The organism is Ruegeria sp. CJ3 (assembly GCF_056536725.1).
This window is the reverse complement of record NZ_JBQFQE010000006.1, coordinates 57,172-169,107: the sequence shown is the minus strand read 5'-3', so window position 1 is coordinate 169,107 and position 111,936 is coordinate 57,172. Positions and strand designations below refer to the sequence as shown.

The 111,936-nt window shown below is 61.4% G+C and carries 109 protein-coding genes and 3 tRNA genes (2 of these 112 cut by a window edge); 53 read left to right on the top strand and 59 right to left on the bottom strand.

Going from position 1 to position 111,936, the window contains the following annotated elements:
* Nucleotides 1–100, bottom strand: the beginning of a protein-coding gene (locus ACR0J1_RS12800) for a hypothetical protein (protein ID WP_480733197.1). Its footprint begins 203 nt before the window's first position; the window shows 100 of its 303 coding nt (coding positions 1–100); it begins with the start codon at nt 98–100; its stop codon lies off the left edge, out of view.
* A 62-nt stretch (nt 101–162) separates the two neighbouring features.
* Between ACR0J1_RS12800 and prfA the strand changes: the two genes are divergently transcribed.
* From prfA to ACR0J1_RS12785, 3 genes are all read left to right on the top strand, one after another.
* A complete protein-coding gene (gene prfA, locus ACR0J1_RS12795; RefSeq protein ID WP_480733322.1) occupies nt 163–1,218 on the top strand; it encodes a peptide chain release factor 1 in 1,056 nt (351 codons plus the stop codon).
* Nucleotides 1,215–2,060 (top strand): peptide chain release factor N(5)-glutamine methyltransferase, encoded by an 846-nt coding sequence (prmC, locus tag ACR0J1_RS12790; protein ID WP_480733195.1) that lies wholly within the window; start codon nt 1,215–1,217, stop codon nt 2,058–2,060. Before prfA ends, prmC begins: the two co-directional genes overlap by 4 nt.
* Before the next feature lie 241 nt (nt 2,061–2,301).
* Nucleotides 2,302–2,871, top strand: coding sequence for a DUF4167 domain-containing protein (locus ACR0J1_RS12785; protein WP_480733194.1), 570 nt, complete (start codon nt 2,302–2,304; stop codon nt 2,869–2,871).
* 60 nt (nt 2,872–2,931) lie between these two features.
* Here ACR0J1_RS12785 and rsmA read toward each other — a convergent pair whose 3' ends face one another.
* The 5 genes from rsmA to lptG all read right to left on the bottom strand — a co-directional run bounded on the left by rsmA (nt 2,932) and on the right by lptG (nt 9,314).
* Nucleotides 2,932–3,774 carry a 16S rRNA (adenine(1518)-N(6)/adenine(1519)-N(6))-dimethyltransferase RsmA gene (gene rsmA, locus ACR0J1_RS12780; protein WP_480733193.1) on the bottom strand — a complete coding sequence of 281 codons (843 nt, stop codon included), beginning with the start codon at nt 3,772–3,774 and terminating at the stop codon, nt 2,932–2,934.
* Between the two features lie 65 nt (nt 3,775–3,839).
* A complete protein-coding gene (gene pdxA, locus ACR0J1_RS12775; RefSeq protein ID WP_480733192.1) occupies nt 3,840–4,820 on the bottom strand; it encodes a 4-hydroxythreonine-4-phosphate dehydrogenase PdxA in 981 nt (326 codons plus the stop codon).
* Complete coding sequence (locus ACR0J1_RS12770) at nt 4,817–6,064, bottom strand: peptidylprolyl isomerase (protein ID WP_480733191.1); 1,248 nt, start codon at nt 6,062–6,064, stop codon at nt 4,817–4,819. The genes pdxA and ACR0J1_RS12770 overlap by 4 nt, the downstream gene beginning before the upstream one ends.
* Nucleotides 6,055–8,214, bottom strand: a complete 2,160-nt coding sequence (locus ACR0J1_RS12765) for an LPS-assembly protein LptD (RefSeq protein ID WP_480733190.1) — start codon at nt 8,212–8,214, stop codon at nt 6,055–6,057. The genes ACR0J1_RS12770 and ACR0J1_RS12765 overlap by 10 nt, the downstream gene beginning before the upstream one ends.
* Entirely contained in the window at nt 8,214–9,314 is a 1,101-nt protein-coding gene (gene lptG / locus ACR0J1_RS12760) for an LPS export ABC transporter permease LptG (protein ID WP_480733189.1), read from the bottom strand. Before lptG ends, ACR0J1_RS12765 begins: the two co-directional genes overlap by 1 nt.
* Nucleotides 9,315–9,533: 219 nt before the next feature.
* On the opposite strand from lptG, the gene ACR0J1_RS12755 reads away from it, so the two are divergent.
* The 3 genes from ACR0J1_RS12755 to ACR0J1_RS12745 are packed head-to-tail and all read left to right on the top strand — an operon-like array spanning nt 9,534 to nt 12,550.
* Nucleotides 9,534–11,012 carry a leucyl aminopeptidase gene (locus ACR0J1_RS12755; protein ID WP_480733188.1) on the top strand — a complete coding sequence of 493 codons (1,479 nt, stop codon included), beginning with the start codon at nt 9,534–9,536 and terminating at the stop codon, nt 11,010–11,012.
* Nucleotides 11,013–11,016: 4 nt separating this feature from the next.
* Nucleotides 11,017–11,475, top strand: a complete 459-nt coding sequence (locus tag ACR0J1_RS12750) for a DNA polymerase III subunit chi (protein WP_480733187.1) — start codon at nt 11,017–11,019, stop codon at nt 11,473–11,475.
* A gap of 28 nt (nt 11,476–11,503) precedes the next feature.
* The gene (locus ACR0J1_RS12745; protein WP_480733186.1) at nt 11,504–12,550 is read left to right on the top strand and encodes an aldo/keto reductase; all 1,047 of its coding nucleotides are present in this window, start codon (nt 11,504–11,506) and stop codon (nt 12,548–12,550) included.
* A 69-nt stretch (nt 12,551–12,619) separates the two neighbouring features.
* Here ACR0J1_RS12745 and ACR0J1_RS12740 read toward each other — a convergent pair whose 3' ends face one another.
* A complete protein-coding gene (locus ACR0J1_RS12740) occupies nt 12,620–13,606 on the bottom strand; it encodes a GlxA family transcriptional regulator (protein WP_480733321.1) in 987 nt (328 codons plus the stop codon).
* Nucleotides 13,607–13,737: 131 nt separating this feature from the next.
* Here ACR0J1_RS12740 and bcoG point away from each other — a divergent pair, with 131 nt between their 5' ends.
* Together bcoG and ACR0J1_RS12730 are read left to right on the top strand one after the other, a co-directional pair.
* Nucleotides 13,738–14,646, top strand: coding sequence for a 3-dehydrocarnitine:acetyl-CoA trimethylamine transferase BcoG (bcoG, locus tag ACR0J1_RS12735; protein ID WP_480733185.1), 909 nt, complete (start codon nt 13,738–13,740; stop codon nt 14,644–14,646).
* 238 nt (nt 14,647–14,884) lie between these two features.
* On the top strand, nt 14,885–16,351 hold the full coding sequence (locus tag ACR0J1_RS12730; protein ID WP_480733184.1) for a carnitine 3-dehydrogenase: 1,467 nt from the start codon (nt 14,885–14,887) through the stop codon (nt 16,349–16,351).
* On the opposite strand, the gene ACR0J1_RS12725 is transcribed toward ACR0J1_RS12730, so the two are convergent.
* Together ACR0J1_RS12725 and ACR0J1_RS12720 are read right to left on the bottom strand one after the other, a co-directional pair.
* Nucleotides 16,348–16,530 carry a hypothetical protein gene (locus ACR0J1_RS12725; protein ID WP_480529621.1) on the bottom strand — a complete coding sequence of 61 codons (183 nt, stop codon included), beginning with the start codon at nt 16,528–16,530 and terminating at the stop codon, nt 16,348–16,350. The two genes, ACR0J1_RS12730 and ACR0J1_RS12725, sit on opposite strands and share 4 nt — an antisense overlap.
* Nucleotides 16,531–16,602: 72 nt before the next feature.
* The gene (locus ACR0J1_RS12720) at nt 16,603–17,463 is read right to left on the bottom strand and encodes a helix-turn-helix domain-containing protein (protein WP_480733183.1); all 861 of its coding nucleotides are present in this window, start codon (nt 17,461–17,463) and stop codon (nt 16,603–16,605) included.
* Nucleotides 17,464–17,571: 108 nt separating this feature from the next.
* Here ACR0J1_RS12720 and ACR0J1_RS12715 point away from each other — a divergent pair, with 108 nt between their 5' ends.
* The 3 genes from ACR0J1_RS12715 to ACR0J1_RS12705 are packed head-to-tail and all read left to right on the top strand — an operon-like array spanning nt 17,572 to nt 19,594.
* Nucleotides 17,572–17,775 (top strand): DUF2061 domain-containing protein, encoded by a 204-nt coding sequence (locus ACR0J1_RS12715; protein ID WP_480529623.1) that lies wholly within the window; start codon nt 17,572–17,574, stop codon nt 17,773–17,775.
* On the top strand, nt 17,768–18,670 hold the full coding sequence (locus tag ACR0J1_RS12710) for a fatty acid desaturase (RefSeq protein WP_480733182.1): 903 nt from the start codon (nt 17,768–17,770) through the stop codon (nt 18,668–18,670). Before ACR0J1_RS12715 ends, ACR0J1_RS12710 begins: the two co-directional genes overlap by 8 nt.
* 21 nt (nt 18,671–18,691) lie before the next feature.
* Nucleotides 18,692–19,594, top strand: a complete 903-nt coding sequence (locus tag ACR0J1_RS12705; RefSeq protein ID WP_480733181.1) for an EamA family transporter — start codon at nt 18,692–18,694, stop codon at nt 19,592–19,594.
* Here ACR0J1_RS12705 and ACR0J1_RS12700 read toward each other — a convergent pair.
* From ACR0J1_RS12700 to ACR0J1_RS12690, 3 genes are all read right to left on the bottom strand, one after another.
* The gene (locus tag ACR0J1_RS12700) at nt 19,591–20,994 is read right to left on the bottom strand and encodes a DEAD/DEAH box helicase (RefSeq protein ID WP_480733180.1); all 1,404 of its coding nucleotides are present in this window, start codon (nt 20,992–20,994) and stop codon (nt 19,591–19,593) included. The two genes, ACR0J1_RS12705 and ACR0J1_RS12700, sit on opposite strands and share 4 nt — an antisense overlap.
* Before the next feature lie 184 nt (nt 20,995–21,178).
* Nucleotides 21,179–22,084, bottom strand: coding sequence for a glycosyltransferase family 2 protein (locus tag ACR0J1_RS12695; protein ID WP_480733179.1), 906 nt, complete (start codon nt 22,082–22,084; stop codon nt 21,179–21,181).
* A 57-nt stretch (nt 22,085–22,141) separates the two neighbouring features.
* Entirely contained in the window at nt 22,142–23,746 is a 1,605-nt protein-coding gene (locus tag ACR0J1_RS12690; RefSeq protein ID WP_480733178.1) for a peptide chain release factor 3, read from the bottom strand.
* Between the two features lie 109 nt (nt 23,747–23,855).
* On the opposite strand from ACR0J1_RS12690, the gene ACR0J1_RS12685 reads away from it, so the two are divergent.
* From ACR0J1_RS12685 to ACR0J1_RS12650, 8 genes are all read left to right on the top strand, one after another.
* On the top strand, nt 23,856–24,218 hold the full coding sequence (locus ACR0J1_RS12685; RefSeq protein WP_480733177.1) for a SnoaL-like domain-containing protein: 363 nt from the start codon (nt 23,856–23,858) through the stop codon (nt 24,216–24,218).
* A 69-nt stretch (nt 24,219–24,287) separates the two neighbouring features.
* Nucleotides 24,288–25,067: an SDR family oxidoreductase gene (locus ACR0J1_RS12680; protein ID WP_480733176.1), complete on the top strand. Its 780-nt coding sequence runs from the start codon at nt 24,288–24,290 to the stop codon at nt 25,065–25,067.
* Between the two features lie 2 nt (nt 25,068–25,069).
* Nucleotides 25,070–26,182 carry a hypothetical protein gene (locus tag ACR0J1_RS12675; protein WP_480733175.1) on the top strand — a complete coding sequence of 371 codons (1,113 nt, stop codon included), beginning with the start codon at nt 25,070–25,072 and terminating at the stop codon, nt 26,180–26,182.
* Between the two features lie 98 nt (nt 26,183–26,280).
* Nucleotides 26,281–27,327 carry a methyltransferase domain-containing protein gene (locus tag ACR0J1_RS12670; RefSeq protein WP_480733174.1) on the top strand — a complete coding sequence of 349 codons (1,047 nt, stop codon included), beginning with the start codon at nt 26,281–26,283 and terminating at the stop codon, nt 27,325–27,327.
* A 122-nt stretch (nt 27,328–27,449) separates the two neighbouring features.
* Entirely contained in the window at nt 27,450–28,493 is a 1,044-nt protein-coding gene (locus ACR0J1_RS12665; RefSeq protein ID WP_480733320.1) for an ABC transporter ATP-binding protein, read from the top strand.
* A 120-nt stretch (nt 28,494–28,613) separates the two neighbouring features.
* Nucleotides 28,614–29,396 carry a 5'/3'-nucleotidase SurE gene (gene surE / locus ACR0J1_RS12660; RefSeq protein ID WP_480733173.1) on the top strand — a complete coding sequence of 261 codons (783 nt, stop codon included), beginning with the start codon at nt 28,614–28,616 and terminating at the stop codon, nt 29,394–29,396.
* Nucleotides 29,393–30,043 carry a protein-L-isoaspartate(D-aspartate) O-methyltransferase gene (locus tag ACR0J1_RS12655; RefSeq protein ID WP_480733172.1) on the top strand — a complete coding sequence of 217 codons (651 nt, stop codon included), beginning with the start codon at nt 29,393–29,395 and terminating at the stop codon, nt 30,041–30,043. Before surE ends, ACR0J1_RS12655 begins: the two co-directional genes overlap by 4 nt.
* A 59-nt stretch (nt 30,044–30,102) precedes the next feature.
* Nucleotides 30,103–31,260: a peptidoglycan DD-metalloendopeptidase family protein gene (locus ACR0J1_RS12650; RefSeq protein WP_480733171.1), complete on the top strand. Its 1,158-nt coding sequence runs from the start codon at nt 30,103–30,105 to the stop codon at nt 31,258–31,260.
* A gap of 63 nt (nt 31,261–31,323) precedes the next feature.
* Here ACR0J1_RS12650 and ACR0J1_RS12645 read toward each other — a convergent pair whose 3' ends face one another.
* Together ACR0J1_RS12645 and ACR0J1_RS12640 are read right to left on the bottom strand one after the other, a co-directional pair.
* Nucleotides 31,324–31,995 (bottom strand): helix-turn-helix transcriptional regulator, encoded by a 672-nt coding sequence (locus ACR0J1_RS12645; RefSeq protein ID WP_480733170.1) that lies wholly within the window; start codon nt 31,993–31,995, stop codon nt 31,324–31,326.
* Between the two features lie 21 nt (nt 31,996–32,016).
* A complete protein-coding gene (locus ACR0J1_RS12640) occupies nt 32,017–32,322 on the bottom strand; it encodes a hypothetical protein (protein WP_480733169.1) in 306 nt (101 codons plus the stop codon).
* Nucleotides 32,323–32,543: 221 nt separating this feature from the next.
* Here ACR0J1_RS12640 and ACR0J1_RS12635 point away from each other — a divergent pair, with 221 nt between their 5' ends.
* The 4 genes from ACR0J1_RS12635 (at nt 32,544) to ACR0J1_RS12620 (ending at nt 35,058) form a co-directional block, all read left to right on the top strand.
* Nucleotides 32,544–32,759 carry a twin-arginine translocase TatA/TatE family subunit gene (locus ACR0J1_RS12635; protein ID WP_480529638.1) on the top strand — a complete coding sequence of 72 codons (216 nt, stop codon included), beginning with the start codon at nt 32,544–32,546 and terminating at the stop codon, nt 32,757–32,759.
* A gap of 6 nt (nt 32,760–32,765) precedes the next feature.
* On the top strand, nt 32,766–33,224 hold the full coding sequence (gene tatB, locus ACR0J1_RS12630) for a Sec-independent protein translocase protein TatB (RefSeq protein WP_480529639.1): 459 nt from the start codon (nt 32,766–32,768) through the stop codon (nt 33,222–33,224).
* Nucleotides 33,221–34,099 (top strand): twin-arginine translocase subunit TatC, encoded by an 879-nt coding sequence (gene tatC / locus ACR0J1_RS12625; RefSeq protein ID WP_480733168.1) that lies wholly within the window; start codon nt 33,221–33,223, stop codon nt 34,097–34,099. The genes tatB and tatC overlap by 4 nt, the downstream gene beginning before the upstream one ends.
* Nucleotides 34,100–34,215: 116 nt before the next feature.
* Nucleotides 34,216–35,058 (top strand): ATP-binding protein, encoded by an 843-nt coding sequence (locus tag ACR0J1_RS12620; RefSeq protein ID WP_480733167.1) that lies wholly within the window; start codon nt 34,216–34,218, stop codon nt 35,056–35,058.
* Between the two features lie 62 nt (nt 35,059–35,120).
* On the opposite strand, the gene ACR0J1_RS12615 is transcribed toward ACR0J1_RS12620, so the two are convergent.
* The 11 genes from ACR0J1_RS12615 to alr form a co-directional block, all read right to left on the bottom strand.
* The gene (locus ACR0J1_RS12615; protein WP_480733166.1) at nt 35,121–35,765 is read right to left on the bottom strand and encodes an SDR family NAD(P)-dependent oxidoreductase; all 645 of its coding nucleotides are present in this window, start codon (nt 35,763–35,765) and stop codon (nt 35,121–35,123) included.
* A gap of 42 nt (nt 35,766–35,807) precedes the next feature.
* On the bottom strand, nt 35,808–36,056 hold the full coding sequence (locus ACR0J1_RS12610; protein WP_480733165.1) for a hypothetical protein: 249 nt from the start codon (nt 36,054–36,056) through the stop codon (nt 35,808–35,810).
* Between the two features lie 252 nt (nt 36,057–36,308).
* The gene (purF, locus tag ACR0J1_RS12605; RefSeq protein ID WP_480733164.1) at nt 36,309–37,829 is read right to left on the bottom strand and encodes an amidophosphoribosyltransferase; all 1,521 of its coding nucleotides are present in this window, start codon (nt 37,827–37,829) and stop codon (nt 36,309–36,311) included.
* 606 nt (nt 37,830–38,435) lie between these two features.
* Nucleotides 38,436–39,029 carry a CvpA family protein gene (locus ACR0J1_RS12600; protein ID WP_480733163.1) on the bottom strand — a complete coding sequence of 198 codons (594 nt, stop codon included), beginning with the start codon at nt 39,027–39,029 and terminating at the stop codon, nt 38,436–38,438.
* Nucleotides 39,030–39,070: 41 nt separating this feature from the next.
* Nucleotides 39,071–40,435 (bottom strand): DNA repair protein RadA, encoded by a 1,365-nt coding sequence (gene radA, locus ACR0J1_RS12595; protein ID WP_480733162.1) that lies wholly within the window; start codon nt 40,433–40,435, stop codon nt 39,071–39,073.
* A 121-nt stretch (nt 40,436–40,556) separates the two neighbouring features.
* A complete protein-coding gene (locus ACR0J1_RS12590; RefSeq protein WP_480733161.1) occupies nt 40,557–41,333 on the bottom strand; it encodes a DNA repair protein in 777 nt (258 codons plus the stop codon).
* Between the two features lie 148 nt (nt 41,334–41,481).
* A complete protein-coding gene (locus ACR0J1_RS12585) occupies nt 41,482–41,934 on the bottom strand; it encodes a paraquat-inducible protein A (RefSeq protein ID WP_480733160.1) in 453 nt (150 codons plus the stop codon).
* Nucleotides 41,931–42,614, bottom strand: coding sequence for a hypothetical protein (locus ACR0J1_RS12580; RefSeq protein WP_039535857.1), 684 nt, complete (start codon nt 42,612–42,614; stop codon nt 41,931–41,933). The genes ACR0J1_RS12585 and ACR0J1_RS12580 overlap by 4 nt, the downstream gene beginning before the upstream one ends.
* A gap of 13 nt (nt 42,615–42,627) precedes the next feature.
* Nucleotides 42,628–43,374 (bottom strand): ABC transporter ATP-binding protein, encoded by a 747-nt coding sequence (locus ACR0J1_RS12575; protein WP_480733159.1) that lies wholly within the window; start codon nt 43,372–43,374, stop codon nt 42,628–42,630.
* Nucleotides 43,371–44,153 carry an MlaE family ABC transporter permease gene (locus ACR0J1_RS12570; protein ID WP_480733158.1) on the bottom strand — a complete coding sequence of 261 codons (783 nt, stop codon included), beginning with the start codon at nt 44,151–44,153 and terminating at the stop codon, nt 43,371–43,373. The genes ACR0J1_RS12575 and ACR0J1_RS12570 overlap by 4 nt, the downstream gene beginning before the upstream one ends.
* Nucleotides 44,150–45,184 (bottom strand): alanine racemase, encoded by a 1,035-nt coding sequence (gene alr / locus ACR0J1_RS12565; RefSeq protein WP_480733157.1) that lies wholly within the window; start codon nt 45,182–45,184, stop codon nt 44,150–44,152. Before alr ends, ACR0J1_RS12570 begins: the two co-directional genes overlap by 4 nt.
* Before the next feature lie 281 nt (nt 45,185–45,465).
* Between alr and ACR0J1_RS12560 the strand changes: the two genes are divergently transcribed.
* Complete coding sequence (locus ACR0J1_RS12560) at nt 45,466–46,023, top strand: GNAT family N-acetyltransferase (RefSeq protein WP_480733156.1); 558 nt, start codon at nt 45,466–45,468, stop codon at nt 46,021–46,023.
* A gap of 3 nt (nt 46,024–46,026) precedes the next feature.
* Here the strand turns inward: ACR0J1_RS12560 and ACR0J1_RS12555 are convergent, their stop codons facing one another.
* The 6 genes from ACR0J1_RS12555 to ACR0J1_RS12530 form a co-directional block, all read right to left on the bottom strand.
* Nucleotides 46,027–47,517 (bottom strand): replicative DNA helicase, encoded by a 1,491-nt coding sequence (locus ACR0J1_RS12555; RefSeq protein WP_480733155.1) that lies wholly within the window; start codon nt 47,515–47,517, stop codon nt 46,027–46,029.
* A gap of 198 nt (nt 47,518–47,715) precedes the next feature.
* Nucleotides 47,716–48,393: an orotate phosphoribosyltransferase gene (locus ACR0J1_RS12550; protein ID WP_480733154.1), complete on the bottom strand. Its 678-nt coding sequence runs from the start codon at nt 48,391–48,393 to the stop codon at nt 47,716–47,718.
* A gap of 137 nt (nt 48,394–48,530) precedes the next feature.
* Nucleotides 48,531–49,712, bottom strand: a complete 1,182-nt coding sequence (locus tag ACR0J1_RS12545) for an ammonium transporter (RefSeq protein WP_480733153.1) — start codon at nt 49,710–49,712, stop codon at nt 48,531–48,533.
* Between the two features lie 185 nt (nt 49,713–49,897).
* Complete coding sequence (locus ACR0J1_RS12540; protein ID WP_480733152.1) at nt 49,898–50,374, bottom strand: CinA family protein; 477 nt, start codon at nt 50,372–50,374, stop codon at nt 49,898–49,900.
* Nucleotides 50,371–50,868: a phosphatidylglycerophosphatase A family protein gene (locus ACR0J1_RS12535; protein WP_480733319.1), complete on the bottom strand. Its 498-nt coding sequence runs from the start codon at nt 50,866–50,868 to the stop codon at nt 50,371–50,373. Before ACR0J1_RS12535 ends, ACR0J1_RS12540 begins: the two co-directional genes overlap by 4 nt.
* Nucleotides 50,865–51,995 (bottom strand): bifunctional 2-C-methyl-D-erythritol 4-phosphate cytidylyltransferase/2-C-methyl-D-erythritol 2,4-cyclodiphosphate synthase, encoded by a 1,131-nt coding sequence (locus ACR0J1_RS12530; protein WP_480733151.1) that lies wholly within the window; start codon nt 51,993–51,995, stop codon nt 50,865–50,867. The genes ACR0J1_RS12535 and ACR0J1_RS12530 overlap by 4 nt, the downstream gene beginning before the upstream one ends.
* Before the next feature lie 178 nt (nt 51,996–52,173).
* Here ACR0J1_RS12530 and dusB point away from each other — a divergent pair, with 178 nt between their 5' ends.
* From dusB to ntrX, 5 genes are all read left to right on the top strand, one after another.
* Nucleotides 52,174–53,157, top strand: a complete 984-nt coding sequence (gene dusB, locus ACR0J1_RS12525) for a tRNA dihydrouridine synthase DusB (RefSeq protein WP_480733150.1) — start codon at nt 52,174–52,176, stop codon at nt 53,155–53,157.
* Nucleotides 53,154–54,233, top strand: coding sequence for a two-component system sensor histidine kinase NtrB (locus ACR0J1_RS12520; RefSeq protein WP_480733149.1), 1,080 nt, complete (start codon nt 53,154–53,156; stop codon nt 54,231–54,233). The genes dusB and ACR0J1_RS12520 overlap by 4 nt, the downstream gene beginning before the upstream one ends.
* Nucleotides 54,233–55,600 carry a response regulator gene (locus tag ACR0J1_RS12515; protein ID WP_480733148.1) on the top strand — a complete coding sequence of 456 codons (1,368 nt, stop codon included), beginning with the start codon at nt 54,233–54,235 and terminating at the stop codon, nt 55,598–55,600. The genes ACR0J1_RS12520 and ACR0J1_RS12515 overlap by 1 nt, the downstream gene beginning before the upstream one ends.
* A 162-nt stretch (nt 55,601–55,762) precedes the next feature.
* Entirely contained in the window at nt 55,763–57,988 is a 2,226-nt protein-coding gene (locus ACR0J1_RS12510) for a sensor histidine kinase NtrY-like (RefSeq protein WP_480733147.1), read from the top strand.
* Complete coding sequence (gene ntrX / locus ACR0J1_RS12505) at nt 57,985–59,394, top strand: nitrogen assimilation response regulator NtrX (RefSeq protein ID WP_480733146.1); 1,410 nt, start codon at nt 57,985–57,987, stop codon at nt 59,392–59,394. Before ACR0J1_RS12510 ends, ntrX begins: the two co-directional genes overlap by 4 nt.
* A 9-nt stretch (nt 59,395–59,403) precedes the next feature.
* On the opposite strand, the gene ACR0J1_RS12500 is transcribed toward ntrX, so the two are convergent.
* The gene (locus ACR0J1_RS12500; protein ID WP_480733145.1) at nt 59,404–59,883 is read right to left on the bottom strand and encodes a hypothetical protein; all 480 of its coding nucleotides are present in this window, start codon (nt 59,881–59,883) and stop codon (nt 59,404–59,406) included.
* 96 nt (nt 59,884–59,979) lie between these two features.
* On the opposite strand from ACR0J1_RS12500, the gene trkA reads away from it, so the two are divergent.
* From trkA to ACR0J1_RS12475, 5 genes are all read left to right on the top strand, one after another.
* Nucleotides 59,980–61,356, top strand: a complete 1,377-nt coding sequence (trkA, locus tag ACR0J1_RS12495; RefSeq protein ID WP_480733144.1) for a Trk system potassium transporter TrkA — start codon at nt 59,980–59,982, stop codon at nt 61,354–61,356.
* Nucleotides 61,356–62,897 carry a TrkH family potassium uptake protein gene (locus tag ACR0J1_RS12490; protein WP_480733143.1) on the top strand — a complete coding sequence of 514 codons (1,542 nt, stop codon included), beginning with the start codon at nt 61,356–61,358 and terminating at the stop codon, nt 62,895–62,897. Before trkA ends, ACR0J1_RS12490 begins: the two co-directional genes overlap by 1 nt.
* Nucleotides 62,898–63,028: 131 nt before the next feature.
* Complete coding sequence (gene hfq / locus ACR0J1_RS12485) at nt 63,029–63,268, top strand: RNA chaperone Hfq (protein ID WP_005982826.1); 240 nt, start codon at nt 63,029–63,031, stop codon at nt 63,266–63,268.
* Nucleotides 63,268–64,539, top strand: a complete 1,272-nt coding sequence (gene hflX, locus ACR0J1_RS12480; protein ID WP_480733142.1) for a GTPase HflX — start codon at nt 63,268–63,270, stop codon at nt 64,537–64,539. The genes hfq and hflX overlap by 1 nt, the downstream gene beginning before the upstream one ends.
* A 28-nt stretch (nt 64,540–64,567) precedes the next feature.
* On the top strand, nt 64,568–64,858 hold the full coding sequence (locus tag ACR0J1_RS12475) for a putative quinol monooxygenase (RefSeq protein ID WP_480734647.1): 291 nt from the start codon (nt 64,568–64,570) through the stop codon (nt 64,856–64,858).
* A gap of 6 nt (nt 64,859–64,864) precedes the next feature.
* On the opposite strand, the gene ACR0J1_RS12470 is transcribed toward ACR0J1_RS12475, so the two are convergent.
* The 4 genes from ACR0J1_RS12470 to hemB form a co-directional block, all read right to left on the bottom strand.
* Nucleotides 64,865–65,260, bottom strand: coding sequence for a nuclear transport factor 2 family protein (locus ACR0J1_RS12470; RefSeq protein WP_480733140.1), 396 nt, complete (start codon nt 65,258–65,260; stop codon nt 64,865–64,867).
* A gap of 105 nt (nt 65,261–65,365) precedes the next feature.
* On the bottom strand, nt 65,366–67,828 hold the full coding sequence (locus ACR0J1_RS12465) for a penicillin acylase family protein (protein WP_480733139.1): 2,463 nt from the start codon (nt 67,826–67,828) through the stop codon (nt 65,366–65,368).
* Between the two features lie 165 nt (nt 67,829–67,993).
* Nucleotides 67,994–68,566 (bottom strand): lipid-binding SYLF domain-containing protein, encoded by a 573-nt coding sequence (locus tag ACR0J1_RS12460; protein WP_480733138.1) that lies wholly within the window; start codon nt 68,564–68,566, stop codon nt 67,994–67,996.
* 143 nt (nt 68,567–68,709) lie between these two features.
* Nucleotides 68,710–69,708, bottom strand: a complete 999-nt coding sequence (hemB, locus tag ACR0J1_RS12455; RefSeq protein WP_480733137.1) for a porphobilinogen synthase — start codon at nt 69,706–69,708, stop codon at nt 68,710–68,712.
* A gap of 120 nt (nt 69,709–69,828) precedes the next feature.
* On the opposite strand from hemB, the gene ACR0J1_RS12450 reads away from it, so the two are divergent.
* Together ACR0J1_RS12450 and mfd are read left to right on the top strand one after the other, a co-directional pair.
* Nucleotides 69,829–70,356 carry a component of SufBCD complex gene (locus ACR0J1_RS12450; RefSeq protein ID WP_480733136.1) on the top strand — a complete coding sequence of 176 codons (528 nt, stop codon included), beginning with the start codon at nt 69,829–69,831 and terminating at the stop codon, nt 70,354–70,356.
* Between the two features lie 19 nt (nt 70,357–70,375).
* A complete protein-coding gene (mfd, locus tag ACR0J1_RS12445; protein ID WP_480733135.1) occupies nt 70,376–73,831 on the top strand; it encodes a transcription-repair coupling factor in 3,456 nt (1,151 codons plus the stop codon).
* Here mfd and ACR0J1_RS12440 read toward each other — a convergent pair.
* The 5 genes from ACR0J1_RS12440 to ACR0J1_RS12420 form a co-directional block, all read right to left on the bottom strand.
* Nucleotides 73,828–74,505, bottom strand: a complete 678-nt coding sequence (locus ACR0J1_RS12440; RefSeq protein WP_480733134.1) for an SH3 domain-containing protein — start codon at nt 74,503–74,505, stop codon at nt 73,828–73,830. The two genes, mfd and ACR0J1_RS12440, sit on opposite strands and share 4 nt — an antisense overlap.
* A complete protein-coding gene (locus ACR0J1_RS12435) occupies nt 74,502–76,166 on the bottom strand; it encodes a tetratricopeptide repeat protein (protein WP_480733133.1) in 1,665 nt (554 codons plus the stop codon). The genes ACR0J1_RS12440 and ACR0J1_RS12435 overlap by 4 nt, the downstream gene beginning before the upstream one ends.
* A 58-nt stretch (nt 76,167–76,224) precedes the next feature.
* Entirely contained in the window at nt 76,225–77,433 is a 1,209-nt protein-coding gene (locus ACR0J1_RS12430; RefSeq protein WP_480733132.1) for an MFS transporter, read from the bottom strand.
* A 73-nt stretch (nt 77,434–77,506) separates the two neighbouring features.
* Nucleotides 77,507–78,166, bottom strand: coding sequence for a DsbA family oxidoreductase (locus ACR0J1_RS12425; RefSeq protein WP_480733131.1), 660 nt, complete (start codon nt 78,164–78,166; stop codon nt 77,507–77,509).
* Nucleotides 78,163–79,680: a class I adenylate-forming enzyme family protein gene (locus ACR0J1_RS12420; protein WP_480733130.1), complete on the bottom strand. Its 1,518-nt coding sequence runs from the start codon at nt 79,678–79,680 to the stop codon at nt 78,163–78,165. Before ACR0J1_RS12420 ends, ACR0J1_RS12425 begins: the two co-directional genes overlap by 4 nt.
* Nucleotides 79,681–79,746: 66 nt before the next feature.
* On the opposite strand from ACR0J1_RS12420, the gene ACR0J1_RS12415 reads away from it, so the two are divergent.
* On the top strand, nt 79,747–80,370 hold the full coding sequence (locus ACR0J1_RS12415; RefSeq protein WP_480733129.1) for a helix-turn-helix domain-containing protein: 624 nt from the start codon (nt 79,747–79,749) through the stop codon (nt 80,368–80,370).
* On the opposite strand, the gene ACR0J1_RS12410 is transcribed toward ACR0J1_RS12415, so the two are convergent.
* From ACR0J1_RS12410 to ACR0J1_RS12390, 5 genes are all read right to left on the bottom strand, one after another.
* The gene (locus ACR0J1_RS12410) at nt 80,359–80,595 is read right to left on the bottom strand and encodes a hypothetical protein (RefSeq protein WP_480733128.1); all 237 of its coding nucleotides are present in this window, start codon (nt 80,593–80,595) and stop codon (nt 80,359–80,361) included. The genes ACR0J1_RS12415 and ACR0J1_RS12410 overlap by 12 nt on opposite strands.
* Nucleotides 80,596–80,785: 190 nt before the next feature.
* The gene (locus ACR0J1_RS12405) at nt 80,786–81,445 is read right to left on the bottom strand and encodes an aquaporin (protein WP_480733127.1); all 660 of its coding nucleotides are present in this window, start codon (nt 81,443–81,445) and stop codon (nt 80,786–80,788) included.
* Entirely contained in the window at nt 81,442–81,918 is a 477-nt protein-coding gene (locus ACR0J1_RS12400) for an arsenate reductase ArsC (protein ID WP_480733126.1), read from the bottom strand. Before ACR0J1_RS12400 ends, ACR0J1_RS12405 begins: the two co-directional genes overlap by 4 nt.
* A 27-nt stretch (nt 81,919–81,945) precedes the next feature.
* Nucleotides 81,946–82,770 carry an arsenate reductase/protein-tyrosine-phosphatase family protein gene (locus ACR0J1_RS12395; protein WP_480733125.1) on the bottom strand — a complete coding sequence of 275 codons (825 nt, stop codon included), beginning with the start codon at nt 82,768–82,770 and terminating at the stop codon, nt 81,946–81,948.
* 32 nt (nt 82,771–82,802) lie between these two features.
* On the bottom strand, nt 82,803–84,617 hold the full coding sequence (locus tag ACR0J1_RS12390; RefSeq protein WP_480733124.1) for an extracellular solute-binding protein: 1,815 nt from the start codon (nt 84,615–84,617) through the stop codon (nt 82,803–82,805).
* A 295-nt stretch (nt 84,618–84,912) separates the two neighbouring features.
* On the opposite strand from ACR0J1_RS12390, the gene ACR0J1_RS12385 reads away from it, so the two are divergent.
* Both ACR0J1_RS12385 and ACR0J1_RS12380 read left to right on the top strand, forming a co-directional pair.
* Nucleotides 84,913–85,686: a 3-hydroxybutyrate dehydrogenase gene (locus tag ACR0J1_RS12385; protein WP_480733123.1), complete on the top strand. Its 774-nt coding sequence runs from the start codon at nt 84,913–84,915 to the stop codon at nt 85,684–85,686.
* 63 nt (nt 85,687–85,749) lie between these two features.
* Nucleotides 85,750–86,775, top strand: a complete 1,026-nt coding sequence (locus ACR0J1_RS12380; RefSeq protein WP_480733122.1) for a patatin-like phospholipase family protein — start codon at nt 85,750–85,752, stop codon at nt 86,773–86,775.
* Here the strand turns inward: ACR0J1_RS12380 and ACR0J1_RS12375 are convergent, their stop codons facing one another.
* The 4 genes from ACR0J1_RS12375 to ACR0J1_RS12360 form a co-directional block, all read right to left on the bottom strand.
* Nucleotides 86,776–87,453: a DUF502 domain-containing protein gene (locus ACR0J1_RS12375; RefSeq protein ID WP_480733121.1), complete on the bottom strand. Its 678-nt coding sequence runs from the start codon at nt 87,451–87,453 to the stop codon at nt 86,776–86,778.
* Nucleotides 87,454–87,525: 72 nt separating this feature from the next.
* Nucleotides 87,526–88,434 carry a pseudouridine-5'-phosphate glycosidase gene (locus tag ACR0J1_RS12370; RefSeq protein ID WP_480733120.1) on the bottom strand — a complete coding sequence of 303 codons (909 nt, stop codon included), beginning with the start codon at nt 88,432–88,434 and terminating at the stop codon, nt 87,526–87,528.
* Entirely contained in the window at nt 88,431–89,324 is an 894-nt protein-coding gene (locus ACR0J1_RS12365) for a PfkB family carbohydrate kinase (RefSeq protein WP_480733119.1), read from the bottom strand. The genes ACR0J1_RS12370 and ACR0J1_RS12365 overlap by 4 nt, the downstream gene beginning before the upstream one ends.
* Nucleotides 89,325–89,369: 45 nt before the next feature.
* On the bottom strand, nt 89,370–89,987 hold the full coding sequence (locus ACR0J1_RS12360) for a thiamine phosphate synthase (RefSeq protein WP_480733118.1): 618 nt from the start codon (nt 89,985–89,987) through the stop codon (nt 89,370–89,372).
* A 161-nt stretch (nt 89,988–90,148) separates the two neighbouring features.
* Between ACR0J1_RS12360 and ACR0J1_RS12355 the strand changes: the two genes are divergently transcribed.
* The 3 genes from ACR0J1_RS12355 to ACR0J1_RS12345 all read left to right on the top strand — a co-directional run bounded on the left by ACR0J1_RS12355 (nt 90,149) and on the right by ACR0J1_RS12345 (nt 93,562).
* On the top strand, nt 90,149–90,892 hold the full coding sequence (locus ACR0J1_RS12355) for an RNA methyltransferase (protein WP_480733117.1): 744 nt from the start codon (nt 90,149–90,151) through the stop codon (nt 90,890–90,892).
* Between the two features lie 61 nt (nt 90,893–90,953).
* The gene (gene ctaA, locus ACR0J1_RS12350) at nt 90,954–92,096 is read left to right on the top strand and encodes a heme A synthase (protein ID WP_480733116.1); all 1,143 of its coding nucleotides are present in this window, start codon (nt 90,954–90,956) and stop codon (nt 92,094–92,096) included.
* Nucleotides 92,097–92,101: 5 nt separating this feature from the next.
* Nucleotides 92,102–93,562 carry a carboxypeptidase M32 gene (locus ACR0J1_RS12345; protein WP_480733318.1) on the top strand — a complete coding sequence of 487 codons (1,461 nt, stop codon included), beginning with the start codon at nt 92,102–92,104 and terminating at the stop codon, nt 93,560–93,562.
* A gap of 26 nt (nt 93,563–93,588) precedes the next feature.
* On the opposite strand, the gene trhA is transcribed toward ACR0J1_RS12345, so the two are convergent.
* Nucleotides 93,589–94,257 (bottom strand): PAQR family membrane homeostasis protein TrhA, encoded by a 669-nt coding sequence (trhA, locus tag ACR0J1_RS12340; protein WP_480733115.1) that lies wholly within the window; start codon nt 94,255–94,257, stop codon nt 93,589–93,591.
* Nucleotides 94,258–94,383: 126 nt separating this feature from the next.
* A complete protein-coding gene (gyrA, locus tag ACR0J1_RS12335; RefSeq protein ID WP_480733114.1) occupies nt 94,384–97,107 on the bottom strand; it encodes a DNA gyrase subunit A in 2,724 nt (907 codons plus the stop codon).
* Nucleotides 97,108–97,299: 192 nt separating this feature from the next.
* Between gyrA and ACR0J1_RS12330 the strand changes: the two genes are divergently transcribed.
* Entirely contained in the window at nt 97,300–97,569 is a 270-nt protein-coding gene (locus ACR0J1_RS12330) for an usg protein (RefSeq protein ID WP_480733113.1), read from the top strand.
* 2 nt (nt 97,570–97,571) lie between these two features.
* Here ACR0J1_RS12330 and ACR0J1_RS12325 read toward each other — a convergent pair whose 3' ends face one another.
* Nucleotides 97,572–98,525 (bottom strand): radical SAM protein, encoded by a 954-nt coding sequence (locus tag ACR0J1_RS12325; RefSeq protein ID WP_480733112.1) that lies wholly within the window; start codon nt 98,523–98,525, stop codon nt 97,572–97,574.
* A gap of 175 nt (nt 98,526–98,700) precedes the next feature.
* Between ACR0J1_RS12325 and zwf the strand changes: the two genes are divergently transcribed.
* From zwf to ACR0J1_RS12300, 5 genes are all read left to right on the top strand, one after another.
* A complete protein-coding gene (gene zwf / locus ACR0J1_RS12320) occupies nt 98,701–100,149 on the top strand; it encodes a glucose-6-phosphate dehydrogenase (protein ID WP_480733111.1) in 1,449 nt (482 codons plus the stop codon).
* Entirely contained in the window at nt 100,146–100,817 is a 672-nt protein-coding gene (pgl, locus tag ACR0J1_RS12315; protein ID WP_480733110.1) for a 6-phosphogluconolactonase, read from the top strand. The genes zwf and pgl overlap by 4 nt, the downstream gene beginning before the upstream one ends.
* A gap of 5 nt (nt 100,818–100,822) precedes the next feature.
* Nucleotides 100,823–102,433 (top strand): glucose-6-phosphate isomerase, encoded by a 1,611-nt coding sequence (pgi, locus tag ACR0J1_RS12310; protein ID WP_480733109.1) that lies wholly within the window; start codon nt 100,823–100,825, stop codon nt 102,431–102,433.
* Between the two features lie 106 nt (nt 102,434–102,539).
* Nucleotides 102,540–104,159: a long-chain-fatty-acid--CoA ligase gene (locus tag ACR0J1_RS12305; RefSeq protein WP_480733108.1), complete on the top strand. Its 1,620-nt coding sequence runs from the start codon at nt 102,540–102,542 to the stop codon at nt 104,157–104,159.
* Nucleotides 104,160–104,293: 134 nt separating this feature from the next.
* On the top strand, nt 104,294–104,776 hold the full coding sequence (locus ACR0J1_RS12300) for a hypothetical protein (protein ID WP_480734531.1): 483 nt from the start codon (nt 104,294–104,296) through the stop codon (nt 104,774–104,776).
* Between the two features lie 142 nt (nt 104,777–104,918).
* On the opposite strand, the gene ACR0J1_RS12295 is transcribed toward ACR0J1_RS12300, so the two are convergent.
* The 3 genes from ACR0J1_RS12295 to ACR0J1_RS12285 form a co-directional block, all read right to left on the bottom strand.
* Nucleotides 104,919–104,993: transfer RNA gene (locus tag ACR0J1_RS12295), tRNA-Asn, on the bottom strand.
* Nucleotides 104,994–105,111: 118 nt separating this feature from the next.
* Nucleotides 105,112–105,186, bottom strand: a tRNA-Asn gene (locus ACR0J1_RS12290).
* A gap of 75 nt (nt 105,187–105,261) precedes the next feature.
* Entirely contained in the window at nt 105,262–106,176 is a 915-nt protein-coding gene (locus tag ACR0J1_RS12285; RefSeq protein ID WP_480733106.1) for an MBL fold metallo-hydrolase, read from the bottom strand.
* Nucleotides 106,177–106,220: 44 nt separating this feature from the next.
* Between ACR0J1_RS12285 and ACR0J1_RS12280 the strand changes: the two genes are divergently transcribed.
* Complete coding sequence (locus ACR0J1_RS12280; protein ID WP_480733105.1) at nt 106,221–107,540, top strand: ATP-binding protein; 1,320 nt, start codon at nt 106,221–106,223, stop codon at nt 107,538–107,540.
* A 2-nt stretch (nt 107,541–107,542) separates the two neighbouring features.
* Here the strand turns inward: ACR0J1_RS12280 and ACR0J1_RS12275 are convergent.
* Nucleotides 107,543–107,619: transfer RNA gene (locus ACR0J1_RS12275), tRNA-Ile, on the bottom strand.
* A gap of 107 nt (nt 107,620–107,726) precedes the next feature.
* Between ACR0J1_RS12275 and purM the strand changes: the two genes are divergently transcribed.
* From purM to rnd, 3 genes are all read left to right on the top strand, one after another.
* Nucleotides 107,727–108,773: a phosphoribosylformylglycinamidine cyclo-ligase gene (purM, locus tag ACR0J1_RS12270; protein WP_480733104.1), complete on the top strand. Its 1,047-nt coding sequence runs from the start codon at nt 107,727–107,729 to the stop codon at nt 108,771–108,773.
* On the top strand, nt 108,770–109,366 hold the full coding sequence (gene purN / locus ACR0J1_RS12265; RefSeq protein WP_480733103.1) for a phosphoribosylglycinamide formyltransferase: 597 nt from the start codon (nt 108,770–108,772) through the stop codon (nt 109,364–109,366). The genes purM and purN overlap by 4 nt, the downstream gene beginning before the upstream one ends.
* A 114-nt stretch (nt 109,367–109,480) precedes the next feature.
* A complete protein-coding gene (gene rnd / locus ACR0J1_RS12260; RefSeq protein WP_480733102.1) occupies nt 109,481–110,638 on the top strand; it encodes a ribonuclease D in 1,158 nt (385 codons plus the stop codon).
* Here the strand turns inward: rnd and ACR0J1_RS12255 are convergent.
* On the bottom strand, nt 110,635–111,159 hold the full coding sequence (locus ACR0J1_RS12255) for a hypothetical protein (RefSeq protein WP_480733101.1): 525 nt from the start codon (nt 111,157–111,159) through the stop codon (nt 110,635–110,637). The genes rnd and ACR0J1_RS12255 overlap by 4 nt on opposite strands.
* Nucleotides 111,160–111,299: 140 nt before the next feature.
* Here ACR0J1_RS12255 and ACR0J1_RS12250 point away from each other — a divergent pair, with 140 nt between their 5' ends.
* Entirely contained in the window at nt 111,300–111,710 is a 411-nt protein-coding gene (locus ACR0J1_RS12250) for a SufE family protein (RefSeq protein WP_480733100.1), read from the top strand.
* Nucleotides 111,711–111,713: 3 nt separating this feature from the next.
* On the opposite strand, the gene ACR0J1_RS12245 is transcribed toward ACR0J1_RS12250, so the two are convergent.
* On the bottom strand, nt 111,714–111,936 hold the 3' end of the coding sequence (locus tag ACR0J1_RS12245; protein ID WP_480733099.1) for a DUF1638 domain-containing protein. 437 nt of this gene lie beyond the right edge of the window; only the last 223 of its 660 coding nucleotides appear in the window; its start codon lies off the right edge, out of view; its stop codon occupies nt 111,714–111,716.

Here is a 111,936-nt window from a genome sequence, read left to right as displayed (position 1 = left end):
TGTCGGTGCAATAGCAGTCGCGGACCTTGCCATCCGGGCCGACGTAATCCGCCAGCGCCGGGGTCGAGCAGAGGGTCAGGGCGAGGATCAGGCGTTTCATAAGGCAAACCTAGCACAAGGCGGGGCCTTGACCAAAGCCCTCGGATGATAGACACCGCGCGGATGATCCCCGAAGAACGCCTTGAACAGATAACACAGCGATTCCAATACCTCGAAGCAGCCATGGCCGATGGGGCTTCGGGCGGGGATATTGCGGCTTTGGCCAAGGAATATTCCGACCTCAAACCCGTGGTCGATCAGATCATGGGATGGCGTCAGTTGGTCGCCGATCTGGCCGAAGCCGAGGCGATGCTGACCGACCCCGATATGAAAGAGCTGGCCGAAGAGGAAATCCCCGATCTGCAGGCTCGTATCCCCAAGGCGGAACATGCGCTGCAACTGGCGCTGTTGCCGAAGGACGCAGCTGATGCGCGTCCGGCGATGTTGGAAATTCGCCCCGGCACGGGTGGCGATGAGGCCGCGCTGTTCGCCGGTGACCTGCTGCGGATGTATCAGCGATACGCCGAAGCGCGGGGCTGGCGGTTCGAGATCATCGAAGAGCAGGCGTCCGATCTGGGCGGGATCAAAGAGGTCGTGGCGCATATCAAGGGCGACAATGTCTTTGCGCGGATGAAATACGAATCCGGCGTGCATCGTGTGCAGCGGGTGCCTGAGACGGAAAGCGGCGGGCGCATTCACACGTCCGCGGCGACGGTGGCGGTTCTGCCCGAAGCCGAGGATGTCGACATCCAGATCGACGCGAATGACATTCGCATCGATACGATGCGCAGCTCGGGGGCAGGGGGGCAGCATGTGAACACCACAGACTCGGCGGTGCGGATCACGCATTTGCCCAGTGGCCTGGTGGTGACCAGCTCCGAGAAATCGCAGCACCGCAACCGCGAGATTGCGATGCAGGTGCTGAAGACCCGCCTGTATGATCTGGAACGGCAGCGGATTGACAGTGAACGGTCTGCGGACCGGGCCAGCCAAGTGGGCTCGGGCGATCGGTCGGAGCGGATCAGGACGTATAATTTCCCGCAAGGGCGCATGACGGATCACCGCATCAACCTGACGCTGTATAAGCTGGATCAGGTGATGCAGGGCGATCTGGACGAAGTGATCGACGCGCTGACCGCGGATGATCAGGCGCGGCTGCTGGCGGAGATGGCGCTATGATTGCAGCACTCACGGCAGCTCAGGCCATGGTCGCCGCAACGGCGCGTTTGCGCGCGGCGGGCGTGTCCGACCCGGCGCGGGATGCGCGGGTTTTGCTGGCCCATGCGGCGCGGATCGAGGCAAGCCGCGTGACGCTGATCGCACCCGAGGAACTGCCCGTTGATATTGCGGAACGCTATGATCAGCTGATCTCGCTGCGCGCCATTCGGGTGCCGGTGTCGCATCTGCTGGGCGAGCGTGAATTCTATGGCCGCCGCTTCAAGGTCAGCCGCGATGTGCTGGACCCGCGCCCCGAGACCGAGGCGTTGATCGAGGCGGCGCTGAGCGAGCCATTTGACCATGTGTTGGATTTGGGCGTGGGCTCGGGCTGTATCCTGATCACGCTGCTGGCCGAGCGCGCCAGTGCGTCGGGGATGGGTGTGGACCTTAGCGAATCTGCCTGTCTGCAGGCCAGCGCCAACGCGGTTCAGCATCGGGTGCAGGCGCGGGCAGAGATTCGGCAATCGGATTGGTTTGAGAACATTGAGGGGCAATTTGACCTGATTGTTTCGAATCCACCCTATATCTCGGCGGCAGAAATGCAGGATCTGTCGCCCGAGGTGCGCGAGCATGAGCCCCGCATGGCGCTGACCGATGAGGGCGATGGATTGGCGGCCTATCGTCGGATTGCGGCGGCGGCCCCTGATTTTCTGCTGCCTGGCGGGCGGTTGCTGGTCGAGATCGGGCCGACACAGGGAAAATATGTCGCAGCCCTGTTCGATGCGGCGGGTCTGGCCGAGCCTTGCGTGATCCCCGATCTGGACGGGCGTGACCGGGTGGTCGGCGCCAGAATGCCGCAGTAGAGGGCTGCCTCTGAGGCCGAAAAACGCCGATTGATGTAAAAAAGCTGCGAAATATCGGACAAACCCCTTGTCTGGGCGGGCAGGACATGCTTACTCAGGTGTAGTCGGAGAGGTTGACGCTGTTTCAGCGCGCCCCTGACGCCAAGCCCAAAAAGTCGACAGCGCGTTACGGCACAAGCCACTGAGCAGCGTAAGGTACGGGTTGATCGGCAGAGAAGTGATAAGGCTGACGTAAAGTAAGATGAGATCTTCCAAATCCCGTTCGCGGGCCAAGAATAACCGCAATCGTCCTTCTGGCGGCAATGTTGTAAACCGGGTCTTTGACAGCTCGGGGCCGGAAGGCAAGGTGCGTGGCACGCCGCAGCAGATCATTGACAAATACAACCAACTGGCGCGCGATGCGCAGCTGGCCAATGACCGCGTGGCGGCCGAGAACTTTCAGCAACATGCCGAGCATTATCTGCGGTTGCTGAGCGAGGCGCAGCGCGAGATGGAGGCCCGCCGCGAGGAACAGGAGCGGCAGAACCGCGAACGTCAGGCCGAGCGCGACCGCGAACGTGCCGAGCGTCAGGAACGCGAAGCCGCCCGTCAGGCCGACCCGGCCGAGGCGCCGCAGCCTGATGTGATGGATTTTGGCGCGCCAGAGGCTGCCCCGGAAAGCGGGCTGGTTGAAACGCCGGAAAACAAAGGGGCCGAGGCCCCCGATAAGAAGGACAAGCCCGCGCGTAAACCGCGGGCGCGCAAGCCCAAGGCTGCACCTGCCGAGAGCGCGCCATCAGATGAGGGTGACGCACCGGAAGCGGCCGAGTAAGACGGCCCCCGGACACAGACAAAGCCCCGCGGTTTCGGCCCCGGGGCTTTTTTCATGGCTTCAGGATTTTTTGATTTCGCGGGCCAGTGCGCAGAACGCTTCGAGCGAGACTTGCTCGGCGCGTTCGGTAGGCTGGATGCCGGCGGCGATCAGGCGGTCCTCGATATCGGGGGCGACGCCTTTCAGCGCGGCGCGCAGCATCTTGCGGCGCTGGTTGAAGGCGGCTGCGACCACGCGGGACAAGGTGGCGGCGTCGGCGGGATAACGCGGTTCGGGTAGGGCAGTCAGGTGGACCACGGCGCTTGAGACCTTGGGCGGCGGTGTGAAAGCCCCGGGCGGCAGTGACATGGCGATGCGCGCCTCGGCCCGCCACTGGGCCAGGATGGCGAGGCGACCGTAGGCTTTGCTGCCGGGCTGGGCCACGATACGCTCGGCCACTTCGCGTTGGAACATCAGCGTCAGGCTTTGCCAGAAGGGTGGCCAGTCGGGCGGGGTGAGCCAGCGGATCAGAAGCTCGGTCCCGACATTATAGGGCAGGTTGGCGGCGACGCGGATGGGTGGCGTCAGGTGCGCCAGCGGGTCGATTTCCAGCGCGTCGCCGTTGATTACCTCAAGCTGGCCGGGATAGGCGGCGGCGATCTGGTTCAGGGCAGCGATGCAGCGGGTGTCTTTTTCCACCGCGACCACCTTTCGCGCGCCCTCGGAGAGCAGCCCCCGGGTCAGACCACCGGGGCCGGGGCCGATTTCCAGCACGTCGCATTGGCTGAGGTCACCCGCTTGCCGCGCGATCTTGGCGGTCAGGTTGAGATCCAGCAGGAAGTTCTGGCCCAGCGATTTGCGGGCAGAGAGCTGGTGGGTGGCGATGACCTCGCGCAGAGGGGGGAGGGAGTCGATGGCGCTCATGGCTTTATCGTGGTGCGGTTTGGTGGGGTGGCGCCAGAGATTTTTTGCCTCCGGCGGGGATATTTTTAGCCAGGTGAAGCATTGGGGCTGTGCGCCATGGTTTGTGCGAGGCGCAGGGCTTCGATCAGGCTGGTGGGGGTGGCGATGTTTTGGCCGGCGATGTCAAGCGCAGTGCCGTGGTCGGGCGAGGTGCGGATGAACGGCAGGCCGAGGGTGACGTTCACGCCCTTGTCGAAATCCAGCGTCTTGATCGGGATCAGGGCCTGGTCGTGATACATGGCGATGGCGGCGTCATAGTTGGCGCGGGCGGCGGCGTGGAACAGCGTGTCGGCCGGGTGCGGGCCGGTGAGGGTTGTGTTTTCTATCGTCAGGTCCTGCAGCAGGGGGGCGATCCAGTCCAGCTCCTCAGTGCCCATTTTACCGCCTTCGCCTGCGTGCGGGTTCAGGCCGGCGATGGCGATCCGTGGTTGGGGGATTCCGAATTGGGTGCGCAGGCTGTGGGCGGTGATTGCGATCGTGTCGCGCAGAAGGTCGGGGGTGAGCGCTGAGGGGACCTGTGACAGCGGGATGTGGATGGTGGCGGGGATGACGCGTAGCTGTGCGCTGGCCAGCATCATCACCACGCGTTTGCGCCCTGCAAGGGCGGCGAGGAATTCCGTATGGCCGGGAAAGGCAAAGCCTGCCCCGTCGATCAGCGCCTTTTTGTGGATCGGAGCGGTGCAGAGCGCCGAGGCGGCACCCGATTGCACCAGCGCGACGCCCCGTTCGATGGCGTCTATGACCGAGGGCGCGTTGGCGGGGTCGGGATCGCCCGGGCGGTTGGGGGCTGGGAAATCCAGTTGCAGTACGGGCAGGGCGGTGCCGCTGGCGGCGGGGGCTTCGGCGGGTTCAGAGATCTGCGCAACCGGTGTGCCCGCAGGCAGGTGCGCGGCATCGCCGATATAGGCGAAAGGGCAGGTGTCGCGCAGCGCGTCCCAGGCTTTGGCTGCGATTTCGGGGCCGATCCCCGAGGGTTCGCCACAGCTGAGCGCGATGGGCGCGGTCATTGTTCGACGATGATGGCTTCGGCCCGGAGCTGTTCCAGAAGGCTGTCGGCAAAGGCCTGGAGCCGCTGCTGGGTCAGCGCGTTGGCCACATCGGCGCGTGATGTTTCCTCGCCCAGATCGCGGGTGCGGCTGCACAGCATCAGGAACATCAGCGTCTGCCCGTTGTTGCGGGTCAGCGTGGTCGAGACCTCGTTCGGGTCCAGCTTGCCAAGCTCCAGCGCCACGTCGCGCGGGATTTCCGAGGGCTTGGCGGTGACGCGGTCAAGCACCTCGGCGGGTTGGCCCTTGGCGAGGCCGTAAAGGTCGTCGCAGGTGTCGATCTCTTCTCTCAGCCGAGCCGCGCGGGACAGGGTTTCGGCGCTGCGGCCGCCGGGCAGGTAATAGATCGCATAGTCGATCTCGGAATAGTTGGGTGTGCCGCTGGGGGCCTCGCGGATGCCGCGCATCTGGAACAGGGCGACGGCGTTGGGCAGGGTCAGGGGATCGGTGATCTCGCCGGTCTTGAGGCTGAGAATCACCGGCTGCAGTGCCGGTGGTAGGTTGGTGATCGGCAACCATTCCAGACGCCCGCCATTTTCCCGCGTGGCGGCGGCCGAATATTGCGTGGCAGCGGCGGAAAAGCTGGCCTGATCGGGAAGCCGCGCGATTTCCTCGGCCAGTGCATCGGCCTGTGCCAGGGTTTGCGGCGTGACCGGGATGATGACCTCGGACAGCAGGACCTGCAGGCCTCCTCCATTGCCCTGACCTAGGGCGCGATTGATTTCATCTTCGGTGGGGCGGGCCTGCGACAGGTAGCGGGCGGCGACGTAGTCGCGCCATGACAGCTGATCGGCGATGAAATCGCGCACGGTTTCCTGCGAGATGCCCGAGTCGCCCAGCAGCCTGAGGAACTCTTCGCTGCTGAGGTTGCCGCGCGACGCGAATTCTTCGATGCCGTTCTGGACGTCCTCGGGGGCGGCTTGAATTCCGGCTTCGCGCATCGCCTGACCGCGCAGGCGGTCATCGATCAGGGCCTGCCGGACCTCGGATTCGGAGCTGCCGGGAACGCCGAGCAGCTCAAGGAATTGCTGGCGCTGCTGAAGCTCGAACCATGTGACGATGTCCTGGTTGACGCGGATGGCGGGTGAAAACAGGCTTTGCGCCTGCACCGGGGCACCCGCGATCAGCGCAGCGACAAGAACCGGCAGCACCGGATTGCGCCAGCCAGCGCGGAGGAGTTTTGTGAAACCTGAGATCAGCTGCATCTTTTCCTGAACTTCTTACCATCGCTTTCGACGGAATACCCCGTGAGGGCTACGGTAAACCCGAATTCTGTCGAAGGCTCAATACTTGATGACGAGGTAAAGCGTCTGTTGACGGTCATATTCACCTGTACGCACTCGTTACTATAGGTCATCCCGAAGCCCAGACGCAGCGGCTCGGATTCGCTGAGGTCATAGCGGGCGTTGGCCCGGGTCAGCCAGTTTTGGTCGATCCGATAGCGTCCCGCAACCCGGATTTCAGAGATTTCATCGGTGTTGAGCTCGGCCGGGTCGGGTTCAAGCCAGACATAGCCGCCGCTGATCGCGTTGTCGCCGCGGCTCCAGGCGGCGCGCAGTTCGGCCTTGGTAAAGCTGAAATCGTCATTGAGCAGCCCGCGTGCGGCAAGGGTCAGGCCGCGGCCATTGTTTAGCTGCCCGGCCAGCAGCAGGTCGGATTGAGTGCCCTGCAGGCCCGAGGTCAGGGTGAAATCGGGGTCGGCATCGGCGCGGAACACTTGACCCACGGTGGCCAGCGCGTGCCAGCCATCGGCGTTGTAGCGGGCCCAGTTCAGACCCACGACTGCCGTTGCCCCGTCTTCGCGGCGGTCTTCGGCGGGAAAGCGCGACAGGGCCAGAAGGTTGCCCTGATCGAATTCCTGAAAGGTGCTTTCGTCATTGGGCACGTCCGTGTCCGACACATGAGTCCAGCCGACCTGAGCGATAGGTTCCAGAAACTGGGTCGCGCCGCTTTGTTCGCGCCGCAGCAGCGGATAGCGCAGGGTGAAGGCCGCGCGGGGCGTGGCGCGGGTCACGTCGCTGGGAAAGCTGCTGTCGTTGCGGATGTGGAAGGTATCAACCGCAGCGCCCAGCCGCGCATCGGCGCGCAGGCCGGTGGCAAAGGTCCAGCTGCGCAGCCATTCGGCATCGAACGTGGCGCGGGCCACGTCGCGGCCGATGATATCCTCGTCGCTGGTGCGGGTGTGGGTGTGGCCGATCAGGGCCAGTGCGACCTCGCCCCCCAGCGCCTTGGGGAAGTAGCGCTTGCGGTAGTTGATGTCGAAGATGCGCGAGGGGATCTCGTCCTGTTCTTCGCTGTCCCGCAGGGTTTCGTAGTGGATGAAGCTGGTCTTGAACGCGGTGTCGCGTTTGATCCGTTCCAGCGCGATTTCGCTGCGCAGGCGGTCGAAATCGGGCAGGCCGTAATCGGCCAGATAGGCGTCATCCGAGGTGGTTCGGATGTCGAAGCTCAGCCGGTAATCGTTGCGCAGGCCGAATGCGCCGTCGGCGAACAGATAGCCGCGGTCCTGATCAGGCTGCAGGTCATCGCGCGTGAAGGCCCCGCGCAGGCGGATGCGTCCGGTCTTGAAGGCTTGCCGGTAACGCAGGCCGAGGGTGCGGGTGTTGGGCGACACATAAGGCGTGACCGTCAGGTCCTTGTGATCGCCCAGTTTGAAGAAATACGGCACCTGCACCCCAGTCCCCAGCTGCGAGGTGGTGCGGATCGAGGGCACCAGAAACCCGGTGGCGCGGTCCAGCGTCGGGTCGGGCAGGCGCAGGGCGGGGAAATAGAACACCGGCACGTCCAGCACGCGGAACTGAGCCCCTTCGAAATACAGCTGCCGCTCGACCTGATCATGGGTCACTTTGCGGGCGCGGATCTGCCACAGCGGCGGTTTGCCGTTGGCGCAGACATGGCACGAGGTCGCCGCGACCTTGCTGAACTGCGTATAGCGCCCCGCTGCGCGCGTCGCCTGAACCGAGGCGATCTGCACTTGCTGGTCAAACACCATCCGCGCGCCGGTCAGCAGGCCGTTCTGAATGCCGCCGTCCAGTTGCGCCGTCTCGGCCAGCAAGGTGGACTGGCCGCCCTGATCGATGCGGATCGGGCCGGTCAGCGTCAGCTCTCCGGTGTCGCGGTCATAGGTGATGCTCTGGGCGGTCAGTTTGACGTCGCCCTGATAGGCCTCGACATTGCCTTCGGCGACCAGCTTGCGGTCGGGGGTGATAAAGATCTGGTCGGCCACCAGCAGGGCGGGCTGGTCCTGTTCGGCGGTGTCGGTTTGGGCGGCAGGGTCCTCGATCTGCGCGCGGACCGGGGCGGGCATCGACAAGATCAGGGCGCTGGACAGCAGCAGGGGCAGAAGGGCGCGCATCAGCCGTCCTCCGCATGGAGCAGCAGGCCCAGCGACAGCAAGATCCCCGCGAACGGGGGGGCCCAGGCGGCGACAAGGATGGGCAATTGGCCGTTTTCGCCCAGAATCTGCGCGAAGTTGCGGATGAAATAGATGCCGAAGCCCAGCAGCACGGCAGTCAGGACCGCAATCCCCGTGCCGCCAAAGCGCACATGGCGCATGGTGAAGGCCGCGCCGATCAGCACCATCGAGACCAGAAACAGCGGCCGCGCCAGTTGGACCTGCAGCCAGACCTCGTATTGCTTGGTCGAAAATCCGGCCTCGCGCAGGTCCTGGATCAGCTTGGGCAGATCGTAGACCGAGACCGAATCCTGCTGCCCCAGCGTGTCCAGAATGCGGTCGCGGGTCAGGGTGGTTGGCAGGTTCAGGACCTCGTGGCTGACGGCGTTGGTTTCGGGGTTCAAATCATCCGCAAGCGTCCAGACCTTGGCATCGTGCAGCGCCCAGTGGCCGTTTTCCAGATCGGCGCGTCGGGCGGCGATCTGTTCGGTGGGTTTGCCGTCAGGGGCAAAGGTGGTGATGGTCACGTCGCGCAGCGAGAACCTGTCGCTGTTGACAGTACCAAGCGCATGGATCACCGACTGCCCGCTGGACGAGCCCTGCCGCAGCCACAGCCCGTCGCGGCTGATCGACAGGGCGGAACTGCCGTTGTTGCGGTAACCGTCTGACAGGCGTTGATATTCCTCAGAGGTGGCGGCGGCGATCGGGTTCAGCAGGGCAACCGCGACAGTTCCGATCGTCAGTGCCAGTAGCACAGGGGCCAGCAATGCACGTATGCCCGAGCGTCCGATGGCGCGGGTCACCACGAGTTCCGAGCTGCGCGCCAGACCAACGAACAGCGCGATGGTGGCAAGGATCATCAGCAGGGGCAGCATCTCGCTGATGGCCGTGGGCGTGTTCAGCAGGGTCAGGCCCAGAAGCTGTGGAAACGACAGATCGATTCCGCCAAAGCGCTGCACCTGTTCGATCAGGTCGATCAGGATCATCAGGGTCAGAAAGATTCCGCCGATCACCAGAAAGCTCTGGATAAAGCGGCGGGCGAAATAACGGTCGAGGATCATGCAGGCATCTCTGCCCGATCACGGCGCAGGGGAATCGCAGTCGGGCATGGAATCATGCGCGACGGCCTATGCCTGCCGATTGGTGTCACGTTCTCTCCCCCGAGCCTGCCGTTGTTTTGGCGCGACCATAATGCAAATGGTGGGCGGGGAAAACTGCTATCTGGTCATCTGCGACCGCGCGGGCTAGGTCTGGGGCAACGTATTTTTCAGGAGAAAGACATGAGCAGTCTGGTGCCCGTCCGTTTTACCCCCGTTGATCTGGATGCCATGGCCACGGCCACGGGGCGCGTCGCGATCATCATCCCCGATGACGGCAAGATGAGCCCCGCCGCGCGCCGGGCCAACCGCCTGACCAAAGGTGCCGTGGCGCGGCTGATGGACAGCGAGCGGTTCGGCAAGGCCAAGTCCGGCGACGTGATCTCGTTGGCTTGGCCCACGGGGATGGAGGCCGAGGCGCTGGACGTGCTGGTCCTGCCGCGCCGTCCCGACCATGAAGAGGCACGCAAGGCCGGGGCCAAGCTGGTCAAGCTGGCAGGCGGCAAATCCGTTCTGGTGATGGCCGCCAATCAAGTGCGCATTGAGGAGCTGGCTCTTGGCATGGCGCTGCGTGCCTATGATTTCGACGCGCATAAAACCAAAGAGACGGATCCCGCAGGCGAGATCGTCATCGCCCACGGTAAACCCGACGAGGCCGAGGCCGCCTTTGCCCCGCTGTATGCCGTGGCCGATGGTGTGCGCATGACCCGCGATTTGACCAACGAACCCGCGAATGTGCTGACCACCACCGAATTCGCCGACCGTCTGGCCGAGATGGAATCGCTGGGCCTGAAGGTCGAGGTTCTGGAAGAGGACAAGCTGGCCGAGCTGGGGATGGGCACGTTGTTGAGTGTCGGACAGGGGTCCGTCAGCCCCTCGAAGGTTGTCGTGATGGAATGGAATGGCGGCGACAAGGATGACGCGCCGCTGGCTCTGGTCGGTAAGGGTGTTGTGTTTGATACCGGGGGAATCTCGCTGAAACCCGCTGCGGGCATGGAAGACATGACCATGGATATGGGCGGTGCCGGCGTCGTTGCGGGCACGATGCGGGCGCTGGCCAAGCGCAAGGCCAAGGCCAATGTGGTCGGGCTGGTGGGGCTGGTCGAAAACATGCCGTCGGGCAATGCCACGCGTCCGGGTGATGTGATCAAATCGATGAAGGGCGATACCGTCGAGATCATCAACACTGATGCCGAAGGCCGTTTGGTTCTGTGTGACGTGATGTGGTACGCGCAGGATCGGTTCAGCCCGGTGGGCATGATCGATCTGGCCACTCTGACCGGCGCGATCATCATCGGGCTGGGGCATGAAAATGCCGGGGTGTTCTCGAACAATGACACGTTCTGCGATGCCTTCCTCAAATCGGCCAAGGCCGAGGATGAGGGTGCGTGGCGGATGCCGCTGGGCGAAAAATATGACGAACTGCTGAAATCGCGTATCGCAGATATGAAGAATGTGGGCGGACGTACCGCAGGTTCGATCACCGCGGCCCAGTTCCTGCAGCGCTTTGTCAAGGAAGAGACGCCGTGGATTCACCTGGATATCGCGGGTGTGGCCTCGGTCTCGTCCGAGACGTCTTATGCGCCCAAGGGCGCCACCGGCTGGGGCGTGCGCGCGCTGAGCCGGTTCGTGCAAGACAATTTCGAGACGCTGGAAGACTGATCCTGTGGGGGCCGTCTATTTCTACCACCTGACCCGTCAGCCGCTGGAGCACACATTGCCCGTGCTACTTGACAAGGCGCGGCAGGCTGGGTGGCGGATTGCCGTGCGGGGTGTTGATCCCGCGCGGATGGACTGGCTGGACGAAAAGCTGTGGCTGGGGCCCGAGGACGGGTTCCTGCCGCATGGCCGCGCGGGAGGGCCGCATGACGCGGCGCAGCCGATTTTGCTGACCACCGGGGCCGAGGCTGCCAATGACGCAGTTTGCGTCATGGCGGTGGATGGCGCGGCGGTTGAGGCTGATGAGGTTCAGGCGCTGGAGCGGGTTTGTATCCTGTTTGACGGAAATGATCCGGATGCGGTTCAGCAGGCGCGCGGGCAGTGGAAGGCACTAACCGCGGCGGGGTGCTCGGCGCAATATTGGTCCGAAGAAACAGGACGTTGGGAAAAGAAGGCCGAGGCGTGATCGGCTGCGCGATTTCAGGAGATTTCGGATGGAAATGAAGCCTTTGGGCCGCACGGATATTATGGTGTCGGATCTGTGTCTGGGCACGATGACCTTTGGCACGCAGACCTCGGAAGCGGATGCGCATCGTCAGATGGACATGGCGCTGGCGGCCGGGATCAATTTCGTTGATGCCGCCGAGATGTATCCGGTGAATCCCATTTCCGCCGAAACCGTTGGCCGGACTGAAGAGATTTTGGGCAACTGGAACGCTGCCAACCGCGCGCGGCGTGGGGATTATGTGCTGGCCACCAAACACTCGGGCGCCGGGTTCATGCATGCGCGTCGGGGGGCTCCGATATCGAAGGAAACTATTCCCGAAGCGATTGAGGGCTCGTTGCGCCGGTTGCAGACCGATTGCATCGATCTGTATCAGTTTCACTGGCCCAATCGCGGCAGCTATATGTTCCGGCAGAACTGGGATTTCGCGCCATCCGGACATAACCGGGATGAGGTCGTGGCCGAGATGCAGGACTGTCTGGTCGCGCTGCAGGCGCAGGTGGACAAGGGCAATATCCGCGCCTTTGGTCTGTCGAATGAAAGTGCCTGGGGCACGGCGCAATGGCTGCGGGCAGCGGAAGAGGTCGGGGGGCCTCGGGTCGCGTCGATCCAGAACGAATACTCCCTGCTGTGCCGGTTGTTCGATACCGATCTGGCCGAGCTTTGTCTGTTCGAGGATGTTGGTCTGCTGGCGTTTTCGCCTTTGGCTGCAGGGTTCCTGACCGGCAAGTATCAGGGTGGTGCGGTGCCCGACGGGTCGCGCATGTCGCTGGTGCCCGAGATGGGCGGGCGCAAGTCAGCGCGTGTGTTTGATGCCGTGGCAGCCTATCTGGATATCGCCGCGCGGCATGGGCTGGACCCGGTGCATATGGCGCTGGCCTGGTGCCGCAGCCGGGCGTTCATGGGGTCTGTGATTTTTGGGGCGACGACGCTGGCGCAGCTGGAGCATGTGCTGGCGGGCAAGGATCTGGTATTGCCGTCCGAGGTGATGGACGAGATCAGCGCGGCGCATCGGGCGTTTCCGATGCCATATTAAGGGGGCTCTGCCCCCGTCGCCTTTGGCGACTCCCCCGGGATATTTTTAGCCAGATGAAGGGGGATCCCGTTAGTGATGGGTGGGTTGGGTGCGGTCTTGTCTGAGGTCGCGGGCCGAGAGGCCGTGCGCGGTGCGGAAGGCGCGGGCGAAGCTGGATTGTGAGGTGAAGCCGGTGGCCAGTGCGACGTCCATCAGCGACAGGTTGGTGTCGGTGACCAGACGGCGCGCCTCTGCCAGTCTGAGTTGCAGGTAGTGATCTTGTGGCGTCGTGTTGAGGCGCAGGCGGAATTGTTGCTGCAAGGTGCGCGGGCTGGTGCCCAGTGTTTCGGCGAGATTGGCAAGGGGGAGGGGATCGTCGAGCGATGCCTCCATCAGCGCGTTTGCCTTCGCGGTCAGCGCTGTGTGGCGGTGCGGGGCACCGGTGCGGCTTTGGGGTTTTGTCGGCTCTGACGGGCCTTCGTAAAGGAACAGGCCCGAGACGCGGGCGGCGAAGCCTGCGCCGTGGCGGGCGGCGATGATGTGGAGCATCATGTCGACAGCCGGGACGGCTCCGCCCGAGGTCAGGCGGTTTTCTGATACCGTGAACCGGTCCGGGCGGACGTCGATTTTGGGGAAGCGCGCGGCGAAGTTTTCCAGGTCTTCCCAGTGGGTGGTTGCGGCGTGACCGTCGAGCAGGCCAGCCTCGGCCAGCAGCCAGGGGCCGCCGTCGATGCCAGCCATGGTAGCGCCGGTCGCGGCGATGCGGCGCAGGCCTGCCAACAGGCTGGGTGTGGCGTGGCGGGCCAGCTGGAACCCGGCTGCGACGATCATCAGGTCGCAGCTTTGCAGCCGCGCCAGCGGGATGCCGGGGACGGTCAGGGCGCTGGTGAGCATGGCCGGTTCGGTGGTGGCGGTCACATAGTCCCAATCAAAGGCCGGGCGGTCGGCCAGCCGGTTGGCGGCGCGCATCGGATCGACCGCTGCGGCGAAGCTGAGCGTGTTGCATTCGTCCAGCACCAGAACCGCCGTTTTCAGGGCGCGATGTTCGGGTTGGAGGATGTTTTTTGCGGATTTTATCAAGTTCGATTCGCATTCTGGCAAGTGTTTCTGCAAGGCTGCGCCAGAGTTGGGGGCAACGCAAATCGATAACCGGGGAGAAGTCTGGGGAAAACCCACGGCACAAGCCGGTATAAGTTGGGGAAAACGCCATGCCTTTGGAAATGAACCGCGACGTCTTTATTACCTGTGCCGTGACCGGCTCGGGCGGGACGCAGGATCGCAGCCCGCATGTGCCACGCTCGCCCGCGCAGATTGCCGAAAGTGCGGTTGCTGCGGCCAAGGCCGGGGCGGCGGTGGTGCATTGCCATGTGCGTGACCCTGATACTGGCGCGCCGAGCCGTCGGCTGGATCTGTACCGTGAGGTGACCGACCGGATACGCGAGGCGGATGTGGACGTTGTGCTTAATCTGACCGCGGGGATGGGGGGGGATATTGTGTTTGGCGGGGTGGAGGCTCCGTTCCCGGTGGCGGAGGGGACCGATATGATCGGCGCGTCCGAGCGGGTGGCGCATGTTGCCGCGTGTTTGCCCGAGATCTGCACGCTGGATTGCGGCACGATGAACTTTGCCGAGGCCGATTATGTGATGACCAACACGCCCGGGATGTTGCGGGCGATGGGGCAGATGATGACCGATCTGGGGGTGAAGCCCGAGATCGAGGCGTTTGACACCGGGCATCTGTGGTTTGCCAAACAATTGGTGGCGGAGGGGGTTCTGGAGCCCGATGCTCTGGTACAGCTGTGCATGGGGGTGCCTTGGGGCGCGCCGGATGATCTGAACACCTTCATGGCGATGGTGAATAATGTGCCGGATGACTGGACGTTCAGTGCTTTTGCGTTGGGGCGGCATCAGATGGCGTATGTCGCGGCCACCGTACTAGCGGGGGGTAATGTGCGGGTTGGGCTTGAGGACAATCTGTGGCTGGACAAGGGCGTCTTGGCCGAGAATTGGCAGTTGGTGGAACGCGCGGGGACCATTATCGAGAATATGGGCGCGCGGGTGATCGGGCCCGCGGCAGTGCGTGAGAAGCTGGGGCTGGTGAAGCGGGCGCCAAATTGAAACGAGTTACACGTCTTCTTTTTGCGTTACTTGTGACCGCGTGCTCCAATTTGGGCAAAGACAACCCAGTGTATATCGAAGCTGATGGTCAACACGCTGTGAATGTAATCTGTGAAAAAATCGCGCGTGACTATCGAGCAGACAGGAAGGCTAATCCTGACCTTTGTGTAGGTTACAATGAAGATGGCTGGCCCATTAATGGTGCGAAAATCGAGTGGCCAATAAACCGGTGAGAAAGATGAAAAATACTGCAGCGATCATTGGGGGCGGGGTTATTGGCGGCGGATGGGCTGCCCGGTTTCTGCTGAATGGTTGGGATGTGCGGGTGTTTGACCCGGACCCTGAGGCCGAGCGCAAGATCGGCGAGGTTCTGGACAATGCGCGGCGGTCGTTGCCGGGGTTGAGTGATGTGCCATTGCCGCCTGAGGGGGCGTTGAGTTTTCGTCAGGATATGGCTGACGCGGTTCAGGGCGCGGTCTGGATTCAGGAGAGCGTGCCGGAGCGGCTTGATCTGAAGTTGAATGTTTACAAAGGCTTGCAGGAGGCTTGTGATCCGGGGGCCGTTATTGGCTCGTCAACCAGTGGGTTTAAACCGTCCGAGTTGCAGGAGGGCGCGTTGCGGCCCGGGCAAATTGTGGTGACACATCCGTTCAACCCGGTCTATCTGTTGCCGCTGGTGGAGCTGGTGCCCTCGGACAAGAACCCGCCGGAGATGGTGGCGCGGGCGCAGGAGATGCTGAGATCGGTCGGGTTCTTCCCCCTGCATGTCCGCAAGGAAATCGACGCGCATATTGCGGACCGATTGCTTGAGGCGGTCTGGCGCGAGGCGCTGTGGCTGGTCAGCGACGGGATTGCCTCGACCGAAGAGGTGGATGAGGCCATCCGCATGGGCTTTGGCCTTCGTTGGGCGCAGATGGGGCTGTTCGAGACCTACCGCATTGCGGGTGGCGAGGCCGGGATGCGGCATTTCATGGCGCAGTTCGGGCCTGCGTTGAAATGGCCTTGGACGAAGCTGATGGATGTGCCCGAGTTTACCGACGGGTTGGTCGACATGATCGCCGATCAGTCGGATGCGCAGTCGGGCATGCACTCGATCCGGGAACTGGAGCGGATTCGGGACAACAATCTTGTGGGCATGATGCGGGCGCTCAAGGCGCAGGATTGGGGTGCGGGGGCGGTGTTGAACCGGCACGATGCGGCGCTGAGGCCCGGGGCGCTGCCGACGCTGGATCAGGCGGATCTGAGCCAGCCGATCCTGACCCTGTCGCGCGCGGTGCCGCTGGATTGGACGGACTATAACGGCCACATGAACGAGGCGAAATACCTTGAGGCATTCGCCGCCGCCACCGACCGGTTCATGGAGATCATCGGATGTGACATGGACTATATCGCCACGGGCGGCAGCTATTTCACGGCCGAGAACCATATCAGGTATATGCATGAAACCCATGCGGGCGCGCGGATCGAGTGCCGGACGCAGATGTTGTTGGGGCAGGGCAAGAAGCTGCACGTGTTCCACAGCATGTATGAGGGCGACCGGTTGCTGGCCACCGGTGAGAGCTTTTTGTTGCATGTCAGTCTTGAGACCCGCCGCCCCAGCCCTCCGTCGCCCGCAATCGAGGCCGCTATGGCGCGGATCGCGCAGGCGCAGGCGGCGCTGCCTTATCCTGACGGGGCGGGGGCGGCGATCCGCAAGCCGGGCTAGCCCTGATTGGGGCCGCGCATCTGGCGGATCGTGCTGCGTACGGCCTGCCAGTCCTGCGCCTGTTTCCGATTTCCGGCGGCTTCGCATTCGCGCATCTTGCGGGCGGCTTCGGCCTCGGCCTGATCGCCGTGGGCGGTGTAGAGCGCGCGGGCGTATTCTGCGGTTTTGAGTGCGTCCATTCCTGTCATCCTCCATCTCGGATCGAAAAGGTCTGAGGGTTCGCGCAGGGTGACTATACTATAGGTTGCCGCTTAGGTCATGTTTGCGCGCAGTTGCTGTAGATGGGCGGGAAACTGGCGGGCGGTCATATCGGCCTCGCGCACGAGGCGGTCGAAATGACGGGAAAAGACCTCGATCCGGTCGCGGTCGCGGAAGGCCATGTAATGACTGCCGGCGTAGAACACGCACAGCAGCGGGCCGAAGATCGTGACCGGGGCGGAATAAAGCCTTTTTGCATCAAATAGATAGATGCGCAGGCGGGGGTAAAGCTGTTCGCAGAGCGTCAGCAGGTGGTCGATCTGGTCCCGTCGTGTCTGCAGCGGCAGCCCGTGGTAATAGCCGGTGGCGTGGGCAAAGCTGTGAAGCTCATACAGCGGCATGGCGATTTCGTAGTCCGACTGGGCGCGGCGCATCCATGACAGCCGGTCCTCGGACGCGCCGATGGCCTGATCCGCGGTGCGACCCAGATGCGGGGCATATTCCCATTCCAGCACCGCGCGGGTTTTCAGCATGTCGGGCAGGGTGGCCGGGACATAGCGGATTTTGTAGCCCGCCGCCTCTTGATGCCATTCGAAGATGCGTTCATCGACCAGCGCGCGGGCGGCCTCGGTCAGGGTCAGGGAACCCGCCAGCAGCTCAGCCGCGCTTTCGGGGCGGTCCGAGAGCCCCAGCAGCCAGTCGGCCGACACACCCAGCGCTGCGGCGCAGCTGCCGACCACATGCGCGTTGGGCAGGCGCGCACCGGCGCCGGTCAACAGTTGCGAGACAGTCGAACGATCCACGCCGATATCGCGGGCCAGGGCGCTTTGGCTGATGCTCCGGTCCTGCATCGCGCGGGTCAAGCGTTGGCGGAACTGAGCCGCGCGGTCTCGTTTGTCGATCTTTTCAATCATGTGATTATAAATATCACAGATGATGAGGATTGTTAATCATATCCAGAATTCCCGACCTATGGCCCGATCTGTAACGCTGAGGACATAAAAACAAGAATGGGGTCCGGAATGGAGACGCGACGAAGATCGGTCGTGAAGGCTGTGCTGTGGAATGTGATGGGGCTGGCGGTGATGACGTTGGTCGGGTTGATTGCCACGGGGTCTGCCGCCTTTGGCGGGGCGTTGGCGTTGGTCAATACGGCCATCGGTTTGACGATGTATGTGGTGTACGAACGGATCTGGGCGGGGATCGCGTGGGGCCGACATGGTTGAGCCCACCACGCCACAATCGCCGGAATGGGGCACGTTCGGCCTGATCGTGGGATGTTATCTTGCGTGGTTGGGGGTGATCTTCGGGCTGGTGGGTGTGACCCTTTGGCTGGCCATCCCTGCCATGGGGCTGGTCGCGGCGCTGCATTCGTCGCTGACGCATGAGGCGCTGCATGGGCATCCGTTCCGTCAGAAATGGCTGAATGAGGCGCTGATGGCGCTGCCTCTGACGCTGTTCATCCCTTTCAACCGGTTTCGGGACCTGCATCTGGCGCATCACTGTGACGCCAACCTGACCGATCCTTATGACGATCCGGAAACCAACTACCTCGATCCGCAGGTCTGGTCCGGGCTGATGGGTTGGCAGCGGCGGATGTACCGGGTCAATAACACCTTGCTGGGTCGGATGATGCTGGGGCCTGCCATCGGCCAGATCGCGTTTTTGCGCGATGAGTGGCGCGGCGCGCGGCGGGGGGATCGGGACATTCTGCTGGCCTGGGGGCTGCATCTGCCCGGAGTGGTCGCCGTGCTGTGGATCGTGGCGCTGTCACCGATGCCGGTTTGGGCGTTTGTCCTGTCGGCCTATCTGGGTCTTGCTCTGGTCAAGATACGCACCTTTCTGGAGCATCGCGCGCATGAGAGATCCCGCGCGCGCACCGTCATAGTCGAAGACCGCGGCCTACTGGCTTTTCTGTTTCTGAACAACAATTTGCACGTGGTTCATCACATGAATCCAGCGACACCATGGTACCGTCTGCCTGCGCTGTATCGTGCCGGGAAAGAGCGTTATCTGGCCTGTAATGAAGCCTATGTCTATCGCTCATACGGGCAGATATTCCGGGCCTATTTCTGGCGGGCCAAGGACCCGGTGGCGCATCCGCTCTGGCCAAAGCCCTGATTTGACGACAAAAGGGAGCCCATGAGCTTGTGGATTCCCGTCACCATCGCTGCCGCCGCGTTCCAGACCGTGCGGTTCATGCTGCAGAAATCGCTGAGCAGCGTGAAACTGTCCGCCGCCGGGGCGACCTTTGCGCGGTTTGCCTATTCGATGCCGCTGGCCGTGCTGGCGCTGGTCGTTGCGCTACAGGTCACGGGGTTTGAGCTGCCGCCGCTTTCAGCGCGGTTCTGGTTGTACGCGGTGATCGGCGGCACCGCGCAGATTCTGGCGACGATCTGCGTCGTCGCCCTGTTCAAGCAGCGCAATTTCGCGGTGGGCATCACCTTCAAGAAAACCGAAGTTATCCAGACCGCCATCATCGGGTTTCTGGTTCTGGGGGATGCGGTCTCGACCGGGGCGCTGGGGGCGATTTTGCTGGGGCTGATGGCGGTGCTGCTGCTGTCGAAGATGCCCGGAGGCGAGGGCGTTTGGTGGCGCAATCTGACCAACCGGGCCTCGCGTCTGGGGCTGGGATCGGGGGTGCTGTTTGCGTTTTCCTCGGTCAGCTATCGGGGGGCGACGCTGGAGTTGGGCGATGTCGACGCATGGTTCCGCGCGCTGGTGACGCTGGCGGCCGTAGTGACGTTTCAGTTCCTTAGCATGGGGCTGTGGCTGCTGTGGCGCGACCGGGCCGAATTGCGTGCCGTGTGGGAGACGCGGCGCACCGGCGTCTTCGTCGGTCTCACCAGCCTCAGCGGTTCGTTCTGCTGGTTCGTGGCCTTTGCGTTGCAGAACGCGGCATATGTGAAGGCGCTGGGGCAGGTCGAGCTGATCTTCAGCCTGTTCGCCTCGATCCTGTTTTTCCGCGAGAAGATCACCCGGCGAGAGATCGCCGGGATGGCCTTGTTGGGTTTGTCGATACTGGCGCTGGTGCTGGCGATCTAGGACGCGTCGGCGTCGGCCAGTTCCGAAGACGTCCCGGCGCGGCGTTCATCAAAGCTGAGCGCGATGAAGCTGGGCAGGTGATCGCCCATTCCGACAACCGCCGGGCCCCTATTGTCGCTGCGACCACGTCCGCCACGGCCTCTAGGCTCTTTGTCCTTCTTAGGCTCGGCTTTCTTGGTGTCTGATGACCGGGTTCTTTTCTCGGCCTTGGGCTTTTCGGTCTTGGGCTTTTCTGCCTTCGGCTCTTCGGCTGCAACGGGGTTGTCCAGACGCGGGATTTCTTTCTGGATCAGATTTTCGATCGCTGCCAACGCCTTTTCATCGCGGCCCGAGCAGATGGTGATCGCCTTGCCCTCGCGCCCGGCACGGCCGGTGCGGCCGATCCGGTGGACGTAGTCCTCGGGGTGGCCGGGGACGTCGAAATTGAACACATGGCTGACCGAGGGTACGTCCAACCCGCGCGCAGCGACGTCTGATGCGACCAGCAGGCGCAGAGAGCCATCGCGGAACCCATCCAGTGTTTTTGTCCGCTGCGATTGATCCAGATCGCCGTGGATGGCAGCTGCGTCATAGCCGTATTTCTTCAAAGATTTCGCACAGATATCTACATCGGTCTTGCGGTTGCAGAAGATGATGGCGTTGGTGCATTTGTCACCTTCCGCATCAATCAGTGCGCGCAGCGTCTTGCGTTTCTGGCTGGCCTCGCGGTCGCGGCGGCCGCCTTTGAAGATCACGACACCCTGTTCGATGGTCTCGGATGCGGTGGCCTGGCGGGCAACCTCAACCCGTGTCGGGGCGGACAGGAATGTATCAGTGATGCGTTCGATTTCAGAGGCCATTGTAGCCGAGAAAAACAGCGTCTGCCGTGTGAAGGGCGTCAGCGAGAAGATGCGTTCGATATCAGGAATGAAGCCCATATCCAGCATCCGGTCAGCTTCGTCCACCACCATGATCTGCACGCCAGTCAGCAGCAGCTTGCCACGTTCGAAATGGTCCAGCAACCGGCCCGGCGTCGCAATCAGCACGTCGACACCCCGGTCGATCAGCGCGTCCTGTTCCTTGAAGCTGACGCCGCCGATCAACAGCGCTTTGGTCAGTTTCAGGTGCTTGGAATAGGTGTCGAAGTTCTCGGCCACCTGTGCGGCCAGTTCCCGCGTCGGGCACAACACCAATGACCGGGGCATCCGCGCACGCGCGCGGCCACGGGCCAGCAGGGTGATCATCGGCAGCGTAAAGCTGGCGGTTTTCCCGGTGCCGGTCTGGGCGATCCCCAATACATCGCGCCCTTCCAAAGCGGGTGGAATCGCGCCTTCCTGGATCGGTGTCGGGGTTTCGTAGCCAGCTTCCTCAATGGCTTTGAGGACCTTGGGGTTCAGGTTCAGTTCGTTAAACTTTGTCATGTATGTCCGGTTCATGCGGACACGTGTACCTGGCCCGCGCGTATGAAAAATGCCGGGCCCGGATGGCCATGCGCCTCATGCGCATATCGGCTGAAGCGGGGCATAACAAAAACGTGGGGCAGGGTCAAATGAAGAGGGCTTAACCTGTTGCATCTTCGCCGGGTCGGCGAATTGATGCAACAATTCAGAGGGTTCCGGGGAAGTGTTTCGCCACTTTCCGGTCCAGATCCAGCGGCCGGTGCCGGATCAGGTCGTGATCTTCCAGCCGCGCGCGCACATCCGGATCGGTGGCGCTCATCTCATTGTAAAAGGCGCGCAGGCCGTCGGGACCCTGTTCGGCCTCGATCCAGCTGAGCAGCTCGTTCATGTTCAGCCCACCCCGGTCGCGCGGCATGTTGGGGGACATGCCCGCCTGATAGGAACCGCGATCCATGCGGAACCTCAGATGCGCCTGCCAGTGATCCCAGCTGGGTGCGTGGCGATGGCACAGGTCGATCTGCGGCAGTTCCGTTTTGACCGGCAAAATCTTCTTGTTCTGAAACAGGTTATGGATGCGGTAGTTGAGGTTTTCCATCCCCGTACGCACGAACAGCTTACCCTGCACATGGCTGAGGAACCCGCCCAGAACAAAGCCGCCATAGTTGGGGTAAAGCGTTTCAACCAGCGCCTCGCGCTGCGGGCTTCTGGGAATATGCGCCTTATAGAGGTCATCATCCCCGGCGATGGCTTCAACCGGGCGCATGCGGACGGCGGGGATGTCTTGGGGGATGTCCTGCAACAGCTCGGCCACCGGTTTGGCGGACCACAGGAATTCGTCCATATCCAGATGGGCCAGCCAGTCCAGATCGGTGTTGCGATAGACAAAGGTGGCGTGGACGGTCTGGCGCAGCTGGTGCTTCTCAGGCCGGTTGCGTCCGCGTTTTTGCCAGAAGGCGTCATCGCAGATGCGCACCCGAACCTTTGGGTGCTGCCGCAGCGAGCGAAAGGCGCGGCGGTTGGGCTCGTCCAGATAGACGTACATATAATCCGCGCCCAGATCGAGGTGGTGGGCGACGAATCGTAGGATATCCATCGCATCGCCGCGGACCATTGAGACGGTCCCCCAGGTAGGGCGATCCTGCGTCATATCCGGGCCATCATCTGTGCGTCAGGTCATCATTTCTTTGGTCGCGGTGAGGTTCAACGCGGGATAATCGCGCTCGACCCGGTCGATATCCCATTGCAGGCGCGTCAGATACACGATGTCGCCGTCGTGGTCATGGGCGATGTGCTGCTTGTTGGCGTTGACGAATTTCTCGACCTCGGCCTTGTCCCCACTGACCCAGCGGGCGCTGGTGAATTGCGAGGCCTCGAACCGCACGGGCAGGCCGTATTCCATCTCGATCCGGCTGGCGAGCACTTCGAATTGCAACGCCCCCACGACGCCGACGATAAAGCCCGAGCCGATTGAGGGTTTGAACACTTTGGCTGCGCCTTCTTCGGCGAATTGCATCAGCGCTTTCTCAAGATGCTTGGCCTTCATTGGATCGCCCGCGCGGACGCCTTGCAGCAGTTCCGGCGCAAAGGATGGAATGCCCTTGACCCGGATCGCTTCGCCTTCGGTCAGAGTGTCGCCGATACGTAACTGGCCGTGGTTGGGGATGCCGATGATGTCGCCCGCCCAGGCTTCCTCGGCCAATTCACGGTCTGAGGCCAGAAACAGCACCGGGTTCGAGATTGCCATCGGCTTCTTGGTCCGCACATGGGTCAGCTTCATGCCGCGCTTGAAATGGCCCGAGGCCATGCGCACAAACGCCACCCGGTCGCGGTGCTTGGGGTCCATGTTGGCCTGCACTTTGAACACAAAGCCTGCGACCTTCTTTTCATCGGGTGCGATCTGGCGGGGTTCAGCCGATTGAACCTGTGGCTGCGGGCCATAAGCTCCGATGCCTTCCATCAACTCCTTCACACCGAACGAGTTGATCGCCGAGCCGAACCAGATCGGGGTCATGTGCCCCTCAAGCACTGCCTGTGGGTCGAGCTTAGGCAGCAATTCACGTGCCATCTCGACCTCTTCCAACAGTTTCTCCAGCAGGTGCTCAGGGACGTGTTCCGCCAGCTTGGGATCGTCCAGCCCGTTGATCTGGATGCTCTCGGCCACTTTGTTGCGGTCGGCGCGGTCCATCAATTCCAGCCGGTCGCGCAGCATGTCATAGCAGCCGATGAAATCACGGCCCACGCCAATGGGCCAGGCGGCGGGCGTGACGTCGATGGCCAGCATTTCCTGAATTTCGTCGATGATCTCGAACGTATCGCGGCTTTCGCGGTCCATCTTGTTACAGAAGGTCAGGATCGGCAGGTCGCGCAGGCGGCAAACCTCGAACAGTTTCTGCGTCTGGCTCTCCACACCTTTTGCGCCGTCGATCACCATCACGGCGGCGTCTACGGCGGTCAGCGTGCGATAGGTGTCTTCCGAGAAATCGCTGTGACCGGGCGTGTCCACAAGATTGAACCGGAAATCCCCATAGTCAAACGACATCGCAGAGGCCGAAACCGAGATACCCCGGTCTTTTTCCATCTGCATAAAGTCGGACCGCGTGCGCCGCGCCTCGCCCTTGGCGCGCACCTGACCGGCCATCTGGATCGCACCGCCATACAGCAGGAACTTTTCCGTCAGCGTCGTCTTGCCCGCATCCGGGTGCGAGATGATGGCGAATGTCCGGCGCCGGGCGATCTCGGGCGGTAGGGAGGGTTGGTTCGAGGTATCAAGCATATTCGCGCGTATAGGCGGGGAAACCCGCCGAGGCAAGACAAAGGGGGTGGTTCGAATCATGTCCATGTGGCTATAAGAACATATAGTGAACAAATAATGGAGTGGAGCGATGAATTTGAAAGAGATTGCCGACGAACTGGTTGCGGGCTGCCGCGAGAACCGGGCGAAGGAGAACCTTGAAAAACTCTATGCGCCTGATGCCGTTTCGGCTGAGGCGGTCGACTATTCGGGTATGGGACGTGAGGTGAAGGGCCGCGACGCGATCCGTGGCAAGCACGAATGGTGGGAAGGCGCGCATGAGGTCTCCGCTGCGTCGGTCAGTGACCCTTTTGCCCATGGTGAAGACCGTTTTGCCGTTATCTTCGAGGTTAAGGGCACGGTGAAGGAAACCGGCGACAGCTTTGATATGCGCGAGGTTGCGGTTTACCACGTAGCGGATGGCAAGATCGTTCGGGAAGAGTTCTTTTACTAAAGCGCGATTCTGGTCTTCTTTGTCTGGCCGGTGCTAGACATGCGGGCAACAACAGACAGGGAGGATCGGATGGATCTTGGAATTCGCGGAAAACGTGCGCTGGTCTGCGCCAGCAGCAAGGGGCTGGGGCTGGGCTGCGCCGAGGCCTTGGCGGCGGCGGGCGTTGATCTGGTGATGAATGCGCGCGGGGCCGAGGCGTTGGAGGCCGAGGCGGCGCGCCTGCAGTCCGAGCATGGTATCGACGTGCAGACCGTGGCTTGTGATGTGACCTCGGCTGACGGTCAGGCGCAGGTAATAAGTGCCGCGCAGGGTGTTGATATCCTTGTGACAAACGCGGGTGGACCGCCTCCTGGCATGTGGTCGGACTGGGAGCGGGAGGACTTCATCAAGGCGCTGGATGCCAACATGCTGACACCGATTTCATTCATGAAAGCCCTGTTGCCGGGCATGATGGACAAGGGTTGGGGGCGAGTGGTGAACATCACCTCGCAATCCGTGCGCGCACCGATTGCTGTATTGGGGCTGTCGAACGCGGCACGAACGGGGTTGACCGGCTATGTTGCGGGGACATCCCGGCAGGTCGCGCCCCATGGGGTGACGATCAACAATCTGTTGCCGGGTATTCATGCCACCGACCGGGCAGATGCGCTGGATGGCGGGGTGTCGGCACAAAAGGGCATTTCGATGGATGAGGCGCGGGCGGAACGCGCGGCCACAATTCCGGCGCGTCGTTATGGGACGCGGGCGGAATTCGGGGCGGCCTGTGCATTCCTGTGTTCGCAGCATGCCGGGTTCATCGTTGGGCAGAATATCCTGCTTGATGGTGGCGCCACCAATCTGACGATGTGACCATGGCGCAGGGTTTTTCGCTCAAGGATCAGTTATTCAACGCCGAAAAGGTTAGCTACCTCAGTACGTTGTTTGCGGATGTTGAGGCGTCGTTCGATGCCGTTGCATTCGAGAAACAGGTGATGTCACGCCTGCCTGAACTTGAGTTGAAAGAGCGAATGACGTGGATTGCGGAATGCCTGCAAGAGGCTGTTCCGGGCGACCTGCCAGCGGTCGCCCCGGTTATCCTGCGGGCGCTGCCTCCGCCGCTTGATCCGGACAAGACCGACGATGATTTCGGCGACTTCATCTTTGCGCCTTTGGGGGATTGGGTCGTTTCGGTCGGATTGGATCACCCGGACCTGGCCTTGGACGTGCTTGAGGAGCTGACCCAGCGGTTCTCGATGGAATGGGCGATCCGCCCGTTTCTGAACCACCATTCCGATCTGGTCATGGCGCGGATGCCACAGTGGTGTGACCACTCCAGCTATCACGTGCGCCGATTGGTCAGCGAGGGCACCCGGCCAAGGCTGCCATGGGGGCAGGCAGTCGGGCTGGACCTGTCCGATCCGCTGCCGCTGTTGGATCGGTTGCATGGCGATAAGACGCGCTATGTTACGCGCTCGGTGGCCAATCATCTGAACGACATCACCAAGAAGGACCCTGAACTGGTGCTGGGCCGGTTGCAGAGCTGGCGAGAGGCCGGACACCAGGCGGGGGATGAGTTGGATTGGATGACTTCTCATGCCCTGCGCGGGTTGGTCAAAGCGGGCCATCCTGGGGCGATGAAAGCGCTAGGATACGACCCGGATGCCGAGATTTCGGTTGAGATCACGTTGAACGCAGAGGCGCGTATCGGTGGAGCCTTGGATTTTGACGTGACCCTTGGAGGGGCTGCAGGACAGCCCGTTCTGGTGGATTATATCATTCATTTTCAGCGTCCTGGGGGCAAAATCTCACCCAAAGTGCATAAGCTGAAACAAGCGGTGCTTGCGGATGGCACGCTGTCTCTGTCGAAGCGGCACAAGCTCAAGGGCAATGCCACGACCTTCAAGCTGGTGCCGGGGCCGCATCGGTTAGAGGTTCAGGTGAACGGTCGCGTTCGCAACAGCACAGAATTCGACCTTTTGGCCTGATCCCGGTCACGGTTTCGTCAGATCGCGCGGCTTCGGATTGCGACGCGCGGGCGGCTGCACTAGCTGCGTTGCAACCACTCACGAAAGGGAATGCGGCGATGAAGCATGAGGCTGTGCAGAATTACTATGGCGAGGTGCTGCAGGGCAGCGCGGATTTGCAGACGAATGCCTGCTGTACGCCTGACGACATGCCGGATCACCTCAAGGCAATTCTGTCGCAAATTCATGACGATGTGCTGACACGTTACTATGGTTGCGGGTTGATCGCGCCGCTGGATCTTGAGGGGATGTCGATCCTTGATCTGGGCTGCGGCGCGGGGCGGGACGTTTACGCCCTGTCCGCGATGGTGGGTGAAACGGGCCGTGTCGTGGGCGTGGACATGACGCCCGAGCAGCTGGAGGTTGCCCGCGCACATCAGGATTATCACGCGAAGGCCTTTGGTCACGCGGCCAGCAATGTGGAATTTCACCACGGCTATATCGAAAAGCTGGATGAACTGGACCTTGAGCCCGGCAGCTTTGACATCATCGTCTCGAACTGCGTGATCAATCTGGCGACCGACAAGGCCGCTGTTTTGCGCGGTGCGCATCGGTTGCTAAAAGAGGGCGGCGAGATGTATTTCTCGGACGTCTATGCGGATCGCCGGGTTCCCAAAGCGATGGCCGACGATGAGGTTCTGTATGGCGAATGCCTGTCGGGCGCGCTCTATTGGAATGACTTCCTGTCGATGTCGCGCGCTGCTGGGTTCCATGATCCGCGTCGGGTAACGCACCGCCCGTTGACCATTGAAAATCCGGTTCTGGAACAACGGGTTGCACCGCTGAGTTTCATCTCGGCCACTTACCGTCTGTTTAAACTGCCTGCGTTGGAACCTGCCTGTGAGGATTACGGTCAGGCGGTCATTTACAAGGGCACGATCCCCAATGCGCCGCATGAATTCGCGCTGGACGATCACCATGCAATCGAGACCGGCAAGGTTTTCCCGGTTTGCGGCAACACATGGATGATGCTGCAGGACACGCGCTTTGCCCGGCATTTCGAGTTCATCGGCGATTTCTCGACCCATTACGGCATCTTCGAAGGCTGCGGCGGCGACAGCCCGTTTGTGGTTGAGGGCGACACAGCGTCCACCGGGTGCTGCTGATCCCTTGCACCTGAGGGGCGGGGTTGCTATCCCCGCCCAAGCCCGATGGATTTGATCGGGAAAGGCTACGGGGTCCATCGGTGAACGTAAATACAGCTCCTCCGCGACTGGAAATCCGCAATATGGTTGCGCGCTTTGGCGGGCGCACGGTGGTGGATGACGTCTCGCTGACGGTGCAGGCGGGCAAGGTGACCTGTTTGCTGGGGCCGTCGGGCTGCGGCAAGTCGACCACGTTGCGGATGATTGCGGGGGTCGAGATGCAGACCTCGGGCGAGATTTACGTGGATGGCAAACTGATCTGCGACACGGTGTTTCGGGTGCCGCCCGAGCGGCGCGAGATTGGTCTGATGTTTCAGGACTTTGCGCTGTTTCCGCATCTGAGCGTGGCGGACAATGTGGGCTTTGGCCTGAAAGGCAGTCGGGATGAAAAGCGCACCCGGGTCGAGGAACTGCTGACCAAGGTTGACCTGATGCGGTTCATCGACGGCTTCCCGCATCAATTGTCAGGTGGCGAGCAGCAACGGGTGGCGCTGGCCCGCGCGCTGGCCCCGCGTCCCCGGATCATGCTGATGGACGAACCGTTCTCGGGCCTCGACAACCGTTTGCGCGACGGTATCCGGGATGAGACGCTGGCGATCCTCAAGGAGGAAGACGCCGCCGTTCTGCTGGTTACCCATGAGCCGGAAGAGGCGATGCGCATGGCGGATGAAATCGCTTTGATGCGGCGCGGCAAGATTGTCCAGCAGGGCGCTCCGTATAATGTTTACACGCGCCCGGCGGATAAGGCTGCAGTTGCATTTTTTAGTGATGTCAATGTCTTGCAGGCGCAAGTTAATGGCGCATTGGCGCATACGCCCTTTGGGCGCTTTCTGGCACCGGGCGTGCCGGATGAGACCGATGTTGAGATCGTGTTCCGACCTCAGCATGTGAAGCTGGATTTTGACCGCAATGGCAAAGGCCCGATGCCCACGCCCACCGATGGCGTTGCGGCGCGTGGCGTCGTGGAGCGGGCGCGGTTTCTGGGGAATGAAAGCCTGATTGAGTTCCGCATGGATTATGACGGCTCGATCCTGAAAGCGACGGTGCCGAATGTCTTTGTGCCAAAAGAGGGTCGGGTGATGTGGCTGACCATTCGCCGCGACCGGTGCTTTGTGTTTCCGGCCTGAGGCCTCAACGTCACGATTTCCGTCCAAGTGGTGCGGGAATGCCGCAGATTGCGGGTGCCGGTCGCTTGCCGCAGCGCAAGGGCGGGTCTATCAAGGGCGAAACGCGGGGGTAGAGCAGCCATGCGCATTCTTCTGACAAATGACGACGGCATCAACGCGCCGGGACTGATCGTGCTTGAGGCGATCGCAAAGGAACTGGCTGGCCCGGAGGGAGAGGTCTGGATCGTCGCCCCCGCCTTTGAGCAGTCGGGCGTTGGGCATTGCATCAGCTACACCCATCCGATGATGGTTGCCAAACTGGGCGAGCGTCGGTTCGCGGCCGAGGGCTCTCCGGCGGATTGTGTTTTGGTGGGGTTGCATGATGTGATGAAGGACGCGCCGCCTGATCTGGTGTTGTCAGGCGTGAACCGGGGCAACAACTCAGCTGAAAATGCTCTGTATTCCGGCACGTTGGGCGGCGCGATGGAGGCCGCGCTGCAAGGCGTGCCGTCGATTGCCCTGTCGCAGTTCTTTGGCCCGCGCAATCTGGGGTTGGATGATCCGTTCGAAGCCGCAGCGCGCCACGGCGCGGCGCTTGTGCGCCGGATTTTGGAAGCAACGCCTGGGGCGCAGGGGGATTACCGCCTGTTTTACAACGTGAACTTCCCGCCTGTTCCCGCAGACGAAGTTCTGGGCTCGCGGGTCGCGCCGCAGGGGTTCCGTCGTGACACGCATTTCTCGGTCGAACCGCACAGTTCACCCTCGGGCCGTCGGTTCCTGTGGATTAAGGGCGGCTATCAGCACAATCCGACCGCGCCGGGAACGGATGCGGCGGTGAATCTGGAAGGTTATATCTCGGTCACGCCGATGCGGGCTGATCTGACGGCGCATGATGCGCTGGAGGCGCTGAAGACAATCGAATGACCGGACCAAGCGCAGAAACCACGATGCAGTTCCTATTTGCCCTGCGTTCGCGCGGGGTGACAGATGCGCGCGTGCTGGCTGCGATGGAGCAGATCGACAGAGGGCGGTTCGTCAAAGGTCTGTTCGCGGAACGTGCTTATGAGGATACGCCGCTGCCGATTGCCTGCGGGCAAACGATCAGCCAACCCTCGGTGGTGGGTTTGATGACGCAAGCGCTGAGGGTGCGGCCTCGGGATACGGTGTTGGAGGTCGGCACAGGCTCGGGCTATCAGGCGGCGATCCTGTCGAAACTGGCGCGGCGGGTTTATACAGTCGAGCGCCACAAGCGGCTGGTGCGCGAAACCGGGCAGTTGTTTCGTGAACTGGGTCTGACCAATGTCACCGCGATGCTTTCGGATGGCTCGTTTGGTCTGTCCGAACAGGCCCCGTTTGATCGTATCATTGTGACCGCAGCCGCCGAGGACCCGCCCGGGCCGCTCTTGGCCCAGTTGAAAATCGGCGGTATCATGGTGTTGCCCGTGGGACAGTCGGATGCGGTGCAGACCCTGATCCGGGTCACGCGGACCGAAAGCGGGCTGGACTATGACGAACTTTTACCCGTTCGTTTCGTGCCCTTGTTGGAAGGGCTGGGAAAAGACGGCGTTTAAAGCTATATTCAAAGGTACCGGAACCCCGGAGAACAGGGGCAGGTGTTGAGGACGACAAAATGAGAGCAGTTTCCAGATCAGCAATGCGCCGCTGTGCGACAGGCGTGGCCGCACTGACCCTTTTAGCCGCCTGCGAGGGGCCGTATGACTATGACCTGCGGGGCAATGTCGGCGGGTTTTCGACCGCAGATGCCGCCCTTGGGGCGACCGCAAGCCGTCCCGCGCCAGACGCGCGCGGTGTGATCACCTATCCCAATTATCAGGTTGCAGTGGCCCGCCAGGGCGACACCGTTGGCGATGTGGCGGGCCGCATCGGGATGCCGGTGGCCGAACTGGCGCGGTTCAACGGGCTGCAGCCCAATGACTCGCTGCGCGATGGCGAGGTTCTGGCCCTGCCGCGGTCGGTCGGTGGTGGCAGCAATGTCGATATTGCAAGCATCGCAGGCACCGCAATTGATGAGGCGCCCGATACCGGGTCGGTTCAGACCACGGCGCTGGCCCCGGCGCAGCCCGCACCAGCCCCTGTGCCAGCAGGCCCCGAGCCGATCCGGCACAAGGTCAAGCGCGGCGAGACGGCCTATACCATTTCGCGCCTCTATCAGGTGTCGGTCGAATCGCTGGCCGAGTGGAACGGTCTGGGCTCTGATTTCACCGTGCGTGAGGACCAGTATCTGCTGATCCCGGTCAAGGATCAGTCAGCGCCGCGCGCGGCGGCTCCGGCAGCGACTGCGACGGCGGTGACCCAGCCGGGGCAGGGCTCGCCGACCCCGACGCCGCCGAGTGCGACGCAGCCTCTGCCGGATGAGCAGGTGGCGGCCGCGACGCCTGCGCCGGATGTGACGGCCGAGGCTCCGACCAATACCGGGTCTTCTGCGTTGGCTTTGCCGGTGAGTGGGTCGATCATTCGGCCTTACAAAAAGGGTAAGAACGAGGGGATCGACATCGCCGCGCCTCCCGGAACCTCGGTCACTGCGGCCGAGGCCGGCACGGTCGCCGCGATCACGGCAGATGCGGATCAGGTTCCGATCATTGTGGTCAAGCACAACAACGACCTGCTGACGGTTTACGCCAATGTCGAGACGATCACCGTGAAGAAAGGGGATCGGGTGCGACGGGGGCAGAAGATTGCGTCACTGCGCGGGGGCGACAATGCCTATGTGCATTTTGAGGTGCGGCAGGGGTTTGAATCCGTTGATCCTGAGCCTTATCTGAAGTGATCTGAATGGCCCGTGTCGGGCCATGCCTCCGGCGGGGATATTTATGGCCAGATGAAGGGCGGATCACCCGTTCGGGTCGTAATCGCTGAGGCGTTTGCCGGGTTCGTCTGTGAAAAGTTCCGGCAAGGGCGTGATGCTTTCGATCAGGTCGATGCGAAAGACGCGGAAACCTGTGCGCAGTTCGCACCATGCGGTCAGCGTCCAGACGCGGCCCCAATATTCCATGTGCAGGGGGCGGATCGTGCGTTCGGTCAGGGTGCCGTCGATGCGGCGATAGCTGAGGTGCAGTTTCTGGCGCGATTTGATCGCTGCGCGGATCGGGGCCATATGGGCCAGCCCGCGTGCGGCATCGGCAAAGGGGTAGACGGCGAATTTCCAGCTGTCGGCCTCGGCGATGACCTGCGTGGGCAGCACGGCGTCGATCTTTTCGGCAAGGGAATTGGCGGCGGATTTGAGGTCGGGATCGGCGGCCTCGGCCACAATGGCCATGCCGAGGTTCAGAGCCTCAAGTTCGGCGGGCGTCAGGTTCAGTGGCGGCAGGGTGATCTGCTCGCGCACCATATAGCCTACACCGCGTTCCCCTTCGACCGGGACGCCCGAGGCTACCAGCGTGTCCATGTCGCGGTAGATCGTGCGGACCGACACTTCGAGCCGGTCCGCGATGTCCTGCGCGCGGTGCAGTTTACCGTCGCGCAGGATCTGAATGATGTCGAACAGGCGGTCAGTGCGGCGCATGATACGCCGTCTGATCCGCGTTTAGGCGGTCATGTTCCATAGCACGGTCTCGTGGCGCATCTGAGCGCTGTCGGGGTTGATCGCGGCCATCAGGGCGGGAGCGAAATCCTGCTGCATGAAGGCAGCGGCGGCCTCTTTTGCCGATTTCATATCGGTCCAGACAACATAATCTGTCCAGCGGCCGTCCTCACCCTGGCTCAGCTGGCGGTGGGCGAAGCCGGGGGCGGCGCGGACGAAAGCCTCGGTTGTCTGGCTAAGTTTCACGAACTCATCCGGGGTTGTGCCTTGGGCGAGGGCAAAGGTGACGATTTCTGCAACATGGGTCATTTGGATCTCCGTTGACCTGGGTTTCGATGTGATCGTCATAGGTCCTTCCAACTGACATAAACCTGTCAGTTGAAAAATGCGAGTCTGCAAAAAATGCGCGATTTGTTCACTTTCACGCGCAGAATTGATCTGCCTCACTTTCTCCGGGTGCTGTCCGGGCGTAGACACGGGCCCAGATCATGTTCCCGGCGCGCCCGCGCCGACGCAGAAGGAGATAAGACATGCTTAACAATATCGGCCTTCCCGGCCTGCTGCTGATTGCTGTTGTGGTGCTGGTGCTGTTTGGCCGCGGCAAGATCAGCTCGTTGATGGGTGAAGTGGGCAAGGGCATCACCGCGTTCAAGAAAGGCGTCAAGGACGGCACCGAAGAGCTGGAACAGGACGCGTCCGAGCTGGCCAAGGACGTCACGCCCGAGACCGACAAAGACAAGGTCTGAGCTTAGATGTTTGATCTGGGCTGGACCGAGCTTCTGGTCATCGGCATCGTCGCGCTGATTGTGGTGGGGCCGAAAGACCTGCCTGTGCTGTTTCGCAATGTCGGCCGTTTTGTCGGCAAGGCGCGGGGCATGGCGCGCGAGTTCAGCACCGCGATGAACGAGGCCGCGGATGAGGCTGGCGTCAACGAGATCAAGAAGGGCCTGAATGCGGCGGCCAATCCCGTGAGCACCGCTATGGACGGGATCAACGAGGCCGCGCGCGACGTGGCCAAATCCATCGACCCGACCAAGTTCGATCCCGACAGCGAGACCGGAAAGCTGGCTGCCGAGCGTGCCGAGCAGGCCAAGAAGATTCAAGCGACGACTGCCCGCGCGGCTGCTGAACGCAAGGCTAAAGAAGCAGCGGACGCGCTGACGAAGGCGGAAGAGGCCGAAGCGGCGCTGAAGACCGAAAGCAAGACATGACCAAGACCGACGAGATCGAGGACAGCTCGGCCCCATTGATTGAGCATCTGACCGAGCTGCGTACACGGCTGATCCACAGCGTGGTCGCGTTTCTGATTGGGATGATCATCTGTTTCACCGTGGCCACACCGCTGTTTAACTTCCTGACCATGCCGCTGTGCGAGGTTCTGACCGAGCGCGGGCAGGATTGCGGGCTGATCTTCATCTCGCCGCAGGAAGGGTTCTTTGTCGCCATCAAAGTCTCGCTGCTGGGCGGGTTCATTCTGGCGTTCCCCTATATCGGGATGCAGATGTGGCGGTTCGTGGCCCCGGGACTTTATAAGTCCGAAAAGAACGCGTTTCTGCCGTTCATGCTGGCCTCGCCTTTCATGTTCCTGTTGGGGGCGAGTTTTGCGTTCTATGTCGTCACGCCGCTGGCTTACGACTTCTTCCTTGGGTTTCAGCAGTTTGGCGCTGAAGGTGAGGCTGTGACCGAAGGCGCCACCGCGCCGCTGAGCGTTGTGTTTCAGGGTTCTGCACAGGAATACCTGAACCTGACAATCAAGTTCATCGTAGCTTTTGGCCTGTGCTTCCAATTGCCCGTGTTGCTGACCCTGATGGGCAAGGCCGGATTGGTCAGCGCCGAGGGTTTGGGCGCGGTGCGCAAATATGCGGTGGTTGGCATTCTGGTGCTGGCGGCGATCGTGACCCCGCCGGATGTGATCACTCAGATCATTCTCTTCGTGGTGGTCTATGGCTTGTATGAGATTTCGATCTTCCTCGTCGCCCGTGTCGAGAAGAAGCGGGAAGAGCAACTGCGCGCTGATGGTTACTATGATGACGAAGAAGCCGAGGCTGACGCGGACATGATGCAGGATTACGAAGAGACCAAGTAATCCGCTGCAAACTTTGAAAAGGTGCGCCCATCATCGGCGCGCCTTTTTCATGTTCCGCCCTTGTTGTGCCGGGTCGAACATGGTTGAACTTCGCCGAAACACCCGCGGAGAAATCGATGGACGAGCAAGCCCTGAACCGTATCGCCGCCGCGCTGGAACGCATGGCCCCAGCGCCACTGGCAGCCCCTGATTTCAACGCGGCCCCGGCTTTCGTGTGGCATATTGAGCCCGACCGGTTGGAGCCTGTGACGCAGGTCAATCGAGTCGATCTGGACCTGCTGGTAGGCATCAACCGCTCGCGCGATACGCTGCTGGACAACACGCGCCGCTTTGCCAATGGGTACAAGGCCAACAACGCGCTGCTGTGGGGCGCGCGGGGGATGGGGAAATCCAGCCTCGTCAAAGCGGTGCATGGAACGCTGCAAGCCGACCACCCGGATCTGAAACTGGTGGAACTGCAGCGTGAGGATATGGGCTCGGTCGCGCGCCTGCTGAACCACCTGCGCGTCGCGCCGCACCGGTTCATCCTGTTCTGCGATGACCTGTCGTTCAGCCACGATGACCAGCACTACAAATCGCTCAAGGCGGTGCTGGATGGCGGCATCGAAGGCCGCCCAGAAAACGTGGTGTTCTATGCCACGTCGAACCGCCGCCACCTGATGCCGCGCGACATGATCGAAAACGAACGCTCCAGCGCGATCAACCCGTCCGAAGCGGTCGAGGAGAAGGTCTCGCTTTCAGATCGTTTCGGCCTGTGGCTGGGTTTCCACCCCTGCGATCAGGACGAATACCTCGCGATGATCGACCGCTACTGCGCCGCCCACGGAGTGAAAGTCGACGCAGAAACCCTGCGCGCCGAGGCCATCGAATGGCAGGCCACCCGTGGCGCACGCTCGGGCCGCGTCGCATGGCAATTCTTCGTCGACCTTGCCGGGCGCAACGGCGTCCATATCGGGTGATCCACCCGCTTCATCTGGCCATAAATATCCCCGCCGGAGGCATGGCCCGCAAGGGCCATCCCCTAAAGCTGCGCCAAAATCCGCGCGGCCTCATCCGCCGTGCTGGTCAAAGCATCCCGATCTTCGCCGGGATGGAACCGGGCGCGCACCGCGGTGGGCATCGGCGCAGGCTCGACAATCGATACACGGGGACCGGTCCGCTCGGTCTCGGCCGCCCAGCTACGGGCCAGGGCCATCTGGGCGGCCTTGGTGGCGCCGTAGATGCCATAGAACTTCTCACCGGCCTTGGGATCGTCGAAGAACACCGCCTGACCCGACTCGCCCAGCAGGGGCGTGATGTAGGGGATCAGAACCGAGGTTGCCGTCGCGTTGATATTGACCGCCTTCGCCCACTCCTTCGGATCAACGAAATGCGCGGGTGTCAGGGCCGAGGTGTGGACTGCCGTATGCAACCAAAGATCGACCTTGCCCCAGCGGTCATGAATGCCCCGGCACAGGGTCGCCATCGCATTGGGATCGGCGATATCCATCGGGGCCAGAGTGGCCGCGCCACCCTTGGCTTGGATGCGGTCGTCCAACTCTTCCAGCCCGCCCGTTGTGCGGGCGACGGCGACGATGTGATACTCGGGGCTGAGGGCCTCGGCCAAGGCCGCACCCAACCCGCGCGAGGCCCCGGTAATCAGGGCGATTTTGGTCTGATCGGTCATGACTGGGGTTTGAACCCGCGCGCGCAGGGCGTCAAGTCAGGATCAACTACCGGGAATGGCGATCCGGCGGTTCTGGCCGCTTTGTCGCAGCACCACGCCGTCCTGATCAATGGCGACCACCTTGCCCGTGCCCACACGGCTTCCGGGCTTGACCTTTTTGACCCGTCCCGACGACAGGCGCATGAGCGCCTGTAACTCGGCCCCGGGGCCAAACACGCCCAGCACCGAGACCAGATTCTTCTTGAGAACACCGGCCTGCGTGGCGGCGCTGCTGACTGTTGTATTTGCCATGATCTGCGGCCGGGCTGCGCGCCCGGACCCTGTTTTGTGAGTGGTTGAGGGCGCCCGGCTAACACAGCAGCCACCGGGTCGAAAGGACCATTTGGTCCGGCTTTTTTGGGGGGGGGCTGAACGGGGTAATGGAACCTGCTGCAAATGCAGCCCGTTCAGCAAAAGGTTGTAGGCGGATTTTGACCGATGGTCGGGGTCAATCCCAATGGCCGGGCGTCACCCGGCCAAAGCGATTCGCCTCAAGGGGCAGGGCTAGCCCGACGCAAGTTTGGCCGCGTTCCACGATCCGCCGACGACTTGCATGTCCTCGCGTTTTTTGCTGACCCGGCTGCTGGTTTCGAGGCTGTTTAGATAGTCCTCGTCAATCCCGGTGATGTAGTTGCCGTCAAAGCACGAGCAATCAAAGGCTTCGATCTCGGGGTTGCCCTCTTTTGCGGCCCAGATCAGGTCGTCGAGGTTCTGATAGAACAGCGCATCCGCACCCAGTTCCTCGCGGATTTCCTCGATCTCTTTGCCGTTGGCGATCAGTTCATGCCGGGTGGGCATGTCGATGCCATAGACGTTGGGATATTTCACCGGGGGCGAGGCGCTGGCGATATAGACCTTTTTTGCACCCGCCTCGCGGCACATCTGCACGATTTTCTTGATGGTGTTACCGCGCACGATCGAATCGTCGATCAGCAGCACATTATGTCCGTCAAACTCCAACGGTACCGCGTTCAGCTTGCGGCGCACGGATTTCTGACGCTCGGCCTGACCGGGCATGATGAAAGTCCGGCCCACATACCGGTTCTTTACCAGACCCTCACGATAGGGGATGCCGGTGATCTTGGCAGCCTCAAGCGCGACGGGGCGGGCGCTGTCGGGGACGGGGATGATCCGGTCGATCTCAAGCCCTGAGTCCTGTATCTGTTTCGCCAGCGTCTGACCCATGCGCATCTGGGTCTTGTAGACCGAGACCCCATCCAGCAGGGAATCCGGGCGCGCCAGATAGACATATTCGAAGATGCAGGGGGTCAGTTGGCCTTCGACGGCCTGAAACTCGTGCATGTTGCCATCAAGATCGATCAGGATTGCTTCGCCGGGGTTCAGGTCGCGCAGCTTGTCAAAGCCGTTGATGCCAAAGGCCACGTCCTCGGAGGCGAAAGCATAATCATCGCCATCACCCGGCGCTGCGCGTTTGGCCACCGACAGCGGGCGGATGCCGTAGGGGTCGCGGAAGGCCAGCATCCCGACGCCTGCGACCAGACAGATCACGGAATAGGCACCCTGCACCCGCTCCATCGTCATCTTGACGCCTGCAAACAGGTTGTGGATCGGGTCGGCATTGCCGTTGACCTTGATCGCATCGGCGACCTTGTCGGCCAGCACGTTCAGCAGAACCTCGGAATCCGAAGTGGTGCGCAGATGGCGGCTGTATTTGGCAGTGACTTTTTCGCGCTGCTTTTCGGTGTTGGTGATGTTGCCATTATGGACCAGATAGATGCCGTAAGGTGCGTTCACAAAGAACGGCTGCGCTTCGGCCGCGCTCAGCGAACCTGCGGTGGGATAGCGGACATGGCCCATGCCGACCCGGCCCAGCAAGGTCTCGGCGTCGCCGGCGTTGAACACGTCCTTGACCAGACCATTGGCCTTTTTCTCGCGGAAGAACTCGCCATTATAGGTCACGATCCCCGAAGCATCCTGACCCCGGTGCTGCAGCATCAGCAGCCCGTCATAGATTTCCGCAAAGACATCATGTGTCCGGCTTGCGATCCCCAAAATCCCACACATACACGGGCTCCGTTTTCTATGGCTTGGTCTGGCTGGCGGTTTGGTCGGAGAGGGTGCGGCACGGTATCCGGTGCATCCCGCAGGGATGGCACGCCTGCACGAGCGCGGGGCCCAGTGCGAGTGAGAACAGATACAGCAAGATCGGCAGCTCCGATTCCATGTCGGTACGGCCCCGACATAATGCCTAACGCTGCGCGTGTCATCAAAGGATCACATATGCGGTTTGCCGCAGGCGGGATTTCTGTGGGACGCGGGTAATGGATGACAAAATGGCTGGCCTGTGCTGTCATGTTTCCCGAACGGGATTGGGTGGAAGGCCAGCCATGTGGCAGCACAAGCAGAACGCTCCAAAGGACAAACCGGTCAAGCGGCGGTGCCACCGGTGCCGTGGGTCCGGGCGCGCGCCGTGTGAGATCTGCAAAGGCAGCGGTGAGGTGGTCAAAAGCCGCGATCAATACGGCAAGCCGATCCCCAGCCGGTGCGACGGCTGTTTTGGTCTTAAGAGCATCCGCTGCACGATCTGCGGCGGCGAAGGGTTCGTCTGAGCGGGCATGAAAAAGCCCGGTCATAGCCGGGCTTCTTACGTTTAGTGCTTTGTGAGCGGGATCAGCTGTCCGAAGCCTCGGTCGGCGCGTCAGCGGCATTGTCGGCGGTGCAGCTTGCGACCAGTTCTTCGTACTGAGTGGTGACCCAGCCCAGAGCAGCCTCGGGGTTTTGTTCTTCGATCTTGCCGCTGAACTGTTCGAACACCTTGGCCGAGCGGCTTTCGTCGACCATCGTGTAAGACTGGCCGGTCATCACCGTGTCGTAGACAAAGAACGCGATAGCCACCAGCAGGATGCCGCGCGCGATGCCGAAGAAGAACCCAAGCGCCTGATCCAGCCCACCCAGCGCCGAACGTTGCACGAGCGACGAGAACAGCGGCGTGAAGATGCTGACAATGATCAGCGCGACAGCGAAGACGGCAGCAAAGCCAGTTATGACCGAAAGTTCGCAGCTGTCGCGCAGGAATTCTCCGACCACCGGGACCTCTTTGACCAGCGGCACGGCCTGGGGCGCGAAGATGAACGCCAGAACTGCGGCGGCGACCCAGCCCGCGATGGCCAGAACCTCACGCATGAAACCGCGCGAATAGGCCAGCAAGCCCGACAGCACGATGATCAGGGCCACAACCCCGTCAATAATTGTAAAACCTTCCATGGCCCTCGCCTGTTCGTTTTTCTGCCCCTCGGGGCGCGACCTTAACCTGCTCCGAAGGTTTCGCCAACAAACCCAACCAAATCAGAGGGTCGGGTGAGTGTCAGACCTGCCACAGTGCCGGTTTTGCCACCCGCCGGAGCAATTGCCGCTGTGAAACCAAGTTTTTGCGCTTCTTTCAACCTGTTTTCAGTCTGCGGGGCGGGTCTAAGTGCCCCGGATAGCGAGATTTCTCCGAAAACCACGGTATCCGCGGGCAGGGCGGTGTCTTCGCGGGCGCTGAGCAATGCGGCGGCGACGGCGAGATCCGCGGCGGGTTCGGAAACTTTCAGCCCTCCGGCTACGTTCAGATAGACGTCGAGGCCCGCAAAGGGGATACCGCAGCGCGCCTCTAACACTGCAAGGATCATCGCAAGCCGCCCGCTGTCCCATCCGACGACGGTGCGCCGGGGCTGAGAATGGGGTGACGGAGCGACGAGAGCCTGCAATTCGACCAATACCGGACGGGTGCCTTCGATCCCTGCAAACACGGCTGAACCGGGGCTGGGTGTGCCGCGTTCGGACAGAAACAGGGCCGAGGGGTTGGTGACTTGCGCGAGCCCCTTGCCGGTCATTTCGAACACGCCGATTTCATCGGCTGGGCCAAAGCGGTTCTTGACGGCCCGAAGGATGCGGAATTGATGACCGCGTTCGCCTTCGAAATAAAGTACGGTGTCGACCATGTGTTCCACGACGCGCGGCCCTGCGATCTGGCCTTCTTTGGTGACGTGGCCAACCATGATGATCGAAACGCCGTGTCGTTTCGCAAACGTGGTCAATTCGTGCGCTGCGGCCCGGACTTGTGACACCGAGCCCGGCGCGCTGTCCACATTGTCGGCCCACATGGTCTGGATCGAGTCGATGATGGCGAGGCCGGGCTTTTCGGCCTCAAGCGTGGTGAGGATATCGCGCAGGTTGGTTTCGGCGGCCAGTTGGACCGGAGAATTTTCCAATCCCAAACGACGCGCGCGCATCCGCACCTGCGCGCTGGCTTCCTCGCCTGAGACGTAGATGGTTTTGATCCCATTGCGGGCAAAGCGGGCGGCGGCCTGCAGCAGAAGGGTGGATTTGCCGATGCCGGGGTCTCCGCCCACCAACAGGGCCGAGGCGGGGACGAGGCCGCCGCCGAGGACGCGATCAAGTTCCTCGACCCCGCAAAGCGTGCGGGGCGGGGGCGTTTCTTCGGTCGAGAGGTCAGTGAGAGCGATGGATTGTCCGCGTTTGCCGCCAAGGGATTTTTTCGCAGGGCCAGCGGAAAGGGGGGCTTCCTGAATGATGGTGTTCCATTCGCCGCAGCCATCGCAACGACCCGACCATCTGGTGTGTGAGGCACCGCAGGCGGAGCAGGAGAATGTTTGTGTCTTTGCCATGGCGCCCTTCGTGCCCGAGGCGGGGCGGTTCTTCAAGCCCTTGCGGGCTTTCCTCACCGCCGGGGGCGGGCCGCGTCGTCAGGCCCTGCGGGCCATCCTCTGCGGCGGGCGCTTTCAGCGCCTATTCCGCTGCCCGAGGCGGGGTCATGGCAACCACGCTGGCGGGTGTTTTGTCGTCGGTCGAGGATTGCAGTTGCGCCGAGAGTTCAGGCAGCAGATCGAACAACTCATCCCGCAGACGCGCGAGTTGCGATTTGGCGATGGATTCCTCGATCTCGATGTCGCGCGTCCATTGGCGCAACTCGTGCTGGATGATCTGGGCCTCTTCGATGCGCTGCTGGAACTGCTCGACCTCTTGCTGGCGTTGCTGCAGGAAGGTGCGGGCGCGGTCCACTTTGGCGTCGCCATAGGTGTCGGCCAGCTCCTGACTGATCTGGCTCATCTGTGCAGCCAGTTCCAGCACTTGCGGCTCAAGCCCCTGCAGATCGGGATGGTCGCGCAGAAAGGCCATGCGTTCTTTCACCGCGTCGAATTCAGAGGACAGCGAGAAGGCCCCGCTGCGGTCGGCGGCGTGGGCCATCTGATAGGCCCCGGCCACGTCCTGCATGTTCAGGGAAAAGTTGCGGTGGGTCCGTTCGAGCGCCATCATGCGGGCGCTGGAGGGCAGGTAGAAGGCCAGCATCAGGATCAGCACGGTCAGGCCGATCTGGATGTAGATGCCAGCGTCGATCACGCCCGTTTCACCGAAACCGGCCTGCATCGAAAGCCAGGGAATGATGCCAAGGGCCGACAGGGCTGTGGCCGTAACCGCGCCGAGGGCGGCGGCGCAGATTAGGAAAAACGTGAACTTCAGGAAAACATTCTGGAATTGCAATGTTGCTGCGTGGAGGGCGGCCATGGTCGTCGAACTCCTTCATCTACCGATACGAAACCGGGCCGAAGCGGAGGGTCATCAAACACGATCTGGCCCGCTGCGGACCCGTGAACTACAAACACGTTGCTGCTCGAAATATCTAAATGATACCTAGAAATGCGTTTTCAATCAATTAGGTCTGAGGTTTTCGTGAACCGAATGTCATCTCTGTAATATGACCCAGGGTCAACGAGGCGAGGATGCATCCGGTAAAAAGATAGAGGCCCCAGGCGGTTTCGATGGTGGCGTAAGAGATGCCTTTGGCCAGCGTGATATACAGCGCAATGAGGAAGATATCGGCCATCGCCAGCTTGCCGAGGATGTTGAGCGCGGGCTGCACGCGCGGGTCCAGCAGGTCCCATTGGATCAACGCGGTGCCGATGGTTTTGATGTAGGGCGCGAACAGGGCGAAGACGGTGACGATCAGCGCGAGGAAGATGTCGGCTTTCCACAAGGACTGGAGGCCGGTGATGACGCTGATTTCGCTGAGGCCGAAGATCGGCAGGAGGCCTGCGCGCATCAGTGGGGCAAACCACGCGATGGGGTAGAGGATCAGGAGGGAGAGGGTGGCGAGGCGGAGGGTCATTCCTCTGCGTCTCTCATATCCTCAAGTTGCAATGGATCATCGGTTTTATCTAATGATAGTATTTGTTTTCGTTGACCACGTACCGCATTTGAAAGTTGTTCCACCCTGTCAAATGCTGGCTTAGCCTTTTTACCCGCTGTTCCAAGAGCTTCGCCAAGGTCGACGAGTTTGCCAAGAACTAGATGAAAGTTACTCAACTCTTTGTCGACTTCCCTTTGAACTGAGTTCACCGCAGACAGAACGCGTCTTTTCTGCTCTTTGTTCATCCACGTATTTTCGTGGACTTCATGCCTTAGTTCCCCAATGATTTCATGGATTTTTTTGCGGTGCTCCCCATCGAAAGTTATGGCTTCTGAAAACTCTTCCGATTGATCTTCATACTCCAATGCAACTTGTTCTTCTATTTGCATGGTTAAGATATGGGTCTTCCAGCCACTTACGATTTCCTCGAAGCGAGAACTAATATCCAACATTTGTGTCTGTGCGGAACCACTTGGTGGTTTTTCCGGATATTCGAATCCCAAACGTTTGGCGGCATGTCTGAATCTCGTATCTGCGCGCAAAAAATCCTCGTAGTAGTTCTCATTCCATGTGTCCGAGTCACTGTTACCGCTTTCTTGCTCCCAAGCTTCTTCGAACGCTGCAATGTGCTTTAATAAAATATCAAAAAAATCTGCCATATTAATTCCTCTCTCACCGCACCGCCTCAATCGGCCCCTCAGCACTCCCACTGATAAACTGCTCCACATAGGGATCACCCGCGGCGTCCATCTGACCGACAGGGCCGGTCCATTGGATCACGCCTCCGTGCAGCATGGCGACGTTGTCGGCAATGGCGCGAACCGAGCTCATGTCGTGGGTGATGGTCATTGCGGTGGCACCCATCTCGGTCACGATTTCTCGGATCAGGTCGTTGATGACGCCGGACATGATGGGGTCCAACCCCGTGGTGGGCTCGTCAAAAAAGATGATCTCTGGCTCGGCGGCGATGGCGCGGGCGAGGCCGACGCGTTTTTGCATCCCGCCTGATAATTCCGCCGGGAACCGGTCGGCGACGTTGGATTTCAGGCCGACGCGGCGCAGTTTCTCGATGGCGATTTCGCGGGCTTCTTCGGCGGGGCGTTTCAATGAGCCGCGCAGCAGGCGGAAGGCGACGTTTTGCCAGACGGGCAGCGAGTCAAACAGCGCCGCGCCCTGAAACAGCATCCCGAAGCGCGCCAGAAACGCATCCCGGTCACCTTTCTGGGCGTCCTTGCCGTCGACATAGATCATGCCGCTGTCGGGCTTGATCAGGCCAAGGATGCATTTCAGCGCCACCGATTTACCCGTGCCCGAGCCGCCGATGATGACCATCGAGGTGCCCTTGGGGATATCCAGGTTCATGCCTTGCAACACGTGGTTGTCGTCAAAGGCTTTATGTACGTTCTCCATCCGGATCATAGCGAGAAGAACACCCCTGTGAGTACGAAATTGGCGGCGAGGATCAGCACGGCAGCGGCCTCGACCGAGCCTTTGGTGGCGCGCCCGACGCCCTGCGCGCCGCGGCCAGAGGACATGCCGTAATAGCAGCCCATGATGGCGGCGATGACGCCGAAGCCGGCCCCTTTGACCAGTGACGAGACGATGTCGCGCGCTTCAAGGAAATCGACCGTGTTTTTCAGATAGGCGGCCGGGTTGAAGCCCAAATTTTGCGTGGCGACGGTGTAACCGCCTGCGATGCCGATGATATCTCCGATCGCGACCAGTACGGGAACCGTGATCAGTGCTGCAAGCACGCGTGGGGCGGTAAGGTATTTCATCGGATGGGTGGACAGGGTGACCAGGGCGTCGATCTGTTCGGTCACTTTCATCGTAGCGATTTCTGCCGCGATGGAGGACGTCACACGGGCGGCGATCATCAGGCCGACAAGTACGGGGCCCAGTTCGCGCACCATGCCGATGGCGACGATCTGGGGCACGACGGCCTCGGCGTTGAAACGCGCACCGCCAGCATAGATCTGCAGCGCCAGCGCGCCGCCGGTGAAGATGGCGGTCAGGCCGACCACGGGGAGGGACAGCCAACCGATGTTCAGCAGCGCAATGCCGAATTCACGCGGATAGAATGGAGGGCGGAAAATATGCGAAACCGCGTCCAGCGCGAACAGCGCGACGCGGCCAAACGCGGCCAGCATGGTCAAGATGGTCCGACCAAGTTCCCCCAGCAATGAGAGGGGGGTCATTCCACGTAGCCTCGGGAATAGCGGCTGCCGAGCGAGGTCAGAATCTCATAGCCGATGGTGCCGGCAGCTTCGGCCAGATCATCGACGGTTTGGTGCCCGTTCAGGATACGCAGGCGGTCAGGTTTGTACGGCAAGTCGGTAACATCCACGGTGATCAGGTCCATCGAGATACGTCCTACCACCGGGCAGGGCTGATCACCAGCGAATGTGTCGATGCCGCCGCCAATGGCACGATGCAGCCCATCGGCATAGCCTGCCGCCACCGTCGCGATCTTGGACGGGCGGCGTGCGGACCAGCTGTTGCCATAGCCCACGGTTTCGCCGACAGCGACGTCGCGCACTTGAATCACAGGCAGATCGACCGTGACCACGGGCTTGGCCCCGGCGAATGGGATCCCGCCATAGAGGCCAATGCCCGGGCGGCAGAAATCGAAATGGAATTCCGGCCCCAGCAGGGTGCCTCCGGTCGCGGCCAGCGAACGCGGCACCTCGACCCCGTCGGTCATCTGCTTGAAGGTCTCAAGCTGCTGGCGGTTCATCGGGTGTTCGGGCTCGTCCGAGCAGGCCAGATGGGACATCACGACCAGCGGGTCACGCTCCAGCGCTTTGTGCTTCAATTCCGCCCAATCCGCGGGCTCCAGCCCGAGGCGGTTCATGCCACTGTCCAGCTGGATGCCGAAGGGATGGTCGGGCAGCGCCTCAAGATGGCGTTTGAACTGTTCCGGTGAGTTGATCAGCGGTGTCAGGTTGTGGTTGCGCAGCAGGTCGCTGTCACCTTCCATATGGCCCGAGAACACAGCGACCAACGCCTCGGGGCCGACCGCTTCGCGCACGATGGCGCCTTCTTCCGCAGCGGCGACGAAGAACTTGCGCACGCCTTCTTCGGCCAGCGCCCAGGCCACGGGCTCGGCACCCAAACCATAGGCGTCAGCTTTGACAACTGCGCCGGTTTCGACATCCGTCTTTGCATCCAACGCGCGCCAGTTATGGGCGAGCGCGTGCAGATTGATCGTTAAACGTGCGGTACTCATAATCCCGTTCATGACATTGCCCGATCCAAGGTCAAGAGGGAATGGTGATTTAGATTAGGGTTTAATGTCTCGAACTGAGAGCGTGATGTCGCAGGGCCAATAAATCCAAGGATTTGGCTGGCTTGGGGGATTGGGCGGTCCGTTCGGGGATTGTGCTCACATCAGTGTTAAAACGCGCCGGGATGGCCTATCGTTCATGTTTTGCGTGCAGGCGGCAACCAGCGCTGAATTGGCGGTTGCGTTTGGGGGCGGGCCGGGCGCACTCTGCCGCTGTGGTAGCAATGGGTATTATGATGGCGATCCGGTTCATAACAGGTCACAACGGGCGCGGGAGCGAGATAGAGGCGCTTTTCACCGACGTCTTCACCGCCTCGGAAGGCGCGGACGAAGGCAGGCTGGTCGGCTCATTGGTGCGCGGGCTGATGGAAACCACGCCGGATGAGGACCTGTATGTGTTCTCGGCCATGGAAGAAAATACGCTGCTGGGGTGTATCTTCCTGTCGCGTCTGCGGTTTGATCAGGATGAGCGGCAGGTGTTCATCCTGTCGCCCGTCGCGGTTAGCACCAAACACCAGAGAAGTGGTGTCGGACAAGCGCTGATCCATCATGGGCTGGATCAACTGCGCGCGGCAGGCGTTGATTTTGTCGTCACTTACGGCGACCCGGGTTACTACTGCAAAACCGGGTTCCAGCCGATCACCGAGGCGTTTGCGCGGGCTCCGCTTAGGCTGAGCCACCCGCATGGCTGGATCGGGCAACCCTTGTCGGCCCGTGGTGATGCGCCGTTGCAGGGCGCGTCGCGTTGTGTTCCGGCGTTGAACCAGCCCGCACTCTGGTAAGGATCAGTAACCTTCGATTTGGCCGTCCTGCTGCCACGGTTTGACGAGGTTGCCAAACCGCGTGAACTGCGCCTCGAACGAAAGCTCGACCGTGCCGATGGGACCGTGGCGCTGCTTGCCGACGATGACCTCGGCCTTGCCATGCAGGCGTTCCATGGCCTGCTTCCAGTCTTCCATCTTCTCCAGCTCGTGATCGCCGGGCTTTTCGCGCTCTTTGTAGTATTCCTCGCGGAACACGAACATCACCACGTCAGCATCCTGTTCGATCGAGCCTGATTCCCGCAGGTCAGACAGTTGCGGGCGCTTGTCGTCGCGGCTTTCGACCTGACGGCTCAGCTGCGACAGCGCGATGACCGGGATGTTCAACTCCTTTGCGATGGCCTTCATACCCATCGAAATCTCGGCGATCTCGTTGACGCGGTTGTCGGCCATGCCGCGGCAGAGCTGCAAATAGTCAATCACCAGCAGGTCCAGCCCATGTGTCCGCTTGAGCCGTCGCGCACGTGCGGCAAGTTGAGAAATGGGCAGGGCAGGCGTGTCATCAATGAACAGGGGGCAGGCTTCCAGTTCCTTGGCGGCGTCCACGAAGCGGCGGAACTCGGCCTCGGTCATGTCGCCCTGACGGATCTTGTGGCTTGAAATTTCCGAAGCTTCGGCCAGAACCCGACCGGCCAACTGCTCGGCGCTCATTTCAAGCGAGAAGAAGCCGACCACACCGCCGTCAATCGCGCCTTCGCTGCCATCGGGTTTAGTGCCGCGCTTATAGGCCTTGGCCACGTTGAACGCCACGTTGGTCGCCAACGAGGTTTTCCCCATCGACGGACGACCCGCCAGAATGATCAGGTCAGACGGGTGCAGCCCGCCCAATTGCTTGTCCAGGTCGGCCAGACCGGTGGAAATCCCCGCCATGCCGCCACCGCGCTGGTACGCCTCGTTGGTGACGTTGACGGCTTCTGTGACCGCCTTGAGGAAGGATTGAAACCCCTGCTCGGTCTGGCCCTGCTCGGACAACTGATAAAGCTGTTGCTCGGCCTCGACGATCTGTTCTTTCGGCTCGCTGGACACATCAACCCGTGCGGCCTTGTCCGAGATGTCGCGCCCCAGCCGGATCAACTCGCGTCGGATGGCGAGGTCATAGATCATCTGGGCGTAGTCATGCACCGCGAAGGCACTGATCGAGGCGCCCGCCAGTTTGACCAGATAGGCGGGACCGCCGAGTTCTTTCAGGCCCTCATCCTCAGCCATGAAGGATTTCAGCGTTACGGGCGAGGCAAGCGCGTTCTTGGCGATCCGTGTTGAGGCGACCTCGTAAATGCGCGCATGAACCGGATCATAGAAATGCTCGGCCCCGATGATTGAAGCCACCCGGTCATAAAGGTCGTTGTTCGTCAGAATCGCACCCAGAAGCTGTTGCTCGGCCTCGATGGAGTGCGGCATGGTTTCCGGGTTTTGAATCTGTGCGGCTGCCTGCTCGATGCTGCTGATCTCGTTCATTGCTGCTCTCTATGCCTGTTGGCACAGTCCATAGCTCAGCCCCGCCGGAGGGGGCAAATTGTATGTTTCTGGGGATAGGTTGTGCATATCTCCGGACCCCACCATCTTGACGGAAGGTGGGGTCATTCGTCAACATATTGTGCGATTGGATCACTGTGCGCGGACATTGTTTCCAAACCGCGCACAGATGTCGCAGCGTCAGCTTTTGTGCGCTTCCTGCCAGCCGCGCGGGTCGTTCAGGAAGGCTTCGACCCCGTCCAGCGTCTCTTTGTCGAACGCTTTCTGGGCCTTAGCCTCGGCCAGCACATCCCACCAAGTGCACAAGGAATGCAATTGCACGCCGTGATCGCCAAGTGTCTTCTCGGTTTCGGGAAAAATGCCATAGTAGAATATCACCGCCGTATGCCCGCAGGTTGCGCCGGTTTCACGGATTGCATCCACGAAGGACAGCTTGCTGCCGCCATCGGTGGTCAGGTCCTCGACCAGCAGAACACGTTCGCCTTCGCTCATTGCGCCTTCGATACGTGCGTTGCGGCCATAGCCTTTGGGTTTCTTGCGCACATAGGTCATCGGCAGAGCCATGCGTTCTGCGACCATAGCGGCAAAGGGGATACCTGCGGTCTCACCACCTGCGATATTGTCGAACGCCTCGAACCCGGCATCGCGCATCACGGTGACGGTCAGAAAGTCCATCAGGGTCGAGCGGATGCGCGGGTATGAGATCAGCTTGCGGCAATCAATATAGGTCGGGCTGGGCAAGCCCGAGGCCAAAGTAAACGGCTCGCGCGAATTGAAGTGCACCGCCTTGATCTCCAGCAGCATCCGCGCGGTCAGGCGGGCGATTTCGGTGCTGTCGGGGAAGGAACTGGGGATCATGGCGCAAACCTCTGGGCTAAAGGGACGTTGCGGGCTGATAGCGTGACCCTTGGGGCAGAGTCGAGAGGGCCAAAAAAGAAAAGCGGACCCCCAAGAGGTCCGCTTTCGCCCATACGGGCGGAACAGCCAAGGTGGGCCTAGCTGCTCATGTCATAGGCACGTTCTCCGTGTACCGAGAGGTCGAGCCCGTTTGTCTCGGTCTCTGCGTCTACGCGAAGCGGCGTGATCAGCGCAACCACCTTGACCAGCACAATCGTGACAACTGCCGTAAAGGCACCCACGATCACCAGCCCGCCAAGCTGCGCGGTCCAAGTGCCAAGGCCGAACAACGCGATCATGATGGTGCCGAAGATGCCGCCGACGCCGTGCACTGCAAATACGTCCAGCGTATCGTCGATGTTCAGCTTGTTGCGGATGACGTTCACGGCCTCTTGGCACAGGACGCCCGCAACCGCGCCGATGATCAGTGCCTGCACCGGACCCACAAAACCCGAGGCCGGGGTGATCGAGGCCAGCCCCGCAATCGTGCCCGTTACCAGACCCACCATCGAGGCCTTACCAAACCGGATGCGTTCCCAAAGCGCCCAAGTCAGCGAGGCGGTGGCAGCAGACAGATGCGTAACCGTCATCGCCATCGCGGCCCCGCCGTCAGCCGCCAATTGCGAGCCACCGTTAAAGCCGAACCAGCCAACCCACAGCATCGCGGCACCGATCATCACATAGCCCGGATTGTGCGGCGGCGTGGTGCGGTTGCGACGGGGGCCGAGGATCACTGCAATGATCAACGCGGCCAGACCGGCCGTTTCGTGCACCACGATGCCGCCCGCGAAATCGCGCACGCCGATCTCACCCAGAATGCCGCCGTCAGCCAGCATCCCGCCGCCCCAGATCCAATGCACCACCGGCGCATAACACAGCAGCATCCAAAGGGCCGAGAAGGTGAGGACAAAGCCAAAGCCCACCCGTTCGACATAGGCGCCGACGATCAGGGCCGGGGTGATGATGGCAAAGGTCATCTGGAACGCGAAGAACAGGATCTCGGGCAGGGTGCCGGCAAGGCTGTCGGCGTCCACGCCGTTCAGGAACGCCTTGCCCAAGCCGCCCCAGATGCCGCTCTCGCCGGGGCCGAAGGCGATGGAGTAGCCTGCGATCAGCCACAGAATGCTCATCAAACAGGCAATCGAAAAGCAGTGCATGAACACGCTGAGCACATTTCGGGCGCGCACAAGCCCGCCATAGAACAGGGCAAGCCCCGGCAATGTCATGAACAGGACCAGTGCGGTTGCAACGATGATCCAGGCTGTATCGGCTCCGTTCATGGGCCGTTCTCCTTTACCTGCGGGCATCTGGCGATGTGCCCGACGCTTCGTGAGTGGTGTGCGGCGGGTTGAAGCCGAGCGGCGACGGGGAAAAAAGAGGCAACGGCAGAAAATGCCGCTTATTTTGGCGGCTTTTTCTCAACTGGCGATGAAATTTGCGCCCCTCTCGGGCCTTTGCGCGAAATTTAGGCGGATTGCGAAAGGCCGTGTAGCAGCATCTGCAGCGCATGATCGCGCGCGGCCTTGCGAACAGACTCCCGCCCTAGTGGGCCGAACTCGACCGTCTCGGTGCGAGTCGGTTGCCCGTCCATGGCCAGCCCGAAACAGACACGGCCCTCGGGTTTGAACTCGGACCCGCCGGGGCCCGCGATGCCGGTAATCGAGACCGCCAGCTGCGCATGTGAATGCTGCACAGCGCCCTCGGCCATCTCGCGCGCAACCTGTTCCGAGACCGCGCCGTGTGCGTCGAGCGTTTCGCGGCGCACGCCCAGCATCTCTTGCTTGGCGGTGTTGGTGTAGGTCACAAAGCCTCGTTCGACCACGGCAGAGCTGCCGGGAATGTCGGTCAGCGCGGCGGCAACCATGCCGCCCGTGCAGCTTTCGGCCGTGGCGATCATCACGCCTTGCGCTTTGGCGCGGTCCAGCAGGTCGGCGACATTCACAGGCCCATGACTCCATGCGCGATCCCGGCAAGGATCAGGACGCCGATGGCAGCAAAGACACCGGCGATCACGTCGTCGAGCATCACGCCCATGGGGTCTCCGCGCCGGTCGGCCCAGCCAACGGGGCCGGGTTTGGTGATGTCGAACAGGCGGAACAGCAGGAAACCAGCCACCCAACCGGGCCAGAGCGCTGTGATCTCGATCCCATGCGCCCAGGACGGGTAGGAAATGGCCCAGAGCGCGATGAACTGACCGGCGACCTCGTCGACGACGATCTCAGATGGATCGTGATCGTCCTGGCCGTCGGTCATGACGCGCGTGGCCCATAGGCCCGCGGCAAAGACTGCGGCGGTCGCCACTACCAACAAAGGAAAGCCGCCGATCACATGCAGAATCCACGCCAGAGGCAACGCGGCCAGAGAGCCCCATGTGCCGGGGGCGGGGCGCAGGTAGCCCACGCCGCAGACGGTTCCGATCAACTGCGCCGCCGTCATGATTTCACCAAACAAGCGGTGGCCACCGATGCGATACCCTCGCTGCGGCCGGTGAAGCCCAGCCGTTCGGACGTGGTCGCCTTGACCGAGACCTGATCTGCGCGCAGCCCCATGATCCGCGCCATCTCGGCGCGCATGGTCTCGGCATGGGGGCCGATCTTGGGATATTCGCAGACCAGCGTGCAATCGACGTTTGAAATGGCATAGCCCATCTGCCCGGCCAGTTCGACGGCGTGGCGCAGGAAGATCTCACTGGCCGCGCCTTTCCATTGCGGGTCGGAAGGCGGAAAGTGCTGTCCGATATCGCCCTGCGCCAGCGCTCCATAGATGGCGTCAGTGACTGCGTGCATCCCCACATCGGCATCCGAATGACCCTGAAGCCCGCGATCATGCGGGACCCGTACGCCACACAGGATCACATGATCCCCATTACCAAAGCGGTGCACGTCATAGCCGTTGCCCAGCCTTACATTCATATCTGTTCCCATTATGCGCTCGGCCCGGGCGAAATCCTCGGGCCGGGTGATTTTCAGATTATCCGCGTCGCCGGGGACGATGACCACATCAATCCCCGCCGAACGCGCGACCTCCACATCATCCGCCGCGTCGCCGGTATGGGCTGCATGGGCTGCGGTGATCGCGTCATAGTGAAACCCCTGCGGCGTTTGCGCAGCAAAGAGGCCCGCGCGATCCAGCGTTCCCGTCACCAGCGATCCGTCCCCCGTCCAGAGCGCATCTGTGACGGCCAGCCCCGGCGCAGCGGCGGGGTGGGTGTCGAGCGCGGCCAGAACATCGCTGATGATCCGAGCGCTGACACAGGGGCGCGCTACGTCGTGGATCAGGACCTTATCAACACCATGCGCCGCCAAAGCCCGCAGTCCACTTTGAACCGATGCAGCGCGGCTGGCACCGCCCGAGGTTAGGATCAGGTCCGAGGCGTTGAATTCTTCCCACGCCTCGGTGTCGTCGTCCGACAGCACCAGAACGATATGATCGACGCGTCCCCGGAACCGATCGAGCGTCCAGTCCGCCACCCGCCGCCCGCCCAAGCTGCGCCACTGTTTGGGCACACCGCCCCCGGCACGTTGGCCGCGTCCGGCGGCGACGATGATGGCGGCTGTGGTCATCTGCGGGTTCCTTTGATTGGGCATTGTTTAGGCGGCGGTGAATGCAGAGGCAATCACCCGCGTCAAGATGCCTAAAAATTAATCACGTGATGATTTTGCGGGCTTGAATGACGCTGTTTTGTTGTTCATATGCTGCGATTTCGATATCAAATGCACAATTGCTCAAGGATTAGGCACGTTGACCCTGCGTCTTGCTGAAAAGGATCTGACCCCTCCGGTGCTGTTGGCACCCATGGCCGGAATCACCGACCGGCCTTTCCGCGATCTCGTGATGCGCTTCGGCGCGGGCATGGTGGTCAGCGAAATGGTCGCCAGTCAGGAAATGGTGCAGGCCAAGCCGGGCGTGCGCGAACGGGCAGAACTGTCGGCGGATGTGGAAAACACCGCCGTGCAACTGGCCGGGCGCGAGGCGCATTGGATGGCCGAGGCCGCGCGGCAGGTTGCCGACTGCGGGGCGCGGGTGATTGACATCAACATGGGGTGCCCCGCCAAGAAGGTGACGAACGGCTATTCCGGGTCTGCTCTGCTAAAGACGCCAGATCATGCGCTGACGTTGATCGAGGCCGTGGTGAAAGCGGTGGACCTGCCGGTGACGTTGAAGACCCGTTTGGGCTGGGATGACAGCCTGCTGAACGCGCCGGAAGTGGCGCGGCGGGCGCAGGATGCAGGTATCCGAATGGTCACGATCCACGGGCGCACCCGCTGCCAGTTCTACAAGGGACGCGCCGATTGGCAGGCGATCCGGGCGGTGAAAGAGGCGGTCTCGATCCCCGTCATCGCCAATGGAGATATTGTCGACACCAAAACCGCGCGGATGGCGCTGGATCAGTCCGGCGCGGATGGTGTGATGGTGGGGCGTGGGGCGCAGGGCAAGCCGTGGGTCTTGGCGCAGATCTGCCATGATCTTTACGGGGCGCAGGCCCCGATCATTCCCAAGGGCTCGGACTTGATCGACATGGTGCGTGGTCACTATCAGGCTATGCTGGAGTTCTACGGCACCGATCTGGGCCTGCGCGTCGCGCGTAAACACTTGGGCTGGTATATGGATGAGGCCGCAACGCCCGCCAACCTTCGGCGCGCAGTTCTGACGTCGCGCGACACGGATGAGGTGCTGCGGTTGCTGAACGACGCGCTGAGCGGCCCTGCAGAGGCAGCGGCATGAATTCGGATCAGAGCATCTGGGCCTCGTTGCCCGTACCGGCCTTTATCATCGATGCCGAGGATCGGATATCCGACGTCAATTCCTCGGGCGAGGGGTTTTTGAACGCGTCACACAAGGCAGTTGTCGGGCACCCGGTCTGGGATCAGATCGCCGTCGATGCGCCGCTGGAAGAAGCGTTTTTGCGGGCCCGCCAGCATGGCACGCCTTTGTTTGTGAACGATGTGGATGTGGGCTCGGGCAATCGTGCGCCGCTGCAATGCGCGTTGCAGATCGCGCCGCTGATGGGCCATCCCGGGTCTATGATCATGATCATCTCGCCCCGTGAACTGGCCGGGCGAATGACGCGGGGCAATACGGTAAAATCGGCGGCGCAGTCCGCCATCGGTATGGCCGAGATGCTGGCGCACGAGATCAAGAATCCCTTGGCTGGAATCACCGGTGCGGCGCAGTTGCTGAGCATGAATATTGCGCAGCAAGACCTTGAACTAACGGATCTTATTGTCGAGGAAAGCCGCCGCATCGTGAAGCTGTTAGAGCAGGTCGAACAGTTTGGAAACCTGTCCGAACCCGCGTTCAAGCCGGTCAATATCCATGACGTTCTGGACCGTGCCCGCCGCTCGGCCCTGCTGGGCTTTGGCGCGCATATGACCATTGTCGAGGACTACGATCCCTCGCTGCCGCTGGCCTATGGCGACCCGGACCAGTTCCTGCAAGTGGTGCTGAACCTGCTCAAGAACGCCTCGGAAGCCGCTGAGGAAAAAGGCACAATCCGGCTGCGGACCTATTTCGAACATTCGTTCCGCTTGCGGCGTAGCGACGGGTCGGGCCATTCGCTGCCGTTGCAGATCGAGATCATAGATGACGGTCCGGGGCTGCCCGAAAATATTCGAAGTGATATTTTCGACCCCTTTGTCTCGGGCAAGGAAAACGGCACCGGTCTGGGGCTGGCGCTGGTCAGCAAGATCGTGTCCGACCATGACGGCTGGATTTCGGCGGACTCGGTGCCCGGGCGCACCGTCTTCCGCCTGTCCCTGCGGCGCGCGCCGCCGGACCCATATGATAAGGAGAGCATCTGATGGATGGCACAGTTCTGGTTGCCGATGACGACCGCACGATCCGCACGGTTCTGACACAGGCGCTGACGCGGGCAGGGTGCAAGGTGCATGCGACGTCTTCCCTGACGACACTGATGCGCTGGGTCGCCGAAGGGAAAGGCGACGTGGTGATCTCGGACGTGGTGATGCCGGACGGGAACGGGCTTGAGATGCTGCCCAAGATCGCGCAGGACCGGCCCGGATTGCCGGTCATCGTGATCTCGGCCCAGAACACCATCATGACCGCCATTCAGGCGGCTGAGGCTGATGCCTATGATTACCTGCCCAAGCCCTTCGATCTACCCGACCTGATGAAGCGTACGGCGCGGGCGCTGGATCAAAAACAGCGCGCTCAGGTGGAGCCGGTCGAGGCCAGCGAGGATCGCCCAGATGAACTGCCTCTGGTCGGGCGGACGCCGGTGATGCAGGCGCTCTACCGTCTGGTGGCGCGGGTGATGAATACCGATCTGTCGGTGATGATCTCGGGCGAAAGCGGTACAGGTAAGTCCCTGATCGCGCGCGCTATTCACGACTTCTCGGATCGGCGGACATTGCCGTTTGTCACCGCAACCGCGGCTGATCTGAGCGATCTGGAAGGTCCTGCGCGAGTGATGGCGCGAGTGCGTGGCGGCACGCTGCTCATCGACGAAATCGCTGATATCGATGATGAAATTCAGGCCCGTATTGTGCGGATGATGGACACGCCGGGCGATCATGTACCGCGCTTCATGGCCACCAGCCAATCTGACCTGACCGACGCGATGGAGAGCGGTCGGGTGCGTCAGGACCTGTATTATCGACTGTGCGGTGCGACGATCCATGTCCCGGCTCTGCGAGAACGTGTCGACGATATTACCCTGCTGACCGACCATTTTCTGGTGCGCGAAGAACGCGACAGCGGCGCGCAACGACGCCTGAGCCCCGAGGCCGTGGAACTGGTACGCCGCTATTCGTGGCCTGGCAACGTCCGTCAGTTGGAAAACGCGATCCGTCGCCTCAGCCTGACCAGCCGTGCGGATGAGATATCGCGCACCGAGGTCGAGATGGTGCTGGGCAGCCAGCCCGAGGCCGAGCCGGTTCTGGGTGATGGGGAGCGTGAAAAACTGTCCTCCTCGGTTGGCCGCCACCTGCGGCGTTATTTCGATCTGCATGGAAACATCCTGCCGCCACCGGGCCTGTATCAACGCATTTTGCGAGAGGTCGAGGCACCGTTGATCGAGATTGCGCTGGATGCGACCGGGGGCAATCAGGCAAAATGTGCTGATCTTCTGGGGATTAACCGGAATACGCTGCGGAAAAAGATCACCGACCTCGATATTCAGGTGACACGTCGCCGCAAACTGATGTAATATCGCCACACAAACCGTGGCATTCGGGTTCGCTCCCGACAACGACCACGACATATGGCGGTCAGCCGCACAGGCGGCACATCAGTAAGAGGGCAGACGGTGGCAACCCGGGCACAGAGCGGGCCGATCCTATGGATCAACCGGTGGCGTAAGTCCCGGAAAATGCGCAATTTCAGCACGCTGGGGCTGGTGGTTCTGGGCCCTGTGCTGACGTTCGCAACCTATCTGGTCATTGGTCCTTTCGATTTGGGCGCTGCGGCCCCCACGCTGCGGCTGATTCTGCTGGCCGATCTCGTCTATGTGCTGGTTGTGGCGGCCCTAGTGTTGGGGCAGCTTTTCAGCCTGATCGCAGCGCGGCGGGCGAAATCGGCGGGCTCTCGCTTGCACCTGCGCCTTATTGGTGCGTTCACGTTACTGGCATTGGTTCCGACCGTCACCGTGGCGATCTTCGCCGGGCTCACTGTGAATATCGGGCTCGAGGGTTGGTTCTCGGATCGGGTGCGGCAGGTTGTTGGTTCGTCGCTGAGTGCGGCGGAGGCTTATGAGCAGGAACACCGACAGGGTTTAACGCAGGACGCGGTCGTATTGGCGCGGTTTCTGGATAATGCCCGGACGCTTGACTATTACATCTCGGATGCCGAACTGCGCGAGGTTCTGGCGCAGGGACAGGCGCAGATTCAGCGCGGCTTGCGCGAGGCTTATGTGATTGACGGAAGCGGAGAGATCCGGTCACGCGGGGACCGATCCTACCTGTTCGATTACGAAGCGCCAACGCCCGAGGAGATGGTCGAGGCCAACGATCAGGGCATGGCCATCATCGCCGATTGGGACAACAGCGAATTCCGCGCGCTTGTGCCGTTGAAGGCTTATCTGGATCGTTACCTCTATGTCAGCCGCGAGGTGGATGGTGAGCTGCTGACCCTATTGGATGAAACCAAGGAAACGGCGCAGTTCTACAGCCAGTTGGAAAGCGAACGTGGAAGGGTTCTGTTCGAGTTTGGCCTGTTATATCTGGGCTTTGCGGTCATTCTGATCCTCGCCGCCATGTCATTGGGCATGTGGTTTGCCGAACGCCTGTCGCGCCCTGTCGGGCGTCTGACAACGGCGGCGCAGCGCGTAGGTGCAGGGGATTTGAGCGTGCAGGTCTATGAAGAGGCCAGCGATGACGAGATTGCTATGCTGGGCCGATACTTCAACCAGATGACGCGCCAGTTGAAGGGCCAACGCGATACTTTGCTGGACAACACGCGCCATATCGAACGCCGTCGGCGGCTGTTTGACTCGGTGCTGAGTTCGGTGACCTCGGGCGTGGTCGGCGTTGACCCCGATGGATGTGTGACTTTCGTGAATCGATCCGGCGAACGGCTGCTGGATTGGTCCGGTGGGGAACAGAATCTGGCCATCGGTATCGCAGTGCCGGAGTTCCTACCGCTTTTTGAGGAACTGAAAGCCAGCGGCCAAGAGGCGGTTCAGGGTGAGGTCAAGGTGACCCGCAAAGGCCGGCTGGAAAACCTGCTGGTGCGGATGGCGACACGGCGTGGTGAGGATGGTGGGCTTGAGGGTTACGTTGTGGCCTTCGATGACGTCACCGATCTGGTCAGCGCGCAGCGGATGGCGGCGTGGGGCGACGTGGCGCGGCGCATTGCGCATGAGATCAAGAACCCTCTGACCCCGATCCAGCTGAGCGCCGAGCGGATCAAGCGCAAGTTCTCGCGCAAGCTGGATGAGGATGATTGCGATAGTCTGGAGTCGATGACCGACGTCATCGTACGGCAGACCAATGACCTGCGGCGGATCGTCGATGAGTTTTCGAAATTCGCGCGGATGCCGGAGCCCGAACGGCGCGAAGAGAACATCGTCACTCTGGTCCGCGAGGCGGTGTTGCTGCAGCAGGCCGGTCAGCCGGATGTGCAGATCGATGCGGAGCTGCCGGATGACCCTGTTCTGGCGGATGTGGACGCAACGATGCTGAGCCAGGCGCTGACCAATCTGATCAAGAACGCGGGCGAGGCCATCGGCACGCTGAAAGAAAAGGGCGCTCCGGATAATCTGAAGCCGCAGATCAAGGTGGTTCTCGCCGGCGACGATGCTGGAACCCAGATCACCATTGCCGACAACGGCATCGGTCTGCCCGAGGATCGGGCACGGTTGTTTGAACCTTACGTGACCACCCGCGACGAGGGCACCGGCCTGGGCCTGCCCATCGTCAAGAAGATCATCGAAGAACATGGCGGAGCGCTGACATTGGAAGATGCGCCCACATTCGACGGACAGGACCATTTCGGCGCGATGGCTGTCATTCGTCTCCCCGGGGCCTCAGGCGGCCCGTCAATCGCGCCAGACAAACAGGCGATTAAAACAAACAAACTGAAAGCAGGCCAAAGATGAGCGACATTCTGATCGTAGATGACGAACGCGATATTCGCGAATTGGTGTCCGATATTCTCGAGGACGAAGGCTATTCCACCCGGCTGGCGGGAAATTCGGATGATTGCATGGCGGCGATCAATGCCGAGCCGCCTGGGCTGTTGATTCTGGATATTTGGCTGAAAGACAGCCGCATGGACGGGATTGATATCCTGAAGGCGGTGAAACGCGACAATCCAGACGTGCCAGTGGTGATCATATCGGGCCACGGTAACATCGAAATCGCGGTGGCCGCGATCAAGCAGGGCGCTTACGACTTTATCGAAAAGCCCTTCAATATTGACCAGTTGATGGTGGTGATCCGCCGCGCGATGGAGACCTCGCGGTTGCGGCGCGAAAATGCCTCGCTCAAGCGGCAAGAGGTCAGCTGTTCCGACATGATTGGCAAGTCGGCCTCGTTCCGGGCGATGCAGGGGCAGCTGGACAAGGTGACCAAATCCAACGGTCGCGTGATGCTCAGCGGTCCGGCCGGGTCGGGTAAGGAAATCGCGGCGCGCTACATACACGCCCATTCCAACCGCGCCAATGCGCCCTTTGTCACCGTGAACTGCGCCGGGATCGAGCCTGAGCGGGTCGAAGAAGTTCTGTTCGGTCGCGAATCCTCAGAACGGGGGATTGAATCCGGTCTGCTGGAAGAGGCGCATGGCGGTGTCGTGTATTTCGACGAGGTCGCGGATATGCCGCTGGGCACTCAGTCGAAAATTTTGCGTGTGCTGGTGGACCAGCAATTCCAGCGTGTGGGCGGCAGCGACAAGGTGCGGGTTGATCTGCGGGTAATCTCATCCACCAACCGCGATCTGGAAGAAGAAATTGTGGCTGACCGTTTCCGGGAGGAACTTTATCATCGCCTGAACGTGGTTCCGATTGCCGTACCCTCGCTGGAAGAACGACGCGAGGATATCCCGGTTCTGGCGCAGCACTTCATCGAAATGTGCAACGAGACGCAGGGCTTGCCCGCGCGCGAGCTGTCGGACGAGGCTGTCGCTTTGCTGCAGACGATGACATGGCCGGGCAATGTACGACAACTGAAGAACCTGATCGAACGGGTGCTGATCCTGGGCGATGGCACCGACCCGATTGAGGCGCGCGAGTTGCCCAGCGAGGAAGAGAAATCCGACGAGTCTGGGCGTGTCGTCCTGTCGGGTGCACTGGCGACCCTACCGCTGCGCGAGGCGCGCGAGGCGTTCGAGCGGGAATATCTGCTGACCCAGATCAACCGGTTTGGCGGCAATATCAGCCGCACCGCCAGCTTTGTCGGCATGGAGCGCAGCGCGCTGCACCGCAAGCTGAAATCGCTGGGCGTGGTGACCTCGAACAAATCCGGTGCGCGGGTGGCGCAGATTGACGAGCCTGAGCCGGCGGAGTGATCCGCCGAGTTAACCCGTCTGCCCCGGCGTGATGATCTGGAACGATCCATCGTCGAATTTGACGAAACAGCTCTCGGTGCTCAGCGGCGGCAGGGTGGTCGTGCGCGCAGGCGTTACCCGTGATTTCACCCCTTGCCTGCAGGGCGGCAGGCTGACCGGCTGATAGCCTTTGGCGGCCATGCATTGCGCTTCGACCGTGTTGCGCAGCGCCGAGTTGACATCGACGGTGTAGATCCGCCCCGGCTCCCACCAGCCCGGATTGCGATAGCACCGGCCATTGCGGTCGCAATAGGTGCGACCGGGCCAATAGGTCGGTGGACTTTGCCGGACCTGATTGGCCACAGGGGCGTCTTTCAGCGCCTGCACCTGACAGGCCGTGGTCTCGGTCTGCATCCGCGCAACGCTCTCACCTTCGCGGTAGTACAGCGATAGCGGGCCGCAGGCGGAAAGGGTCAGCAGGCAAATCAGTGCAGGCAGCAGTGTTTTCATGCGCTTATCTTGCCGCAGCTTGCGCCGCATGACAATTCAATTGACCGCTTCGGGGGCATCTGTCATTCAAAGATTTCAGGCAGAAGGGCCAGTAATATGAAGGTCATCATATGCGGTGCCGGTCAGGTCGGCTGGCAGATTGCGCGCCACCTTTCGGGCGAGTTGAATGATGTGACGGTGGTCGACAACAACCCTGATCTTGTGCGCCGTGCGACCGAAACGCTGGACGTGCAGGGGATCGCCGGATTTGCCAGCTATCCCGACGTGCTGGAACGGGCAGGGGCCCGTGATGCCGACATGATCATCGCAGCCACCCATTCGGACGAGGTGAACATGGTCACCTGCCAGATGGCGCATTCAGTGTTTGCCATCCAGCGCAAAATCGCCCGTCTGCGGTCGAAATCCTATCTTGAGGCGATCCACTCTGACCTCTACCGCCGCGATCACTTGCCCATCGATGTGGTGATCAGCCCCGAACGCGAAGTTGCGGCGGCTGCCATGCGTCGCCTGTCCGCGCCCGCCGCCTTTGACACCGAGCTGTTCATGGATGGCAAGGCGCAGTTGCTGGGCATTCGGGTCGATGAGGACTGCCCCATCGTAAATACCCCCCTGCGTCAGCTGACCGACCTGTTCTCGACCCTCAGCTCGATTGTCGTGGGCGTCCGGCGCGAAGGGTCGCTGTTCGCCCCCGAGCCGGATGATCAGTTGTTCGTCGGTGACGAATGCTATGTTTTCACCAGCGTCAACGATGTCGACCGCACGATGGAAGTGTTCGGGAAGGCGCAGCGCCAGCAGGACCGGGTTGTGATTGTCGGCGGCGGCAATGTCGGGCTGGAAGTGGCCCGCACGCTCGAAGAGCGGGAAAGCCGGGTGCGAGCCAAGGTCATTGAGCGCGACCGCAGATGCGCCGAGGTCGCGGCCGAGGCGTTGGAACGGACGATCGTTCTGAACGGGGATGGCTTGGATTCTGCGCTGCTGAGCGAGGCGGGGATTGAACGCGCCGATGCGATGCTGGCAGTCACGGATGATGACCGCACTAACATGCTGGCCGCCGTGCGGGCCAAGGGCGAAGGCTGTGCGCTGGCCATTGCGCTGATCAACGATCCCAGCATGGTGGCGCTGATGGGGCCCCTTGGGATTGACGCTTACATCAACCCGCGCGCAACCACCGTCAGCTCGATCCTGCGGCATATCCGGCACGGGCGTGTTCGCCAGGTCTACTCCATCGGTGACGCCGAGGCCGAGGTGATCGAGGCCGAGGTACTGTCGACCTCGCCCATGGCCGGGCAGAAGCTGCGCGATATCGACTTTCCCGAAGGCGTTCTGGTCGGGGCGGTCCGCAAAGGGAATGAGCTTTTGCGCCCGACTGGCAGCCTGCGGATCGACGAAAAGGACGTGGTCGCCATCTTTGCCATGGCCAAGGACGTGCCCGAGGTCGAACGCCTGATGCAGGTCTCGATTGATTTCTTCTGATGGTGCAGGCGCGCGCACAGCAACAGGTCGGGGTGATGCGGCGACTGCCGCTGCTTCTGATGATCTGGGGGATTGCCGCGCTCGCGATGTGGATACCTGCGGCCTATGCGCTGGTGCTCGATGATCACGCGACGTCCCGGGCGTTTTTCTACGCGGGTCTTCTGGGCGTGTTCTGCGTGTCTATCATCGCGGTGGCGATGTCGAACCGGACGCCGCGTCGGGGTACCTTGGGGCAACTGGCAGTGTTGCTGGCTGCCTTCACGATCATGCCGGTGTTTCTGGCCATTCCCTTCCATGATGCGCTGGGTACCACCAGCTTTCTGAACGCCTATTTCGATATGGTCAGCGCGCTGACCACAACCGGGGCAGATCTGTTTCCCGATCCGGCGCGGCTGTCCGCGCCGTTGCATCTGTGGCGCGCGCTGGTGGGGTGGATGGGCGGTCTGCTGATGTGGATTTCCGCGGCGGCCATTCTTGCTCCGCTGTCGCTGGGCGGGTTCGAGGTCACCGCGCGGGGACAGCCGGGCCGTCCGGTCTCGGGCGTGGCGCAAAGCGAAAAGACCGACCCACGCGGGCATCTGATCCGGGTGACCCGCACGCTGAGCCCGGTCTATGCCGGGCTGACCGTGGTGATCTGGATTCTGTTGCTGATCGCAGGGGAACAGGGGCTGACGGCGGTTTGCCATGCGATGTCGGTGATGGCGACCTCCGGCATCTCGCCGGTCGGCGGACTGGAAGGGTCGACGGCGGGCTTCACTGGCGAGGCGATCCTGTTCCTGTTTCTGTTCTTCGCCCTGTCACGGCTGACCTTTTCCGCCGATACCGCGACCTCGGGCTATGCGCGGCTGGACAAGGACCCCGAGTTCCGCATCGGCATTTCGATCGTGCTGGCGGTGGCGGTGCTGCTGTTTCTACGTTTCATGGCCGGTGTGGCCGAGCTGAGCATCGAGATTTCTCCGATGCAGGCGCTGCAGGTGATCTGGGGGATGATCTTTACGGCCATGTCGTTTTTGACCACCGCCGGGTTCGAAAGTGCCGACTGGAACGATGCGCAGCAGCTGTCAGGTCTGGGTACGCCGGGCCTGATCCTGATGGGGCTGGCGCTGATTGGCGGTGGCGTGGCTACCACTGCGGGCGGGGTCAAGCTGCTGCGGGTCTTCGCGCTGTACCTAAATGGCAAGCGTGAGATCGACCGGCTTATCTATCCCTCGTCTATCAGCGGTGAGGGCGGGGGCAACCGTCGCATCCAAAGCGATGGTGCCTTTATCGCGTGGATATTCCTGATGATGTTCGCTCTGACGCTGGCATTCTTCAACCTGCTGCTGGCCGCCATGGGGGTTGGGTTCGAGCAGGCGATGGTGCTGGCGGTCGCCGCACTCAGTACAACCGGGCCGCTGATCGAGCTGGCAACCGACGTGCCGATACGCCTGATCGATCTGTCCGATGCGGCCAAGCTGACCGTCTGTGCGGGGATGGTGATCGGCAGGCTTGAGACGCTGGCCATCGTTGCGCTGATCACACCGACCCTGTGGCGTGATTGACCTATCGTCATCGATTGGCGTTACTGCCTGATTTTTCATCTGGAATATCTGTGCGCGCCGCTCCATAGTACGGCAGAGGGAGCGCGTTGGTCCGCAGCGCGTAGCAAGAACAATGGCGAGATTATAACAATATGGCTTCGGACAGACAAAATCTGCAGGACGCGTTCCTGAACAATGTACGTAAGGCAAAGGTCCCGGTCACGATATTCCTGATCAACGGCGTGAAATTGCAAGGTGTGATCACCTGGTTCGATAACTTCTGCGTGCTGCTGCGCCGCGACGGACAGTCGCAACTTGTGTACAAGCACGCGATTTCGACCATCATGCCGTCGCAGCCGATCAACCTGTATGAGGGCGAAGACGCCTCTTGATGGAACATGAAAGGGCGCGCACCCGGGCTTGGGTGCTGCATCCTGAAATCAAATCAGATGAACAGCGCCGCGTCCCTGAACCGGCGCTGGCCGAGGCGGTGGCACTGGCTGCCGCATTGCCCGATTTGGATGTGGTCGGGTCCGAGATCGTGCGCCTGCCGCGCGCGCAGGCCGGTCTGTTGTTCGGCAGCGGCAAGATCGACGAGCTGGCCGAGCGGCTTCATGACAATGAAATCGAGCTGGTCCTGATTGATGGGCCGGTGACTCCGGTACAGCAGCGCAACCTTGAGAAGGCGTGGAAGGTCAAGATCCTCGACCGGACCGGGCTGATCCTTGAGATTTTCAGCGACCGCGCGCGCACCCGTGAAGGGGTGCTGCAGGTTGAGATGGCCGCGCTCAGCTATCAGCGGACGCGCCTGGTGCGCGCCTGGACCCACTTGGAACGTCAGCGCGGGGGCTTGGGCTTTGTTGGTGGCCCCGGTGAGACACAGATCGAGGCCGACCGCCGCGCGATTGATGATCAGCTGGTGCGCTTGCGCCGCCAATTGCAGAAAGTGATCAAGACCCGCACCCTACACCGCGCCGCCCGGGCCAAGGTGCCATATCCGATTGTCGCTTTGGTAGGTTATACCAACGCCGGGAAATCCACCTTGTTCAACAGCCTGACAGGGGCCGAGGTGATGGCTAAGGATATGCTGTTTGCCACGCTCGACCCGACTATGCGCCGGGTCGAACTGCCCGATGGCCCCGAGGTGATCCTGTCCGACACGGTGGGGTTCATCTCGAACCTGCCGACAGAACTGGTCGCCGCCTTCCGCGCGACGTTGGAGGAGGTGTTGGGCGCTGATCTTGTCGTCCATGTCCGTGACATCAGCCATGAAGAGACCGAGGCACAGGCGCAGGATGTGGAGACGATCCTGACCTCTTTGGGCGTTGAAGATGACCGGCCCCGGCTGGAGGTCTGGAACAAGATCGACCTGCTGGACCCGGATGACCGCGAAGCCACGCTGGCGCGGGCCGAACGTGATCCGGCGATCTTTGCCATATCGGCTGTGACAGGCGAGGGGGTCAAGCCTTTGCTGTCCGAAATCGCTACGATCCTGCAGGGCGCACGGCATGAGACCACTCTGACACTGGATTTTGCCGAAGGCGACAAGCGCGCGTGGCTGTTCCGTCAGGACGTGGTCCGCGCAGAAGAGCAGACCGACGACGGGTTCGAGATCACCGTGCTGTGGACCGACAAGCAGGCGGCCCAATTCGCAGCGCTTTGACCTCAGACTTGCCTGAGGTTAGGAGGCCATGATGACGCAAGATGGGCGGGTCTTTCTTCGAGGCCACATCACCGTGCCCGAAGATCGGCTGGATCAGGTGCGAAAAGCGCTGCCGCTTCATATCGCGCTGACGCGAGCCGAAGCGGGCTGCCTGTTATTCGAGGTTAACGAAAATCCGGACCAGCCGGGGCGGTTTGACGTATCGGAAGTGTTCGAAAGCAAGGCCGCGTTCGATGCTCATCAGGACAGGGCGCGGAATTCGGATTGGTTCCGGATAACCCAAGGCATCCCGCGGAATTACACGGTAAGCTCGGGGTAGATCCGGTTAGGAGCCGTCAATCTGGTTTTGCCGCTCATCCGCGTCAAACCATTCCAGCGAACTTTGAATTTTATTGTCAGATGTCAGTTCCCACTGTTCCCATCCGCGTGTGACGACGCGGTTTCCGGTTGCCTTGTGATGCCCTTCAAGCGTCCGAACGAACAGGGCGTGCGGTCCGGCCCACCGCATCATGTCGCAGCGTACCTCGAGGTCCGGGAAGTCCGCATACAGCGCGCGCGCCATCTCGGCGATTGCTGCGTGACCGTGCAGGGGTTGGCCGCGATTGATGATGATCTGTCCGTCGGGCGCGAAGAAGCTGGCGACGGCGTCGGGATCTCCTGAACTCCAGGCGACGGCGTAGTCGCGCGCCAGATTGTTCAGGGTATCGCGAAGGCTACCCATAACATTACCCCCTTCTTGCCAATGCAATGACCCGTAGAATTTAGGCGAAAAGCACTGGCGGCGTCCACGCGGGGCGCAAAAAGGCGCGGGGAATTGCCGATGGGTTCAGCGTGGTTTCAGCATTGTGATCCCAACCGCAGCGGCGCGGGCCAGCCCGATATCTAGCGACATGGGGATATATTCGCCCCGCCGCCACAGCTGCGCCTGATCGTCATAGTAGCGCGACAGGAAATGACCCGACTGGCCGGTGGCGGTGATGAAAACCGAACTGTCCGGGTCGGCGAAATCGTAGACGCCGCGATAGCCTGCGCCATGCACGTTCTGGAATGGGTCCGACCCTTCGCCCGAGGTGCGTCCGCGCAGTAGGGTGTTGTCACCGCCGCTGGTGGACTGGCGGATGTTGACGAAAAAGCGCAGCACCGGGACCTCTCCCAGAACCGGGTGGTCATGGGTGGCCTGATGTGCGTCGCCCCAGCGGAGGGATTCTAGCGCCGTACCATAACGTTCGGAAATCCAGATGATCGCATCGTCCAGCGCCAGGCGTGCCATGTCGGTACAGGTCTCGACCGGGGCGCTTTGGCTCACGTCGCACCAGACCGAGGCTCCTTCGATATCGCGATACACCCGTTCGATGAACAGTGGCTCGACATGCTTGTACTCAGCCGCCAGAGGGCCAAGTTCGTCCGAGATCAGGCGGATTTGCAGCGCCCGCAGCCAGGCGGCGTAGATCAGCGGCTCGGGCAGATGCTCGTTCATCTCGCCGTTCCAGTTGGCCAGCAGGTCCAGCGCGGTCTGCCGTTGACGCTCGGGCGTGCCTTCGGGCGCGGATTCGCCAGTGAACCACAGATCGGCCCCGATCAGCGGCAGCAGCGAGCGGGCGGTGAAGCTGACCGTGTCCAGTTGCGCCTCGATAAAGCTGTCGCGCGTGTGCACCTCGCGCGATTGCATCAGGCGTTCCCAGCGATTGACGCGCTGCGTATCACCCCATTCATAAGAGACGTGGCGCGGGAAAGGCCGGTCGATGATCTTGTTGTTGGTGTTGCCCAGCACCCCGCCCACGGGGGCCACGAATTCCGGGTTGTCGGCATAGGGCAGGCGGCCCTGCCAGCGGTTGCGGGCCAGCCAGCCGGGCGTGGGAATGCGGCCCCGGCTTTGGTTGTTCAGATCGCGCCGGGGCATTGCGCCGATTAGTTTCAGCCCGATCGTGTCCTTGTCGACCAGCGACAGGTTCTGCGAGGGGGCGATGAAACCTTCGGCCAGATCGATGGCTTCGCGCACGGTATCGGCATTCATCAGGGCCAGAGAGGCGCTGATTGAGGTGTCGCGGGGGCTGAGCGCGCTCCATGACAGGGACGCGACATGACCGGGTGGTGTGATGGTTTCCAGATCGTAGTGCGTGCCCGGCAGAACGGGGCCGTTTTCCGTCCAGCGCAGGGTCAGGGTGATGGGGGCGGCGTCCTTGATCTCGATGATCGAGGGGCGGGTCTGAAAGCGTTTGTAGCCGTCGGGCGTCAGGTATTCTTCGGGGTTGTCGGGGTTCAGCTGCTCGATATGCACGTCCTGATCGTCCAGATAGGACGAGGTCAGGCCCCATCCCAGACGATCGCTGCGCCCGGTCATTACGGGCGGCGCACCGGGAATCGTTGCGCCGATCACACCGCCCTTAGCCAGCTCAAGCCGCGCCAGGTACCAGATGCCCGGGGCGGTGAAGCCCAGATGGGGATCATTGGCCAGCAAGGTGCCGCCGCTGGCTGACCGCGACGGTGCGGCAGTCCAGGCGTTAGACGCGCCGGCCAGCCCGCGCCGCGGGACGGGAGACAGGGCCGTGTCGGGTATCGGCGCGCCCAACGCATAGCGGGGCAGTTCTGGGAACAACGCGGCATATTCGGGCAGCGCCGCAATGCCGGGGCCGGGGACGTCCGGTAGAATGTCTGCCAACCGCGCGGGGTCCTCCAGCATCAGAGAGGTGCGGGCACGCAGGACTTCGTCTGCGAGATGACCGGACAGTTGCAGGCTCATCAACTTGATGATGGCCACGCTGTCACCCGGTTGCCAAGGGGGCATGGGGGCGTTGAACAGAAACATCTCGGGCGCGCCGCGTCCAAGGGCCTGCTCATTGATCTCAGCCAGTCGCGCGTTGACCCCTGCGGAATAGGCACGCAGAGCGGCCTTGGTATAGTCGTCCTGCACCTCGACCGAGCGGTGGGCAAGCCCGTAAAGGTCCAGCCGTCGCAGCAGCTTGTCGATATGGACGGTGCGCTGGCCGAATACCTCGGACAGGCGTCCCTGAACGGTGCGGCGCAGAACTGTCATCTGCCACAGCCGGTCCTGCGCGTGGGCGTAACCCAAGCCAAAGAACACATCCGGGTCGGACTGCCCCAGAACATGGGGCACATTCGCCGTGTCTCGGACGATCTCAACCGGGGCAGTGATGCCATCGACTTCAACGGTCTGGTTGTAGTCGGGCAGGGATTGGCTGGCCAAAAAATAGACCAGCCCCACAGCGGCAACAGCAAGCACGATCAGGCCTGTCGCAAGTCTTACCAGCCAACGAAAAACCAGACCCATCTGTCCCCCGAGATATCCGCGTCGTCCTTTGCGCCGAGGTTACTGGAACCCCCGCTGAACCGAAAGGGCAATGCTACCGGAATTTGTGGAAATTCACCAAAAGTCGAAGCCCCGCCACAAGATGTAGCGGGGCCTGATCGAGGGGGGAGGTTGGCGTGGCCGCGCTTAGGGGATGATGCGGGTGTATTTTGTGCCTTCGACCGTTGCGCCGAACTTCAGGCCAGCCTGCCCAAAGACAGCGGCCAGTACCGGCTTGCGCAATTGGGTGGTGTCGGTGGACAGGGATTCTCCGGTCGCATCGACCACATAGCCGATATCGGCCCCGGCAGTCCAACCGCTGGAGCGGCGGAAATCGTTCAGCGCCTCGTCAGTCATGAAGAACAGCACGTGCGCATATTGCTGCGCGCCGATCTGCAGGCCCGCGCTGCCCGAGATGGCCGAGTAATAGTCGACTGTCGCGCCCTGAATACGCAGCGCGCCCTGACCATAGGCGCCGCCAAAGATGAAGCCGGCCTCGGTGATCAGCGGCATGACAAGCATCCCGTTGGCCTTGTCGGCGATCTCGCGCGTGTTGGGATACTTGTTATACATCTCGTTCAGTGTCGCATCGACGCGCGCGTCGATAGTCACCGCGTTCGAGTTGCCGACGCCGTTGCCGCAGGCGGCAGTCAGGGTCAGTCCGGCCATGCCAAAGGCAAAGCCACGACGGCTTAGTCGGGGGGAGTTGGAACTGCTCATGTTTCTCTGTCTCTGTGTATGTGCCTGATATGTCGGGTGTTCCCGATCTTATGTGCAAGTTTACGCCGATTGCGCCCGCCTGTCACGGGAAAGCTGCGCTGCCACTGCAGCAGATCGGCGAAAAATTGCGACAAACTGAGGCGTTAGCCCTGCAGAATGCGCGCGGCCTCAGGTGCAAAGTAGGTCAGGATGCCATCACAGCCCGCGCGTTTGAAGGCCAGCAGGCTTTCCAGCATCACCTTTTTACCATCGATCCAACCGTTCTGCGCAGCCGCCTGAATCATCGCGTATTCGCCCGAGACCTGATAGGCATAGGTCGGCGCGCCGAAACTGTCTTTTACCCGGCGGCAGATATCCAAATAGGGCATCCCCGGCTTGATCATGACCATATCCGCGCCCTCGGTCAGGTCGCGCTCGATCAGGCGCAGGGCCTCGTCCGAGTTGGCCGGGTCCATCTGATAGGTCTTCTTGTCCCCGGTCAGCGCGCCCGAGGCGCCCACCGCATCGCGGAACGGGCCATAGAAGGCGCTGGCATATTTGGCAGCATAACTCAGGATCATCACGTTCTGATGCCCCGCCTCCTCAAGCGCGCTGCGCATCGCGCCGATACGACCATCCATCATGTCCGAGGGGCCGATGATGTCCGCCCCAGCCTCGGCCTGTGCGAGTGTCATCTTCACCAGCGCCTCGACCGTCTGGTCGTTCACAATCTCGCCATCCACAACGTAGCCGTCATGGCCGTTGATGTTGTACGGGTCCAGCGCCACATCGGTCATCACCGCGATATCCGGCGCGGCGGCTTTGATGGCACGGATGGCGCGATTTGACAGGTTGTCGGGGTTCCACGCCTCGGCACAATCCTCGGTCTTCAGGCTGGGATCGGTATAGGGGAAGATACAGATCGCCGGGATGCCAAGGGCTTGCGCCTCGACCGCTGCCTTGGCGATCAGATCGACCGAGCGGCGCACGACGCCAGGCATCGACGGCACGGGTTCTTCGATCCCCTCACCGTCACGCACAAAAACGGGCCAGATGAAATCATCGACGGTCAGGGTGTTTTCGCGTACCAGCCCCCGGATTGCCGGTGATTGACGGGCTCTGCGAAAGCGGGTCAGGGGATAGGGGGCGATGGTCGGTTTCATGGCGCGCTCTCCTTGAACAATTGCGCATTGGGTGGCATGAATTGCCCGTGGTCTCAAGGGTAACAATGGACGCGTCAGTGCGATGAGGGTTCCTGCGGACGGTGAATAAAGGGCTGACGCTTGGACATATACTCTTCGATCTTCGAACTCATCGACATGCGCAGCTTTTCGAATCTGTGGTATTGGATCGGGCTGGCGGTGTTGTGGTCGTCGGTCAGCCATTGGACAATGGGCATTCCCTACGATCTGGTGGTGCGCGCGCGTCGGGTGGGTGGCCAGACTGAACGTGATCTGTTGGATATCGTCCGCATCAACGCGAACCGGTTGCTGTATATCGTTGATGTGTCGGGGCTGGTCATATTGGCGCTGGCGTGTTTCTTCTTTACCGGCCTTGCAACGCTTGGATTTTTCTACGATGTCGAGTTCGCTCAGGCGGTGTTTCTGCTGTTGTTTCCGATGTGTTTCGTCATGGCTGTGAATATCGCGTCGGCGCGCCGGCTGCGCCAACAGGAACCGACGCTTGATACGGTGTCGAAGGCGCTGACCCGGTGCAGGATCTATACCCAGATCATCGGGATGATTTCGATCTTGATCACCTCGCTCTGGGGGATGTACCAGAACTTCTCGATCGGCCTCTTGGGCTGGTAAGCTCGGAAAGGACGCGGCGATGACGGCTCCGAACCACGTAACAGTTGGCGGCGCCCCCGAGGGGTTTGACGCGCAGCTTGTCCTTAACGAGATCGCGCGCTCAGGTGGCCCGGTGTGCCATGTCGCGCGGGACGACAAGCGGATGGAGGCGATGCGCGCCGCGCTGGCCTTCTTTGCACCCGACATGCCGGTCTTTGTCTTTCCGGGTTGGGACTGTCTGCCTTACGACCGGGTGTCGCCCAATGCCGATATCTCGGCCGCGCGGGTAGCGACGCTGGCGGCGCTGGTGCATCAGATGCCGGACCGGTTCGTTCTGCTGACCACGCTGAACGCGGCGACCCAACGCATACCCGCACGCGAGGTGCTGCGCGAAGCGGCGTTTACCGCGCGCGTTAATCACCGCATCGACGAAGAGGCATTGCGCAATTTCTTGGTGCGTATGGGATTTATCCAAAGCCCTACGGTGATGGAGCCCGGTGATTACGCGATCCGCGGCGGCATCATCGATATCTTCCCTCCGGGCGATTCCGGTCCTGTGCGTTTGGACCTGTTCGGAGATGTTTTGGACGGTGTGCGTCGGTTCGATCCGGTGTCTCAGCGCACCACCGAGAAGCTCGAAGTCGTGGAACTGGCTCCGGTCTCCGAGGTCATTCTGGACGACGCGGCGATCACCCGGTTCCGCCAGAATTATCGCATCGAATTCGGCGCAGCAGGCACCGATGATCCGCTGTACGAGGCGGTCAGCGCAGGCCGCAAACATCAGGGCATCGAACACTGGCTGCCGTTCTTCCATGAAAAGCTGGAAACCCTGTTCGATTATCTGCCCGATGCGACGATCTCCGTGGACGATCAGGTGACACCCGCGCGGCTGGCGCGGTGGGACACGATTGCTGATCAGTATGAGACGCGAAAGCTGGCGCTCGAAAACCGATCTCGTATGGATACGGTCTATAAGCCGACGCCGCCCGGATTGCTGTATATGGATGATGCCGCATGGGACGCGGCGGTGGGCGACCGTCGGGTGCTCCAATTCAGTCCTTTGCCGCAGGCCAGCGGACCGGGCGTGATCGACGCGGGTGGGAGGATCGGACGCAATTTCGCTCCCGAACGTCAGCAGGAGAGCATCAGCCTGTTCGGCGCTTTGGCGGCGCATATCACTGACAAGATGGCCAAAGGGCCGGTGCTGATCGCGTCCTACTCCGAAGGCGCGCGGGAACGTTTGACGGGTTTGATTGAAGACGAGGGGTTGGCCGAGGCGATCCCCGTCGCCGACGGCACCCGCGTTGGCAAGCGTGGCCTGCATCTGGCGGTCTGGGCGCTGGAGCACGGGTTCGAGACTCCCGACCTGACGGTCATAGCCGAACAGGACGTTCTGGGCGACCGTTTGATCCGTCAGCCCAAGAAACGCCGCAAGGCTGAAAACTTCCTGACCGAAACCCAGTCGCTGTCCCCCGGCGATCTGGTGGTGCATGTGGATCACGGCATCGGTCGCTACATGGGGATGGAGGTCGTCACCGCCGCGGGTGCCGCCCATGAATGCCTTCTGCTGGAATATGCGGAACAATCCAAGCTGTACCTTCCGGTCGAAAACATCGAGCTGCTGTCAAAATACGGCCATGACGAAGGGTTGCTGGATCGTTTAGGCGGCGGCGCATGGCAGGCCAAGAAGGCCAAGCTGAAAGAGCGCATCCGCGAGATGGCAGACAAGCTGATCCGCATCGCCGCCGAACGCGCATTGCGCAAAGCTCCGGTCATGGACCCACCTCCACACGCGTGGGAAGAGTTCAGCGCGCGCTTCCCCTATCAGGAAACCGACGACCAGTTGCGGGCGATTTCCGAGGTGATGGAGGACATGCACTCTGGCGCGCCGATGGACCGCCTGATCTGCGGCGACGTTGGCTTTGGCAAGACCGAGGTCGCCATGCGCGCCGCCTTTGTCGCGGCAATGTCCGGTGTGCAGGTGGCGGTGATTGCGCCGACAACGCTGTTGGCACGCCAACACGCTGCCTCGTTCAAAGACCGCTTTCGCGGCTTCCCGCTGGAGGTTCGCCAGCTTTCGCGCTTCGTATCGGCGAAAGACGCGCAGCAAACCCGCGACGGGTTGGCGCGCGGGACCGTGGATATCGTGATCGGCACCCATGCGCTGCTGGCCAAGGGGATCCGGTTTCAAAATCTGGGTCTGCTGATCATCGATGAGGAACAGCATTTCGGCGTCGGCCACAAGGAACGCCTGAAACAACTGCGCAGCGACGTGCACGTGCTGACTCTGACCGCCACCCCAATCCCGCGCACATTGCAACTGTCGCTGACAGGGGTGCGCGACCTGTCGATCATCGGCACGCCGCCCATCGACCGTCTGGCGATCCGTACCTATGTCAGCGAGTTCGACGCCGTCACGATCCGCGAGGCGCTGCTGCGCGAGCATTATCGCGGAGGTCAGAGTTTCTACGTGGTCCCACGCATCTCGGACCTGCCCGAGATCGAAGAGTTCCTGAAAGATCAACTGCCGGAACTGACCTATGTCGTGGCGCATGGACAGATGGCGGCGGGTGAACTCGACGACCGGATGAACGCCTTTTACGACGGCAAGTATGATGTCCTGCTGGCCACGACGATTGTGGAAAGTGGGCTGGATATCCCGACCGCGAACACGATGGTTGTGCACCGGGCGGATATGTTCGGTCTTGCTCAGTTGTATCAAATCCGGGGTCGGGTGGGGCGGTCCAAGACCCGCGCTTATGCTTACCTCACCACCAAGCCCCGCGCGCGTCTGACGGCAACAGCCGAAAAACGCCTGCGGGTTCTGGGCTCGCTGGATACTTTGGGGGCGGGCTTTACCTTGGCCAGTCAGGACCTCGATATTCGCGGCGCGGGCAATCTGCTGGGCGAGGAACAGTCGGGCCAGATGCGCGATGTGGGCTATGAGCTTTACCAGTCGATGCTGGAAGAGGCGATTGCCAAGATCAAAGCCGGTGAGATGGAGGGGCTGTCGGATGCCGATGATCAATGGGCGCCGCAGATCAATCTGGGCGTGCCGGTTCTGATCCCCGAAGATTACGTGCCCGATCTGGACGTGCGTCTGGGGCTCTATCGTAGGCTTTCTTCGCTGTCGACCAAGGTCGAACTGGAAGGGTTCGCCGCCGAGCTGATCGACCGCTTCGGCACGCTGCCGAAAGAGGTCAACACCCTGATGCTGGTCGTGCGCATCAAGGCGATGTGCAAACGGGCAGGCATTGCCAAGTTGGATGGCGGACCGAAGGGTGCGACAATCCAGTTCCACAATGACAAGTTTGCCTCGCCGCAGGGACTGGTCGACTTCATTCAGAACCAGCGCGGGCTGGCCAAGGTCAAGGACAACAAGATCGTGGTCCGGCGTGACTGGAAGAAGGACAGCGACAAGATCAAGGGCGCGTTTGCCATCGCTCGCGACCTGGCCGAGAAGGTTGTCGCCGAGAAGAAGAAGGCAAAAACCTAGTCGCCGGTGACAAAGGTGCAAAGCTGCCACTGGCCCGCCTCGGATTTCACGAAAGCGGCGCGATAGCCGACCATCGGGGTCAGAAAATCCGTGTGCATATAGCCGGATGTCCCGTCAGTCAGACGGACGTTCTGGTACGTCTCATCCACCTGATAGTCGGGTACGATCACTACCTCATGGCTGACCAGATCAAGAATGGCCGCGCCCAGCGCGGGGCTTTGACGCAACGAGATATCTGCGGCCGTGACGAAATAGGCGGTGAACGGGTCCACCGAGGCGGGCAGGGCGATGCGCCAGTGGGTCGGCATCCAGAACTCGCCCTGATCGTCAAAATAGCCCGGCTGGGACAGCGTGGTTTCCAAATCCGTCCAGAAGGCATTGCGCAGGTCCTCGGCCTCGTCTCGAAACTCTTCGGCCAGCGTTTCGGGAGGGACCGTCAGGTTAATGCGAAACTCGTCCGGACCTCCTGCGCTACCATGGCTGAGATAGATGTCGTCGCAGGCGGCGGCAACAACGGCATCCGTGTCGCGGGCTTCGATCTTGGTCCGCAGGTCCTCGCGGAATGCCACCAACGAGGGATCGCGATCCGCCTCGTCAATGGGCGAAAAGGTCTGACGCTGGGCAAAGGCCGAACCGGCGATCAGCAGGCCTGCCATCAGCAACGGTGTTCTCATTCAGCGGCCCTCATTGCGGCTTGTGCGCAGAAACAGGACGCACCGACGGCACGGTCGGCACGGGCTAAGGCGAGATCCAGCCGCTGTTTGATTTGCAGGATTTCTACCGTTTCCCCGCGTGCTTTCAGGCAATCATGCAGGCCCTTCAGGCTCCAGACGTTGTCCGGGTGGATCGACGCGCGGCTGAGGGTGCCGCCGAGCCCCAAATCCTCGCGATAGACCTGTTCGGCTTCGTCCGTGTGGCCTTGTTCGAACAGCAGCGCCCCGAGCGCGTGGCGGGTGGGCTGCATCCAGCCCCATGGTTCGTCGTAGGGCAGGGTGTCGTCCAACTCGACCGAGCGGCGCAGATGGGCATAGGCGATCTCATAGTTGCCTTTGCGGTACTCGATCTCACCGCGCAGCATTTCCGTTGCGATCTCCAACAGGTCGATTACGCGGTTGTTGTGCAAGCGGCGGGTCTCGGGCACGCAGGTTTTGGCGGCGAGGAACAATTGTTCCTCGGCCTCGGCCTGCGCCACGTCGTCGGTGGCCGCGTGCGCGATGGCGCGGGCGTAATGTGTGGTCGCGGTGAGCGTGCGGTATAGGTCCGGATCCTCGGGCAGTTCCAGCGCCTTGGCCTCGTCCCAGCGGCCAAAACGGATCAGGATGTGCGGGCCCATGGACATATAGCTTTCGAAATAGTCGGCCATCGGAGGGCTTTCGATCCGCAGCATATCCTCGGGCGTGGTGTCCCAAAGGCCCTGATTGGCACGCAGGGCCGGTTCCATCTGGCCAAGGAACAAAGCCCCGTAGATGGTGAAGTGATAATTGTGCTGACGATAGCCAGTGTAGATGTTGAACGCGCCCTCACGCTCATAATATTTCAGATCGGCGACCGAGGCCTGCGCGTTCCAGTGAACCACGTTCTGATAGTGGCCGCACAGCACGTCGATATGCGTGGGCATATGCACCAGATGCCCCGCATCGGGCACCAAACTGCGCAGGATATCCCCGGCTTTCAGGGCTTTTTCCGGGGTGGGCGACATTTCCATCAGATGGACATAGAGGTGCAGCAGACCAGGATGGGACATGGCGGTCGGGTCGTCGGCCATCGCCGTTTCCAGCGCCTCTTGCGCCTCAAGCGTGGCCGCGCCTTCGGCGGGCTGGCCGGTTTTCAGGTCCCACATCTGCCAAGGGGTCAGGTTCAACAGCGACTCCACGTAGATCGTGCGCAGGTCCAGATCACCCGATTGCTCGGCGAAGGCGGCGCGCATGGCGTCGGCATAGTCGTAATCCCAGCGGTGCATATCCTCGGTCGGGTCCCGCTGGGGGTACCGCGCAGGCAGGGCGCGGATCAGCGCCTGTTCGACCGGCGTGCATCCGTCCAGCAATGCCATCGCGCGCTGCGTCGCGTCATAGGCGGTCGCCAGCGCTTTGGTCTGGCCTTGCTCGTCGCGCAAATCCCAGGGCAGGTTATAGTTCGGCCCCGCCGCATAGGCGACGCCCCAATGGGCCATGGCGCAGTCGGGGTCGTGCTCGGCAGCTTTCTGAAAACAGGCCACGGCCTCGTCATGGTTATAGCCATAGGTCCAGACCAGCCCGCGATTGAACCACAGCTGCGCCTCGGGCGATGCCGTGGTGACGGCACAAGAATATGTGCCCAGATCGTAATAGTCGCTCATGAAGCCCCCTCCCCAAGAATTGGGGGAAGGTTAGCGCGATTCAGGTGGTCTGCACAGATCAGGCGGGCAGTCTGTTTTCGATCCGGCCCATATGCAGCATCAGACCGAAGCCGAGGATGCACATGATCAATATCGCGGTCGTCAGCGGAGTGATCGAGCCGTCGAACAGCAGACCCACAGGGGCTGCGATAGCTGCCGCCAGAACCGTGGCAATCGACCCGATCACCGAGGCTGCCATGCCTGCGATATGGCCCATCGGCTCCATCGCGATGGCGTTCAGGTTGCCCATGGTGATGCCGGCCATAAAGAAGACGGTCGTTTGCCACGTAACGAACAGCGCGAACGAGGCGTCAGGCGACAGCGGGGTCATGTTCAGGACAATGACGCAGCTCGTGATGAGGATTTGTCCACCCAAGGCCCATGTCACCATGCGACGCATACCCACGCGGACCACCAGCGCCGCGTTCAGCAGGCTGGCCGAGCCCGAGATCAGCGCAATGAATCCAAACCAGAACGGAAAGCTTTCGGCCCGGTCGTGGACGACGTCGAAAATGGGTTGCACCATCGTCAGCATGGTGAACAGCAGCCCCATGCAAAGGGTCTGTACAAGGATCGACAGGCGCACGGTGGGGTGGGCGATCATCTCTTGCACCGCGGCGATCATCAGCGGCAACCGGAAGGGGCGACGGTTCTCGGGGGCCAGGGATTCGGGCAGCCGGACGGACATCCAGAGCACGATAATCGACGCAAACAGGATGAACGACACGAAGATGCCGCGCCAACCGACCAGAGCAATAACGCCCGCACCCAGCAGCGGCGCAATCGCCGGGACCAATGTAAAGATCATCATGGCGATCGAGATGATGCGCGCCATCTCGCGTCCCGCAAACAGGTCTCGAATGATTGCCATCGCGACGACGCGCGGACCGGCGGCACCCAGCCCCTGCGCCACGCGCGCAGCCAGCACCAGTTCCAGCGAGGAACTGGCCCATGCAACGGCGGAGGCCAGAATATACAAGGCCACACCGCCATAGATAACCGGTTTGCGCCCCACCGCATCCGAGATTGGTCCGGTGAAGAACGTACCGATCCCCATGCCCAGCACGAAGGATGTCAGGATCAGCTGCGCCTTGTTCAGGTCAGTGGGGCTCAGCTCGGCCCCGATCTCGGGCAGGGCTGGCAGCATGGAATCGATCGAAAAGGCAATCGTGGCGAACATCATCGCGACCAGCGCAATGAACTCGCCCCGTGACATGCGGTTGGTCATGGGAAGCTCCTTCCCGGCAGCGCTATCACGGGGCCGGGTGTCGGACTAGATCAGAAATGCACAGAGGTCTGTGCTATTCTGCAGGGGAGGCCTCAAGTTGAGACATGATGTCGGCGATCACTTTTCCCCACAATTCAGGGGGTTGCGCGCCGGGAACGGCGTGCTGATTGGCGACGATGAAAGTGGGGACCGAGGTTACACCCATCTGCCGGGAATGCGTGTCACGGGTGCGGATATCTTCGCGGTCGGCGTCGGATTTCAGCAGTTTTGAAACGACTGCGGCGTCCATTCCGGCGCCGTCGGCGATGTCGGCCAGAACCTCATGGTCGCCGATATCGCGCGCTTCGACGAAATAGGCATTGAACAGTGCGTCGACCACCGCGTTCTGCTTACCCTCGATCCCGGCCCAGTGGATCAGGCGGTGGGCATCCAGCGTGTTGGGGGTGCGCTTCATCCCCTCGAAATCAATCTTCAGGCCTGCGTTTTCGGCATGCTCCACCACAGGCGCATAGGCGCGGACGGCACCGTCTTTGCCGCCGAATTTGCGCTCAAGGTATTCACGCCGATCCATGCCTGCGTCGGGCATATCGGGGTTCAGCTGGAACGGGTGCCACTCGATCACGAACGGATGGTCCGGGACCTCGGCCAGCGCCTTGTCCAGATGGGTCTTGCCGATATAGCACCACGGGCAGATCGGATCGGACATGATGTCAAGCTTAACGGTCTGTGTCATTCGGACGTCGCCTTGAAATAGGCCGGCAGGGCGCGGCGCAGGAGTTTGCCGTTGCCTCCGGTGGGCAGGGCGGACAGATGAACAAAGGCGCGCGGTTGCTTGTAGCGCGCCAGCTTGGTCTCGACATAGGTCCGCAGGTCGGCTTCGTCCAGCTTTTCCGGGCCGGTATAGAAGGCAGCGATCACGAATGTGTCCTCTTTGACCTCAACCGCGGCAGCACCCACTTGCGTGATGCCGGGATGGTGAGAGAGGGCGGATTCGACCTCGACCGGGGACACGCGATAGCCGCCTGCATTCATCATGTCATCGTCGCGGCCCAGATAGGTGATCTGGCCGTCAGCCGCCATCGCCCCCTGATCGCCGGTCAGGAACCAGTTGCCCTGCATACGGGCGTCGGCCTCGTCTGGCGCGTTCAGATAGGTCAGCATCAGACCGGGGTCGTCGCGGTGGATGGCGATGGTGCCCTCTTGCCCCTGCGGGACCGGGCCGTTTGGTCCAACGATAGCGATCCGTCGCCCGGTTTGCGGCTGGCCTAACGCGTCGCCGCGCGCTGGATGGCCGGGGCTGGAAGAAATGAAGGTCGAGCATTCGGACATGCCATAGGCCTCGAATAGTTCGGTGCCGGTGGTTTGCATCCAAAGCTCATGCAGATGGCGCGAGAGCTTCTCGCCCGCGCTGAGGCCGTGGCGCAGGGTAGGCAGGCTGAGGCGTCCGGGGTTTTGCAGCATCTTGCGATAGACGCCGGGTGCGGCGGCGAAGATCGTGGCATTATGCTGGTTCAGTAGCCCGGGCAGGGCCGCGATATCTGTGCCGGGTTCAGGGATCAGAGCCGTTGCACCCATGGTCCACGGGTCCATCAACCCGGTGCCCAGCGTATAAGTCCAGTTGAACGCGCCCGCATGGCACAGCCGATCCGTTGGCGTCAGGCCATACCAGCCGTCGATCATCATCTGTCGCGCCCAGATCGCCCGGTGCGCATGGGCCACGGCGCGGGGCTTGCCCGAGGTGCCCGAGGTGTAGACTACATAGGCCAGCCGGTCGGGGTCTCCCATCTCGAAGCGGGCCGGGGGCAGGCGGCGCATCTCGGTCAGATCGAACAGAGTGATCTGACGCGGATGCGGGGCGCAGGACACGTCCGGGTCGCGCAAGATGGCGGCCGGGTCGAGGTCATGCAGGATGCCCGCCGTCTCGGCCTCGGTCAGTTGTGACGAAGTTGGGACTGGTACCAACCCGACGGCAATGGCACCTAGATAGGCAATCGGGAAATCGACCGTATTGCCCAGCCGCATCAGCACGATGTCTCCGGGCGTCAGACCTGCCTGAAGCAACCCGGTTCCGGTGCCAAGGATTGCAGCCTCAAGCTGGGCATAGGTCCAATCCTGCGCAGATTCCGCACCAAGAACCGACAGGGCCGTCTTGTCGGCGTGATCATTGGCATGGCGCAGAACATGCGCGGCCAGATTGAACGGGCTGGGGCAGGGCGCGAAAGGCCCCTGATCAAAGATCGACAACATGGTCAAACGGCTACCGCCGGGCGCGGCGCGTTGCAAGCCGGGCGGGCTGGCCCTATAGAAAGAGCCATGAGCACGAACGACCACAAATCCATTGTCCGCATTGCCCGTGACAACGGCAACAGCAGCGAACTTGAGCCCGTCGATCTGGGGGCTCGCGTACGTGAGCTGCGCAAGGCACGCAAATGGACGTTGGAGCAGGCGGCCACGCAGGCCGGGCTCGCACGGTCGACGTTCAGCAAGATCGAGAACGGGCAGATGTCTCCGACCTATGACGCGCTGAAGAAGCTGGCAACGGGGTTGGAGATTTCCGTGCCGCAGCTGTTCACGCCGCCGCAGCGTGATCAGGTCATCGGGCGTATGGCAGTGACTAAGATGGGCGAGGGTGCGGCTCATGCAACCACCACTTACGAGCATGAGCTGCTGGCGGAAACACTGACCAAAAAGCAGATGCTGCCCTATCGCGCCCGGGTGCGCGCGCGATCCATGGAGGAATTCGACGGCTGGGTCCGCCATGACGGCGAGGAGTTTCTATATGTCCTGACCGGCGTGGTGCGCCTGTTCACCGAGTTCTATGAACCCGTCGAAATGCGTCGGGGTGACAGCGCCTATTACGATGGAAGCATGGGGCACAATGTCATTTCGGTCAGTGACGAGGACGCGACAATCCTGTGGGTGACATCACTTACGTAACGCCTGGTTGGCCTCGCGGTTCAGCCCTTCGGTGAACAAAAAATCCTCGAGCTCTTCGCGCGCTTCGTTCACCGTAAGATGATGACGCTCGGCCAGATAGGCCTCGAACTGTTTGCGATTTTCGCCAACGCGCGCCATATCCCTGTCGCGCAGGTTCGGGAACCTGCGTTTCGCACGCGCATAAGACGCGCCCCAATCTTGCGTCAGATCAGCCCAGTTTAGCATCTGCGAGCCTTCCTTTGTTCGGGTTTCAGGACTGCTCTCCCCCAAGTCAGCCTACGGAGGTGGGCGCGATGCTGCGGACATGACAAAATGTCGCAGGCTGTCGTTGGGTCAATCTGGCACGAAAAAACCCGCTGCGGCGAAACCGCAACGGGCAGACGGACCTGCTGTTAAGTGAGTGGCGGCCGGTCCGTTATTCCTCTGGCTTGAACAGCCAGTTCAGTAAAACATGCCCGATAAATACAGCAATTAGCTGCATTAAGATAAACATCGGGATATGAGCAGGGTATATCCCGGCAAACGTGTCCGTAAAGCCTCTTGCGATGGTCACTGCCGGATTCGCAAAACTTGTGGACGATGTGTACCAGTAGGCGCCCGTGATGTAGAGACCCACAAGGGCTGGTACTGTGTCCGGTTTGTGCCGAATTCCGCCGAAAATCACGAATAGAAGGCCCAGCGTCGCGATGATTTCGGAAAACCATTGGTGCGACCCGGTGCGGTGCAGGGTTTCCGAGGTCTGCAGAATCGGCAGGTCGAACATATAGTGGCTGGCCCAGACACCGGCGATCCCGCCTGCGATCTGCACCAGCATGTAGGGTGCCACGGCGCGCCATGGGTGTTCGCCGCGCAGTGCAAAGGCCAGTGTCACCGCCGGGTTGAAATGCGCGCCCGAAACGGGCCCAAGCGTGGTGATGATCGCATAGAGCATACAGCCCGTCGCAATTGCATTGGCCAGCAGCGCCAGCGCGATGTTGTCGCCTGCCAGCGTCTGGGCCATGATTCCTGAGCCCACGACGCCGATCAGCAGGAATGCGGTGCCGAGGAATTCGGCGAAGTATTGGCGAGCGGTCATTTGATGTCTCCGATACGTCTGAGCTGCGCGGTCAGTGCGCCGCTGTCCATGGTCTCGATGGGCAGAGCCAGCAACGCCTCGGCGCGGCGGCCCAGAACGTCATATGCGGTGCGAAAAGCACCGTCCCACTCGGGTTCGGCGGCTGCTGCGGGATCTTCGACGCCCCAATGGGCGCGGACCGGTGCGCCGGGCCAGATGGGGCAGGTTTCCTCGGCCGCTGATCCGCAGACGGTGATCACCATGTCCATCTTTGGTGCGTCATCTGCCGCGAATTCGTCCCAGCTTTTCGAACGAGCATCACGCACATCATGGCCTTCGCCGCCCAGAAGGGTCAGGGATTGCGGATGCACCTTGCCGGTCGGGTTCGATCCGGCCGAATAGGCGCGCACCCGTCCGTCACCGGTATGGTTGAAGATCGATTCCAGCAGTATCGACCGGGCAGAGTTGCCCGTGCACAGAACCAGTATGTTCATCAGAGATGTCCTTGGGTTGGTCGCGGGTCAGTCGGCCATGCGGCCAATATCGTCGACGTGATGTTGGAGCGAGATACGGTCGAGCGTCTCGAACGGCAGGCTCGCGAAGGCGGTGATGCGGTTTCGCAGCAGGCCATAGGCTTGCTGAAACGCCAGCTGCTTCTGCGCCTCGGTGCCCTCGGCCTTGACCGGGTCGGGCAGGCCCCAATGGGCGCTCATCGGCTGGCCGGGCCATGCGGGGCAGGCCTCATTCGCGGCGTGATCGCAGACGGTGAAGACAAAGTCCATCTTTGGCGCGCCATCGGCGGCGAACTCCTCTACGGATTTCGAGCGTAGATCAGAGATGTCGTAGTCTTTCTGCTGCAGCAACTCCAACACGGTCGGGTTCGGCCCAGCCGAGGGTGCCGTTCCCGCCGAGAAGGCGCGGAACATTCCGTTACCCGCGTTGTTCAGAATGGCCTCGGCCATGATCGAACGGGCCGAGTTGCCGGTGCAGATGAAGAGGGCATTCATAACGCGGTCTGGATTGGTCATGAGAGGGTCCTCGGACGGTTGCAGGCACAGATCGGGGCGGTTCTGACAGCACTCTCCGAGCAGGCCATCGAACAACCCCCGGACGGCGGGCAAGTTGGCGGTGTACTGCAATGACGTGCCTGTGCGGCTCTGTTCGATCAGACCCGCAGCCTTAAGCGCGTTGAGATATGTTGAGGTTGTATTGGCCTTCAGCGCCAACGCCTCGGCAATCTGTCCCGCCGGGACGGAATCCGGGTAGCGGCGCATCAGCAGCCGGAACAGGTCCAGCCGTTTAGGGTGCGCCAACGCGCCCAGTCTGTCGTGAATCGCTATTTCCATATTTCATGAAATATGGAAATAGAGGATGCGCGTCAATCCTGATACCACCAGACCTGAGGCATATATTCCGGACCGTCGCCATAGATCGGTAGGGTTTCGGGCTGCTTCAGTTCCTTGGCATGGGCGATGCGCCCGACATCGAAGCTCCAGATCGGGATGACATAGCGCCCGGCGGTCAAGACCCGGTCTAGCGCGCGGGTCGCGGCGACGAAATCCTCATGGCTTTCCGAGGCCAGCATCGCGTCGATCAACCCGTCGACCGCGGGCGAGGTGACGCCCATCAGGTTCCGGGTGCCGGGCGTATCGGCATTCTCGCTGCCCCAATACAGCCGCTGTTCGTTGCCCGGCGATAGAGACAGGGCGCGGCGGAAGATGGTCATGTCGAAATCCAGCTCGGACGTGCGCCCGGTATATTGCGCGCTGTCGACCTGTTCGATTGTCACCGCGATCCCCAGACGCTCTAGCGCGCGGGTGTAGATTTCCATCGCTGTCATGTTGTCGGTATCGCCCTGCGGCAGCAGGACTGTGATGGTGAATGGCTCACCCTTATCATTGCGCAAGACGCCATCCTGAATGGTCCAGCCTGCTTCGGCCAGCAGTTTTGTGGCCTTTCGGATGTTGGCGCGGTTGCGAGCAGATCCATCCCCTGCAGGCGGGGTGTAGCCTTCCAGCGTGCCCGGCGGAAGGTCGGCGGCGTAAGGTTCCAGAAGTTCCGCAACCCGGCCCGTGGCTGGCCCTGGCTGCATCGCCAGATCAGAGCCTGAGAAATACGAGGTGATCCGGGGCTGCGCGCCGCCAGTGATGGTGTCGTTGATGAACTCGAAATTGAAGGCCAGCGTCAGCGCTTCGCGCACGCGCCAGTCATTGAAGGGGGCCTTACGCGTGTTCATGACATAGCCGGTCATGCCCGAGGGCTTGCCGTGTGGGATCTCGGTCTTGACCACATCACCCCGCTGGACGGCGGGGAAGCCATACTGGGTGTCCCATTTGTCAGCGTTGAACTCGCGCACGGCGGTCAGCTCGCCGGCTTTGAACGCCTCGAACAGGACGGTACCGTCGCCGTAGAATTCGATCCGCATTTCATCGAGGTTCATGGTCCCCTTGCGGAACGGGATATCCGCACCCCAATAGTCGGGGTTGCGGCGCAGGGTGACATAGCGCCCGGCCTCGTAGTCATCGACAACGTAGGGCCCGCTGCCGATGGGAATGTCGTGCAGCGGGGCTTCGGCGAAATCTTTCCCCTCCCACTGTGCTTTCTGCAGGATCGGGCGCATCCCGGCGATCAGCGCCAGTTCGCGGTCGGGTTCGTTGAAGGTGATGCGCACGCTGCGCGGGCCCGTCTGTTCGATGCTGTCGATCTTGCCCCACAGCCCGCGATAGCGCAGGTGCCCTTCGGTACCCAGCGTCTCATACGACCAGATCACATCGTCGATTGTTACGGGCGTTCCATCCGAGAAAGCCGCGTTTTCACGGAGGGTAAATTCGACCCAGGAACGGTCATCCGCAGTCTCAACTGATTCGGCTAACAACCCGTAAAGAGTGAAAGGTTCGTCCCAGGACCGGCCCATCAGGCTTTCATGGGTCCAAAATCGCAGCTGCCAAGGCGAGGTGCCTTTTTGCACAAACGGGTTCAGGCTGTTATAGCCGCCGGTGTTTCCGAACACGACTTTGCCGCCTTTGGGGGCATCCGCATTTGCATAGGGCAGCGACACAAAATCCGGTGGTAGGGCCGGGTCACCATACATAGCTATGCCATGAGCCGATTCTGCCGACGCCCATGAGGCGGCAAAAACGCAGGTGATTCCCGTGATCACGGGGCGAAGCGGGCGGAGATAATCGGGGCTCATTTTGGAAACAATCCTGCTCTGGCCTTATTTTGTTTGGGATTCACCGTAGCCATGATTTTTCATATTATCAAACTTTTAGCTTGGACGGAGGCGCGGAATTGCTTATAAAGGATGCACTGCTCGATAGGTTTCTTGCCTGTATGAAACCTGCCTCAATAACTTAACGCCCGCTTCGTGCGGGCGTTTTTTTTGTGCGCATTTTGTCCGGGTAGCAGGCCATTGCTCATTCCCCGTTTTCTTTGCAGGTGCAGCATGTCACTGTGCTGGCGGGACGCATATCAGAGGGAGAGCGGTCATGAGTCTGGCGGGCAAAACGGCCATCATTACGGGATCGAATTCAGGGATCGGGCTGGGCATCGCGCGCGAGCTGGCAAAGGCCGGGGCGGATGTGGTGTTGAACTCGTTCACTGACCGGGACGAGGATCACGCGCTGGCCGCCCAGATCGGGCAAGAGACCGGGACAAACGCGCGCTACATCAAGGCGGATATGTCCAAGGGCGATGAATGCCGCACGCTCATCGAACAGGCGGGGGCTTGTGATATTCTGGTGAACAACGCCGGCATCCAGCATGTGTCACCCATCGATCAGTTTCCGGCCGATAAATGGGATGCGATCATTGCGATCAACATGAACTCGGCCTTTCATACCATGGCGGCGGCGCTACCGATGATGCGGCAGGCAGGGTGGGGGCGGATCGTGAATATCGCCTCGGCCCACGGTCTGACGGCCTCACCCTTCAAGGCCGCCTATATCGCGGCGAAGCATGGTGTGGTGGGCATGACCAAAAGCGTCGCGCTTGAGACCGCGCAAGAGCCGATCACCTGCAATGCGATCTGTCCGGGTTATGTCCTGACGCCGCTGGTGGATGCGCAGATCCCGAATACGATGAAGGAATACAACATGAGCCGTGAAGAGGTCGTGAAGAACGTCCTGCTGGAACGGCAACCGTCGAAGGAGTTCGCCACGGTTGAACAGTTGGGCGGGACGACGGTGTTTTTGTGCTCGGACGCGGCGGCGCAGATTACCGGGACGACCATTTCGGTCGATGGGGGCTGGACGGCGTTGTAAGGTTTCATGGGGGCTCTGCCCCCATACCCCCGAAGTATTTTTGAACAGAAGAAGGTGTGGGCCGTGAAGAGGATCAATCTGGCGTTGCAGGGTGGCGGGACGCATGGGGCGTTTACCTGGGGCGTGCTGGATCGGCTGCTGGATGAAGAGGATATCGAGGTCGCGGCGATCACCGGGACTTCGGCCGGGGCGTTGAATGGCGCGGCGTTCAAGTCGGGGATGGTGCGGGATGGGCGCGCTGGTGCGCGTGAATGTCTGGACGGGCTGTGGCGGCGCATGGGATCGGTGGAGGATACGCGGATCGCTGATTGGATGCGTGGAATTGAGCCCGGCCATATTGCGCGGGCGCTGGAGTATTCTTTGCCGGTCGCTATGGCCGATGCGTGGTCGCGGCTGGTGTCGCCCTATGCGTATGGGCCGTTTTATCGAAACCCGTTGGCCTCGGTGGTGGATCGGTTCGATTTTGATGAGATTTGTGCCGAGGAAGGACCTGCGCTGTTTGTCGGTGCGACCTGCGTGCGTAGCGGTAAGATACGGGTTTTCACTGGGGGCGAGATTTCCACGGATGCGATTCTGGCTTCGGCCTGTTTGCCGAACCTGTTTCAGGCGGTTGAGATATATGATCCCAAATCAGGCCGGACCGAGGCTTATTGGGATGGCGGTTATACCGGGAACCCGGCGCTGTATCCGTTGTTCAACGGGGGTTTGCCCGATGATGTGGTGATCGTGAACATCAATCCACTAGAGCGGGACGAAGTACCCAAAACCCCGCAGCAAATTCAGAACCGGATCAATGAGATCAGCTTTAACTCATCGCTGTTCCGCGAGCTGCGGGCGATCAGTTTCGTGCAGCGTTTGCTGGCCGAAGGCAAGCTGAAGGCGGGCGAGATGAGCCGGGTTCTGGTACATATGATCGCCGATGATGCGCTGATGAACGACCTGTCGGCTGTGACCAAGACCGTGCCGAACCCTGTGGTGCTGAACCGGTTGAAGCAGGCCGGGCAGGCGGCTGCGCATCAGTTCCTGCGCGATCACAAATCCGATCTGGGCGCGCGCAGCACGGTCGATCTGCCGGCGATGTTCGGGTGATTACTCGGGCGGCTGGGTTGGGTCTTTTTCATTCGGATAGACCAGCCCGGCGGAAATCACCAGCTTGGCAGCCTCTTCGATCGTCATGTCCAGCAGGATGACATCTTCGGCCGGGAAGAACAGCAGAAAGCCCGATGTGGGGTTCGGCGTGGTGGGAACAAAGACGCCCAGCAGTTCGCCCCCGGTTTCAGCGCGCTGGCTGACCTCGCCCTTGGCAGTGGTCGAGACGAAGCCGATGGCCCAGATGCCCCGGCGCGGGTATTGGATCAGGCAGGCCTTTTCAAAGGATCGCTCGGTCTGGGCGAAAACCGTTTCCGATATCTGCTTGATCCCGGAATAGACCGACCGCACGACCGGCATCCGGTCGACCACGCTTTCGGCGAAGTGGATCAGCGAGCGGCCGAGGATGCCCTTGGCGATCCAGCCGACGATGATGGTGAAGATCAGGAAGATGACGACACCCACGCCGCGCAGGTTGATGCCCACATATTCCGAAGGCTGGAATTGCTGCGGGATGAGCGGCAGGACGGCGCTGTCGATCCAGCCGACGACCGACCAGATAAGCCAGATCGTCAGCCATACCGGCGCAATGACGACGATCCCGGTCAGAAACGACGCCCGCAGGCCCGAGAACAGGCCCGGGCGGCGGTTTGGCTCTTCGTCAAAGGGTGTGTTCATCGCTGTTCCGAGTGGCTTGCCCGTGTAGTTAGGCAGTTTTTCGTGCCGTTACAATAGGCTGACAGGGCGGCGTCAAACGGTTGTCAACGCCTGTGCGATCCCGGCGGCCAGCCGGGCATTGTTGCGCACCAGCGCGACGTTGGCCGTCAGCGACCGGCCTTTGGTCTGTTCAAAGATGCGCTGCAGCAGATAAGGTGTCACGCCCTTGCCGGTGATCCGGTGTGCCTCGGCATCGGCCTGTGCGGCGGCGATGATGGGGGCCATCTCGGCAGCCGGAATTTCGTCGGAGGCAGGGATCGGGTTGGCGACCAGTTGCCCTCCGGGCAGATCCAGCGCGCGGCGGGTGGCATGGGCGCGGGCGATCTGATCGGCGCTGTCCATGCGCAGCGGCGCGTCATAGGGCGACTTGGCGGACCAGAAGGCGGGGAACTCATCCTGTCCATGGGCGATGACGGGGACGCCCAGTGTTTCCAGAACCTCGAGCGTTTTGGCGAGGTCGAGGATTGCTTTGGCCCCCGCAGCAACCACCGTGACCGGCGTTTGCGCCAGCTCGTGCAGGTCAGCGGAGATGTCGAACGAGGTCTCGGCACCCTGATGCACACCGCCGATGCCTCCGGTGGCGAAGACTTCGATCCCGGCGCAATGGGCCGCGATCATCGTGGCGGCCACGGTGGTTGCCCCGGTTCCGCCCGTCGCGATACAGGCCGCCATATCCGCGCGTGAGAGCTTGGCGACGCCCTGCGCCTGACCCAGATCGGCCAGTTGCTGCGGTTCTAACCCAACATGCAGCTTGCCCTCGATCACGGCGATGGTTGCGGGGGTCGCGCCCGCGTCGCGGATGTCCTGTTCGACTTGTGCGGCGACCTCGATGTTCTGAGGGTAGGGCATACCATGGGTGATGATGGTGCTTTCCAGCGCCACGATGGGCTGGCCCGCGTCTTTGGCGGCGCGGACCTCGGCGGAATAGTGGATGTCGATCACAGGGGAGTTTCTCCGGAAACGTAGGTTGCAGCGGCGTGCAGGGCGCGGGTCAGGGCCTGTTCGGTGTCGGCACCGGCGGCCTCGGACGCGATATGCGCCGCCATGAAAGTGTCGCCCGCGCCGGTCACACGCGTGACCAGAACGGACGGAGGTGTCTGGGTCAAAATGCCCTCGGCGCTGCCGATGGTGGCCGAGTTACCGCCATCCGTAACAAGTGCCCGCAGGGCGCCGCGGTCCAGCAGGCCTTTCGCGGCGGATTTGGAATCCGCGAACTCGCACTGGCACAGGATGCCGGCCTCTTCGAGGTTCACATAAAGCGTCGCGCGGGCGTGTTTGAGGAAGGGCAGCAGCCGTTCGGCCTTGCCGGGCGAGGCCGGGGCCACGCGCAGGTCGGCGCGGGCAAAGGCAGGGCTTTGGGCGATTTCTTCAAGCAGGTTCAGGGTCAGGTTGCCGTCCAGCGCGATGAGACCCTGAAACGGAGCGGTGTCGCTGCCCAGCGGGCCATGCACCAGCGGGTTGAGAATCTTGGCCCCCGCCGCTTCCAGCGAATGCGCGTCGGCGATGGCCGCGATCAGGCCGTTTGCGCCTTCGACAGCCATGTAGCGGTCGGTGGGCAGGTCTTGCGAGCGATAGATATGGTCCGTGACCATGCCCAGCCGGGCGCAGGACTGGATCAGTTCGTCTCCGTCCGCATCGCTGCCGATGGCGGTGAGCAGGGTGGGTGTCATGCCGAACCGGATCAGCGTCATTGCGATGTTCATGGCCACGCCGCCGGGCAGGCGGGTGATGCGGCCGGGAACGTCCGAGCCTTGTCGCATGGCGCTGGCCGACCGCCCGATGATGTCCCACAGGACCGAGCCGATACACAGGATTTCACTGTTCTGAGTCATGCGCGTGTCATGCCGCAGCCCCGGCGCGGGCGCAAGGGCGAAGGCTCAGATCGCGTCGGTCAGGGTTTTCAGCGCGGCCAAAGGATCGTCTTGCGACCAGATTTCGGCGCCGATGCCGAAAAAATCAGTGCAGGGGGCAAGGTCGCGGATCAGGTCGGGGGTCAGCCCGCCTTCGGCCACGACGGGAACCTCGATCATCTCGGACCACCATTGAAACAGGTCCTTTTCGGCCTGTGTGCCGTCGCCCAGCGCTGACGTGCCGACCGGGCCGAATGCCACGTAATCCACGCCTGCCTCACCCGCGGTCATGCCGTCATGGCTGGAGGCCCCGCAAAAGCTGCCGACGATGGCGTCCGCGCCCAGTTCCTTGCGCGCCGCCCGGACCGAGCGCGCCGCATCATCCAGATGCACCCCGTCGAGCCCTAGCCGCTGCGCCAGCAGAACGTGGTTCGAGATCACCAGTGCCACATCGCGCGCATGGGCCACCTCGCGGCAGGCATCGGCGGCGCGGGCGATGGTGTCCTCGTCGTCGCCCGCCAGCGCAAGGCGGATACAGGCGATCTCGGCCCCGTCCAGAACGCGGGCCAGTTGATCCGGGAAGGTGCTGAGCGCGACGGTCGGCGGGGTGATCAGGTAAATCTGTGGCTGCTCGGGGGTATTCATGGCGCGTCCTTCGGGTTTTCGTCTTGGGCGCGGTTTAGCGGATTGGGCGGGGGAAGCAAACTTTTATGCTTCCGGCGGAAGTATTTGGGAACAGAAGAAGGGATCGGGTTGCTCTGACACGGCAAGCGGATTAGAGCGGGCAAGCGTTTTCGGAGACAGCCATGCCCAGCGATACATCCCAGCCGTCTTTTGTGCTTGTGCGCCCGCAGATGGGCGAGAACATCGGGGCCGCTGCACGGGCGATGTGGAATTTCGGGCTGGACCGGATGCGGATTGTGGCCCCTCGGGACGGGTGGCCCAACCCCAAGGCGGTTGCAATGTCGAGTGGCGCGGGGCGGCTGCTGGACGAGGCGCAGCTGTTCGATGATCTGGCGGGGGCGTTGGCCGACAGCACCTTTGTCTTTGCGACCACAGCCCGGCAGCGCGGTCTGACCAAACCGGTCTACAGCCCCGAACGCGCCATGCAGATCGCTGCCGAAAAGGTCGCGGCGGGTGAGAAGGTGGCAGTGCTGTTCGGCCCTGAACGCGCGGGGCTTGAGAATGAGGATATCGCCAAGGCCAATGCTATCATCTCGGTGCCGGTGAACCCTGAATATGCCTCGCTGAACCTTGGGCAATGTGTGTTGCTGACGGCCTATGAATGGATGCGGCAGGTCGGGGATGTGGTGCATGAGGCGACCGATCTGGGCAAGGGCGACTGGGCCACGGGGATCGAGGTCGAGAAACTCGTCGAACATTACGAAGACCGGTTGGAGGAAGCCGGGTTCTTCTACCCGCCAGAAAAGGCCGAGGGTATGAAGACCAACCTGCGCAATCTGTGGTCGCGGATGCGGATGACACGGGCCGATGTGCAGATGTTGCACGGGGTCATGCGGCAGATGGTCCGCTGGAAGGACAAAGGCTGAGGCTGGACCTTGGCCTCCGGTGGCCCTAGCTTTCGACGAAATTCAAAGGCATGAGGACAGCATGAGCGGCAAGCGCAGCATCTTCGAAGAGGTCTCGGACACCGAAAAGCAGACCGCGCAGCCCGGCATGATCGATCGGGGGCGCAAGGGCGCGCGCGGGGCAATTCGGATATGGCTGATGGTGCTGTTCGCGCTGGTTGTGGTCATGATCGCCGTGGGCGGGTTGACCCGGCTGACTGACAGTGGGCTGTCGATCACCGAATGGCGGCCGATCACCGGCGCGCTGCCGCCGATGTCCGAGGCCGACTGGCAGGCCGAGTTCGACAAATACAAGCAGATAGACCAGTGGCGCATCCAGAATCAGTGGATGGAACTGGACGATTTCAAAACGATCTATTGGTGGGAATGGGGGCACCGGCAGCTTGGCCGCGTGATTGGCCTTGTCTGGGCGGTCGGGTTCTTCGGCTTTCTTGCCGCGCGTCAGATCCCTGCGGGTTGGACCGGTCGCTTGTTGATCCCCGGCGTGCTGGGCGGTGTACAGGGGGCCGTTGGCTGGTGGATGGTCGCCTCGGGCGTAACGCAGGGCGAGGGGATGATCGCCGTGGCCAGCTATCGCCTGGCGGTGCATCTTGGGCTGGCCTTTGTGATCCTTGGCTATCTTGCATGGTACATCTTCATGCTGGGCCGCGAAGAGCGCGATCTGATGCAGGCCCGCCGCGCGAAAGAGGCCAAACTGTTCTCGCTGTCGACTGGCCTGATGCATTTCGCATTTTTACAAATACTCATTGGCGCGCTGGTCGCCGGAATTGACGCCGGACGGTCCTATACCGACTGGCCGCTGATCGGCGGGCAGTTGCTGCCGCCCGACGCCACGATGTTAGAGCCGATGTGGCGCAACTTCTTCGAGAGCCCCGGTCTGGTGCAATTCATCCACCGCTGCGCAGGCTATCTGCTACTGGCCTTTGGCATTGTCGTCTGGCGACGTGGCAGCGGCAGCGCGCACCCTCAGACGCGGTTTGCCTTCAACGCCGCCTTTGCCGCCCTGTCGCTGCAAGTGGTCGTGGGCATCATGACGGTGATCTATGCCGCGCCGTGGCCGATTGCCATCTTCCACCAATTCCTGGCCGTTGTGGTCTGGACGCTGATCCTACGCGCCCGGTTCCTGACGGCTTACCCCATAGCAACCTCTGTGCGCGGAGCATGACCCGGATGACAGCTTTTGACGACCTGATGGCCTTTCAACGTGAAACCTCGGCGCTTGGCCAGATCGCCGGGCGGTTGGGCTGGGATCAAGAGACGATGATGCCCCGCGGGGCCGCTCCGCAGCGGGCCGAGGAGATGGCCGCGATCGAGGCCGTGCTACATGCGCGCCGATCCGACCCGCGCGTGGCCGAGTGGCTGGACAAGGCCGAGCCGGTAACCGCCGCCGACGCGGCGCAGTTGCGTGAGATTCGCCGGTCCTACGAACGCACGATCAAGGTGCCCGCCGATCTGGCCAAGGCCATTGCGCGAGTGACCTCGTCGGCGCAGGGCAAATGGGCGCAGGCCCGCGCGGATGAGGACGTGGCCGCCTTTCTGCCCGTTCTGGATGAGGTCGTTGCCCTGAAACGCGAAGAGGGCGCGGCGCTGGCGCAGGGCGGCGACATCTACGACGCGATGGTCGAGGATTATGAGCCCTACACGACCGGCGCTCAGATTGCGGCGATTTTTGACCAGATGCGCCCGCGTCTGGTCGCCTTACGCGCGGCAGTTCTGGATCGGCCCGCGCCGCAAGCCCTGTCTGGTACATTCGACGAACTGACCCAAATGCGCCTGTCGCAGAAGCTGGCCGAGACGTTCGGGTATGACCTGCGCCACGGGCGCGTGGACAAGGCCGTTCACCCGTTCAGTTCTGGCAGCGGCCTCGACGTGCGCATCACCACCCGGACCAGCGAGACAGACCCGTTCAACTGCTTCTACTCGACCATTCACGAGGTCGGCCATGCCGCCTATGAACAGGGCATTGATCCGGCCTACGTGCTAACCCCGCTGGGCAGCGGGGTATCGATGGGTGTGCACGAAAGCCAAAGCCGTATCTACGAAAACCAGCTGGGCCGGTCACGGGCCTTTACGGGATGGCTCTACGGCCAGATGACCGAGGCGTTTGGCGACTTTGGGATTGCCGATGCGGATGCCTTTTACGCCACGGTCAACAACGTTCATAACGGCTATATCCGCACCGAGGCGGATGAGGTGCAGTATAACCTCCACATCATGCTGCGCTTTGACCTGGAGCGCGCATTGATGGCCGGGGACCTGAAGGTAAACGATCTGGAGGCGGCGTGGAATGACCGGTTCAAGGCCGATTTCGGCTATGCGGTCGACAAGCCTTCGAATGGATGCCTGCAGGATGTGCATTGGTCGGTGGGCCTGTTTGGCTATTTCCCAACCTATTCGCTGGGCAATGTCTATGCCGGGTGCCTGTATCAGGCGCTGCGCTCTGCGGTACCGGATCTGGATGAGCAACTTGCAAAGGGCGATACCGCGGGCGCAACCGGCTGGCTGCGTGAGACGGTGCAGCAGTTCGGAGGGCTATACGCCCCGCGTGAGATCATCGAGCGCGCCAGCGGGATCGAGCCGGGGCCAGAGCCCCTGTTGGCTTATCTGGAAAGCAAGTTCGGAGATTTGTAGGGGCTTTGACGCCAGGCCCCCAGGCTTTAGACGGGGCCCGGCGGCACCATATGGATGCGCAAGGCTACGGCGGCAAAGAACAGGCCGGTTCCGGTCAGGACGAACACGTGCCAGATCGTGTTATGGTACGGTAGCCAGTCCAGCAGGTAGAATACAACACCGACGGTATACACCACCCCGCCCGCAAACATCAGGGCAATGACCGTCGGCGACAAATCCGCCAGCATAGAGTGGCCGAACCAAACTGCGGCCCAGCCCATCAGCAGATACAGCGCCAACCCAAACCAGCGAAACCTGTTCGGGTCGAACATCTTCAAAGCGGTCCCAAGCGTTGCCGACGACCAGAGGCCGACAAGCAGTCCCGGCGGCTGAGCCCCTGCCAGCAGCAGGAATGGCGTATAGGTGCCTGCGATCTTTACATAAATGCCCGAATGGTCAAGGCGGCGCAGCACCTCTCCCCAGTCATCGTGTTCGATCATGTTGTACAAGGCCGAGAAGGTCAGCATCGAAACCAGCGTTATCCCATAGATCGACGCCCCCAGAACGGCTGCCGGGTCGCTTCGGCAATAGATCGTCATGACAAGCAGCACCGGGGCCGCGATCAGGGCAGACGACACGCCCAGAACATGCACCACGCCGTCGCTGATCCGTTCAGCGCGGCTGTAGGCGGGTCTGATATGGGCAAATGATCGCATCACAAAAAAGCTAGATGTGGGATTGGGTTCGGACAAGCCCGAGATCCGAGCCTGTGCCGGGAACGTGACCCAAAACGGCAAAACGCCCGCGTAACGGGCGTTTTGTTACACTTTTGTAGTGCTTTGTTATTCCTCGGCGTCTTCCTCACCCTGATCGGCGATCCACGCAACGCTGACGACTTCTTCGCCTTTGCCGGTGTTGAACACCTTCACGCCACCGGCGCTGCGCGATCGGAAGGAAATCCCATCGACGGGCACCCGGATCGACTGGCCTTTTGAAGTGGCGAGCATGATCTGATCGTCGATCTCGACCGGGAACGAAGCCACCAGTTCGCCGCCCCGCATCGCCTTGTCCATCGCAGCGACGCCCATGCCGCCGCGCCCTCGGACCGGATAGTCGTGGCTTGAACTCAGCTTGCCCGCGCCGCCCGACGTGATGGTCAGGATCAGGTTTTCGGCGGCCGACATCTCGGCATAGCGTTCCTGCGTGATGGTGCCGGGGGTGCCTTCATCCTCATCCGTCTCGCCGTCATCGGCAATACCGGCCACAGCACGGCGCATCTTGAGATAAGCGGCGCGTTCCTCGGGTCCCGCCTCGAAATGACGGATCACAGACATCGAGACCACACGGTCGCCATTGGTCAGCTTGATGCCGCGAACACCGGTGGATTCGCGCGAGTTGAACACGCGCACATCGGTGGTGCGAAAGCGGATGGCGCGGCCCGAATTGGTGACCAGCATTACATCTTCGTCTTCTGAACAGATGCGGGCGTTTACCAGTTCCACATCCTCGGGCAGTTTCATCGCGATCTTGCCGTTGCGGCGGACATTGGTGAAGTCCGACAGGCGGTTACGCCGCACATCGCCCGCGCTGGTGGCAAAGACGATCTGCAGGTTCTCCCACTCTTCATCCGGTACATCGACAGGCATGATTGCGGCGATGGACACCCCGGTTGGAATCGGCAGAATATTGACGATGGCCTTGCCCTTGCCAGTGCGGCTGGACTGCGGCAAACGCCACGTCTTGAGCTTGTAGACCATGCCTTCGGTCGTGAAGAACAGCAGTTGGGTGTGGGTGTTGGCGACGAAGAGGTTGGTGACAACATCTTCTTCCTTGGTTTGCATGCCCGACAGGCCTTTGCCGCCACGCTTCTGCGCCCGGAAATCGGCCAACGGCGTGCGCTTGATATAGCCGCCCGAGGTGACGGTCACGACCATATCCTCGCGCTCGATCAGGTCTTCGTCTTCCATGTCGCCGGACCAGTCGACGATCTCGGTGCGACGCGGAACGGCGAACTGTTCGCGGACATCGCGCAACTCATTGCCGATGATCGACATGATGCGCTCACGCGAGGACAGAATGTCGAGGTATTCCTTGATCTTGGCAGCCAGTTGCTCCAGCTCGTCCGTGACCTCTTTGACACCCAGTTGCGTCAGGCGTTGCAGGCGCAGTTCCAGAATAGCGCGGGCCTGAACCTCGGTCAGGTTATAGGTGCCGTCGTCGTTCATCTTGGACAGAGGATCGTCGATCAGGCGCAAATAGCCTTCGATCTCGGCCGCGGGCCAGCGGCGGGTCATCAGCTTTTCGCGCGCCTCGGCGGCGTCGGCGGATGAACGGATCGTTGCGACCACTTCGTCCACATTCGACACGGCCACGGCCAGACCACACAGGATGTGGCTACGCTCGCGCGCCTTGCGCAGGTCATAGGCCGTGCGGCGGGCGACCACGTCTTCGCGGAAATCGATGAACGAGGTCAGGAACCGGCGCAAGGTCAGTTGCTCGGGTCGACCGCCGTTCAGGGCCAGCATGTTACAGCCAAAAGAAGTCTGCATGGGCGAGAAGCGATAGAGTTGGTTCAGCACCACTTCGGGCGTTGCATCTCGTTTCAGTTCGACCACGACCCGCACGCCGTTGCGGTCGGACTCGTCCTGCACATGGCTGACACCTTCGATGCGTTTTTCACGCACGGCTTCGGCGATCTTTTCGATCATCGAGGCCTTGTTCACCTGATAGGGGATCTCATCGACGACGATGGCGTAACGGTCGCGGCGGATTTCTTCGACGCGCGTCTTGGCGCGAATGATGACGCTGCCACGACCCTCTAGATAAGCCTTGCGTGCACCGGACCGGCCCAGCATCACGCCGCCGGTCGGAAAATCGGGGCCGGGAACGTATTCGATCAGCTGCTCGGACGTCAGATCGGGGTCGTCGATCAACGCCAGCGTGGCGTCGACCACTTCGCCGAGGTTATGCGGTGGGATGTTCGTCGCCATACCGACGGCGATACCGCCGGCACCATTAACCAGCATGTTCGGGAACCGCGCGGGCAGGACGGTCGGCTCTTTGTCCTTGCCGTCATAGTTGTCCTGAAAATCAACCGTCTCTTTTTCGATATCGGCCAGCAGAGATGCGGCCGGCTTATCCATCCGCACTTCGGTATAGCGCATCGCCGCCGGGTTATCGCCGTCCATCGAGCCAAAGTTGCCCTGACCGTCCAGCAGCGGCAGCGACATCGAGAAATCCTGCGCCATCCGCACCAGCGCGTCATAGATAGCTGAGTCCCCGTGTGGGTGGTATTTACCCATCACGTCGCCAACCGGCCGGGCCGATTTGCGGTAGGACTTGTCGTGCGTGTTCCCGGTTTCGTGCATGGCGTACAGGATGCGCCGATGCACAGGCTTGAGCCCGTCGCGCAAATCGGGGATCGCGCGGGACACGATGACCGACATCGCATAGTCCAGATAGGACGTGCGCATTTCGGATTCGATGGAGACCGTCGGGCCGTCGTAAACGGGGCGCTCGGGCGGGGTTTCATCCATGTTTTCGGGGATTTCTGGCGTATCGCTCACGTAAACTGCCCGTGCCTTGTTCTGGGTCTATATCTTGTGGATGCACTCTATCAGACCCGGCATATAAGGTGCAAGCAACCTGAGCGTTTGACGCAAAAAACCTCGGTAACAGCGGGGTAATATATTGTTATTAAAGAATTAGGTGCCTGGCATGTTATGCTGAAGAGACCTTGCAAGAAATTGGAGGTCTGCATGGCGCAAAGTGAAACAGAGTTAATGCTTAAGGGGTACGGGCTGACGACAGCCGAATTCTTCTATCACATGCCCGACTATATTCATGTTCTTAACACGTTTATCTGGCAGGAATACGACCTTGCCCCTGATCATCCGAAACTGTTCAAATTCATCGACTTCTGGCAGCGCGAGATCGAAGGTCCGCTGCATTCGGTGAAATTTACCCACCGCAAAATGATCGCCCCCGGCGAGTGGCGCAACATGGTGGGCGAGTTCCGGGTGAACTAGGCCTAGGCCGAACAGCTCGCCCCGCCTAAGACGCAGAATTTGGCGCAATGGGGGTGATTCAGATGCACGTCAGCTTCGGCCTCGGCCAGCGTTGTGCCTAGTTCGAATTCGGGCGCGTAGGGCAACAGGGTGCAGGCCAGAACTGCGGGCCGTTTGGCGCCCTTGCGTTTCACCACCATGCGAGAATTGGCGCACATGACCGCGTCAGGGGATTTGTTCAGAATGCCCCAGCAGGCGGTTGTGATCTCGGGGACTTCGATAGTCTCGTCCATTTCAGGGAACAACACGGTCTGACCGGGGTTTTGCGCGTCGATATCGAAGCGGTGCTCGGCAAAGAACGCGGCATAGCCCGCGCGGCTTTCGGCATCCGTGTCACCCCAGACCGTGCGACCCGCGATCGCCATGCGAAAGCCGTTGTCACGTAGCCATTCCATGCCGGTCACCGTTTTGGCAAAACTGCCCTTTCCGCGTTCCTCGTCATGCAACTCCGACCGATAATGATCGACGGAGATGCGCAGGGTCAGCTTGTCACCATGCGTGCGCTGCAGGTCCAGCAACCCCTCGCGCATTTTTGGACGCATCATCGGGGCCATAGCGTTGGTCAGGATCAGGACCTCGTAGCCGCGCTCTAACGCGGCGCGGGTCATGTCGATCATCGCGGGGTTCATGAACGGCTCACCGCCGGTAAAGCCGATCTCGCGAATGGACCAGTTGCGGGCTTCGATCTGGTTCAGATAGTCGCGCACTTCATCGGCGGTTATATAGACCAGCGCGTCGTTTGTCGGGCTGCTGGCGATATAACAGTTCACGCATTCGATGTTGCACAGTGTTCCGGTGTTGAACCACAACGTCTCGGGGTTGGTCAGCGCGACCGAGGCGCGTGCCTGACCGTCGGCTGTCACCAAACTGTCCTGAAACTTGCCGATATTGGCGACCTGAGGGGCGTTGTCTTTCATTCCGGCATCCGGTTGTCATTGGCTCGTCGATCTGACTTAACCTTTTGCGCGGGTTTCGTTAAGTGCGGTAGCCTGTCGCTGACAGAGTTTTGATGACGGATATTTCTTGCCAGATTCTCACAATATGGTGGCGCTAACATTGGACAGGGCGAAAGTGGTAAGGTAAGGAAAACCCATGGTTTCTCGTGTCATACCTGTCGACCCATTTGATCTGGTCATTTTCGGCGCAACCGGCGATCTGGCGCAGCGCAAGATCGTTCCGGCGCTGTTTCGCCGCTATTGCGCCGGTCAGTGGCCGCAGGACGCGCGGATCATCGGAGTAGCGCGCCGTCAGCTGGGCCGAGATGCGTTTCGAGCGCTGGTGCGCGAATCTCTGCAGCGGCATGTGACGGGACAGGTTGCAGACGCCGGTGCGCTGAACGGTTTCCTTGAACGCATCGACTATGTCCCGCTGGATGCGCTGTCTGATGAGGGATGGGCCGAGTTGGCTGGAAAACTGCAGGTCGGCTGTGTGCGCGCGTTCTATTTCTCGGTCGGGCCACGTCTGTTTGGGCCGCTGGCCGAGCAGATCAAGGCACATGACATGGCCACGGATCAGACCCGGATCGTGGTCGAAAAGCCCTTTGGTCACGATCTGGACAGCGCCCGTGCGTTGAACGCGACGCTGGCGGCGCATTTTGACGAAAGCCAGATTTACCGGATCGACCATTATCTGGGCAAAGAGACGGTGCAGAATCTGATGGCGGTGCGCTTCGGCAACATGCTGTTCGAACCGCTTTGGAACAGCCAGTACGTAGATCATATCCAGATCACCGTGGCCGAAACCGTCGGTATCGACGGGCGCGAGGAGTATTATGAGCGCGCAGGGGCGATGCGCGACATGATGCAGAACCATCTGATGCAGCTTTTGTGCCTGATCGCCATGGAACCGCCCGCGAAGTTCGACCCCGATGCGGTGCGCGATGAAAAGCTGAAGGTGATCCGGGCGCTGGATCCGGTTGAGCCGCACCATATCGTGCGCGGTCAGTTCTCGGGCGGGGCCAGAGGTTATCGTGAGGTGGTGGGCAACCCGCGCTCGACGACTGAAAGCTATGTGGCGCTGCGCGCCCATATCAGCAATTGGCGATGGGCCGGCACTCCGTTCTATCTGCGCACGGGCAAGGAACTGGTGGCGCGCTCGTCAGTCATCAACGTGATGTTCAAGGACGCGCCGCATTCCATCTTTGGCGAAGAGGCCGGGCGTCATGCCAACGCTCTGTCGATCCGGCTACAGCCGAACGAAGGCATCACGCTGAAGGTGACGATCAAGGAACCGGGGCAGGGCGGGATGCGCCTGATTGACGTTCCGCTGGACATGAGCTTTGCTGAAGCTCTGGGGCCTGAAAGCCAGACCCCACCCGATGCATATGAACGGTTGGTCATGGATGTCATCCGCGGCAACCAGACCCTGTTCATGCGCGGTGACGAGGTCGAGGCCGCCTGGGCCTGGACCGATCCGATCATCGCCGGGTGGGAAGCGCGTGGCGATGTGCCCAAACCTTATGAAAGCGGCAGCACCGGCCCGGGCGACGCCGAGTTGCTGATGAAACGGGATGGTCGCCGCTGGCAGGGGATAAACCCATGAATATCAAAGAATATGCCGACCGGGATATGCTGGCGATTGATGTCGCCAACAATCTGGCCGGAGATCTCGAATCCGCGTTGCTGCACCACGACACGGTGACGCTTGCGGTGCCCGGAGGGACAACGCCCGGGCCGATTTTCGACGGCCTGTGTGCCGCCGATCTGGATTGGGACCGGGTGCGTATCCTGCCCACCGACGAACGCTGTGTTCCGGGCGATAGCGAGCGGTCGAACGAGCGTCTGATCCGCGAGCGTTTGCTGACCAATCGCGCATCGGTGGCGCAATATGTCCCTCTCTACGTTGAGGGTCGCGCGCCCGAAGAGATACTGCCCGAGATCGAAAGCCTGATTAACCCCGTTCTGCCGCTTTCGGTTCTGGTGCTTGGGATGGGTGAGGACATGCACACCGCCTCGCTGTTTCCGGGGATGCAGGGGTTGGCAGCAGCGCTCGACAGCCGTGCGCCCACGCTGGCCGTGGCGCGCACCGACGTGCAGCCCGAGCCTCGGATCACGCTGACGGCGCCGATTCTGGACGGGGCATTGTCAAAGCACCTGATCATCTATGGCGACGCCAAGCGCGATGCGCTGCAACGGGCTGTGACCCTGCCAGCGGACGAGGCGCCGATCGCGGCGGTGCTGCGTGATATGACAGTGCATTGGGCGGAGTAGACGCGGTGCAGTTAGATAGCCTCAGAACCTTTGCCGCAATGACCCGGGATCGGCGGATCGAGGATCTGTTCCAAGACGATCCCACGCGCGCACAGAGCTTTTCGGCGTCGACAGGTGATCTGCTGTTTGACTATTCGAAAACGCAGATTGCCGAGGATATCCGGTCGGGTCTGATTGAACTCTGCGATCAGGCTGGGCTGGCAGAGCGTCGTGAGGCGATGTTTACGGGTCAGAAAATCAATGAGACCGAGGACCGCGCGGTGCTGCACACGGCCCTGCGTAACCTCGATGGCGGGCCTGTTGAGGTTGAAGGTCAGGATGTAATGCCCGAGGTGCTGGCGACCCTGCAGCGGATGCGGGTCTTCGCCGAAGAAGTACGCGGCGGCGCGGTCAAAGGGGTAGGGGGCAGTTTCACCGACGTAGTGAATATCGGCATCGGCGGTTCCGATCTGGGGCCGGTCATGGCCACCCATGCGCTGTCGCCGTATCACGACGGACCGCGGCTGCACTATGTTTCGAACGTGGATGGCGCGCATATTGCTGATACGCTGCGCCCGCTCGATCCGACGCGTACGCTGATCATCGTGGCCTCGAAAACCTTCACCACCATTGAGACCATGACAAACGCGCGTACCGCCCGCGCGTGGATGCAGGACGGTGGCGGAGATCCGACGCAGCAATTCGCAGCCGTCTCAAGCGCCGTGGACAAAACTGCCGCCTTCGGCATCCCTGAGGCGCGCGTCTTTGGGTTCGCCGATTGGGTGGGCGGACGTTATTCCGTCTGGGGGCCGGTGGGGCTGCCGGTGATGATCGCTGTCGGCTCGAATGCGTTTGATGCCTTCCTGCGGGGCGGGCAAGCGATGGATTTGCATTTCCGCTCTGCCCAATGGGTCGAGAATATGCCGGTGATGCTGGCTTTGGTCGGCATTTGGCATCGTCAGGTTCTGGGTCATGCCAGCCGAGCGGTGCTGCCCTACGATCAACGTCTGCTGCGCCTTCCGGCATATTTTCAGCAGCTTGAAATGGAATCGAATGGCAAATCAGTGGCCATGGATGGAAGTGGTCTGACGATGCCATCCGGCCCCGTGGTCTGGGGCGAACCGGGCACTAATGGGCAGCACGCCTTCTATCAACTGATCCATCAGGGCACAGATGTGATCCCCTGCGAGTTCATGGTGGCCGCCGAAGGGCACGAACCTGAACTGACGCATCATCACCGGTTGCTTCTGGCCAATTGCCTCGCCCAGTCCGAAGCTCTGATGCGGGGTCGTTCGCTGGACGAGGCCCGGTCGCGCATGGCCGAGAACGGTCTGACCGGTGATGAACTAGAACGTCAGGCGCGGCATCGGGTGTTCCCAGGTAACCGCCCGTCGACCACGTTGATCTACCCGCAGCTTACACCATTTGTTCTGGGTCAGATCATCGCGCTGTATGAGCATCGCGTGTTTGTCGAAGGCGTGCTGCTGGGCATCAACTCGTTCGATCAATGGGGCGTGGAGCTGGGCAAGGAACTGGCGACGTCTCTGGGGCCGATTGTGGATGGCGAGGCCGGCACCGAAGGCAAAGACGGATCGACCGCCGCACTGGTCGACTATGCCCTGCGCCATCGCGGTTGACGCGGCACCCGGTCGCACTCTTTTATTGTCAGACAATTAAAATCTTGGCAGGGTCAATGCCAAGACAAAGCGGTGCGATACAGCGCTGATGATGGGAGGAATGTCCATGCTGGGACAGATGATGACGCAGCCTTTGCTGATTTCGTCGCTGATTGATCACGCCGAACGCTATCACGGCCAGACCGAGATCATCTCGGTGGAGACAGACGGAACCGTGAGCCAGACCAATTGGGCCGGGATTGCGCGCAACGCCCGCCGGATGGCCTCGGCGCTGGTGAAGCTTGGGCTTGAGCCGCAGGATCGCGTCGGCACGCTGGCGTGGAACAACCGCCGCCATCTTGAGATTTACTATGCCGTCTCGGGGGCAGGCTTTGTCTGCCACACGATCAACCCGCGCCTGTTTCCTGAACAGCTGACCTATATCATCAACCACGCGCAGGACCGGGTGTTGTTTTTTGATGCGACCTTTCTGCCTCTGGTCGCGGCGCTGCACGAACAACTGACCGAGGTGCAGCATTTCGTGCTGATGGGCGCCCGAGACGAGGTGGCATTGGCACAAGTGCCGGGGCTGATCTTTTATGACGAGTTGATTGAGACCGGCGATCAGGCGTTCGTCTGGCCGAGTTTTGATGAGAACACGGCATCGAGCCTTTGTTATACCTCTGGCACGACGGGGAATCCGAAGGGGGTTCTTTATTCACACCGCTCCACTTTGCTGCACAGTTTTGCGTCGAATACGCGCGATGTGATCGGCTATTCCGCGATGGACGTGGTGATGCCGGTCGTGCCGATGTTCCATGTCAATGCCTGGGGGTCGCCCTATGCCAGTGCAATGTCCGGTTCACGGATGGTGATGCCGGGACCGGATTTGCATGGGGAAGCGCTGGTCAACCTGATCGACACCTACGGTGTGACACTGGCGATGGGCGTGCCAACCATCTGGCAGGGCTTGTTGGCCCATGCTGCGAAATGCGGCACCAAACTGGAAAGCCTCAATCGCACGGTGATCGGCGGCGCGGCCTGTCCGCCTTCGATGATCGAAACCTTCCGCGAGACGTATGGCGTCGATACTGTCCATGCCTGGGGCATGAGCGAGATGAGCCCGCTGGGCACCACGAACTACCCTATGGCTAAGCATCTTGAGATGCCCATCGAGGCGCAGCACAAACTGCGCGAGAATCAGGGCCGCCCGCCCTTTGGGGTTGAGTTGAAGATTGTCGATGATGATGGCAACGATCTGCCCCATGACGGAGAGACGCAAGGCGATCTGATGGTGCGTGGCCACTGGGTGCTGGACAGCTATTTCCACATGCAGGATGACGCGCTTTTGCGGGAAGGATGGTTCGCGACCGGAGACGTGGCAACGCTGGACCCCGACGGCTACATGACGATCCGTGACCGGTCGAAGGATATCATCAAATCGGGCGGCGAGTGGATCAGCTCGGTCGAGCTGGAGAATATCGCCGTGGCGCATCCTCAGCTGGCAACCGCTGCGGTTGTGGGTGTGCCGCATCCGAAATGGGATGAACGGCCTTTGCTGGTTGCCGTCAAAGCCGAGGGTGAGGAGCCAACCGAGCAGGATTTGCTTGCCTTTTTCGACGGCAAAATCGCCAAATGGCAGGTGCCTGATAAGGTTGTATTCTTGGATGCGCTGCCGCTGAACGCGACGGGCAAGGTCCTGAAGCGCACTTTGCGTGCGGATTTCAGCGATGTCCTGATGGGTTAGGTGACCGATCCCTCAAAGGTCTCCCTTTGGTGCCGCCATTTTTCAAATGAAATCGGAGACGTATTTCTGACAACTGCACCGGAGTTTCCCTTTTGGCAGCATAGTGTTTCTCTCGGTTAGAGACCGGTCAAGAGTTGAATACTGGGGATTTGCCCATTCTACACCGCGATTGTTTGGAAACAGATCAACCTGAGCTTGTCACGGTGACGGCAGCAAGGTTATCAAGCATTGAAAACTGGACACAAATTCAGGTTATTTCCGTGCAGAATACATCTAAGAGAGTATTGCTTGCTTTGCTCGCAGCCACATTTCAATTTGTCGCGCAGTCGGCTTGGACGGAGCCGCTTTCGAACGAACCCTTCCAATTGAGCGCGGATTGGCAGCATGGAGGTCATGGTCGAAAAGCCCGCGAAAGAAGATCGGGTGATGATCGTGATCGGGTAAATGAACGAGATGTTGGTGCAAGGGCACGAGAGCTTGAATCGGATTTGGCAAACTCTGATGACCGTCCCGAGGAAAAATCCGGAGGGAATATCGCTTACAACATAATAAGCGGCATTGCTTGCTTAGATAACCCGAAATGTGGTTCGATTTGGATACCACCTGGTGGAAGATAGAGCGTCTGGGCACGCTTGTTAGGCATCGTCGCAAGTACCTGTTTGCTGAGAAAGCACGCTGAAAACCATGTCCGCGACCGGCCTAAAGGAATATCCTGCCGCCAAAAAGGAAGGACTATGGGTTGCGGATCACTAGGTGAAATGGCTCCGGCGGTAGGGATCGAACCTACGACCAATTGATTAACAGTCAACTGCTCTACCGCTGAGCTACGCCGGAACGGTCCGCGCCGTATAGCAACCTGAATCTGCGGCGTCCAGAGGGGGGATTGAGTTTTTTCTACGAAAAAACACGCCCGTGATTGAGGGGGCGATTTGGGCCCGAAGTGTGGTGAATTTGGCTCCGGCGGTAGGGATCGAACCTACGACCAATTGATTAACAGTCAACTGCTCTACCGCTGAGCTACGCCGGAACTGAGGGGCGTATAACAACCCCGATTTTCGCCGTCCAGAGGGGAAGCGCGTGGGCGGGCAAAATTTTTATGCGCTCAATCGATGTGTCGAAAACGGGCGGTCGCTGACAGGGTAGCGTCCGGCGCGATGCGGGACTTGCCGGTCAGGTCGACCAGATGGGCAAAGACATTGCGCTCGGCCGCAGGCAGCAGAGCTTTGGGGGTGTCGGTGTAGATGCGCTGCGCCAGCTCATGGGCGGTGGCAGGGCCTTGTGACAGGGTGTCGAGGATTTGCGCTTCGCGCCCCAGCCGGTGGTCGATCAGCCAATCCAGACGTTCGGCGGGCTGGGTGATGGGAGCTCCGTGGCCGGCGTGAAACACCGACCAGTCGCGCGCGCGCAGACGGTGGCAGGCGGCCATGAAATCCGTGAGGTCTCCGTCCGGCGGTGAGACAAGTGAACTGGCCCAACCCATGACGTGATCGGCGGTGAAACAGACATCGCCCCATGCCAGCGCGACGTGGTTGCCCAGATGGCCGGGCGTGTGGATGACCTCTAGCTGCCAGTCATCAGTGGCGACTGTCTCGCCATCTGCAAGTTCGATGTCCGGGCGGAAGTCGGTGTCGATTCCCTCGCCACCGCCTGCAAGGCCCCGTTGCGCCAGTTGGGTCATCACGGCGCTGCGCCCGGCCTGCGGACCGCCAAACGCAAGGATCGGGGCACCTGTGCGCGCGGACAAGGGCGCGGCCAGCGGAGAGTGGTCAAGGTGGCTGTGTGTGACAAAGATATGGCTGACGCGTTGCCCAGGCTGCAGCGCTGCCAAAATCGCGTCGAGATGCGCGTCGTTCAGCGGGCCGGGGTCGATCACGGCGATATCGGTCTGGCCCAGAAGATAGGTGTTGGTCCCGCGATAGGTCATCGGGGACGGATTAGGTGCCAGCAGCCGGCGCAGGGACGGCGCGAGCGCGCATGGCACTCCGGGCGTCGGATTGAAATCGTCGGGGACCTGCATCGTCACCTCTTCCTCTTGGCCTGGCAGCCCGCTAGGTTTAGCGCATGTCGACGCAATGGCTCAAACCTTATATGCCACGCAGCCTTTATACCCGTGCTGCGCTGATACTGGTTCTACCGGTCATCGTCGTCTTGTTGGTTGTTTCCATTGCCTTTCTGCAAAAACACCTTGAGGAAGTCACGGCCCAAATGACCCGCACCGCCGCGCGCGAGGTCATGTTGGTGCTGGACGTGATGCAGGGCGCGGAAACCCAACAGCAGGCGTTGGCCGCGGTGCGGAAGGATCTGTCTGTTCTGGATATGCAGGCCCGGTTTCTGCCACCGAACGAGGAATCGCAAGTAGGGTCGCGGCGGTGGTATGATTTCATCGCACCTCAAGTCGATGCAGAGATGCGGATGCTGTTACCTGAAACGCTGGACGTTGCGCTGCCGGATGGCGACGACGTTCGGTTGTACCTGGAGACCGATCTGGGCGTCCTTGCACTGAGCTTTGATCGTCGGCGTTTGTCACCGACCGCGCCGCATCAGTTGATTGTGACGATGGTGTTTTTTGCGGGTCTCATGACCACGATTTCGTTCCTGTATATGCGCAATCAACTACGCCCGATCACGCGTCTGGCCGATGCGGCGCAGGCCTTTGGTCGCGGGCGGGTTGTGCCCTACACCCCGGGCGGCGCGATCGAGGTGCGCGCCGCTGGCAGCGCCTTTGTCGACATGCGCGCCCGGATCGAACGGCAGATCGAACAGCGAACCCTGATGCTGTCGGGGGTCAGCCATGATCTGCGAACGCCGTTGACGCGGCTGAAGCTGGGTCTGTCGCTGTTGCCCGAAGACGACGCGGCCCCGTTGCTGCAAGATGTCGACGAGATGCAATCGCTGCTGGATGCGTTTCTGGACTTTGCGCGCGGGACGTCCGAGGCAGCAGCCGAGGAGGTCGATCCAGAAATCTGGCTGCGTCAGATTGTCGACGACGCAATACGCGCAGGTCAGCCGGTCGAACTGAAGTCAGTCGAAGGGCAGGGCAGCGCCATGTTACGTCCCAAGGCCATGCGCCGGGCGGTCGAGAACCTGATCGGCAACGCGATCCGCTATGGGACGAAAGCGGAAGTTTGCCTGTCGATGACGCCCAAGTCTCTGCGGATCCGCGTCGAGGATGACGGCCCCGGTATTCCCCGCGACCAACGCACTGAGGCGGTTAAACCGTTTACGCGCCTTGATCCTGCGCGAAACCAGAATCAGGGCAGCGGCGTCGGTCTTGGCCTTGCCATCGTGGCCGATATCGCCCGTGTGCATGGGGGCACCCTGCGGCTGGGTAGCAGCGAGAAACTGGGTGGGTTGTGCGCGGATATCGTGATAGGGCGGTGACGTGGTAGGCCTGGCAGGACTTGAACCCGCAACCAAAGCGTTATGAGCGCTCTGCTCTAACCAATTGAGCTACAGGCCCGCCATGTCGCCTTGGGTACCACGATCAGTGCCCGCGTCAAGCCTGACCGTTGCAACATGGGCCACAATCGAATAACCCGCGCGCAAAGCACTCATGAGGGATTGGCCATGACAGCGGGCAAGAACGGAATCACCTACGCTGATGCGGGTGTCGATATCGATGCGGGGAATGCTCTGGTCGACCGGATTAAGCCTGCGGCCAAGCGGACCAACCGCTCGGGCGTTATGAGCGGGCTGGGTGGATTTGGTGCGTTGTTCGACCTCAAGGCGGCTGGCTATCAGGATCCGATTCTGGTCGGGGCCACCGATGGCGTTGGCACCAAGCTGCGGATTGCCATCGACACAGGTGTTGTGGATGGCGTCGGTATCGATCTGGTGGCGATGTGCGTCAATGACCTGATTTGTCAGGGCGCGGAGCCGCTGTTCTTCCTCGATTACTTTGCCACCGGCAAGCTGGAAACCGACACCGCAGCGCGGATCATCGAAGGTATCGCCGAGGGGTGCGTGCAATCCGGTTGTGCCCTGATCGGTGGTGAGACCGCTGAGATGCCGGGTATGTACCCGGATGGCGATTTCGATCTGGCCGGGTTCTCGGTCGGCGCGATGGAACGCGGCTCGGCGTTGCCCGAGGGTGTGCAGCAAGGCGACGTTTTGCTGGGGCTGGCTTCGAACGGGGTGCATTCCAACGGCTATTCTCTGGTGCGTAAGCTGGTCGAAATGTCCGGGCTGGGCTGGGATGTCGCGTCGCCGTTTGGTGACGGAACGCTGGGCGAGGCACTGCTGACGCCCACGCGGCTTTATGTTCAGCCCGCGCTGCAGGCGATCCGCGCAGGCGGCGTGCACGCGCTGGCTCATATCACCGGAGGCGGCCTGACCGAGAACCTGCCGCGTGTGCTGCCCGAAGGGCTGGGGGCCGAGATCAATCTGGACGCATGGGATTTGCCGCCCGTCTTCAAATGGATGGCGGAAACCGGCGGGATCGCCGAGGCCGAGATGCTCAAGACCTTCAACTGCGGTCTCGGCATGATCGTGGTCTGCGCTGCGGATCAGGCCGATGGGCTGGAGGCGCTGTTGACCGAGGCAGGCGAAACCGTCTCGCGGATCGGCGCCGTGACCGACGCGCCGGGTGTCGCCTATTCGGGCAAGCTGCTGTGAGCCACAAGCGCGTCGCCATCCTGATCTCCGGGGGCGGCTCGAACATGCTGTCGTTGGTCGACAGCATGACCGGCGACCACCCCGCGCGGCCTTGTCTCGTTCTGTCCAATGATGCCGAGGCGGGGGGGCTGAAGAAGGCGTCGGATCGGGGTATACCGACAGCCTCGGTCGACCACCGGCCTTTCGGCAAGGATCGCGCGGCGTTTGAGGCTGAATTGTTGAAACCTCTGCTTGCGGCGCAACCCGATATCGTCTGCCTTGCCGGGTTCATGCGGGTTCTGACCGGCGATTTTGTCTCGCGTTTTCAGGGGCGGATGCTGAACATCCACCCCTCGCTGCTGCCCAAGTACAAAGGCCTGAACACCCATGCCCGCGCGCTTGAGGCAGGCGACGCCGAACATGGCTGCACCGTGCATGAGGTCACCGCCGCGCTGGATGATGGTCCTGTTCTAGGGCAAGCGCGCGTAGCGATCGAAGTGGGTGATACGCCTGAAACGCTCGCTGCCCGAGTGCTTGAATGGGAACACAAACTCTATCCGGTCGTCCTGCGGCGGTATTCTCTGGGCAACACAGCCCCGGTTCTTTTGCCTTGACCTTTGCGGGCGATTTACACGCGCCAATTATTCGTCTTATGGTCGCATATCGCTCGGGATGAGGACAATCGGGCAGTCACAAAAAAGCCAAAAAAAGCAAGAACAGTACCGCGCATGAAAACCCTGACAACGACGCAAGAGCTGGCTGCATTCTGTGCGGCTGCCGCGGATTATCCCTATGTGACCGTAGATACCGAGTTTCTGCGCGAACGGACCTACTATTCCAAGCTGTGCCTTGTGCAACTGGCGTTTCCGTCCGAGGATCCCGACAGCGCCGTTCTGGTCGATCCGCTGTCCGATGGCCTGTCGCTTGAACCGCTGTATGAGCTTTTCCGCAACGAAGACGTGGTTAAAGTGTTCCACGCCGCCCGGCAGGACCTTGAGATTTTCTGGGTCGATGCCGGGGTCTTCCCCACGCCCCTGTTCGACACGCAGGTCGCGGCCATGGTCTGCGGCTTTGGTGAGCAGGTTGGTTATGAGACGCTGGTGCGCAAGATTTGCAAGGAAGGCGTCGACAAGACCTCTCGGTTCACCGACTGGTCGCGCCGCCCGCTGAGCGATGCGCAAAAGACCTACGCACTGGCGGATGTGACCCATCTGCGCCGCATCTATGAATATCTGGCGGCGGAGTTGGAAAAGACCCGGCGCGATCATTGGGTCGCGGAAGAGTTGCGCATACTTACCCGGTCCGAAACCTATGATATCCGCCCCGAGGACGCATGGCGGCGGGTCAAGACACGCACCAACTCGGCCAAGTTTCTGGCCGTGGTGCGCGAGTTGGCGCAATTCCGTGAGGCTTATGCGCAGGAAAACAATGTCCCGCGCAGCCGGGTGTTCAAGGATGACGCGCTGATCGAGATGGCCTCGATCAAGCCAAAATCACCCTCCGATCTGGGGGGATCGCGCATGTTGCTGCGCGAGGCGCGCAAGGGCGCGATTGCCGAGGGTATTCTCGCTGCGGTCAAACGGGGGGTGAATTGCCCGCCGGACAAGCTGCCCAAGGTGGATAACAGCCGCGACAAGCTGAAGGTGAACCCTGCACTGGCCGATCTGCTGCGGGTGCTGCTGAAATCCAAGACCGAGAGCGCGGGTGTTGCGGCCAAACTGATTGCTTCAAGCGCCGATCTGGACCAGATCGCTGCCGGAGAGCGCGAGGTGGCGGCCTTGTCCGGCTGGCGGTTCGAGGTGTTTGGCGAAGACGCGCTGAAACTCTGCGATGGCAAGATCGCTCTTGCGGCTAAGGGCCAGACGGTACGCGTCGTCTCGCTTTAGCGGCGGCGCGATTCCAGAGCGTTTTGCGCGCCCTTGACGCGGACCAGGCGGATACCCTCAAGTTCCTGTGTGCTGACGGTAACAGCCTCGGACACCATGCGTGACCGTGGGCTGCCCTGCACGGTGGCATTTTCCGGATAATCGACGCGGAAGGTGAATTCCATCACCCCGTTCTTGCTGAGCTCGTCGGACCGGACCCGGGCAAGCTGTGCATTAAACGCGCCCTGGCGGATTGCGGTTCCGGCGGCATAGATGATCGCACCGTTTGGCGTCGGGTCGATGCGCAGCTCGTCAATCGTGGCGATCGGGACGCTGTTGTCCTCGGCTTCGGGCCGGTCGAACAGGCCGACGCCATCGCTTTGCTGTGGCACCAGCGCATTTGCATCATCGACCGAGAATTCAGCCGGGGCCGGGGTGCTGCTGCCAAACCAGTTCGACGGGTTCGCGCGAGAATCGCGCCAGGCACTACATGCAGACAGCGACATCGCAGCGACCAGAAGAACAGACAGAGTTTTGTGCATGGACCCAACACTTTGCGCAACTTTACCTGCAACGGGTTAGCGCAAATTCGGCGGTTTGAAAAGCCACGCAAAGGGCTGGACAGCCGCGAAAGCTGAGCATAGGTCACTTTTGTGATCGCGTAATGCAAGGACAGCCCACCATGGCCACGCCCGCTTTTGAAGAGATTGTTGAAGATTTCGAGTTTCTGGAAGATTGGGAAGATCGCTATCGCCATGTGATCGAACAGGGCAAGGCGATGGAGCCGCTGGACGAAGCCTTCAAGGTGCCCGCCACCAAGGTTACAGGCTGCGCCAGTCAGGTTTGGCTGCAACCGACCATAGAGAACGGCGAGTTCCACTTTGACGGCGACAGCGATGCGCTGATCGTGCGCGGCCTGATTGCCGTGCTACGCAAGCTTTACAACGGCCTGCCTGTGGCGGACGTGGCCAAGGTGGATGCCGGAGGTGAGCTTGCGCGGCTGGGCCTGCATGACCACCTCTCGGCGCAGCGTTCGAATGGTTTGCGGGCTATGATCGAACGCATACGCGAGGTGGCGCTGGCCAGCGCCTGACCGTCAGTCGCGCGTCGCCCAATCTGACAAGGTCGTCTCAAGATCACCGTAACCGGTCAGGCGACGCTCGAACTCAAGGCCCATGCGCCGGGCACAGTCCTGCGCGCGGCGGGTGAGGTCGGGATTGTCGGTCTGCGCTTGATAGACCAGCTTGGTGTAATTGCCGAAATACATATCCCGCAGCTCGGGATGGCGGTCGAGACCCAGGGGTTTCCAGACGAAGGCG

Bases quoted from the DNA above. Each gene is read 5' to 3' on its own strand.
- prfA (WP_480733322.1), top strand. From the start codon at position 163: ATGATCCCCGAAGAACGCCTTGAACAGATAACACAGCGATTCCAATAC.
- prmC (WP_480733195.1), top strand. From the start codon at position 1,215: ATGATTGCAGCACTCACGGCAGCTCAGGCCATGGTCGCCGCAACGGCG.
- ACR0J1_RS12785 (WP_480733194.1), top strand. From the start codon at position 2,302: ATGAGATCTTCCAAATCCCGTTCGCGGGCCAAGAATAACCGCAATCGT.
- rsmA (WP_480733193.1), bottom strand. From the start codon at position 3,774: ATGAGCGCCATCGACTCCCTCCCCCCTCTGCGCGAGGTCATCGCCACC.
- pdxA (WP_480733192.1), bottom strand. From the start codon at position 4,820: ATGACCGCGCCCATCGCGCTCAGCTGTGGCGAACCCTCGGGGATCGGC.
- ACR0J1_RS12770 (WP_480733191.1), bottom strand. From the start codon at position 6,064: ATGCAGCTGATCTCAGGTTTCACAAAACTCCTCCGCGCTGGCTGGCGC.
- ACR0J1_RS12765 (WP_480733190.1), bottom strand. From the start codon at position 8,214: ATGCGCGCCCTTCTGCCCCTGCTGCTGTCCAGCGCCCTGATCTTGTCG.
- lptG (WP_480733189.1), bottom strand. From the start codon at position 9,314: ATGATCCTCGACCGTTATTTCGCCCGCCGCTTTATCCAGAGCTTTCTG.
- ACR0J1_RS12755 (WP_480733188.1), top strand. From the start codon at position 9,534: ATGAGCAGTCTGGTGCCCGTCCGTTTTACCCCCGTTGATCTGGATGCC.
- ACR0J1_RS12745 (WP_480733186.1), top strand. From the start codon at position 11,504: ATGGAAATGAAGCCTTTGGGCCGCACGGATATTATGGTGTCGGATCTG.
- bcoG (WP_480733185.1), top strand. From the start codon at position 13,738: ATGCCTTTGGAAATGAACCGCGACGTCTTTATTACCTGTGCCGTGACC.
- ACR0J1_RS12730 (WP_480733184.1), top strand. From the start codon at position 14,885: ATGAAAAATACTGCAGCGATCATTGGGGGCGGGGTTATTGGCGGCGGA.
- ACR0J1_RS12725 (WP_480529621.1), bottom strand. From the start codon at position 16,530: ATGGACGCACTCAAAACCGCAGAATACGCCCGCGCGCTCTACACCGCC.
- ACR0J1_RS12720 (WP_480733183.1), bottom strand. From the start codon at position 17,463: ATGATTGAAAAGATCGACAAACGAGACCGCGCGGCTCAGTTCCGCCAA.
- ACR0J1_RS12715 (WP_480529623.1), top strand. From the start codon at position 17,572: ATGGAGACGCGACGAAGATCGGTCGTGAAGGCTGTGCTGTGGAATGTG.
- ACR0J1_RS12710 (WP_480733182.1), top strand. From the start codon at position 17,768: ATGGTTGAGCCCACCACGCCACAATCGCCGGAATGGGGCACGTTCGGC.
- ACR0J1_RS12705 (WP_480733181.1), top strand. From the start codon at position 18,692: ATGAGCTTGTGGATTCCCGTCACCATCGCTGCCGCCGCGTTCCAGACC.
- ACR0J1_RS12700 (WP_480733180.1), bottom strand. From the start codon at position 20,994: ATGACAAAGTTTAACGAACTGAACCTGAACCCCAAGGTCCTCAAAGCC.
- ACR0J1_RS12695 (WP_480733179.1), bottom strand. From the start codon at position 22,084: ATGGTCCGCGGCGATGCGATGGATATCCTACGATTCGTCGCCCACCAC.
- ACR0J1_RS12690 (WP_480733178.1), bottom strand. From the start codon at position 23,746: ATGCTTGATACCTCGAACCAACCCTCCCTACCGCCCGAGATCGCCCGG.
- ACR0J1_RS12685 (WP_480733177.1), top strand. From the start codon at position 23,856: ATGAATTTGAAAGAGATTGCCGACGAACTGGTTGCGGGCTGCCGCGAG.
- ACR0J1_RS12680 (WP_480733176.1), top strand. From the start codon at position 24,288: ATGGATCTTGGAATTCGCGGAAAACGTGCGCTGGTCTGCGCCAGCAGC.
- ACR0J1_RS12675 (WP_480733175.1), top strand. From the start codon at position 25,070: ATGGCGCAGGGTTTTTCGCTCAAGGATCAGTTATTCAACGCCGAAAAG.
- ACR0J1_RS12670 (WP_480733174.1), top strand. From the start codon at position 26,281: ATGAAGCATGAGGCTGTGCAGAATTACTATGGCGAGGTGCTGCAGGGC.
- ACR0J1_RS12665 (WP_480733320.1), top strand. From the start codon at position 27,450: ATGGTTGCGCGCTTTGGCGGGCGCACGGTGGTGGATGACGTCTCGCTG.
- surE (WP_480733173.1), top strand. From the start codon at position 28,614: ATGCGCATTCTTCTGACAAATGACGACGGCATCAACGCGCCGGGACTG.
- ACR0J1_RS12655 (WP_480733172.1), top strand. From the start codon at position 29,393: ATGACCGGACCAAGCGCAGAAACCACGATGCAGTTCCTATTTGCCCTG.
- ACR0J1_RS12650 (WP_480733171.1), top strand. From the start codon at position 30,103: ATGAGAGCAGTTTCCAGATCAGCAATGCGCCGCTGTGCGACAGGCGTG.
- ACR0J1_RS12645 (WP_480733170.1), bottom strand. From the start codon at position 31,995: ATGCGCCGCACTGACCGCCTGTTCGACATCATTCAGATCCTGCGCGAC.
- ACR0J1_RS12640 (WP_480733169.1), bottom strand. From the start codon at position 32,322: ATGACCCATGTTGCAGAAATCGTCACCTTTGCCCTCGCCCAAGGCACA.
- ACR0J1_RS12635 (WP_480529638.1), top strand. From the start codon at position 32,544: ATGCTTAACAATATCGGCCTTCCCGGCCTGCTGCTGATTGCTGTTGTG.
- tatB (WP_480529639.1), top strand. From the start codon at position 32,766: ATGTTTGATCTGGGCTGGACCGAGCTTCTGGTCATCGGCATCGTCGCG.
- tatC (WP_480733168.1), top strand. From the start codon at position 33,221: ATGACCAAGACCGACGAGATCGAGGACAGCTCGGCCCCATTGATTGAG.
- ACR0J1_RS12620 (WP_480733167.1), top strand. From the start codon at position 34,216: ATGGACGAGCAAGCCCTGAACCGTATCGCCGCCGCGCTGGAACGCATG.
- ACR0J1_RS12615 (WP_480733166.1), bottom strand. From the start codon at position 35,765: ATGACCGATCAGACCAAAATCGCCCTGATTACCGGGGCCTCGCGCGGG.
- ACR0J1_RS12610 (WP_480733165.1), bottom strand. From the start codon at position 36,056: ATGGCAAATACAACAGTCAGCAGCGCCGCCACGCAGGCCGGTGTTCTC.
- purF (WP_480733164.1), bottom strand. From the start codon at position 37,829: ATGTGTGGGATTTTGGGGATCGCAAGCCGGACACATGATGTCTTTGCG.
- ACR0J1_RS12600 (WP_480733163.1), bottom strand. From the start codon at position 39,029: ATGGAAGGTTTTACAATTATTGACGGGGTTGTGGCCCTGATCATCGTG.
- radA (WP_480733162.1), bottom strand. From the start codon at position 40,435: ATGGCAAAGACACAAACATTCTCCTGCTCCGCCTGCGGTGCCTCACAC.
- ACR0J1_RS12590 (WP_480733161.1), bottom strand. From the start codon at position 41,333: ATGGCCGCCCTCCACGCAGCAACATTGCAATTCCAGAATGTTTTCCTG.
- ACR0J1_RS12585 (WP_480733160.1), bottom strand. From the start codon at position 41,934: ATGACCCTCCGCCTCGCCACCCTCTCCCTCCTGATCCTCTACCCCATC.
- ACR0J1_RS12580 (WP_039535857.1), bottom strand. From the start codon at position 42,614: ATGGCAGATTTTTTTGATATTTTATTAAAGCACATTGCAGCGTTCGAA.
- ACR0J1_RS12575 (WP_480733159.1), bottom strand. From the start codon at position 43,374: ATGATCCGGATGGAGAACGTACATAAAGCCTTTGACGACAACCACGTG.
- ACR0J1_RS12570 (WP_480733158.1), bottom strand. From the start codon at position 44,153: ATGACCCCCCTCTCATTGCTGGGGGAACTTGGTCGGACCATCTTGACC.
- alr (WP_480733157.1), bottom strand. From the start codon at position 45,184: ATGAGTACCGCACGTTTAACGATCAATCTGCACGCGCTCGCCCATAAC.
- ACR0J1_RS12560 (WP_480733156.1), top strand. From the start codon at position 45,466: ATGGGTATTATGATGGCGATCCGGTTCATAACAGGTCACAACGGGCGC.
- ACR0J1_RS12555 (WP_480733155.1), bottom strand. From the start codon at position 47,517: ATGAACGAGATCAGCAGCATCGAGCAGGCAGCCGCACAGATTCAAAAC.
- ACR0J1_RS12550 (WP_480733154.1), bottom strand. From the start codon at position 48,393: ATGATCCCCAGTTCCTTCCCCGACAGCACCGAAATCGCCCGCCTGACC.
- ACR0J1_RS12545 (WP_480733153.1), bottom strand. From the start codon at position 49,712: ATGAACGGAGCCGATACAGCCTGGATCATCGTTGCAACCGCACTGGTC.
- ACR0J1_RS12535 (WP_480733319.1), bottom strand. From the start codon at position 50,868: ATGACGGCGGCGCAGTTGATCGGAACCGTCTGCGGCGTGGGCTACCTG.
- ACR0J1_RS12530 (WP_480733151.1), bottom strand. From the start codon at position 51,995: ATGACCACAGCCGCCATCATCGTCGCCGCCGGACGCGGCCAACGTGCC.
- ACR0J1_RS12520 (WP_480733149.1), top strand. From the start codon at position 53,154: ATGAATTCGGATCAGAGCATCTGGGCCTCGTTGCCCGTACCGGCCTTT.
- ACR0J1_RS12515 (WP_480733148.1), top strand. From the start codon at position 54,233: ATGGATGGCACAGTTCTGGTTGCCGATGACGACCGCACGATCCGCACG.
- ACR0J1_RS12510 (WP_480733147.1), top strand. From the start codon at position 55,763: ATGCGCAATTTCAGCACGCTGGGGCTGGTGGTTCTGGGCCCTGTGCTG.
- ntrX (WP_480733146.1), top strand. From the start codon at position 57,985: ATGAGCGACATTCTGATCGTAGATGACGAACGCGATATTCGCGAATTG.
- ACR0J1_RS12500 (WP_480733145.1), bottom strand. From the start codon at position 59,883: ATGAAAACACTGCTGCCTGCACTGATTTGCCTGCTGACCCTTTCCGCC.
- trkA (WP_480733144.1), top strand. From the start codon at position 59,980: ATGAAGGTCATCATATGCGGTGCCGGTCAGGTCGGCTGGCAGATTGCG.
- ACR0J1_RS12490 (WP_480733143.1), top strand. From the start codon at position 61,356: ATGGTGCAGGCGCGCGCACAGCAACAGGTCGGGGTGATGCGGCGACTG.
- hfq (WP_005982826.1), top strand. From the start codon at position 63,029: ATGGCTTCGGACAGACAAAATCTGCAGGACGCGTTCCTGAACAATGTA.
- hflX (WP_480733142.1), top strand. From the start codon at position 63,268: ATGGAACATGAAAGGGCGCGCACCCGGGCTTGGGTGCTGCATCCTGAA.
- ACR0J1_RS12475 (WP_480734647.1), top strand. From the start codon at position 64,568: ATGATGACGCAAGATGGGCGGGTCTTTCTTCGAGGCCACATCACCGTG.
- ACR0J1_RS12470 (WP_480733140.1), bottom strand. From the start codon at position 65,260: ATGGGTAGCCTTCGCGATACCCTGAACAATCTGGCGCGCGACTACGCC.
- ACR0J1_RS12465 (WP_480733139.1), bottom strand. From the start codon at position 67,828: ATGGGTCTGGTTTTTCGTTGGCTGGTAAGACTTGCGACAGGCCTGATC.
- ACR0J1_RS12460 (WP_480733138.1), bottom strand. From the start codon at position 68,566: ATGAGCAGTTCCAACTCCCCCCGACTAAGCCGTCGTGGCTTTGCCTTT.
- hemB (WP_480733137.1), bottom strand. From the start codon at position 69,708: ATGAAACCGACCATCGCCCCCTATCCCCTGACCCGCTTTCGCAGAGCC.
- mfd (WP_480733135.1), top strand. From the start codon at position 70,376: ATGACGGCTCCGAACCACGTAACAGTTGGCGGCGCCCCCGAGGGGTTT.
- ACR0J1_RS12440 (WP_480733134.1), bottom strand. From the start codon at position 74,505: ATGAGAACACCGTTGCTGATGGCAGGCCTGCTGATCGCCGGTTCGGCC.
- ACR0J1_RS12435 (WP_480733133.1), bottom strand. From the start codon at position 76,166: ATGAGCGACTATTACGATCTGGGCACATATTCTTGTGCCGTCACCACG.
- ACR0J1_RS12430 (WP_480733132.1), bottom strand. From the start codon at position 77,433: ATGACCAACCGCATGTCACGGGGCGAGTTCATTGCGCTGGTCGCGATG.
- ACR0J1_RS12425 (WP_480733131.1), bottom strand. From the start codon at position 78,166: ATGACACAGACCGTTAAGCTTGACATCATGTCCGATCCGATCTGCCCG.
- ACR0J1_RS12420 (WP_480733130.1), bottom strand. From the start codon at position 79,680: ATGTTGTCGATCTTTGATCAGGGGCCTTTCGCGCCCTGCCCCAGCCCG.
- ACR0J1_RS12415 (WP_480733129.1), top strand. From the start codon at position 79,747: ATGAGCACGAACGACCACAAATCCATTGTCCGCATTGCCCGTGACAAC.
- ACR0J1_RS12410 (WP_480733128.1), bottom strand. From the start codon at position 80,595: ATGCTAAACTGGGCTGATCTGACGCAAGATTGGGGCGCGTCTTATGCG.
- ACR0J1_RS12405 (WP_480733127.1), bottom strand. From the start codon at position 81,445: ATGACCGCTCGCCAATACTTCGCCGAATTCCTCGGCACCGCATTCCTG.
- ACR0J1_RS12400 (WP_480733126.1), bottom strand. From the start codon at position 81,918: ATGAACATACTGGTTCTGTGCACGGGCAACTCTGCCCGGTCGATACTG.
- ACR0J1_RS12395 (WP_480733125.1), bottom strand. From the start codon at position 82,770: ATGGAAATAGCGATTCACGACAGACTGGGCGCGTTGGCGCACCCTAAA.
- ACR0J1_RS12390 (WP_480733124.1), bottom strand. From the start codon at position 84,617: ATGAGCCCCGATTATCTCCGCCCGCTTCGCCCCGTGATCACGGGAATC.
- ACR0J1_RS12385 (WP_480733123.1), top strand. From the start codon at position 84,913: ATGAGTCTGGCGGGCAAAACGGCCATCATTACGGGATCGAATTCAGGG.
- ACR0J1_RS12375 (WP_480733121.1), bottom strand. From the start codon at position 87,453: ATGAACACACCCTTTGACGAAGAGCCAAACCGCCGCCCGGGCCTGTTC.
- ACR0J1_RS12365 (WP_480733119.1), bottom strand. From the start codon at position 89,324: ATGACTCAGAACAGTGAAATCCTGTGTATCGGCTCGGTCCTGTGGGAC.
- ACR0J1_RS12360 (WP_480733118.1), bottom strand. From the start codon at position 89,987: ATGAATACCCCCGAGCAGCCACAGATTTACCTGATCACCCCGCCGACC.
- ACR0J1_RS12355 (WP_480733117.1), top strand. From the start codon at position 90,149: ATGCCCAGCGATACATCCCAGCCGTCTTTTGTGCTTGTGCGCCCGCAG.
- ctaA (WP_480733116.1), top strand. From the start codon at position 90,954: ATGAGCGGCAAGCGCAGCATCTTCGAAGAGGTCTCGGACACCGAAAAG.
- ACR0J1_RS12345 (WP_480733318.1), top strand. From the start codon at position 92,102: ATGACAGCTTTTGACGACCTGATGGCCTTTCAACGTGAAACCTCGGCG.
- trhA (WP_480733115.1), bottom strand. From the start codon at position 94,257: ATGCGATCATTTGCCCATATCAGACCCGCCTACAGCCGCGCTGAACGG.
- ACR0J1_RS12330 (WP_480733113.1), top strand. From the start codon at position 97,300: ATGGCGCAAAGTGAAACAGAGTTAATGCTTAAGGGGTACGGGCTGACG.
- ACR0J1_RS12325 (WP_480733112.1), bottom strand. From the start codon at position 98,525: ATGAAAGACAACGCCCCTCAGGTCGCCAATATCGGCAAGTTTCAGGAC.
- zwf (WP_480733111.1), top strand. From the start codon at position 98,701: ATGGTTTCTCGTGTCATACCTGTCGACCCATTTGATCTGGTCATTTTC.
- pgl (WP_480733110.1), top strand. From the start codon at position 100,146: ATGAATATCAAAGAATATGCCGACCGGGATATGCTGGCGATTGATGTC.
- ACR0J1_RS12305 (WP_480733108.1), top strand. From the start codon at position 102,540: ATGCTGGGACAGATGATGACGCAGCCTTTGCTGATTTCGTCGCTGATT.
- ACR0J1_RS12285 (WP_480733106.1), bottom strand. From the start codon at position 106,176: ATGCAGGTCCCCGACGATTTCAATCCGACGCCCGGAGTGCCATGCGCG.
- ACR0J1_RS12280 (WP_480733105.1), top strand. From the start codon at position 106,221: ATGTCGACGCAATGGCTCAAACCTTATATGCCACGCAGCCTTTATACC.
- purM (WP_480733104.1), top strand. From the start codon at position 107,727: ATGACAGCGGGCAAGAACGGAATCACCTACGCTGATGCGGGTGTCGAT.
- rnd (WP_480733102.1), top strand. From the start codon at position 109,481: ATGAAAACCCTGACAACGACGCAAGAGCTGGCTGCATTCTGTGCGGCT.
- ACR0J1_RS12255 (WP_480733101.1), bottom strand. From the start codon at position 111,159: ATGCACAAAACTCTGTCTGTTCTTCTGGTCGCTGCGATGTCGCTGTCT.
- ACR0J1_RS12250 (WP_480733100.1), top strand. From the start codon at position 111,300: ATGGCCACGCCCGCTTTTGAAGAGATTGTTGAAGATTTCGAGTTTCTG.